Here is a 95,353-nt window from a genome sequence, read left to right on the forward strand (position 1 = left end):
ACATCGACGCCGCCGACGCCCAATCACCCGCGGTGCCTGCCGCTTTGGAGATGGCGTCGACCTTGGTCATGATCGACCCGTCACCGGTCATCGCGTTGTAGAGGCCGTAACCGTTCTCCCAGGTGTCGCCCTGGAGCGTGCCTTTCATGATGCCCGCGTTGGGCTCGTCCCCACCCTGGGGAACGCCCACATTGTTGAACAGGAAATTGCTTTCCTGATAGTAGGTGTCCCGGTAGTCGACGCCTTCTACGAGCAGGTCGTTCTGCGGTGCTTCGCCGTCGTCGAAGGTGCTCACCGTGCCGGGCAGGATCGTGTTCTCGTTGAGGAACTTGCCCGCCGCATTGGGTCCGTCGGCCATCGTCAGACGTTCCCTTCGATCTCGGCGGTCTTGCCTGTCAGATCGCCCGCCCGCGTGGTGTCACACGTTTCGTAGGTGTCGGCGGCAGTGCGCAGTTTGCCCGGCATCTCCGCGGTGAGGGTGTCGAGCTGCGCCAGTGTCTCGGTGATGTCGTCGTGGAGCGAGTTCAGGGTGCTCACCGCGTACGGCTTCACGAGCAGGCCGTAGCCGTCGTCGGCGTGGGCGAGATAGTTCGCCGCCTCGAGCGCCTTGGCCACCCCGCCGGACACACCGTCCACCGAGCAGGCCTGCGACCTGATCGCATCCAGATTCACATTCACCAGACTGGTCACGCGGAATCCCTCCTCCGGCGAACTCGGCCGAGTCCGCAGCTCTCGATCTAGTTGGACGCGCCCCGACCCCATTCGGTTCCCTCGAATGTGTGCCGGGTTGTTGCGGTGCCTACTGCAACCAGGATTTGCGCTGGTAGAACATGTCCTCGTCGGACGGCTCCTCGGGCGCGACCACCCGGTCACGGTCGGGTTTGCGAGTGGCGGGAGCGTCGGGTTCGGACGGCCACGGTGCGACGGGGGCGGCCGGGGCGGCGGGCGGCGCCGAGGGCGGGACGGGTGCCGACGAGGTCGGGTCGAGGTCGGGGAACCGGTCGCTGTACTGGCCGACGATGGCCTCCCCGGCTTCGTCGGTGCCGACCGTGTCATGGACCAAACCGGTGACCTGGTCGCGCAAGCGCGCCTGGGCTCGGTGCGTGCAGGCCATGAGCTCGGTCGCCACGGCGGTGGGATCCATGCCGCGGACCGCGGCGGCCAGGGTGATCGCGGTGGTCGATCCGTTGGCGTCCACGGTGACGCTGATCCGGCCGTCGGCCGAGGTATCGGTGACGCTCACCGCGGTCATCTTGGCGTGCAGCTCCTGGTAGCGCTGCGCTTTCTGTTCCAGGTCCTCCGCCCACCGCGAGAGCTCCGTGGCGGCGTTGTTCAGGTCGTCCATGTCGTGTTTCCCCTCCCACCGGGTACCCGGCGCTCTACGGCGGAAGGCGGGCTGAAACCCGCCCCGCTCGGATCGCGACGAGCGTAGCTCACCCCGGCGGCGGTTCAGAAAAGGAAGTAGCGCTGCGCCATCGGGAGTTCGGTGGCGGGCTCCTCGGCCCAGACCTCGCCGTCGATGCGGACGGTGAAGGTGTCGGGGTCTACTTCGATCCGGGGCATGGCGTCGTTGTGGGGCATGTCGGCTTTGGTGACGCGACGAGCGTTCTTGACCGGCACCAGCTTTCGGCGCACATTCAGACGGTTCGCGAGGCCGTCGTCGATGGCCTGTTCGGAGACGAAGTGCAAGGAGGTGGCTGCGGCAGCGGGGGCCGCGGCGCCGAACATGGGGCGTGGGAGCACCGGCTGCGGGGTGGGGATGGAGGCGTTGGCGTCGCCCATCGCGGCCCAGGCGATCATGCCGCCCTTGAGCACCGCGTGCGGGCGGACGCCGAAGAACGCCGGTTCCCACAGCACCAGGTCGGCGAGTTTGCCGACTTCGATCGAACCGATCTCGTCGTCGAGTCCGTGCGAAACCGCTGGGCAGATCGTGTATTTCGCGATGTAGCGCTGCACGCGGGCGTTGTCGGCCGCGCCGTCGCCGGGCAGGGCGCCACGGCGGCGCTTCATCACGTGCGCGGTCTGCCAGGTGCGCATCACCACTTCGCCGATGCGGCCCATCGCCTGGGAGTCCGAGCCGATCATGGAGATGGCGCCCAGGTCGTGCAGGAGGTCTTCGGCGGCGATGGTGGACGGGCGGATCCGCGATTCGGCGAAGGCCAGGTCCTCGGGGATGGACGGGCTCAGGTGATGACAGACCATCAGCATGTCGAGGTGCTCGTCGAGGGTGTTGACGGTGTGCGGCCTGGTGGGGTTGGTGGAGCTGGGCAGCACGTTCAGATGCGAAGCGACAGTGATGATGTCGGGCGCGTGACCGCCGCCCGCACCCTCGGTGTGGTAGGCGTGGATGCCGCGGCCCGCGATGGCGGCGAGGGTGTCCTCGACGAAACCGGCCTCGTTCAGCGTGTCCGAGTGCAGCGCCACCTGCACGCCCGCCGCGTCGGCGACGGTGAGGCAGGCATCGATCGCGGCGGGGGTGGAACCCCAGTCCTCGTGCAGCTTGAAACCCGATGCGCCGCCGCGCAATTGCTCCCACATCGATTCGTGGCTGACCGTGTTGCCTTTGCCGAGCAGCACGATGTTCATCGGCCAGTGATCGAGTGATTCGAGCATCCGCGCCAGGTGCCAGGAGCCCGGTGTCACGGTGGTGGCCTTGGAGCCCTCGGCGGGGCCGGTGCCGCCGCCGATGAGGGTGGTGATGCCGCCGCCGAGTGCTTCGTCCATCAGCTGCGGGCAGATGAAGTGGACGTGGCAGTCGATGGCGCCCGCGGTGAGAATGCGGCCGTTGCCTGCGATGATCTCGGTCGACGGCCCGACGACCAGGTCCGGGTGCACCCCCGACATCGTGTCGGGATTACCGGCCTTGCCGATGCCGCAGATGCGGCCGTCGCGGATGCCCACGTCGGCCTTGATGATGCCCCAGTGGTCGATGATGACAACGCCGGTGATGACGGTGTCGGGTGCGCCGTCGGCGCGAGTGGCGCGCGACTGACCCATCGACTCGCGCAGTACCTTGCCGCCGCCGAACACCGCTTCCTCACCGGCGAGTCCCGGTCCACCACTGCGGTCTTCGGTGATCTCGATGAGCAGGTCGGTGTCGGCCAGGCGAATACGGTCGCCGGTGGTCGGCCCGAACAGTTCGGCGTAGCGGGCGCGGCTCAGTTCGGTCATCGACTCTCTCCCGGATGTCGCGGCGAACGGCCTGCCGCGCGATAGTTTTCGATCGGCTCAGGCATCCAGCTGCCCCGGCGGGTTCGTGCTGATGCCGTAGACCTCGCGGGTGCCACCGAGTGGGACCAGCGAGATCCGCTGCGGCAGACCGGGTTCGAAGCGCACCGCGGTACCTGCCGGAATATCGAGCCGGTGCCCGTAGGCGGCCTCGCGGTCGAACTCCAGCGCGGCGTTGGACTGCGGGAAATGCACGTGGCTGCCCACCTGAACGGGGCGGTCACCGGTATTGACCACCTCGAGTTCGACGCGCACCGCGCCCTCGTTCAGCACGATCGTGCCCTCGGCACAGAGATATTCACCGGGAATCATGGGCGTCGCCTATCCGATCGGGTGGTGCACGGTGACGAGCTTGGTCCCATCGGGGAACGTCGCCTCGACCTGCACGTCGTGAATCATCTCGGGCACCCCGTCCATCACGTCCGCACGGGTGAGCACCGACCGCCCCGAGGACATCAATTCCGCCACGGTCCGCCCGTCCCGCGCCCCCTCGAGCACATGATCGGTGATCAACGCGATCGACTCGGGGTGGTTCAGCTTCAACCCACGCGCCTGCCTCCGGCGCGCCAGCTCGGCCGCATAACTCAGCAGCAACCGTTCCTGCTCATGCGGCGACAGGCGCATACGTTCTCTCCTCGGCGGGTGGTGGTCGGTGAGCGACATTCTGGCACGTCCCCCGTTCGCGCGGCGACCGTCGCCGAGCGCGACCGGGGACGACCCCGAGGTGGTTAACGAGATGTTAACGATGGGCCGACGCTCGGCCCGGAAGCAGCCACGTCACCGGTCGAGCAGCGGTTGCGCCGCCTCCACCCCCCGCGAATATCGCTGGAGCGCGCCACTACACGCCCGTACCGTCACACGGATGAACGAATGGACCGGCCTGCTCAATGTGGTCGACGTGGAGGCCACCTGCTGGGCAGGCGATCCGCCCACCGGGCAGACCAGCGAGATCATCGAGATCGGGATCACCGTGGTCGATCTCGCCACCCGAACCAGGGTGAGCAAGCACGGGATCATCGTGCGTCCCACCCGGTCCACGGTGAGCGATTTCTGCACCGAGCTCACCACGCTCACCCAGGAGCAGGTCGATGAGGGTGTCGATTTCGGTGCCGCGTGCCGTGTGCTGGCCGCCGAGTTCGCGGCCGGCGAGCGGCCGTGGGCGAGTTGGGGCGACTACGACCGCAAGCAGTTCCGCGCCCAGTGCGCGGCGACCGGCGTCGAGTATCCGTTCGGCCCCGAGCACACCAACGCCAAACAGGTGTTCGCCGAGTCCTACGACCTGCGGCGACGACCGAGCATGGACCGCGCGCTCCAGATCGCCGACATCCCCCTCGAAGGCACCCACCACCGCGGCGACGACGACGCGTGGAATATCGGCGCGCTGATCGTCGATGTGCTCGACCGTGGTGGATGGCGGGTCACGACGGTCGACCGCTAGGCGGCGAGGTTCTGCAGGCGGACCTGGCCGCGGGCGACGGTGCGGCCCTGCGCGTCGGTGATGACGACGACCCAGAGTTGCTGGCTGCGGCCGCGGTGGATGGGCGTGGCCTCGCCGGTGAGAACGCCCTCACGGACGGCGCGCAGGAAGTCGGTGTTGTTGTTGACGCCGACGACCGATCCACGCTCGCCGAACCAGACACCGGCGCCGACGCTGGCGAGGGTTTCGATGACGGTGCAGTAGACGCCGCCGTTCTGGATGCCCGCGGGCTGGTACAGCGCCGGGCGTACTTCCCATTCGCCACGCACCCGGTCCGGGGTGACCTCGGTGTAGCGCAGGCCGATGAGGTCGGTGAAGGTGCCTTCGCTGACCTTGGTCATCAACTCGGGGGTGACATCGGCCAGGGACAGGGGCGATTCGCTCATACCGTCCGGTTTACACCATCAGAAACCGTGCGAGGCAGCCGGGAAGACGTAGCGGCGGGCTCCGTCTCGAAAACGGAGCCCGCCGCGGCAGGATGGCGGAGTCGACCGCAGCCCTCGGGACCACCGGCTCATCCGTACGCCGAGTTCAGAGTAGGTCAGGCTTACCTAAGTGGTCAAGTGTTTGCGGTTTCGTCTCATTAATGTCTCATAAATCGTCTCATAATTACTCCTTGAGGTACCGGTAGACCGTTGCTCGCGAGATGCCGAGGGCGGTGGCGATCTCCGTGGCGCTGCGCTGCTCGACCCGGCTCATCCTGCGCGCCGCGGCGACGCCCTCCTCGTCGAGCAGCGCGGGTCGACCACGTTGCACAGCAACAGCATTCCGCTCATCGGGGTACAGCAGGTTCACCCCGGCCAGCACCTCCGCACGCAGGGCGTCCGGTGACTCGTCCGCGAACAACACCACCGGGTCACTGAGCACGCCCAATGCCTGCACGGCGCGCACACGATCGGACAACGTCGGATTCGGGCCCGCGACCAGGACGTTCGCCGCCAGAATCAAGTCACGGAACCGCTCGAAGATACTGCCCGACGCGGCGAGCGCGAGGTCGTTGACATTGAGGCGCAGCAGATACCGATGCTCGATGTACACGTCGAGAATGCCTTCGAGGGCCTGCCTGCGGGCGACCCGCGGATCCGGGTCGGCCGCGGCGGCCATGGCGTCGGCCAGCGCGACGAGCAGCGGCTCGGCCAGCCCGGCGAGGATGTCGTACTTGCTCGGAAAATGGTAGAGGACACCAGCTTTGGAGATATCGAGCTGGTCGGCGATCGCCCGCACCGTCGTGCGGTGGTAGCCGTGCGCGCTGAACAGGTCCATCGCGACGGCAAGGATGCGCTCCCTGGTTCCGACCGCTGCGTCATCACTCATCGGCGCATTCTATCCCTTGACTGACCAACGGTCAGGCGCCTAACGTGGCGACTGACCACCGGTCAGTCACTGAGGAGTCGTCATGTCGACCAATCCCCGCATTCTCATCTCCGGCGCCAGCATCGCCGGCCCCTACTCTCGCCTACTGGCTCGCCCGGCACGGTTTCCGTCCCACCGTCGTCGAACAAGCTCCGACCCTGCGCGCGGGCGGCAACGGCGTCGATCTGCGCGGCGCGTCGATCGGCATCGCCGAATCCATGGGGGTGCTGCCCGCGCTGCGTGAGCGCGCCACCGATATTCGGGCGCTCACGTTCGTCGATACCGATGGACAACGAGTCGCCACCATGCCGACCAGCACATTCAGCGAGCCCGGCGACCTCGAGGTGATGCGCGGCGACCTCGCCCGCGTCCTCTACGACACCACCGCCGACGACGTCGACTACCGCTTCGGCGATTCCGTCGACACGATCACCCAGGACGGCGACGTGGTCCAGGTCGGCTTCGCCGGTGGCACCAGTGCGGAGTTCGATCTCGTGATCGGCGCCGACGGATTGCATTCGCGCGTGCGCAATCTCGCGGTGCTGCCAGAGAAGGACGCTGCGCATCCACTCGGGCTCGGTTTCGCGAGCGCCACCGTCGACGTGGCCTTCGGCGCGCAGCGGACGGTGACCCTGCACAACACCCCGGGCCGGGTCGCCGGGGTGTACCGATCCGGCAATCACACCGCGGCACAGGCATTCTTCGCCTTCCGCACCTCGCGCGAGTTCGAGTTCCCGCGCGACCGGCAATCGCAAGTCGACCTGCTGCGAACAATTCGCCGGCGCCGGATGGGAAATCCCCGCCCTCCTCGACGCGGCCACCGCCGACCCGACCTTCTACCTCGACGCGATGACCCAGATCCGCATGCCGGCCTGGTCGCGCGGACGAATCGGACTGGTCGGCGACGCCGCCTACTGCCCCACCGCCTTCTCCGGCGCGGGCGCCGCACTGGCCGTCGAGGGCGCACACCTACTCGCCACCGGACTCGCCGCGGGTGCTCACGAAGCGGCCTTCGCGCGCTACGAAAGCAGCTTGCGGCCGATTGTCCGGGCTCGCCAGCGTTCGGTCGGTCCGGGCAGCGCCATGCTCGTGCCCGCCACGAATACCCGGATCTGGCTGCGTAACCAGCTCACCCGGCTGATGGTGTTGCCGCCGTTGGCCGCCCGGGTGTTCCGGGCGGACCGCGCCGCGGCGGCCTAGATCCAGCCGCGGCGATGCTTCGGCACGTGACGCGCCGGTAGCGTTGCCCGTGGCTTGCTCAACACGATCGCAATACTCCATGATCGCTGTACCTCTATGTTTCCGAGGCTTGTGTCGATGGTGAAAGCTCATGTTCTGGGCGTACGACGACCAGGGGTGGGCGCGGCGAGAGAGGCAAGATTTCGTGAGTAGTAGTCGTATTCCCCGGTGGGCCGTGCAGGCGGCGATGTGCGCGGCGATGGTCGGGGCCGCGGTCGCAGCACCCGTCCAGGCCGAACCGCTGTGGCCGGGCGGGCCCGATGTGCCCGGCGTGCCCGCCATCATTCCCGCCCCGCCGCCGGAGCCCGTGGTGGCCCCGTGCAGCGAGAAAGCGCGTGCGTGCCTGCAGCTGTCGACCAATAACGCGTGGTTGATGGACAACGGCAACGTCACCTTCGGGCCCAGCCCGATGTCACACGGCCGTCCCGGCTACGAAACGCCCCCCGGAGTGTTCAAGGTGGCGTTCAAGAAACCGTTCCACTGGAGCACCTTGCACAACGCACCCATGGAATACGCGGTGTTCTTCAACGGCGACATCGCCTATCACATCGGACCCACCGAGGAGCAGTCCCACGGCTGCATCCGACTGACCCCGGAGGGCGCGAAGGCGCACTACGAGTGGCTGGAACCGGGCGACATCGTCGAAGTTGTTCCCTGAGTCCTGATTCGAGAAAGGGGAGGCCGGTCATCGGTCTCCCCTTTTCGCGTCACCGAGGTGGTCAAGGCGTCGAAGAGCCAGAGTTGGGCGGCGCCGGAGGTGACGGCCGCGCCGGTGAATGTTGTTGTCAGGTGCCAGTATCGGCGGACTCGGTGGTCCGCGCCCGCGGCGTCGGTGCGGAGCTGGCGGCGGAAGGCAGCGGTGTCGCGGCGGCCGCGGGCGGTGGCGTGGACGTCGACGTAGTGGTCGAGTTCCGCGCCGGGGTGGGGTGGGTGGCCTGCGGCTACCAGGGGTGCTGCCGCGACACAGGCATCGGCGACGTCGAACAGCAGACGGCGTTCGTCGCGGATGCCGGGGGTGCTGCGGTGGCGGAGGGTGTCGTACATGGCGGTCGCGATGTCCGGGTTCGAGACGGCGGCAATCAGTTCCGCGTAGGCGATGAGGTGTTCAGGGTGGGCGTCGGCGGTCAATTCGGGGACGTTCATGCCGAGGAAGCCGTCGATGGCCGAGGTCGGTAGCGGGGCGAGTTGACGGCGCCAGAACGTGACCAGCACATCGTGTGCGGCTCGCGGATCGACCACGGCGGCAAGCAGATTCAGGTGCTCGTCGTGGGCGTCGGGGGCCACCGATTCGACAGCGCGCAGCAGCGCCCGACGACGGTTCAGCGCGTCGAGTTCGTCGTCGACGGCGACCCGTTCGGCCGCGATCACCTCCGCGATCGATCGGGTGCCGTCCAGCACGTCCTCGATCGCCGTGAGGCCGATACCGAAAGAACGCAACCGGCGTAGCAGCAGGAGTCGATCGACCGCGCCGGGTTCGAACACTCGGTGCCCGGTCGGCGAGCGCGCGGCAGCAAGGAGGCCCGCATCGCAGTAGAACCGGACCGTTCGCACCGCGACACCGGTTCGGGCGGCGAGCTCGCCGATCGTCAGATACGTGATGTGGGTCACTTTCGCTGGCACCTCCACCTCGGTGGAACTCCTACGGTACCGAGGACACCCACGTGAAGGAGACTCGACGATGACCGCACACGACACGATGAACGACACGATCTGGCAGGCAGTGGCCCAGGAGCGCGCCACCCTGGTCGAATTGCTGCACGACCTGCCCGAATCGGCGTGGGATGCCGCGACGCTGTGCGCGGGGTGGCGGGTTCGCGACGTGGTGGCCCACCTCGTGCTGGCCACCCGCGTCACGATCACCGCCCTGCTGGTGAACCTGATCCGCGCTCGCGGCAACACCGACCGTCTCGTTCACGACACCGCCGTCCGGCACGCCGACCGAACACCGACCACCGAATTGCTCGCCCAACTGCGCGCCACGATCGACTCCAGAGCCATCCCGATCGGCACCACCCCGATCGACCGGCTGATGGATCTGCTGGTTCACGGGCAGGACATCGCCGTCCCGCTCGGTATCGACCGGGTCATGCCGCCCACGGCAGCGCGACTTTCGCTGGACCGCGTGTGGACGATGGGCGCACCCTTCCACGCGCGAAAGCGTCTGGCCGGATACTCCCTGACCACCACCGACGCCTCCTGGACCGCGGGAAACGGCACGCCGATCACCGGCACAGCGGCAGAACTGCTGATGGTGGTCACCGGCCGCACCTCCCCCGATGATCGAGGTAGCCGGCCGTAGCCATGCGATGGCATCGGCCCGCAACTCCATGACGTGCGGTGCAAATCCATTACGTGCGGTGCAAAGATATCGAAGCTCATATAGTGCAACGCATTGCGATCCGCAGCACCGGCGAACGGGTGCTGCGGATCGCTTCGATCGGCGGGATCCCGCGCCGGTCAGACAGCGGCGGTGGTTCGCTCGGTGTCACCCACTGCCGCCGAGACCTCTGTTGTCTCCTCAGTTTCCGGAACGGACGTCGCACCGGCCGGGATCCGGCGCAGCAGCGCGACCGCCAGCACCGCACCCACCGCGGAGAGCACAGCGGCGGCCCAGGCCGCGGCGTTGAGGCCGTTGGTGAACGCCTCGCGGCCGGCGGCCACGACGGACTCGGCGACCTCGGCGGGCAGGGACTCGGCCGAACTCAGCGCGCCGGGCAGGGTTTCCGCGGCGGCGCCCGCTTCGCCCGACATTCCTGCCCGGTAGACCGCCGCTCCCATACTGCCGAGCAGGGCGACGCCCAGTGCCACACCCAGATCGCTGGCGGTGCTGTCCACCGCCGACGCCGCGCCCGCCTTCTCCGCGGGTGCCGCACCGATGACCAGGCCGGGGATCAACGCCATGGCCGGGGCGATGCCCGGGTACAGGATGTAGAAGCCGACGATGAGCAGCGGCAACCCCGCCACGCTCTCGACCTGGGTGAGCGCCAGATAGCCGACGGTCGACAGCGCCAAGCCCCCGGCGATCACATACGCCGGACGGACACGGCGGGCGATGGCCGGGGTCACGGTCGAAACGATCACCAGCGCGATCGCGGCAGGCAGGATCCACAGTCCGGCCTGCAGCGGCGACTGGGCGGCGACCAACTGCAGGTACTGGGTGAACAGCAGGTACACCCCGCCCAGCGCGATCGCGGCGAGCATGTACACGCCGAGCGAGCCGCTGAACGTCCGGTTCGCGAACAGGCGCACGTCGAGCAACGGGTCGGACAGTCGCAGCTGCCTGCGAACGAAGACCACCGCGAAGCCCACGCCGACGAGCAGGGTGAGCACCGATTCGGCGGTGAACCCGGTCTCGGCCAGCTTCTTCACGCCGTAGACGAACGGCAGCAGCGCGGCCAGCGACAGCGCGACGCTGACCGGGTCGAGCCGACCCGCCTGGGGCGCACGGTATTCCGGAATCAGCACCGGCACCGCGAGCACGACGAGCGCCATCACCGGCACGCCGATCAGCATGGACGCACCCCACCACAGCGAGTCGAGCAGGAGCCCGCCGAGCAGTGGGCCCAGCGCCACACCGGCCGACACCGATGCCGCCCACAGACCGATGGCGGTGGCGCGCTGGCGGTCGTCGCGGAACATCGTCGTGATCAGCGACAGCGTGGCGGGCATGACGGCGGCCGCGCCGAGACCCATCAGCGCACGCGCCCCGATCAGCAGGTCGGGGCCGGGCGCGAACGCGGCAAGGACCGAGGCGATGCCGAACACCGCGGCACCGGCCAGCAGCAGCCTGCGACGGCCGAGCCGGTCACCGAGGGTACCCATGGTGACAAGGAACCCCGCCATCACGAACCCGTAGATGTCGTTGATCCACAACAGCTGGCCGCTGCTGGGCGACAGGTCCGCCGCGATGTAGGGGGTGGCCAGGAACAGCACGGTCATGCTGAGGAACAGCAGCACCGTCGGCAGGAGCAGTACCGCAAGTCCCAGCCATTGGCGGGTACCTGCCCGCTCGGGGATATCGGTGAACTCGGACATCAGGGTTTCCCTTCGAGGACGATTCGAACTGGGACCGACAGTGCCGGGCCGCACTTCGGGAACCCTTCGGGTCGACTCCAGACGACCTCGAGCTGCCGCCGCCGGGGTATCGACGCACCCGCACCCGGGCCGTTTAGGGTGGGTGAATGCGTTTCGGAGTGCTCGGTCCGTTGGCGGTCTGGACCGACGATGGACAGGCCGTCCGGGTTCCAGAACTCAAGGTGCGCGTTCTGCTCGGCGCGCTCTTGGTCGAACCGGGCCGGATCGTGCCCGCCGACCGGCTCGTCGAAGATCTGTGGGGTACGGCGTTGCCCGCCAACCCGGCGGGTTCGTTGCAGACCCGGGCCTCGCAATTGCGCCGGGTTCTCGGCGACGCCGAAGCCGGCGGGCGGGAGTTGCTGGTGTCGCGCTCCCCCGGCTATGTCCTCGAGGTCGCCGCGGGCGCGGTGGACTCCCAGGTGTTCCAGCAGCTGCTCCATCAGGCGCGCGCGACCGACGAGACTGCCGCTCGGGCAACACTTCTCGCGGAAGCACTAGCGTTGTGGCGCGGCGAGGTACTGGCCGACCTCGCCGATCACGACTTCGCGCGGATTCCGGTGCTGCGCCTCGAGGAACAGCGACTCACGGCCGTCGAGGAACTCGCGCAGGCCCGGATCACCCTCGGCGAACACGATCGGGTCGCCGGCGAACTCGGCGAGCTCACCGCGCAACATCCGCTGCGCGAGCGGCTGCGCGCGGCCCACATGCTGGCGCTGTACCGGTCGGGGCGACACGGCGAGGCCCTTGATTCCTATCGGCGCCTGCGCGAACACCTCGCCGAGGAACTCGGCCTCGACCCGAGTCCCGAGCTCGCCGCACTGCATCGTGCTGTGCTGGAACAGGATCCGGCCCTCGGCGCACCGGTTCGGCCCGCACCCACCGCACCCGTGACACCACGCCCCGCGCTGCCCGTGCCCGCGACCTCGCTCATCGGGCGCGAAGACGACCTCGCCGCGATCGATGCGCTGATCCACGCCGAACGGCTGGTGACCCTCACCGGCCCGGGCGGAGTCGGCAAGACCCGCCTCGCAGTGGCCACCGCGGCCGGGCATTCCGCGCGTGAGGGCGTGTTGTTCGTCGAGCTCGCCGGGCTGTGCCTCGGTGCCGATCCGGACAGCGCGTTGACGACACTCACCGAGGTCGTGACGGCAGCCTTCGATGTCCGTGACGATTCCGCGGGTTCGAGCCCGTTCCCGGTGCCCGACAACGGAACTCAGCTCGCGCATCTGGCCGACGCGGTGCGCGGCAAGCAATTGCTGCTCGTGCTGGACAACGGTGAGCACGTGGCCGAGGCCGCCGCCACGCTCGTGTCGCGGCTGCTGGCCGCCGCCCCCGACCTGCGAGTACTGGTCACCAGTCAGGTGCCGCTGAACATCGCGGGCGAATTCATCTGGCATGTGGCACCGTTGGCCGTGCCCGCCACGGGCGATTCCGGAGGGGCGGAAACTTCCCCTGCCGCAAAACTTTTCGTCGAGCGTGCGCGCTCGAGCGCACCCGGCTTCACCGTCACCGTCGACAATGCCGCCGCGATCGCGACCGTCGTCACCCGTCTCGACGGCCTGCCGCTGGCCCTGGAGCTGGCGGCGACCCGGGTCCGCGCGCTCGGCGTCCACACCCTCGCCGAACGGATCGAAGACCGTTTCACGCTGCTGTCGTCCGGGTATCGGGACGCACCGGATCGGCAGCGCACCCTGCGCGCGGTGATCGATTGGAGCTGGGAACTCCTCGACGAGCCCGAACGTGCTGTGCTGCGGCGGCTTTCGGCCCATGCCGACGGCGGCACACTGGAATCGGCCGAGGCGGTCTGCGCGGATGGCGTTATCGCGGGTGCCGAGGTCGCGGAGTTGCTGGCCCGCCTGGTCGACCGTTCCCTGATCATCACACCCGCCGCCGATGTCCGCCCGCGCTATCGCCTGCTGAAATCGATCGCCGCCTACGGTGCCGACCGGCTGCGCGACAGCGGCGAGGAATCCGGCACGCGGCTGCGGCATCTCGCCTATTACCTCGCGTTCGCCGAACGCGCCGACCAGCACCTTCGCACCGGTGACCAGCGCCGCTGGCTGTCTCGGCTGGACGCCGAATCCGCCGATCTGCGCCGGGCACTCGAAACCGCCCGTGCCGCTGGCAGATCCGCGGACGCGCTGCGATTGGTCAACGCGCTCGCCTGGTACTGGGTGATGCGGGGACGCCTCGCCGAGGGCATCCGGTCCCTCGGCACCGCCCTCGCGGTGCCCGGCGAGACCGATGCCGCCGCGCGCCGGGTGGCGTTGCTGTGGCGCGGCGCGCTCGAAGTCGGTGCCGGCCGCACCGTCGACACACTGCCCGCCGTCACCGAGCGACCCGCACCGGCGGAGCTGCGTGCCCGCTGGTATCTCGCGCACGTGTACTCCGGATTCGCCGCCCAGCAGGGGATGGACGACGCGGCCGACCTGCGAAATGCCTTCGCCGACAATGCCGACGACTGGGGTATCGCGGCGGCCTCGGTGTCACTGGCGCGCGACGCGTTCGCCCGCGGCGACCTGGCAGGCCTGTGCGAGCACGCCGAACGCAGCCGGGATCTGTTCGCGCGGGTAGGTGATCGCTGGGGCCAGGCCATCGCGGGCTTCCTGCTCGGCAGCCATGCCGAAGTGACCGGCGACCTCGATGCCGCCCGCGACTGTCACCGCAGCGCGCTGGCCACCGCCGAAGAACTCGGGCTGTGGACCGAAGTCGGCGAGCGGCTCACCTCGCTCGGCCGGATCGCCTTGCTGCGCGGTGAGCTCGACCGCAGCGCCGAACTCCACGAGCGGGCCCGTCGGGTGGCGGTCGATCAGGGACACCTGGTCGGCGAGGAATCCGCGGTACTCGGGCTCGGCCTGGTCGCCCGGCGCCGCGGCGACCTGGTCGCGGCCCGCGAGTACCTCGGCACCTGGCTGGACTGGCATCTGCGGTCCGGATCGCATTTCGGCGCCGCCCTGATCCTCGCCGAACTGGGCTTCACCGCCGAACTCGCCGGTGACGCCGACGAAGCCGAACACCGGCACCTGCGCGGACTCGACTCCGCCCTGCGCACCGGCGATCCCCGTGCCCACGCACTCGCCCTGGAAGGTCTCGCCGGCGCGCGTTCGCTCGCAGGGTATTCCGCGCACGCGGCTCGGCTACTCGGCGCCGCCGACACCCTCCGCCGGTCCACCGGCGCTCCGCTGCCCGAGGCCGAACACGGGGATGTCGACCGGATCGAGGCACGCATCGTGGCCGACATCGGCGCCGACCGGCTCACCACCGAACTCGACGCGGGCCGGACCACCGACCCCCACACGCTGCACACGGAGCACGCCCGAAGTCCATCCTGAGTCCGTCCGAAGTCCACCGGTGCACGGTGAACCCATGACTCACACCGTGACCGACAGCCCCGATCCCTCGGTGACCGACCACGTCCGCCGCTACCTCGCCACCGACGGGCGTGACGGCCTCCTCGAAGGCGGCACCACCAACCTCGTTCTCACCACCATCGGCCGGCGGACCGGAGTGCGCAGGCGCACCGGACTGTTCTTCGGCCGCGACGGCGACCGCCTCGTACTGGTGGCCTCCGGATCGGTGCCCGGCCGAACCGAACTCCCGCAGTGGTACCGGAATCTGCTCACCACACCCGAGGCAGATGTCCAGGTCGAGGCCGATCGGTTCCGTGTGCGGGCCCGGGCTACAGAAGGCGCCGAGTATCAACGACTCTGGCAGTTGATGCTCGCGCAGGCACCCGTCTACCGGCACTACGCCCGACTGGCCGCGCGGCCGATTCCGGTTGTCGTGCTCGAACGCGTCGAGGAGCAGCAGTGAGTAACCGCACGCGCGCCCACGTCCGCACCTTCGCCGATATCAAACCCGACTTCGACGCCATCGTCGGCGCCATCAACTACGCGACCATGACCACCGTCGACGCCGAGGGCCGACCGCGCTCGCGCGTCCTGATTCCGGTCTGGGAAACCGATACCGACGACCCGGTCGGCTGGCTCGGTACCTACCGCACTCCGGTAAAGGCCGCCCATATCGCGGGAAATCCGCACGTGACGTTCTCCTATTGGAGCCCGGCGCAGAACACCGTCGCCGTCGATACGGTCGCCGAATGGACCGATGATCCCGGCGAGCGCGCACACGTGTGGGACCTGTACCGGCACGGCAGCCCGCCCGGCGCGGGCTACGACCCCGGGCAGTTCTGGCAGGGACCCGACGACCCCGCCTTCCAGGTGCTTCGCCTCGACCCGTGGCGGATCCAGGTGCTGCGACGCCGGGATCTGGTCAGCGGAATTCCGGCCCGCATCTGGCGCGGCCGACTCCAGGGGGATTGACAGATTCGGCGGCGAACGTGACCGTTCGCCGTCCCGCTGACGGGATTGGACGTCTGTACAGGTCACGGCGCGATCCTTCGTGACAGATACCAACATCCGTCAACCCTTCCATCGGGAAGGATCCCTGTCCGAATTGCGCGAATCAGACGATTTCCTTGCCGAAGAAAATAAGCGGAGCTACGTTACCCACATCACAACAGCAGATATCTGATTGTGATCCACATCCCGGCCGACGGTAACCCCATTTTCCGGCGGGATGCTTACCAATCATGCAAGGAGATTCACCATGGGTTCGCTGACGGAGATAATGATGGCCGCAATCGCGGGACTGGGTTCCATGGTAGAGGGCGACGGGCTTCTCGCCGTCTTCCTCGGCTCGGTCGAGGCCTTCTTCCCGTAAACCGCGTCACCCGACGAACACAACCGAACTCGAGAGCGGGTTCGATTTTCAGCTCACCCGAGGAGAACAAACATGGGATCGCTCTACGAATTGATGCAGACCGGCGCAGGAAGCTTGAGCGAGGCCGTTCTGCCTTTCATTCAAGCACTGATCACGGTCAGCGGCGGTACGCCGACACCGGGTAAGTAATACGCGGCAAGACAATCGGGGGCGGGCCGTTCACGGTCCGTCCCCGACCCATTCCTACCGACCGCACAGGGTGGTGTCAACGCCGGATTTTGATAGCTGATGCACATAGTGACTCGCGGGTATACACCGGGAATATAGAGGAGTGGCGACGCCACCGCACCTACCAGGAGTAAGAGCGTCGGCACATCACCCAGCAACACTCAGCCAGTCGAGCGCGACCCGCTTCGGCCAGACAGTCGCGGTAACTACAGGTCACATGTAGTCCGAGACGAACATCGTGGCAACCGTTCAGCTGCTTCCATCAGGAAAGAAAAAAATGAACGAATCAGGATGAGTGAAACATCGGGTTGCCACACTTCGGAGATGGCGCTACGTTACCGACATCACATCAGCTACCGATTGTGACAATCACCCGAGCCGGGGCTACCACCCCAGTTCCGGGGGCTGGACAACAGCGAAAGGAGATACATCATGGGCTCATTCGACGAGCTGCTGCTCGGCATCCTGGGCGGAATGGCGTCCGCGAACTCGGGCGACCTCCTGCTCGGGACTTTCCTTGGCTCGGTGGAAGCGTTCTTCCCGTGACCTGACACCGGTCGACACCGTCGATTTCAGCCCAGATGTCGAATTTCCCCCTCTTCAGGAGTAACACGTGGGATCCTTTTACGAATTGTTCGCGACAGGTATGGCCAGCCTCGGAAACGGCGCCCTGCCCTTCGTCGACGCGCTGATCAGCCTGAGCGGCGGCACACCCCCCGGCGGCGTCTAGCCACCCGCCTCAGTCGCTGATCGGCGTGAGCGGTGGCACTCCCACCCCGGGCAAGTAATCCCAGCGAACGTAGTCAGCGCGGTTCGGGGGTCGGCCACACTGTGGTCGGCCCCCGTTCCCGCCCGAGAAGTCAGCAGGCTCGCAACACCATGAAGAACGAAATGCTCCGCGCCGTCATGTCGGCCGTCTGTGTCTTGGCAGTCGCCGCGACGCCCGTCTTCGTCGGCGGCGCGCAGGCATCGGCCGCACCCGGCGCGCGCCTGGTGAGCCGGACGCAGTCCGCCCAGGTCGCCGATATCAGCGTCTACTCCCCCGCCATGGATCGCACGATCGCGCTGCGGGTACTTCGACCGGCCGACACCTCGGTCCCGGCACCGACGCTGTATCTGCTCAATGGTGCGGGCGGCGGCGAGGATTCGGCCAACTGGCCAGGTCAGACCGATGCCGGCGGGTTCTTCGCCGACAAGCATGTCAACGTCGTCATCCCCATGGAAGGCGCGTTCAGTTACTACACCGACTGGCAGCGACCGGACCCCGGCCTGGCGAAGAACCTCGAGAACAACGGCAACAACATGTGGACGACGTTCCTCACCCAGGAGCTGCCGCCCGTGATCGACGCGGCCTTCGGCACGAACGGCGTCAACTCGCTGGCCGGCATCTCGATGGCGGGAACCTCGGTCCTCGATCTCGCGATCCAGGCGCCTGAGCTGTACCGCAGCGTCTCCGCGTACAGCGGCTGCGCGATGACCAGCGATCCGATCGGCCGCGCCTTCGTCTCCCTCGTCGTGCGGATGGGCGGCGGGAACACCGAGAACATGTGGGGTCCGGAGACCGACGCCGCGTGGCGCGAGCACGATCCCTACGTGCAAGCCCATCGTTTGCCGAATATCCCGATTTATATATCCGCGGGCACCGGATTGCCGGGGCCGCACGACACGCTGTCGAATCCGCGCGTGCATATCAACGGAAAGAATCCGACGTCGATTCTGACGAATCAAATGCTCGTCGGCGGCGGCATCGAAGCCGCGACGGCGTATTGCACGGCGAGTTTGGCGCAGCGGACCCGAGAGCTCGGCCGCACGAATATCACCTACAACATCCGCCCGACCGGCACCCATTCCTGGGGCTACTGGGAGGACGACCTACACGCCTCCTGGCCGATGATGGCGACAGCCCTTGGCATATGAGCGACGAACTGCGGGTGGGCACCCAGCGGCTGAGCCCACGCGACGCGGTGTTCGTCTACGACGAGACCGACCGGCACCTGTCGAACATCGTCGCGGTCTACTTCGCGGACTCGTCGGCGCCGCGGCACGAACCGTTGACGATCGCGCAGGTGGCGGACTGGGCGCGGGCGAGCATCGGGCACGCGCAACTGTTCCACCGGCGCTTGCGGCACGTACCGATGGACCTCGATATGCCGTACTGGGAGCCCGACCACACGCTGTCCGTGCGCGACCACATCACCCTGGACGGGTCAGGCACCTGGGCAGACGCCCGCACACGGATAGCCGAGATCACTTCGGCCCGAATGGATTTGACGCGACCGCCGTGGGAGCTGCACGTGCTGGATCGTGTCGACGGCGTACCGGGGATGCCCGGCACGACCACGATCGTGGTGCTGAAGTTCCACCACAGCGTCGGCGACGGTGTCGCGACCAGAGCGCTCGAGCAGCACCTGTTCGGAACGGGCTCCGCGCCCGCGGTCCAGCTGGACAGGGCACGGCCGCTGACCACCGCTGTGCGCACGGCCGGTGCGCTCATGAGCGCACCGGTGCGCTTCGGCACCGGTCTGCGTCGCGCGCGGATGGCCCGGGACGAACTGCGGGCGCTGGTCGACGCGGGCACGGTCCACGATCCCGCCCCGCTACGCCCCGCGACCAGGTTCAACCGCGACATCGACGCGGCGCTGACCTTTCACCTGGTGCCGATCCCGATGTCGGAGGTGCTCGCCGCGAAAGCCGCGGCGACACAGCGGGTCACGATCAACGACCTGATGCTGACCACGATTTCCGGCGCGCTGGCCACTTATCTCGCCGAGCACGACGAGGTGCCCGAGGGCTCGCTGGCCGCGATGGTGCCGATGTCGATGCGCGGTGTCGCCGAATGGGATTCGGCGAATCAGCTCAGCCAGATGATCGTGGACCTGCACACCGATATCGGCGACCCGATCCAGCGGCTCACCGCGATAAAGCAGTCCGCGGGCCGTGCCAAACAGCGCACCGCCGATCCGGTGGTGCAACGCACCGAACTGCGGGTGGAGACGGCACCTGCCCTGCTGCTGCGCGCCGCCGGATGGGCAAGGGCGCAACGGCGTTTCGACGACTCTGCGACGGTGCCGTTCTGCAACACCACGATCAGCAACGTGCCGCCGGTCACCGACAGCCTGGTCTTCTGTGGCAGGCCGGTTCGCCGAGCGGTCGGCTCGCTGCCGATTCTCGACGGCGACGGCCTGCGTCACCTGATCACTTCGCAGGGTGACGAGATCGTCATCGCGATCACGACGAACGCCGCGATGATGCCGGACCCCGACCACTACGACGAGCTGATCCTCGCGTCGTTCCGCGAACTCGCCGCCGCCTTGCACAGTCTCGAAAATCCGGCACCTACCGGCGCCTGAGCATCGACGTCCTGGCTAGCGTTGCAGGCAGCTGCTGCGGCGGACCGGCAGGCCGCGTTCCTCGAAGGCACCGAGCAGGAGCTGGCCGCGGCGCGCGCCCGCGGCGATGTCGGCGCGCGCCAGGTCGGGGACGTAGGTCGCCGCACCGATGATGGATTCACCGACGAGGGTCCAGAAACGGCGAGCGGGCAGGCCCGAGCACCGGGTGAGGACCGATTGCAACGGGATCAGCGAGGAGGCGCAGCGTTGGGCGAGCCAGACCGCCATGGCGGCTTCGCAGGGGAAGGCGACAGCGCCGGGTTCGGGATCGGAGTCGACGACGCGAATCGTCGTGTCGGTCAGCCCCGCCCAGTCGATGCCGCCGTCGTTGTCGTGGTGGATCCACAGGTTGTCACGGCCGGGATCCCAGGCCTGCGCGTCCATCACGAACAGCGCGGTGACCCGGCCCGCTACGGCGTGGATGAGCGCGGTGGCGACCACTTCGGCGGCGATCTCGTCGTTGATCATTTCCGCGGCATGGCGCCGGTACATCAGCTCGACGCGGCCCTCGGACAGCCCGTTGGGCACATGCCACCATCGCCGTTTGCCCTGCCCGCTCATCGCCGCGACGGCATACACGCGCGGATGCTCCGGTTGCAGCGATTGCAACCTGGCACAGGCGCGGTCGAACGCGGCGGTGGTGCGGGAAATGGCGGTGGTGACGGGCTCGGACATCGAACCTCCTCGAACGTTGGTTCCCGTGACGATGATGTCTCGGAACATAGGTTAGGCTTACCAGACTTCACAAGTCGTGTCCGGTTTCAAGGCAGGAGAAGTTCGTCGCCGTGATCCACCCTGGCACCGTCAGACGTCGTCGTCTGACCGGGCTTCTGCTGCTCGTTGTCTTGCTCACCGTGGCGGTGGTGGCGAGCATCGCCATCGGCACCCGCTCGCTCGCACCCACCACGGTGTTCGACGCCGTCTCGCACGCCCTCGGCTGCGACGGCGGCCCGTTCCGATGCCCGGCCCGCTCCACCGCCGAGGAAATCGTGCGTGAGCTTCGTCTGCCGCGCACCGCATTGGCCCTGATCGCCGGGATGGCGCTGGGCGTCGCGGGCGCGCTCATCCAGGGGTATACCCGGAATCCGCTCGCTGATGCCGGATTGTTAGGACTGAATGCGGGCGCTGGCTTCCTGGCGGCGCTGAGCATCTTTCTTTTCGGTTTCACCGCGCCCGCGCAGTACATCTGGTTCGCCTTCGCCGGGTCGGCGATCGCGGGGGTGATCGTGTTCGGGGTGTCCTCGATCGGCGGGGGTAAGGCGAGTCCGCTGAGCCTGATCCTGGCCGGCGCGGCGGTCACCGCCTTCCTCCAGGCGATGACGAACGCGATCATCGTGCTCGACAACGCGGCGCTCGATACCTATCGGTTCTGGGTGGTCGGCAATGTGGCCGGGCGCGAAGCGGAAGTGTTCTGGGAGGTCCTGCCATTTCTGGTGGTCGGCATCGGCATGGCCGTGGCCGCGGCACCCAGCCTGAATCTGCTGAGCCTCGGTGACGATGTCGCCCGCGGACTCGGCGTCGACGTCACCCGGGCGCGGGCCTTCGGCCTGTTCGCGGTGGTGCTGCTCAGCGGCGGGGCGACCGCGGCGGTCGGGCCGATCGCGTTTCTTGGTCTGGTGGTTCCGCACATGGCGCGGACCATCACCGGACCGGACAACAAGTGGCTGATCCCCTACTCCGGACTGCTCGGCGGGTTGCTGCTGCTCGTCGCCGACGTCGCCGGACGGGTGGTCGCCCGGCCCGGTGAACTCCAGGTCGGGGTGATGCTGGCCGCGGTCGGCGCGCCGTTCTTCATCGCGTTGGTGCGTCGTAAGAAGTTGGTGTCGCTGTGAGCAAGATCGAGTCGAACATCGACACCGAACAGGCGAGCACCGGTCGAGTGAGCACCGAACAGATCGACCCGGAGTCGACGAGCGCAGACGCGGCAGGCGCCGGGCTGCGGAAGGTGCGTCCCGCCCTGCGGATCGGGCCGGTATCGCTGGTGCTGCGGCCGGTGATGCTCGGTGTCGTGCTGGCGCTGGCTGTGGCGGTGTTCGTGCTGTTCTGCCTCGACATCGCCGTCGGCGACACCCACATCCCCCTCGGACGCGTCCTCGATGTGCTCGGCGGCGGCGGGTCCCGCTCCCAGCGCTTCATCATCATCGAATCGCGGCTGCCGCGAGCGCTCACGGCAGTGGTGGTCGGCGCCGCGCTCGGGCTCTCCGGCGCGCTGATGCAATCGATCCTGCACAATCCCCTGGCCGGGCCGGATGTCCTCGGCATCACCACCGGCGCCAGCGTGGGAGCGGTCGCGGTGCTGGTCGGCAGCGGTGGCACGACGACCGGGTTGATCGCGACCGTCGGCGCTCCGTTCGCCGCGCTCGCCGGCGGGCTGCTCACCGCCGTTGTCATCTATCTCCTGGCCTGGGGCCGAGGACGCGGCGGCGACCGTGGTGTCACCGGATTCCGTCTGGTCCTCATCGGCATCGGCGTGAACGCGGTGCTCATGTCGGTGATCAGCTGGCTGCTCACCCGGGCCACCCTCACCGACGCCGCGCGGGCCCAGATCTGGCTGAACGGGTCGCTGAACTCGGCGGACATGTCTCGGGTCGTCCCCGCCGTGCTCGCGCTGACGGTCGTGACCGTCGTGTCGCTGGTCTCCGCGCGGACGCTGGCCGCGCTGCGTCTGGGCGAGGAGTCGACCAGGGTGCTCGGTGTGCGAATCCAGTCACAGCAGGCGCTGCTCATCGGGGCGTCGGTGGTGGCGGCCTCGGTGGCGACCGCGGCCGTCGGGCCGGTCGGGTTCGTCGCGCTCGCCGCGCCGCAGATCGCCCGGATGGCGCTGCGGACCCCCGGCGAACCGCTGATCGCCTCGGCACTGACCGGCGCGGCGCTGGTGGCGGGCGCCGACATCATCTCTCGCGCACTGCTTCCCGTCGATCTGCCGGTCGGTATCGTCACAGCGGCGCTCGGTGGACCATTCCTGCTCTACCTGCTCGTCCGCATGAACCGGAAGGCCACGCTCTCATGACCAGCCCCGCCCACCGCCTCGCGGCCGACGCCGTCTCCCTCGGCTACGGCGAGCGGGTGATCGTCGACGAGCTCAGCCTCGACATCGCCCCCGGCGTGGTCACCACCGTCATCGGCCCCAACGGCTGCGGCAAGTCGACCCTGCTGAAGTCACTGGGCAGGCTGCTGCGCCCACGGGCGGGCCAGGTGGTGCTCGACGGCAAGGCCATCTCGTCGATGAAGACCAAGAACGTGGCCAGGGTGGTCGGGATGCTGCCGCAGACCCCGGTCGCGCCCGAAGGGCTCACCGTCGCCGACCTGGTCGCGCGCGGACGTCATCCGCATCAGTCCTGGTTGCGGCAGTGGTCGGCCGACGACGAGACCGAGGTCGCCGCCGCGCTGGCCCAGACCGGCATCGCCGACCTGGCCGACCGCACCCTCGACGAACTCTCCGGCGGCCAGCGTCAGCGTGCCTGGATCTCGATGGCGCTGGCCCAGGGCACCGACATCCTGCTCCTGGACGAGCCGACCACCTATCTCGATCTCGCGCACTCGCTCGAGGTCCTCGACCTCGTCGACCGGCTGCACGCCGAGTACGGGCGCACGGTGGTGATGGTGCTGCACGATCTCAACCTCGCCATCCGCTACAGCGACGAGCTCGTGGTGATGCGCGCGGGCAAGATCGTCGCGCGGGGCAAACCGGCCGACATCGTCACTGCCGAACTGCTGGCCGAGGTGTTCGGGCTCGAGGCCACGGTGCTCACGGATCCGGTCTCGGGGCGGCCGATGATCGTCCCGATCGGGACCCGGCATGTGCGCGGTGCGGTCGACTATGACGAATGACACACAGCAAACACCCCGTTACGACAATCTGTAGTACGCATGTTTGTCGTTGAGGCCGTAAAATCGGTGGGATGGCAGGTCTTGGCGAACTCGAAAAAGCGGTCATGGACCAGTTGTGGTCGGCCGATGAGCCACTAACGGTGCGGCAGGTCCACGAAGCGCTGGCCGCGCGGCGCGAGCTCGCGTACACCACGGTGATGACGGTGCTCCAGCGACTGGCGAAAAAGGATCTGGTCGTACAGCGACGCGACGATCGCGCGCATCGATACGCACCGGTTCACAGCCGCGACGAACTGGTCGCGAGCCTGATGGTCGACGCCTTGCAACAGGCCGACGCCGCAGGTAGCCGCGCCGCGGCGCTGGTGCACTTCGTGGAGCAGGTCGGCAAGGACGAAGCCGATGCACTGCGCGAGGCGCTCGCCAAGCTCGAATCCGACGAAAACAGCGGCTAGACTCCCTGGCGGCTCTCACAATGGGGTGAGTGCCCCTGGCCCCACAACGCAGTGAGCAGAGTCGATGAACGCAACCGCGGCAGTCTTTGCTGGTCTCGCCTTGCTTCTCGCAGGGCCGGTACCAGCGCTGCTCAGTCGCGCTACCTGGGTGCACCGGAGCCCGCGCGCGGCCCTGGTGTTGTGGCAGGCGATCGCGCTGGCCGCCGTGCTCAGCGCCTTCGGATCCGGGCTGGCCATCGCCAGCTTGCTGCTGGTCCCCGGCCCCGACGGTAGGCCGACCACCTCGCCCACCAAGGAGATCGACGCGCTCGGTCTGCCGCTGTGGACGGTATATGTGCTGGTCTTCGCGCTGACCTTGATGGTCGGCGCCCGGCTGATGTTCTCCATCGTGCGCGTCGGCGTGCACACGCGGCGCCGCCGTTCCCGCCATCGCATGCTGGTCGACCTGCTCGATCAGAGCGGCCCGGTGCGCCGCGCCGCCGATATCCGGGTGCTGGCCGCGACCGAACCCATCGCCTACTGCCTGCCCGGCCTACGGCAGCGGGTCGTGATCAGCGAAGGCACGCTGACCAGCCTCGACGACTCCGAGGTCACCGCCATCGTGAGCCACGAACGCTCGCATCTGCGCGCACGCCACGATCTGGTGCTCGAGGCGTTCACCGCCGTCCACGAGGCCTTTCCCCGGGTGGTCCGCAGCAAAGCCGCGCTCGGCCAGGTGAAACTGCTGATCGAACTGCTCGCCGACGACTCCGCCGTGAAGGTCACCGGCCCGAAGCCCCTCGCCCGCGCCCTGATCGCCTGCGCCAAATCCACCGCACCGCAGGGCGCGCTCGCCGCGGGCGGACCGAGCACGCTGATCCGCATCCAGCGGCTCGCGAGCAGCACCGGAGACGTGAGAGTCGCCACCGCCGCCTACCTCGGCTCGGCCGCGATTCTGGTCGTGCCGACGCTGGCCGTCGCGGTGCCGTGGCTGCAGGAACTCAACCGGCTCTTCCACGGCTGACCTGGCGATCCCCCGCCACCGCTCCCCCGCGGTTTCCCGCGTGGCGACCGCGAAGCCGCTCGCTGATTCGCGGCGAAACAGACATTGCCACAACCGCTTGCCTGACCAGCCTGTTTACCCAACAGCGGCGGAACACGCCTATCCTGAGAGACCGGTCCTTCCTGCTGGGCCGCACCCCGTCCACGCCGAGGCGCGTATTCGGGTAATCGGCGCCGATCATCGTTCGGCGCGATTCGCAGCCCAACGAAAGGCCACCTTGACCAACTCTGCCGTGCCCAATGAACCGACCTTCGCCGAACTAGGCCTTCCGGTCGAACTGGTGCAGACCCTGCGCAACGCGGGCATCGACAAGCCCTTCCCCATCCAGGCCGCCACGATCGGCGACGCCCTCGCCGGGCGCGACGTGCTCGGTCGCGGCCCGACCGGCTCGGGCAAGACCCTGGCCTTCGGCCTGCCGATGCTGACCCGTCTGGCCCAGGGCTCCCCCTCCAAGCCGGGCCGCCCGCGCGGCCTCGTGCTGGTGCCGACCCGCGAACTCGCGACCCAGATCGAGAAGGCCCTCGAAGAGGCAGCCCGCTCGCTGGGCCTGCGCGTGGCCTCCGTCGTCGGTGGAGCGCCGATCAAGCGCCAGGCCGATCGCCTCGCGCGCGGCGTCGACCTGCTCATCGCGACCCCCGGCCGTCTCGACGACCTGATCAAGCAGCGCAACGCCGACCTGTCGGATGTGACGATCACCGCGCTCGACGAGGCCGACCACATGGCCGACATGGGCTTCCTGCCCCAGGTCACCCGCCTGCTGGACCGCACCCCCGAGCAGGGTCAGCGCCTGCTGTTCTCGGCCACCCTCGACGGTGACGTGGACAAGCTCGTCAAGCGGTACATGAACGCCCCGGTGACCCACTCGACCGCGCCCGCCGAGGCGTCGGTCAGCACCATGACCCACCACCTGCTCTACGTGCGCGACAAGAACATCAAGCGCACCGTGGCCACCGAGATCGCCGCGCGTGAGGGCCTGACCATCATGTTCGTGCGCACCAAGCACGGCGCCGACCGCCTGGCCAAGCAGCTGCGCGGCGCCGGTGTCGACGCGGGCTCGCTGCACGGCGGCAAGGCCCAGAACAACCGCGTGCGTACCCTGGCGGCCTTCGCCGACGGGTCGGTGCCGGTGCTGGTCACCACCGATGTCGCCGCGCGCGGCATCCACATCGACGGCGTCTCGCTGGTCGTGCACTTCGACCCGCCCGCCGAGCACAAGGCCTACCTGCACCGTGCGGGCCGCACCGCGCGCGCCGGTGAGGACGGTGTCGTGGTCACGCTCGTCACCGACGAGGAGCGCAAGGACGTCGCCGCGATGACCCGCAAGGCGGGCGTGCGGACCGACGGTGTCGACGTGCGCCCCGGCGACCGGAACCTGGTGGAGATCACCGGTGCCCGCAAGCCCAGCGGCATCGCGCTGGCCGCCCCCGTGGCACCCGCGCAGCCGGCCAGGTCGGCGGCCGGTGGCGGGCGTACCCGTCGTCCGCGCACCGGTGGCGCACCTGCCGCCGAGGCTGGACGTGGTGGGGCTCCGCGCCGCGAGCGTCCGGCGCACGAGTCGCGTACTCGTAAGCCCGCGGGGGCCGGTGGACACGCCCGCAGTGGCGACACGCCGACGAATTCTCGTCGTCGCGCCGCGCGTCCGGCGTCTCCCGCGGTCCACCGCAACCGCACGGCAAACTGAGTTATCGCGTGGCCGAACCGATTACGGTTCGGCCACGCGTCTTTTTCCGGGTTCCCGAACACGGCGACTTCCCGTCCCCAGATCAGCGCCGACAAGGCCCGGATCCCGCACACTGAGCCCGTGACGAACCATGAGATCGCCACCATCGTGTGCGCGCTGATCGCGGCCATGTTGATCGCGCTGGGTGCCGTGGCACAGCAGCGGGCGGCCGCGGCCGTGCCCGAAGGCGCGTCCCTGCTGGGCGGCCTGCTCCGCAGCCCACGCTGGTGGTCCGGGATCGTCGGCGATGTCGGTGGTTACGCGATGCAGGTTCTCGCGCTTGCCTTCGGCGCGGTGCTGGTGGTGCAACCGATTCTGGTGAGCGCCTTGGTCTTCGCGCTGCCGCTGTCCGCGCGACTGAACGGGAAACGGATCACCGCACGTGCCGCCACGACCGCACTGGTCCTCGTCGCGGCGCTCGCGCTGTTCCTGATCGTGGGCGATCCGACAGCGGGCGAGGACACAGCGCCCTTCCGGGAGTGGTTGGTGCCCTTGGCGATTCTGCTCGGGGTCATCGTGGCCGCGACCGTCACCGGACTGCTGATCGCCAGCCGATCGGGACAGGCGCTCGCACTCGGTCTCGCCGGTGGTGCCCTGTTCGGGATGGCCGCGGCACTCACCGATCGCGTGGTCACCTTGTTCGGCGACGGGATCGGCGCGGTGCTCGGCGGGTGGCAGACCTGGACGCTGGTGGCCGCCGGACTGCTCGGCGTGTACCTGCAACAGCGCGCGTTCCAGGCCGGACCCCTGTCTGCCTCGCTGCCCGCGGCCACCATCGCCGAACCCATGGCCGCCGCGTTCCTCGGTCTCACCGCCCTCGACGAGCACTTGCGCACCGACGGTTTCGGCCTGGTCGTCGTGGGCGCCTGCGTCCTGGTGATGTGCGCGGCGACGGTGGCGCTGTGCCACACCAGAGCGGTCACCGACGAGCCGGCGCGCTGACCCGCTGCCGGGATTCCCACGCTGCGGTGCTCACAGGGCTACTATCAATCAAGTGCGATTTCTTCCGGGACCCCAGCCGCCGTACGACCTGACCTACGACGACCTCTTCCTGGTCCCGAACCGGACCGATGTCGCGTCCCGGTTCGATGTGGACCTGGCCAGCGTCGACGGGTCCGGCACCACCATCCCCCTCGTGGTCGCGAACATGACCGCTGTCGCGGGCAAGCGGATGGCCGAGACCGTCGCTCGCCGCGGCGGCATCGTGGTGCTCCCCCAGGATCTGCCGATCCCGGCCGCCGCCGACACCATCGCGTTCGTCAAGAGCCGCTCGCTCACCGCCGATACCCCGGTCACCCTCGACCCGGATCGTTCGGTGTCCGATGCCATGGCGCTGATGCACAAGCGCGCGCACGGTGCGGTCGTGGTCGTCGAGGGCGGCAAGCCGGTCGGTGTGGTCACCGAGGCCGCCTGCGCTGATGTCGACCGGTTCGCGCGCCTGCGCGAGGTGGCGTTCACCGACTTCGTCCAGGTGCCCGTCGAGGCGTCCCCGCGCGACATCTTCGACCGCCTCGCCGAAGACCACGCCCAGCTCGCGGTGCTCACCAACACCGACGGCACCCTCGCGGGCGTGATGACCCGGACCGGCACCGTCCGCGCCGGCATCTACACCCCCGCGGTAGACAGCGGCGGCAAGCTGCGCGTCGCCGCCGCCGTTGGCATCAACGGTGACGTCGCCGCCAAGGCGAAGGCACTGGCCGAGGCGGGCGCCGACGTGCTCGTCCTCGACACCGCGCACGGCCACCAGACCAAAATGCTCGAATCGTTGCGCACCGTCGCCGATCTCGGGCTCGGCCTGCCCTTGGTCGCCGGCAACGTGGTCTCCGCCGAAGGCACCCGCGATCTGGCCGCGGCGGGCGCGACCATCATCAAGGTCGGTGTCGGCCCCGGCGCCATGTGCACCACCCGCATGATGACCGGCGTCGGTCGCCCACAGTTCTCTGCCGTGGCCGAATGTGCCGCCGCGGCAAAGGAACTCGGCGTGCACGTCTGGGCCGACGGTGGCGTTCGGCACCCCCGCGACGTGGCCCTCGCACTGGCCGCCGGTGCCTCGAACGTGATGATCGGCTCCTGGTTCGCCGGCACCTACGAGTCCCCCGGCGACCTGCGCATCGACCGCGACGGCAACAAGTACAAGGAGAGCTTCGGCATGGCGTCCAAGCGCGCCGTCGCCGCCCGCACCGCCGCCGACAGCAGCTTCGACCGCGCCCGCAAGGCGCTGTTCGAAGAGGGTATCTCCAGCTCCCGGATGCGTCTGGACCCCGAGCGCCCCGGCGTCGAGGACCTCATCGACCACATCTGCTCGGGTGTGCGCAGCTCGTGCACCTACGCCGGTGCTCGCTCACTGCCGGAATTCCACGACAAGGCCGTGCTCGGCGTGCAGTCCGCCGCGGGCTTCGCCGAAGGCAGGCCGCTGCCAAGCGGCTGGTGAACCCCGCACACGGCGGCCGATCGAATCCTTCGATCGGCCGCCGTTGCCGTGTCCGGCGCCCGCCGCCGACACCTCATGGGTTGGCACGGATTACTATGGGGTTGCCGACCACGGCACATGCTCTACCCCCGCCTCGAAAGGATCCAGTTGTCACCCGCGTCCAAGGGCGCCACACAGGAGGGCTCCTCTACGGAGCCGGGTGACAAACCCGGCGTCCTCCTTTCCGCAGCGTCTGTTCGATCTCCCGGTTTCCCTGCCGCACCACTCGGGTGGTGCTGAGGATGTCCATCGTTCTGACCGTGCTCAGCCTGCTCGGCTTCATCGCTCTCACCCTCGGAACGGCACTGTTCGTCGCCGCCGAGTTCTCCCTCACCGCACTGGAACGCAGCACCGTCGAAGCGGCCGCCCGCGAGGGTGACACCCGGTCACGGCTGGTGAAACAGGCCCATCACACCCTGTCGTTCCAGCTGTCCGGCGCCCAGCTCGGTATCACCATCACGACCCTGATCACCGGCTTCATCGCCGAACCCGTGCTCGCCCGCCTGCTCGATCCGCTGCTGAGCGGCATCGGTTTGAGCGAAAGTGCCTCGCACGGAATCGCATTGGCGCTGGCCCTGATCATCGCCACATCGCTGTCGATGATCTACGGCGAGCTGGTACCGAAGAACATCGCCATCGCCGAGCCGATGATGGTGGCCCGGCTCACCGCGGGCCCGATGGTCGGGTTCTCGGCCCTGTTCAAATGGCTCATCCGCTTTCTCAACGGTTCCGCCAACTGGGTGGTCCGCAGGCTGGGCATCGAACCCGCCGAGGAACTGCGCTCGGCCCGCTCGCCCCAGGAACTCGGTTCGCTGGTACGCACCTCCGCCATGCGTGGCGCGATGGATCAGCGCACCGCGCTGGTGATGGACCGCTCGCTGGAATTCGGCGAACGCAGTGCCGAGGATCTGATGACACCGCGGGTGAAGGTCGAATCGCTGGACCGCGACGACACCATCGCCGACCTCATCGCCGCCTCGGCGCGCACCGGCTACTCCCGGTTCCCGGTGATCGACGGCGACCTCGACAACACCCTCGGCGTGGTGCACGTCAAGCAGGCGTTCACCCATCCGGGCGAGTTGCGCAAGCAGATCCCGCTCAGCGAGCTGGCCGTCGCGGTGCCGATCGTGCCCGCCAGCCTGGACGGCGACGAGGTCCTGGAGCGAGTGCGCGCCGACGGCATGCAGGTGGCACTGGTTGTCGACGAATACGGCGGCACCGCGGGCATGGTGACCATGGAGGACCTGATCGAGGAGATCCTCGGCGACGTGCGCGACGAGCACGACGAGGAGGAACGCGATGTGCGCCGGGTCTCCGACGGCTGGGACTGCTCGGGTCTGATGCGCATCGACGAGGTGTCGCGCGCGACCGGCTACGACGCGCCAGAGGGCGAGTACGAAACCCTCGGCGGGCTGGTACTGACCCAGCTCGGCCGCATCCCGGTGACCGCCGACGAAGTGGTGCTGCCCGCATCCCGCGGTTCCGGTGGCGGCTGGGTCGCCAGGGTGGAACGCATGGACGGACGGCGCATCGACCGGGTGCGGTTGATCCCCGTCGACGCGGCCAACCTCTCGGCACGGGAGCACACTCATGGGTGACCTGTTCGGAATCTTCCTGACCGTCGTGCTCCTTGCGGGCAACGCGTTCTTCGTCGCCGCCGAGTTCGCGCTCATCTCGGCCCGCCGTGACCGCCTCGAAGCCCTTGTCGCACAGGGGAAGAAGAAGGCGCAGACGGTGATCGAAGCAGGCGAGAACCTGTCGATGATGCTGGCCGCGGCCCAGCTCGGCATCACCATCTGCTCGATCCTGCTCGGCCGTGTCGGCGAGCCCGCGATCGCGCACCTGATCGAGCGCCCGTTCGAATTGCTCGGTCTGCCGGATCAATTGCTGCACCCGGTGGGTTTCGCGCTCGCGCTGACCATCGTGGTGATCCTGCACATCCTGCTCGGCGAGATGGTGCCGAAGAACATCGCCCTGGCCGGTCCGGAACGCTCGGCGCTGCTGCTGGTGCCGATCCACCTGTTGTGGTTGCGGATCGCCCGGCCGCTGATCGCGCTGTACAACCTCGCCGCGAACATGACGCTGCGGATGTTCCGGATCGAGCCGAAGGACGAACTCGACGCCACCGTATCGACGGTGGAGCTGGCCGAGATGATCGGCGAGTCCCGCTCCGAGGGCCTCCTCGACGAGGAGGAACACCGCAGGCTCACCCAGGCCCTCGGCACCTCCGATCAGGTCGTCGGCGATGTGATGGTGCCGTTGGCCCAGGCCAGATCGGTGCCGCTGATCGGCAGCGGAACCACCCTCGGAGAGGTGGAGGCCGCGGTCTCCGAGACCGGGTTCTCCCGCTACCCGGTCCGCGCCTCCGACGGCTCCCTGGTGGGCTACCTGCACATCAAGGACGTCCTCGACGAGGTCGCCGACGACAACGCGGGCCCGGACACCGTCATCCCCCGCACCGACATCCGCCCGCTGCCCACTGTGAGCACCGGGACTCCGCTGTACGAAGCGCTGGCCCGATTGCGCCGCACCAGCAGCCATCTGGGCCGGGTGGTCGACAGCCGCGGTAACACCGTCGGTGTGGTCGCGCTGGAGGATCTGATCGAAGAGTTCGTCGGCACCGTCCGCGACGGAACCCACCGCATCGCCGACTGAGTTCCAGCTCGACATCACACACAGCGGCGGTTGCGGGCTTCGCAACCGCCGCTGTGTCGTCCTCGGCAAATTCAAGGCGGAGGTTTTTCACTCGTAGACGACGGCGCATGCTCGCGAGCGACACGACTATGTTGCCCTCGGCGTCCGGCCGATGTACTTGTTTCATGACAAAAAACGCTTCCCACCAGCAGCTTTTCCTCGTCACCGGCGCCACAGGCAAAACCGGCAGCCGCGTCGCGGCACTGCTCGAGGCCGCTGGGCACCCGGTCCGCCGCGGCTCGCGCGCCGCGACGATCCCGTTCGACTGGACCGACCGGTCCACCTGGGCGCCGGTCCTGGCCGGTGTCGACTCGATCTACCTGTCCTACCAGCCGGATCTCGCTGTTCCCGGGGCAGCGGACACCATTCGCGCGTTCAGCGCGGCCGCACGGTCGGCCGGCGTGCGATCGGTCGTGCTGGTGTCGGGTCGCGGCGAGCCGGAGGCGCGCGAATGCGAACTGATCGTGGAGGATTCGGGCCTGAACTGGACTGTTGTGCGGTGCAGCTTCTTCGCGCAGAACTTCAGCGAGGGCGCATTCCTCGACGACGTGCTGGCGGGCACGGTCGCCCTGCCCAACGGTGACGTACCGGAACCGTTCGCGCACGCCGACGACATCGCCGAGGTTGCCGTCGCCGCGCTCACCGATCCTCGTCATGCCGGTGAGATCTACGAGGTCACCGGTGCACGGGCGCTGTCCTTCACCGACGCGGTGGGCGAGATCGCGACCGCCACCGGCCGAGAGATCGCCTTCATCCCGATCTCACACTCGGAATTCGTTGCGGCACTGGGCGAATACCAGCTGCCCGAGGAGATGTCGACCCTGCTCGTCTACCTCTTCGGCACGATCCTCGACGGCCGCAACACCGCGACCGCCGACGGTGTGCAGCGCGCGCTCGGCCGTGCACCGCGCGATTTCAGCGAGTTCGCCGAAGCGGCGGCGGCCACCGGCGTCTGGACCCCGCGGACCTAGCGCCCCTCCCACCGCATCGCCGAACGAGTGCCGTGCCCGGTGCCGCACGATGGCACCGGGCCACACGGGCGATTCGGTTTCAGAGCAGGGCTTGCGAGCGGCGAACGGTCTCGGGGTCGATCTCCTGGATCTGGATCACGACTCCGTCGGGATCGGTGACCCGGATGCTGCGACCGAAGTCCTCCTCGACGAGGGTGTAGTCGTAGCCGCCGGCCGCCAGCCGCGCGGCGACGTCCTCCAGGGGCTCGTCGGTGGAGAAGCCGAGCTCGACCGTCCCGGGCGCCCGGCCCTTCGAGACAGCGGCATCGTGGACACCGACCGCGCCTGCGGCCGCGTCGAGCTGTGCCCAGACGGCGACGCTGCTGTCGGCGCGATAGGTGAGCCCGAGGCCTTCGTAGAAGCGGCGCGAGACCGCCACGTCGGCAACGTAACGGATGGGCAGAACTGTCAGCAAGGGTTCTTCTCCTCGGAATCGAGCAGTCCGGCGGCGCCGGGCGACCCGTCGGTGGGCCACGAACCCACTGTGCTCAGTGCACGGAAGATCGTCGTTCATGTGGCACCTTGATGGTTGATACGGCCGCTAGAGTGACCGTTTGTGGTGGAATCAGTCAGCCTCGATGCCGACGACCGGCGGGTGCTGCACGCGCTGCAACTCGGCCCCCGCGCTTCGTTCGCCCGTATCGGCGCTGTATTGGGAATGTCGGAGCGCGGTGTCTCCCGCCGCTATCACCGGTTGCGTTCGCAGCTGATCCTGCGCGTCGTCGGTATCACCCGCCACGACCGGCCGGACCGGGCGGATTGGATCATCCAGCTCACCCCGGCACCGGCCTCGGTCGACGCGGTCGCCCGGACGCTGGCCGCGCGCGCGGATACCTCCTGGATCGCCTCACTGGCAGGCACCGGCGGACTGTTCTGCATCCTGCGAACCACGTCGACAGACTTCGACATGCTCGCCCAGCTCCGCCGAATGCCGCACGTCGGCGCCGTGACGGCCCAACGGCTGCTCGCCCCTGTCGCAGGTGTCGGCGGGTGGCCGGGTCGGCTCCAAGCCCTCACCCCGGAGGAACAGCACGCTCTGCGCGAGCCCCATCACCCCGCACAGCCCACACCCCTGCACACCGATGACCAACGCCTGCTGACGCTGCTGGCCACCGACGGCAGGATGAGCGTCGCGCGACTCGCTCGAGCGTCGGGCATTGCGGAATCGACTGTGCGCCGCCGGATCACCGAGCTCACCGCCCACGGCGTTTTGATGTTCGAAGTCGAAGTCGATCCCAAGCTGTACGGCCGCAGCATCGACGTGATCTGTCGGCTCGATGTTCGTCCTGCGTCCTTGCGGACCGTCACCGAAGCTCTCGGCACCCACGCCGAGGTCGCCTTCGCCGCCACCACGACAGGCGACGGCACCGTTTTGGCGATCCTCGAACTCACCGACGCCGAAGCGCTACACAACTATCTCGCCGACAGCATCGGCGCACTACCCGGGGTGAATCGGGTGCACACCGAGATCGTCGCCGACTGGATCAAACGAGCTGGGCCGCTTCCACTTCCCCACCGCTGAGACCAACCGGTCGGGCAGGCGCAGTTCCTACCCCTTGTGCAGGAGTGGCTGGGCGCTATGCGTGCCCGCCCGCCGCCCGGAGAAGATGCAGTCGGCCAGCGACAGTCCACTGATGTAGGAGTTCGAACAGACGCCGACCGCCGCACGCCCGGCGGCGAAGAGCCCCGGAACAACTCCCCCGCTCTCGGCGCGCACAGCCCCGGTGTCCTCGTCCACCAGCAGACCACCGAGGGTGAGCATCGGCATGGGGTAGCTGACCCGTGCCTTGAACGAGATGTCCAGCAGGGCGAACGGGCCGGTGCGAGCAGGGCGGCGGATGTCGTCGGGCTTACCCAGCGGATCGGGGCGGTCGAGTTCGATGGCCCGGTTGTGCGCGTCCACGGTTTCCCGCAGCGCGGCCTGGTCGATCCCGGCACGGGCCGCAACCTCTTCGACGGTGCTACCGGAAACGCGCCCGATCCGGAGCAAACGCTCGGTCTGCATGCGCTGGAACCACACCGACTGTGTGCCGATCTGCCTGCGGGCCTCGGCCTCGAGTTCGGAGTCGACGAGCAGCCATGCGCGGTGACCCGGACTGGCGGCGATGGCCGCGCCGAGAGCCGCGCCATAGCGCGACTCGTCGATCATGCGTCGGCCGTCGGCATTCACCGCGACAGCGCCGAAGAACGCGCTGGGCGGAGCGATGAAACGCCACGTGGAGAGTGCGTCCATCTTGCCGCTCGCCGCACCGATGTCGAGCGCCATGGTGATGCCGCTGCCGTCGTCACCCGCGCTGCCCAGCGGCAGGCCCTGCGACCACGGATACGCGGGGGCGTGCCGAGCGACCATCTCCCCGTTCGCGATGAACCCACCCGTGGTGAGCACGACCCCGGATTTCGCCTGGATCCTGACCGGCCGTCCGTGTTTGCGCTCGATCCGGGCCAGCAGCGCTTCCACCGCCCGGCGCAAACCCTGGTGATACACACCAGGTTTCGCCGAGATCCGGGCGAGGGCGGCGAATCGACGGCGCACCGCCGCGGGCGCGCTGTCGATCGTGACCACCTCGATGCCGGTCACACGCCCGTCCTCGACCACGAGCCGAGTCGCCCTGGTGCCGGTCCGGACGCGAACGCCGTGCCCGGCCGCCGACTTCGCCAGCGGCCCGAACAGCGCCTTGCCCGAGACACCGGGACCGTGAGTGCGGTGACCGCGTTGGCGCGGTTTCGCGAGATCCCGGTAGCCACCGGAGTTTTCGCTGCCCGAGTAGTACAGGTAGTAGTCGTCGGTCGGGTAGGACGTCTTGTACGGGCACACCGAGGGCTGGAAGGGCACGCCGTGCTCGGTCAGCCAGTCGATCATCGCCGGGGATTCCTCGCAGAATCGGCGCAGCGTCGAGGCGCTCACGGCGTCACCGACCTCGGCCTCCAGATACGCGAGCATATTGTCAACGTCATCATCGATGCCCGCGTCGCGTTGCACCCACGTGCCACCGCCCGCGTACACGATGCCACCCGACAGCGCCGTGGCACCGCCACCCAGATACCGGTCAACGGCCAAGACCTCGGCGCCGGATTCCCGCGCGGCCAGCGCCGCGGCCACCCCCGCACCGCCGTATCCGACGACCACGACATCGGCTGCATCGTCCCAGGTCCGCACTTGTCTCACCTTCCGAGCAGAGGCCGACCGCATCGTCGCCGTCGACTGTAACGTGTTCTAGTCAAACTATAACGTGTTCTAGATTCGGCAGGCGACGACCCGGCGGTTCGAGCCTCGGTTCCCGGCTACATCAGTCCGCGGCCGGTGGTGAGGGGAAGGTCGGTTGCGGTCAGCAAGCCGGTGCTGGCTTCGACCACGGCGGCGGTGCCGACCACGTCAGCGAGAGCGTGGTCGCCGTTGCTGGAGAGCTGTAGATCCAGTTGATAGTCCGGTTCGCCCTGGATTTCGACTCGTTGACATCCTCCCTGCCCTAAAGGACGGAGATTCCTACCAGCGCCCTCGGGCGCTTTCGGTGGGTTCCTGCTTCACCGCGCAGCGCCGGAACACGTCCCGGACTCACCCGCACTCCACAAGCGTTTAACCTCTCCACCTGACCAGCGGCGAGAATGTTCTTGGCGGCGTTCACATCCCGGTCGTGGCTGACACCGCACCGACACGTCCACGACCGCACATGCAACGGCTTCTTACCATCGACAACCCCACATGCCGAGCACAGCTGCGACGACGGGTAGAACCGGTCAACCTTGGCGAAATACCGCCCGTGCCGGGCCGCTTTCTCCCCGACCAGGCGGGTGAACATCGACCACCCAGCGTCATGCACCGACTTCGCCAGACGGGTCCGCGCCAACCCCTGCACACACAAATCCTCGACAAACACCGCTTGGTTATCACGGACAATCGTCGTGGACAGTTTGTGCGCGAAATCGCGGCGCTGATCGGCGATCTTTGCGTGTGCGCGGGCAACCTTGATCCGCGCCCTGCCCCGGTTGCTGGAGCCCTTCTGCTTCCGTGCGAGTGCTTGCTGGGCTTTACGGAGCTTGCGTTCGGCCCGACGGAACAACCGCGGGTTCTCGATGACCCGCCCATCGGAGAGGACCGCGAACGAGGTCAACCCCAAATCGATACCCACCTCGGCATCGACCTCGGGTAGCGTCCGGGTCTCCACTTCCACCACGAACGACGCGAAATAGCGTCCCGCCGCGTCCTTGATCACCGTGACCGACGAGGGCTCCGACGGCAGCCGACGCGACCACGCCACTTTCACGTCCCCGATCTTGGGCAACCGCAACTTCTCCCCGGCGGTGACCGTGAACCGGGCGTTTCGGGTGAACCGGATCGCCTGCCGGTTGTCACGCCGTGACCGGAACCGCGGCGCCGCGACCTTCGACCCTTTCCGTGTGCCGGTGACCGAGCCGAAGAAGTTGCGGTAGGCGGTATTCAGATCCGCTAGGGCCTGCTGCAACACCACCGCCGATACCCCACCCAACCACGATCGCTCCGGAGTCTTCTTCGACTCCGTCAACAACTTCGACAGCTCCGCATCAGTAACCCGGCGGCCCTCCCGGAACGCCTGCTGCCGGATGGCGAGGGCGTCGTTGAACACGACCCGGGAACATCCGAATGCTTGCGCCAACGACTGCTGCTGCCCCACAGTGGGGTAGAGGCGGAAGTTATATCGCAGCTGCATCACCCACAGTGTGGCACTGGGGTACGACAACGAACCAGCCACCAGGAATCACCTGATCCCGAAAGCCATGCAGGACCTCCGCGTTCAGAGCAGGCTCGGCCCTGGCAGGCCTCCCGCGTGGGCCTTCACCACCGCCTGGAAGGGCGGCACACTTGCCCACACCCGTTAGCAACCCTTTCCGGTCGGCTGTGGCCAATCAGTGACCAGGTCGGGGTGCAGGCGGGCGACGTGCTCGAGCGTCAGAACCTCGCGGTCGGCGCGGATACCGTGACCTGGAAACGCAGGGCGGCGGTGGCACCCTTGGCAATAGTGCGGTTGCCCACGGTGAGGATGCCGGGCTGCAGCAGCATGGGCAGTGTGCACGATGCAGTCGGGTTTCATGGCCCGGCGATGATGGAACGCAGTGCTCGCGCACCGACATTTCCAGTGCTCCATTGGATTACGCGGTAGGTCATATCAGATCCTTTGTGCCGGAGTGGATCACAGGTCGGGCAGGCCGAGTTCGAAATTGGGGCTTTCGATGCCGCCGTCTACTTCGATGATCTTTCCGGTGATGTAGCCGCCCGCGCGTGAACTGAGGTAGACGATGGCAGCCGCGATTTCCCACGGTTCGCCGAGTCGGCCCAGCGGCGTCGCGCCTTCCATGGTGGCCTTGATCTCCGGTTGCCCCGCGACGATCTCCAGTGCGGAGGTGAGGACCGAGCCGACCGCGATGGCATTGACCCGGATGCGCGGGGACAGGTCGGTGGCGGCCAGCCGGGTCCAGTGCGCGAGCGCGGCTTTGGCGGTGCCGTAGGCGAGGAAGCCACGGCCGGCGGTTCGGCCCAACATCGAGGAGATGTTGACCACCGAAGCGCCGTCCGACTTCAGCAGGTGCGGTACCGCGGCCTGGGTGAGGGCGTGCGCGGTGGACACATTGAAGCGGAAAGCCTCTTCCAGGAACTCGGGAGAGGTGGTCATGAAGGTATTGGGCATGGCGCCGCCGACATTGTTGACCACGATGTCGATGCCGCCGAGTTCGGCGGCCGCGGTGTCGGCGAAGGCTTTCACCGCGGCCAGGTCGGAGAGGTCGGCCGGTACGGTGACAGCGCGGCGGCCGAGCGCGCGGATCTTCCCGGCGACCTCATCGAGCTGCTCGGAAGTGCGGGCGGCGATGGCGACGTCGGCACCGGCCTCGGCCAGTGCGAGCGCGGTGGCCGCGCCGATGCCGCGGCCCGCTCCGGTGACGATGGCAACGCGACCGTCGAGCCGGAAGGCATCCAGGATCATGGCGCAAGCTCCTCTCTCAGATGGCCGCATGTGTCTGCGGTCACACAGCAGTTTTAAGCTATTTCGCTTAACTGTCAAGGAGTGGTTCTCATTTCTGCTGGTGAACGGCTACAGTTCGGGCTGTGGCAGCAACAGCAGCGCGCGAACGCATCATCGTCGCGGCGGAGCGTCTGATCGCGGAGCACGGACGGTCGGTACCGCTGCGCGATATCGCCGCCGCCGCAGGTCAGCGGAATAATTCGGCGATCCAGTATCACTTCGGATCCCGCGACGGGCTCATCGAAGCGGTGGTCGAGTTCCGGCTGGCGACGCTGGAGGTGCGGCGGCTGGAATTGCTCGCCGAACAAGCGGGTTCGGGTCGGCCGCCGGGCTTGCACGGGCTACTCGAAGCCCTCGTGGTGCCGATGTTCGAGCTCGCCGAACAACACGGGATTCGGCATTACGCGCGATTTCTCGAGCAGATCCACCCGCATCCAGCGGTCTCCGATGCGGCCAATCTCGGCAGTGCGGGACGCACTTCGGTGCGCGTCATCATGCAGGGCCTCGACCGGGAGCTCACCACCTTGCCACCACGGCTGCGGGTGCGACGATTGCGGGCGTTGACCACCATGCTTTTCGCGCTCCTGGCCGATCACGAACGTGCGGCGGAGGCGGGCGACGCGCGGGCCGGGGATGCGCAGGCATGGGGAGAGATCATCGACATGCTCGCCGGATCACTCGCCGCTCCAGTCAGCGCACCTGGCGTGGTGTCGCGGGGCGCTCGGGTGAAATGACGTCGTCGAATCCGCACTGTGGCAGAGCTTCTCAGAAGTCCTCGGGACGGAGAGAGTAGCCGGGGTCAGCGAGAACGGCTTGGAATTCCTCGTCCACGAGGGAGCCGTGTACCGGCGCGATCTCGATGAACGCGGTGGCGCCTGCAGCGACCTTATGGTGTCCGTCCAGGAGAAACCGCGCGACGGTGCCCGTGCCCGATCCTGCTGGACCGGGTGCGAGCACGACCGCCAACGGCTTGCCGCCTGCTGCCATCACGTCGCGATACCAGGCCACACGCTCGGCGTCGGGAGGCGGCCAGGTGCCGGTGGGAATCAGCGTCGAGCCGTTGGCGCCGTAGACGGTCTGCACCGTCCCGGGCGGCCACGGCCACAACGGATCTGCGGGGAGGTCGACATCGTTGGCGCTCAATGTCCGGTCGGTCCGGATCGCGACCTCGTAGCAGCCTGGAGTGAGCAACCGCAGCACCGGATCCAATCGGTCGAGCAGCACGCGCGTCGGATACGGTGACCCGCCGTAATCATGGTCCAGTTCCGGCGCCGCCAGCCAGTCTCCGAGCGCCTCGATACCGGCGGGACGGACCTCGGGAGACAACCGAGCGAACAGCTGGAAAAGCGTGCCGCGGTTGACGATTGCCGCACCGATCGCAGACCGCCCATGCAGCCGAAGCAGACCGCATCGCGCCTCTCGTGAGCCCAGTACCTCGATCAGGCCCATCCCTTCGGACACTTCCACCAGCTCGCCGACTTCATGGCTGCTCAGGTTCTCGCGGGCTGCGAGTGCGGCGAAGATCGGGCGAGCCAGGAGTTCCGTGCGTGGCTGCGCACGCAGGGCCTCCGCCAAGTCCGCCGACCCGATAGCGAGCGGGTCGGCCCACACGCAGTCCGACCAGTCGCCGTCATCGCAGTAGCAACCGGTCTCCGGCCGACCGGACGGATGCCAGCACCATGCCTCGGCGGCGATCGGCTCGCACGACAGCCATCGCAGCACCGGCTCTTGCCCGGCCGCGAGGTAAGCGGCAAGGGCGTGGTGCCCGTCGAGAACGAAAGCCAGCTCGTTGTCGCGATCAGGGCGCGAAGCGTCGAGGACGGACACCACCGGCCGGTCACCGGCATCGATCGCCGACCGGTACCACGCGATGCGCTCAGGAGACAGGGATTCGGCCGGGTATCCGACGACCAGGACCGTCGCCCCTGGCCCAACGGTGACCGGGCGATCAGGCTCGGGACGGATCACCCGCACCAGTCGTGATTCCGGAGATCCGAACTGCCAGATCCCCGATGTCGTCAGCCCGAGCACCTCCCCTGATACGGCCGCATCCCGCGTCAACTCGACGGGCAGACCGCCGCGCGCGGCGAGCGCCGACGGCCGCGGCGGCCCTTGCGAAGTCCGCGCGACGGTGAGCCCGTCGGCGTGTACCCAGCACAGCCACGACCACAGCCCGTCGAACCGCACACCCAGCCCGGCGCCGACCGGGGCCAACCCGATGGCACGAGAACCATCGGCGACAAGTTGTGATGGCCGCCCCTGTCCCACGATCACACCGAGTCACCTATCCACCCCAGGCACGACCTTGCGGGCCGAGTCCTTCGATAGAGCGTCCGATAGCGGGCAGCGCGCGTCCGATACCCACCCTTCGGAGCCTATGGCAACTCCTAGCTCGTCAGCGAGCGCCGGTGGGATCAGCTGCTGCGGACCGGTGCGGGATAATGACCCGGTGAGCACGCACGGCGACCTCGTCCACGCTCTCGACCTGCGGGTATTACCTGCGGTCGAGTGGCGGGCCGCTGCGCGCGCGCACCGTGACCGGCTCGATCGGCTGGTCGGGCCGTATCTCGAGCGTCGGGCGGCGGGCACCACCCATCCGGTCGTGGATTTCTTGTTCACCTACTACGGCAACAAGCCTTCGCAGCTGCGCCGATGGCATCCGGGGTTCGGGGTCGCACTGCGTGACGCGGGCGACTATCGGGGCGCTCGGGGGTATCACGAGCTTCCCGGCGAGCAGAACGTGTTCACCGCCGACCCGGCCTATCTGGCCAAACGGCGCGACACCATCGAGTTCGTGTCCGGACTGCTCACCGCCACCGCGCGGCGTCCGGCGCAGTTGTCGTGTTTCGGTCTGCACGAATGGGCGATGGTCTATCGCACCGAGGATGTACGCCACCAGCAGGTTCCGCTGCGGTTGGGGCACGCGGGCACCGATGCGGTGGTGGAGTCGATGTCGTTGCGGTGCACACACTTCGACGCGTTCCGGTTCTTCACACCGGAGGCGGTGGGGCGCAATGCCGAACCGCTCACGCGGGCGGACCAGGTGCAGCGGGAGCAGCCGGGGTGCCTGCACGCGAATATGGATCTCTATAAGTGGGGCTTCAAACTCGCGCCCCTGATCTCCTCGGATCTGCTGCTGGACTGCTTCGAACTCGCCTGCACCGCACGCGAACTCGATATGCGAGCCAGTCCCTATGATCTGTCCGACCTCGGTTATGAGCCGGTCCGCATCGAAACCCCTACCGGCCGAGCCGATTACGTTCGCACCCAGGCAGCCATCGCCGAATCCGCTGACACACTGCGAGATCGCATGCGACTGGCCTGCGCCGAGTTGTCATCAGCGCAGGCCAGGATCGACGTAGAGGGTTAGCCCCGTTCTTCGGTCCCGACAGGGGCATCTTCGGGCTTGTCCGGCGACGGTTCGGTGACCAGAGAGAAATCACCGTCGTGCATCTCGGTGCCCTGATCCACAGCGATCTCGACCAGTTCGATCCCGCGGTCGGCGCGCACGATCAGCGGGTCGTCACGCAGGTCCTTGTACAGCGACACACACATCGCCACCATCACCACCAGGAACGGCAGTGACACCACTGTGGTCAACGCCTGGAGGCCGGTCAGAGCACCGCCGAGATTGTCGGAATCGGCGATCACCAGCATGATCGCGGCGACGGCGCCGGTAGCCGCGCCCCAGAAGATGACAACCCACTTCGACGGTTCGATGTTGCCGCGCTCGGACAGCGTGCCCATCACGATGGAGGCCGCGTCGGCACCGGAGACGAAGAAGATGGCGACGAGGATCATCACGACGACCGTGGTCACCGACGTGATCGGGTACTGGTCGAGCAGGTGGAACAGGGCGAAGTTGGAGTCCACCGAGCCGTCGGGTTCGGTGAGCGCACCGTCTTTGGTCTGTTCGGCGATGCCCGCGCCGCCGAAGATCGCGAACCACAGCAGGCTCACCACGCTCGGCACCAGCAGCACGCCCGTGACGAATTGGCGGATGGTGCGGCCGCGGCTGATCCGCGCGATGAACATGCCGACGAACGGCGTCCACGAGATCCACCAGGCCCAGTAGAAGATCGTCCAGCTCGACAGCCACGCCTGCATCGCGTCGTCACCGGCGCCGGTGCGCGAAGCCATGGTCGGCAGGCTCTCGATGTAGTCGCCGAGCGAGGTCGGCAGCATATTGAGGATGAACAACGTCGGCCCCGCGATGAACACGAATGCTGCGATCGCCAGGGCAAGCACCATATTGATGTTGGACAGCCACTGGATGCCGCGCGCGACACCCGAGACCGCCGACAGAACGAAGGCCACGCACAGGCCCGCGATGATCGCGACCAGGCCGATCTTGCCGATGCTGTCGATCCAGCCGTTGAATTCCATGCCGGCGCCGATCTGCAACGCGCCGAGGCCGAGGGAGGCGGCCGAGCCGAACAGGGTGGCGAAGATCGCCATCATGTCGATGACACGGCCACCGATACCGTCCGCGTGGTGACCGAGCAGCGGCCGGAACACCGCGGAGATCAACTGCGAGCGGCCTTTTCGGAAGGTGCCGTAGGCGATGGCCAGACCCGCGACGGCGTAGATCGCCCACGGGTGCAGGGTCCAGTGGAACAGCGTGGTGGCCATGGCGACCTCGGCGGCTGCCGGGGAACCGGGCTCGGCGGTGTGCGGCGGCGGATTCACGAAGTGCGACAGCGGTTCCGCCACACCCCAGAACATCAGGCCGATGCCCATGCCCGCGCTGAACATCATCGCGATCCAAGACACGGTGCGGAATTCGGGTTTCTCGTCGTCGTCGCCCAGCGGGATCCGGCCGTAGCGGCTGATCGCCAGCCAGATCACGAAGATCACGAACGCTGTCGCGGTGAGCACGAACAACCAGCCGGTATTGGTGATGACCCATTTCTGAGCGGTGCTCGCGGCGGAGGCGAGGCTTTCGTCGTCGAAGACACCCCAGGCGACGAAGGCGAGTGCACCGATCGCGGTGGCGCAGAAGATGAGCAGATCCAGCCTGGATTTGCCTGGCGACCCACCGGCTACCACTTCCCGGCGCGACGGTGTGCCCCCGGAACTTCCTACGACATCGTTCGACATGGATCCGAGTCCTCTCCGATCGCGGAAACTCCCCGCCTTGACTGACGCTGGTCGTGCAGAGCAACCGTACAGCGTATGGGCGGCCGCCCGAGGTAAGCACGAGCCCGCCCAACACCCTGTTCCCCGAAACACCCTTCCGCAACCATTCATCCGGCTTACCATTCGTGACACGGCACAACTGTCTGAGCCAGTTGTGTTGTCAGCAGCATTGATTGGGGAGGGCAACGATGCCACCGAAACCGCGCACCGACACACCATTCAGCGCCGCGGCCACGATCCGGCCGGTCGAACCAGGGGCAAACGCACCACAGCCTCCTGACCGGCGACATTCTCTAATCCGGTATGTGGCAGCTGCCGCGATAACCGCACTCGTGGCGCTCGGCCTGCCGTCGGGAGCGTCCGCGGATTTCGGTGCGGACCTGACCGGTGCGGTGCACGAATTTCTCGAGGTGGGCCGAACGGCGGTGCCGCGCGCCGACTGCGGGCCCGGATCGCTGCCGGAGACCGGGTTGCAGGGTGATGTACCGGCGATTGACCGAGACAGTGGGCGCAGCACCCAGGGCTATCGCTGCAATATGTCCATGATCGGGGGCTACGCCGGGCGGGGAGCGGGCATCACCTCCACCAGTTTCGAGCACTGCGCCTACGTCGGCACCTTCTTCCCCGGGAACATGCTCAGCGAGCACCCCGGCGTACAGGTCCTCGATGTCTCCGATCCCACCGCGCCGCGGCTGACCGCGACGCTCGCCGAGCCCGCCATGCTGGCCGGGACCTGGGAGACGTTGAAGGTCAACACGACTCGCAAACTGCTGGTCGGGACGGGCGTGCCGGTGGGCATGGGCGCCGGATACCTGTCGGTGTACGACGTCTCCGATTGCGCGCATCCGCGCCTGCTCAATCCGGGGACCGGCACGAATCTGCTGATGCCACTGCCGATCACGACGCACGAAGGCGGCTTCTCGCCCGATGGTCGCACCTATTGGGCGTCGGGCCTTGTGCCCGGATTTCTCAGCGCGATCGATCTCACCGATCCGGCGAATCCCCGGGTGATCTGGCAGGGACTGACGGGGCTCGAGGCACACGGGCTCGGCGTGAGCACCGATGGGAACCGGCTCTACATCTCCGCGCTGGGCGGCTTCACCGTGCTCGATGTGAGCGCGGTGCAACGGCGCGACCCGAATCCGTACGTGCCGCATCTGGGCCGCACCTTCTGGACCGACGGGTGGGCCACCCAGCACAGCGTGCCCGTGACCTATGACGGCGTGCCCCATCTGTTCACCGTCGACGAGGGCGGTTCGGGTGGGGTGAAACTCATCGACGTCTCCGACGACAGCGCGCCCCGCATCACCGCCAAGATCAAACTCGAGATCAACCTGCCCGCCAATATCGACTCCGGTATCGGTTCTTCGATGGGCGGTTCGGCGTTCTCCTACGAATCGCACTACTGCACCGCCGACCGTCCCGACAACCCGACCGCGCTGGCCTGTGGCTGGATCTCCTCCGGTATCCGGGTGTTCGACGTCCGCGATCCCGGCGGCATCCGCGAGATCGCCTACTTCAACCCGCCTGCCAGGACCGGCCGTAACCTCGAGATCTGGAACTCACCCCACGCGCTGGCCTCGATCATCGGGATCCCGCTGATGAGCGCCCCGGCCGCGCTGCGGGCGATGGCCGAGGGGCTTTTCGATCCAGCGCAGGTGCTGACCGCCCGAGCAGGCGATATCGCGTTCGGTGACCTGTCCACGGACTGGTGCCTTTCGCCGCCGGAGTGGCGTGGCGATCAGCTGTATGTCACCTGCTCCGACAATGGGTTCATGGTGTTGCAACTCGACAACGAGGTGTACACACCGCCCGCGAATCAGCAGTCCACGGTCGGGTCGTGACCGTGAACCGGGTGATCCGCCTGGCGTTCGCGGGCGCCGCCACCCTTTTCCTGCTGGCGCTCGGTGCCGCCCTGCGACCGCTCTTCGTCACCGAGACAGCCACGCCCGCTCCGATTCTCACCGCGACGGAGCTCGGCTTCGTCCAGGACATGACCGCCCATCACCAGCAGGCGCTGATCCTCACCGAACGCCTCGACCCGGCCGCCGACCCCACTGTGCGCAGGCTGGCCGATCAGATCGCCGACTCCCAGCGGGTGGAGATCGGCACGCTGCTCGGCTGGACCCAGCTCGCCCGCGCCGCACCCACCGCGGCTGTGCCGATGACCTGGATGGCCCGAGCCCACCAGCACTCGACCACTGCCTCGGCCACGATGCCCGGCATGGCCACCACGGCCGACCTCGACACCCTCGCCGCGGCCCGCGCGGCCGACGCCGAAATCCTCTTCCTGCAACTGATGTACCGCCATCACGCGGGCGGCGTCACGATGGCCCGCGCCGCCGACACGCTCCTCACCTCGGGCCCGGTAAAGCAGGCCGCCCGCGCGATGGCCCAATCCCAAAGCCAGGAACTGGGCTACCTCGGCATGCTCCTCGACCTGCGAGGTGCCCGGCCCACCTCTTGATCGAGATCAGCAGGCGCCGGCACGGATCGGGTCTCAGGTTCGATCGGCGAAGTGGGCGTTGAGAGCCGATTGGGTGAGTTGGGTGTTGCCGTAGGTGAAGGTGCCGTGCTCGGCGAGCTCGGTGGCCGCGTCGAGCAGGTGGCGGTAGAGCAGGCGCGCGATGCTGCCGCCTACGGTGACCCGGCGGACGCCGAGGTCGGCCAGTTCGGCCATCGACAAGGCGCCACCGGTCAGTCCCATGACGACATTGAGTGGTCCGTCGAGCGCGTCGACGAGGGTGGCGATCGTGGTGGCGTCCGCGGCCCCGGGGACGAAGGCACAGTCCGCGCCCGCGGCGAGGTAGGAGTTGGCACGGCGAATCGCTTCGTCGAGACCCGCGTCCACGAGCAGAGCGTCGGTGCGACCGACGAGCACGAACGGTTCACCGCTGGCAGCCACCGCCGCGTGCGCCGCCCGGACCCGGTCCACCGCGTGCACCTCGTCGAACAGTGGGGTGGTTCGGTCGCCGGTGAAGTCCTCGATATTGCCGCCCGCCGCACCGGCGTCGATCGCGAGCGAGATCGTGGTCGCCACTTCCTGGACGTCGGGGCCGTACCCCTCCTCGAGGTCGGCGCTGACCGGTACCCGCACGGCGGCGGTGATCTCGTGGATCCGGCGCATCATCGTCGAACGATCGACGCGACCGTGCTCGCCGTGCTCGGTGAAGAAATCGTGATCGGGGCGACCGAAGGAGAACGCGACGCCCGCGCTGGTGGTGGCGATCGCCGGAAATCCCACCGACTCGAGAATCCGGGCGCTGCCCGCGTCCCAGGCATTCGGCAGCAGGAAACAACCCGCGCGGTGCAGGTCGACGAAAGCCTGTGCGCGTATTCGCTGTTCGCTGTCCACAAGAGCTCCTGGGGGAATCGGAGTGTCCTTACCGAGCCCATTCTGCCCCGCCCTGCCCATCGACCACACAGTTGCTCGACTGGTGGAAGGCAGTGCCGCTGACCTGAAACTAGCGCGCACGCAGGCGACGCACGGCGTCGTCCATGTGTTCCACGAGAAGGGCGTGCGCCCGCTCGGGCGAGCCGGTGCCGATCGCTTCGTGCAGTTCGACGTGTTCGCGGGCTTGTTCGCGGAGGTCGGGGTAGGTGGTTTGGAGCGCGCCGAGGCACATGCGGGTTTCGATGAGCAGGGTGCGGGCGGCCCGGACGAGGCGGGAACTGTCGGCGGCGGTGACGAGGGCTTCGTGGAAGGCCTGGTCGGCGTCGGAGACCCCGGGAGCGTCGCCCGCTTCGGCGGTGAGCCGCATGGCGGTGACGCTGGGTTGCAGTGCGGCGTAGGCGATGTCGCGGCGGCCGTCGAGGATGAGGTCGAGTGCGCCGCCTTCCAGGGCGGTGCGGGCGCGATAGATGTCGACGACGTCGTCGGTGGTGAGTTCGATGACGAAGATGCCGCGGTTGCGGATGCTGAACAGCAGGCCCTCCTGGACGAGGCGTTGCATGGCCTCGCGCACGGGTCCGCGGGAGACGCCGAAACTGGTTGCCAGATCGGCTTCACCGAGCTGGGCGCCGGGGGCGAGCGCACCGCGCATGATCGCCTCGCGCAGTCGGCCGGCGATCATCTCCGCGGTGGACTGCTGGTTGACCGGCTCGAAATCAATGATCGACATGCCGGCTCTCCTCCGCGAACAACGCGCCGAGTTCAGGGGCGAAGGCGGTGACCCCGGCCAGCCGCAAACCTTCCCAGATGGTGACCTGGTTCGCCGTGAGCACCGGCTTACCGAGCGCGGCTTCGAGTTTCGGGAGCACCTCGAGAGTATGCATGGCGGTATCCGGGATGAGCAGTGCCTGGGCGTCGGGGTGGTCGTTGGTGACGGCCAGGGTCAGGACCTGGTCGGGGTCGAGGGTGCCGACCTCGGCGGCGGTGTCGATGCCGGCACTCGACATCGACACCACCTCGATGCCCGCGTCGGCGAGGAAGTCGACGAACAACCGCGCCACCTCCTCGGGGTAGCTCGCGACGACGGCCACCCGCCGCACACCGAGCGCCCGCGCCGCTTCGACGAACGCGAAACTCGTACTCGAGGCGGGTACTCCGGCCGCCTCCGCCAGGCTCTCGACCTGACCGCGAGCGCCCTCGGGGCCATAGACGAAACTGCCCGAGGTGCACGCCCAGACGACGGCGGCGGGTTCCTCGGGTGCCAGCAACGACGCACCGTGACGCAGCTTCTCCGGGCTGCCCAGGTCGAGCAGTTCGGCGATCGCGTGCAGATCGGTGCCGTAGATGTGCGCCACCGGCAACGCGGCGTCGAGCAGGGCCGCGGCGCGCGGGTAGTCGTCCTCGGCGGCGTGATCGGGATAGATGAATCCGATTGTCGGCATATGCATCTCGCTCCGTTCAGAAGACATCGACCAGCCACTTTCCTGGGCAGAATGTCGCGTCAGCATTGGCTCAGAAGACATCGACGAGCCACTTTCCTGGGCAGAATGTCGCGTCTGCATTCGTTCAGAAGACATCGACCAGCCACTTTCCTGGGCCCATCATGGGCAATTTCATGCGACCCAGGCATGCCCACATGGTCAGTTGATTGGCCGTGAGGACCGGTTTGCCGAGTGCCTGTTCCAGTGGCTCGATCACGTCGTAGGTCGGCAGGTTGGTGCAGCTGACGAAGATCGCTTCCGAGCGTGGGTCGTCGGCACCGAGTATCCGTTCGGCGATGGTGCGGTAGTTGACCTTCCAGATACCGCCGCCGAGCCCGAGGTGATCGGACCTGATCGTGGCGCATCCCGCTTCGTCGAGGAAGTCGTGCAGCTTGCCGGTGAGGACCTCGTCGTAGGGCGTGATCACCGACATCCGGGTGATGTTGAGGTGCTTGATCGCCTCCACCAGGGCACCGGAGGTGGTCACCGCGTCGGGTGCGCCCGCCAGGCAGATGGTTTCCCGCAGGGATCGTTCGTAGGCGAGTCCGTTGATGAAGCTGCCCGAAGTACACAGGTACGCGACGACTTCCGGCTCCACGTGCAGGACGTCGTGAGTGGCCGCGGTGAGGTGCAGCGGGTTGGACACCAGCTCGGCCATGGCCAGCGACACCGGCACCGGTTCATAAGGGGTGCGGGCCAGATGCAGACTCACCTCCAGGGGCGCCCACCGCCACAGTTCCCGTTCGAGGGCGAGGTCGAACGGCGCGATCACGCCGATGCCTCGTTGGGCTACCGGCCCGTCGATGTCCGGGAAGCTGAACTCCACTGCGGCCCCTCTCGCGCTCAGCCGGGCAGACCTCCGAACACGATCGGATTGTTGACAATCATACGATCTGATCGTACGGTGTCAATGTGGAAAACGGGCCGATTGTCACCGTCCTACATCGTGACAGTGTGCCCGAATCGGACCTCATGGCCCCCGTTGCCGAACGCGCCGACGTGCGCTACACCGAGGCCGACGGGCTCGCCGATGCGCTACGCGGCGCCGATGTGCTGTTCGTCTACGACTTCCAGTCTCGCGCCGTACCCGGTGCGTGGCACAGCGCCGACCGCTTGCGCTGGCTGCACATGGGTGGCGTCGGCGTGGATCCGGTGATGTTCCCGGAACTGCGAGCATCTGATGTGGTGGTCACCAATACCCGCAATGTCTTCGACGCGGCCATCGCAGAATATGTTCTCGGACAGATCATTTCGTTCGCCAAGGACCTGCCGGGGTCGATCCGGCTCCAGCAGCGGCACGAGTGGCGGCACCGGGAGTCCGAACGCGTCGCCGGCGCCACCGCGCTGATCGTCGGGACCGGCTCGATCGGCCGGACCATCGCGCGACTGCTGCGCGCCGCGGGAATGACTGTGCGCGGGGTAGGGCGCCGTGCGCGCACCGGCGACCCGGATTTCGACACCATCAGCGACGATCTGCATGCCGAATTGCCCGGCGCCGACTACGTGATCGCGATCGCGCCGCTCACCGCGCAGACCACGCACATGTTCGATGCCGCCGCGTTCGCGGCGATGAAACCGCATGCCAGGTTTGTCAATGTCGGGCGCGGGGAACTAGTGGTTACCGACGATCTCGTCGCCGCGCTCGGCAACGGTTCGATCGCCGCGGCCGCACTGGACGTGGTCGACCCGGAGCCGCTCCCTGCCGGTCACCCGCTGTGGGATCTGCCGAATGTGGTGCTCACGCCACATAATTCGGGCGATTTCCACGGCTGGCGCACCGAGATCGTCCGCGCATTCACCGACAACTTCGGCAGGTGGGCGGCCGGTCTGCCGCTGAACAACGTTGTCGACAAGACGCTCGGGTACGTGCCCGGCTGAAGGAGCCCGCCATGACGCAGCCCGATCTCCCCACCGATCCCACCGTGATGACGGCGGTTCAGCTGGTTTCTGCCTACGCGGTCGGCCAGCTCTCCCCCGTCGAGGCCGCGCAGGCCTGTCTGGATGCCATCGCCGCCCGCGACGGCGCGCTCAACGCGTTCTGTCTGGTGGATCCGGATCGGGCGCTGGTGCAGGCCAAGGATTCCGAGGCGCGCTGGCAATCGGGCAATCCGCGCGGGCTGCTCGACGGTGTGCCGATTTCCATCAAGGACATCTTTCTCACCGAGGGGTGGCCGACCCTGCGCGGTTCCACCTGTGTCGACGCGGGCGGACCGTGGCTGGTGGACAGTCCGGTCGCCGCTCGGCTGCGCGAGGACGGGCTGGTGTTCGTCGGTAAGACGACCACACCGGAGATCGCCTGGAAGGGGGTCACCGACAGTCCACTCACCGGGGTCACCCGCAATCCCGCCGATCCGGCCACGACGGCAGGCGGGTCGTCCGGGGGCAGCGCGGCGGCGGTAGCGGGTGGGATGACGCCGGTCTCGGTCGGCACCGACGGGGGTGGCAGCATCCGAATTCCGGCCTCGTTCTGCGGGATCGTCGGTTTCAAACCCACGCACGGGCGGATTCCGCTCTACCCGGCCAGCCCGTTCGGCCCGCTCGCGCACGCCGGACCGATGACGCGCACCGTGGAGGACGCGGCGCTGCTGATGGACATCCTCTCGCTGCCCGATCCGCGCGACCCGACCGCGTTGGCGCCCACCTTCACGACCTTCCGCAGCCAGATACAGCGCGATGTGCGCGGGCTGTCGGTCGGCTACTCCGCCACGCTCGGGTACGCGCAGGTCGACCCCGAGGTCGCCCAGATCGTCGAGAGCGCGGTGGCGCGATTGGCCGAGGCCGATCTGACCATCGATGCGGTCGATCCCGGATTCGCCGATCCGCGTGCGGCTTTCGAAACGCTGTGGGCCGCGGGCGCGGCGACCATGCTGGCGAAGTTCCCCGCCGGGTCGCGCGAGAAGGTGGATGCCGGTTTGGCCGAGGTGTGGGCGCGCGGTGAATCCGTCAGCGCCATCGACTATCTCGACGCCCGCCACGTCGCCGCCGAAATCGGCATCACGATGGGCAACTTCCATATGGCCTACGACGTCCTGATCACCCCGACCATGCCGATCACCGCGTTCGAAGCCGGACACGATGTGCCGCCGGGCAGCGGGCTGAACGGCTGGCCCGACTGGACCCCGTTCACCTACCCGTTCAACATGACCCAGCAGCCCGCCATCAGCATCCCGGTCGGCAGAACTCGCGCCGGAATGCCGGTGGGCTTACAGATCGTCGGACCACGTCATTCCGACGATTTGATTCTCGCGGTCGCCAGGCACGCCGAGTTCGTTCTGAACTCCTGAAGTTGATAGACCATTTCGGCGCCGCCGTATCTGTTCGGCGGCGCCGAAAATGTCACCGGCGACAAGCGAAAGTCTTGCCGTAGTGCCTGCTCATGCGCGGGCGAAGGCCAACGTCTCGCCCTCGACACCGCGCAACCACAGCCCGTTGCAGGCCGTCGCCAGGTCGGTGAGGCCATCCTCGATGGTGGCGAAGACGCTGCCGGGAACCCAGCCGAGGTCGCCGTTGATCAGCAAATTGTTGCGGCCGTAGAACAGGGCCAGGTCGGTCGCGCCCTGGGCGTGGTGGGCGGCCGAGCCTGGTTCGTAGCCGTAGGCGGGGTTGCCGATTTCCCACGGCTCGAAATCGAAGAGGCAGACGTCGCCGGGAATCGGTGTGACGGTGGGGTTTTCGCGATGCGGCGCGGCGGTGATGCGTGGCACGAGTGCGTAGACCTCGTTTCGGGCGTATTTGGCGTGGAAGGCGTCGCCCTCCTGCGGGAGCGCGTCCCAGACGGCGGCGCACGTGAGCGGAGCTTCGTCGTCGAGGAGGCGGGCGCGGCGGGTGACGCCGGCTTTGGTGAGGGTGATGCTCATGTAGCGGGCCATCGGGTCCTGCTTCCTGTGCGGTGCGACAGCGCGTGGTCGGTGCGGACTACAGCTCGGCGAGAACCTCCGACCAGATACCCAGGGCGTCCTTCACCTGGGTGTCGGTGACGATCAGCGGCGGGATCATGCGCACGACATTCATGTGCGCACCGCAGGTGAGCAGCAGCAATCCCTTGTCGACGGCCGACTTCTGCGCGGCGGACGCGGTCTCGGTGTCGGGTTCACCTGTCGCCGTGGTGAATTCGGCGCCGACGAGCAGGCCGAGCCCGCGGACATCCCCGATCGCCTTGGTGGCGAGCGCCCGGACACCGGCGAGCAGCTGTGTGCCGCGTACGGCGGCGTTGTCGACGAGCCCCTCGGCCTCGATCACCTCGAGAGTCGCGACGGCGGCGGCACAGGCCACGGCATTGCCGCCGTAGGTCCCGCCCTGTGACCCCGGCCAGGCCTTCGCCATCAACTCCCGCGACGCCGCGATGCCCGACAGCGGGAAGCCGCTGGCCAGACCCTTGGCGATGGTGATCACGTCGGGGCGAACGTCGAAGTGCTGGTGGCCGAAGAACTTTCCGGTCCGGCCGAAGCCGGTTTGGATCTCGTCGAAGACCAGCAAGATCCCGTGCCGGTCGGCGCGCTCGCGCAGACCGTGGAAGAACCGGGTGTTGCCGGGGATATAGCCGCCTTCCCCGAGCACCGGTTCGACGATGAACGCCGCGGTTTCCGCGGGCGAGGTGAGGGTGGCGAGCAGATAGTCGAGCTCGCGCAGCGCGAAGTCGGTGGCTTCCTCCTCGCTCCAGCCGTAGCGGAACGCGGTCGGGAACGGGGCCACGTGCACACCCGACATCAGCGGGCTGAACCCGGCCGAGAACCGGGTCCCCGAGGTGGTCATGGTCGCGGCGGCGACAGTGCGGCCGTGAAAACCGCCGTGGAAGACGATCACGTTCGGCCGCCCGGTGGCTTGGCGGACCAGGCGCAGCGCCGCCTCGACCGCCTCGCTGCCGGAATTGGCGAAGAACAGCGCGTCCAAGCCCTCGGGCAGGACGGTGCCGAGCCGCTCGGTGAGTTCCAGCAGCGGCCGGTGCAGCACCGTCGTGTACTGGCCGTGGATCAGGCTGGCGACCTGGGCTTGCGCGGCCGCGACCACGGTGGGATGGCAGTGCCCGGTGCTGGTGACGCCGATCCCGGCGGTGAAATCCAGGTAGCGGCGACCGTCGGTGTCGTAGAGGTAGCAGCCTGCGCCGTGGTCGACATGGACGGGCGTGGCCTGCTTCAGGACGGGAGACAGCTCGGTCATCAAAGACTCCCCAGATTGTCTATTGTCGGATTGTTGACAATATGCATAACATGGCGGCAGGGGTCACAGCAATGGTTGATCCACTGCGTCGGGAGTGAGGACACCGCATGGACGAGTCCGGAGGCAGCGCGCAGCTGCTCGACAACCTGAGCGCAGCCGAACGCGCCGCGATCGACAGCGTCCCGAAGGGGTTGTTCATCGGCGGCCGCTGGCACGACTCCCCTGCCACCCTGCCCGTCCTCGACCCCGCGACCGGCGCGGAGCTGTGCGCGGTGGCCGATGCGACCCCGGCCGACGGACTCGACGCGCTCACCGCCGCGGCCGGGGCACAGGCGGACTGGGCGAACACCCCGGCACGCACCCGCAGCGACATCCTGATGCGCGCGCACCACGCACTGCTCGCCGACACCGAACGCCTCGCCCTGATCATGACTCTGGAGATGGGCAAACCGCTCACGGAGGCGCGCGGTGAAATCGCCTATGCCGCCGAGTTCTTCCGCTGGTTCGCCGAGGAGGCCGTTCGCCTCGACGGCGGGTACATGCCCGCGCCGACGGGCGGTTCCCGGTTTCTGGTGACGAAACAGCCGGTGGGGCCGAGCCTGCTCATCACGCCGTGGAACTTCCCGATGGCGATGGGTGCCCGCAAGATCGCGCCCGCCCTGGCCGCAGGCTGCACCTGCGTCGTCAAACCCGCCGAGCAGACTCCTCTTTCGATGCTGGCGCTCGCGGCGATCCTGGCCGATGCGGGGGTGCCCGCCGGGGTGGTCAATGTCGTCACCACCGCCGACCCCGGCGCGCTGATGGGACCGCTCATCGCCGATCCATGCTCGCGCAAACTCTCCTTCACCGGGTCGACCGCCATCGGGAAGCTCCTGCTGGAACAGTGCGCCCGCACGGTCATGCGCACTTCCATGGAACTGGGCGGCAACGCACCGCTGCTGGTGTTCGACGATGCCGATCTCGATGAAGCGGTCGAGGGTGCGCTGGCCGCCAAAATGCGCAATATCGGCCAGGCTTGTACGGCCGCGAACCGGATTCTCGTGCAGCGAGGCATCGCGGAGGAGTTCGCCGCACGACTGGCCGCGCGGATGGCGGCGCTGCCGATGGGCCGTGGCACCGAGCCGGGCGTCGTTGTCGGGCCGCTCATCGACGCCGACGCCGTCGCCAAGGTCGAGCACCTGGTGGCCGACGCACGCCGACGCGGTGCCGAGGTGCTGCTCGGTGGCACGGCGATCGACGGTCCCGGCACGTTCTACCCGGCGACCGTGCTCACCGGCGTCCCGGACGACGCAGAGTTGTGCCGGACCGAGATCTTCGGGCCCGTCGCCGCGATCGGCACCTTCGACACCGAGGACGAAGCGATCACGCGCGCCAACGACACCCCCTACGGGCTGGTCGCGTACGTGTTCACCGAGAACCTGCGACGGGGGCTGCGCGTCTGCGAAGCTCTCGAAACGGGGATGGTCGGCCTGAACCAGGGCGTGGTCTCCAATCCGGCCGCGCCGTTCGGCGGGGTGAAGGAATCGGGGCTCGGGCGCGAGGGCGGGTTCACCGGGATCGACGAATTCCTCGAGACCAAATACATCGGCGTCAAGGTTTAGGGAGACAGCGTGCGCACATACCGGATCGCGACCATTCCAGGAGACGGAATCGGCGTCGACGTGACCATCGAGGCGGTGAAGGTGCTCGACCGGGTCCTGCCGGGAATCAGCTGGACCGAGTTCGACTGGTCGTGTGAGAACTACCTGCGGACCGGTGCGATGATGCCGGCCGACGGGCCGGAGCAGCTCGCGGAGTTCGACGCGATCCTGCTGGGCGCCGTCGGATTCCCCGGGGTGCCCGACCATATTTCGCTGTGGGGCTTGCTGATTCCGCTGCGGCGCGCCTTTGCCCAGTACGTCAACCTGCGGCCGGTGCGGCTACTGCCCGGCACGGAATCAGCACTGCGCGACCGCACCGCCGACGACCTCGACATCCTGATCGTCCGCGAGAACTCCGAGGGCGAGTACTCCGAGATCGGCGGCATCCACAACCCGGGCAGGCCGGACGAATTCGTCCTGCAGGAATCGGTGTTCACCCGCACCGGCTGCGAACGGATCATCCGCTACGCCTTCGACCGCGCCGCCGAACGCTCGGGAAAGCTCTGCTCGGCGACCAAATCGAACGGCCTGATCCACTCGATGCCCTACTGGGACAGTGTTTTCGAGCGCGTCTCGGCCGAGTATCCGTCGGTGCAGACGCGGCAGATGCACGTCGACGCGCTGGCCGCGGAGATCGTGCTGCACCCCGACCGCCTCGACGTGATCGTCGGCTCGAACCTGTTCGGCGACATCCTCTCCGACCTCGCCGCCGCCGTCACCGGCGGACTCGGGCTCGCGCCCTCTGGCAATATCAACCCCGCGGCGGACGCACCGTCGATGTTCGAGGCCGTGCACGGCAGCGCACCCGACATCGCGGGCCTCGGCATCGCCGACCCGGTGGCCCAGATCCTCGCCGGCGCCATGCTGCTGTCCCACCTCGGCGAGCACGCCGCTGCGGCTGCCGTCGACCGGGCGGTCTGCGATGTGCTCGCCGCGGGGACGGTCCGCACACCGGACCTCGGCGGCACCGCTACCACCGCCGACCTGGGCACCGCAATCGCCGACCGCGCCGCCGAACTCGCGAACGCGCTCACCGAAGCGTGACCCGGATACCACCGGTGCCGAGGAAACGGCGGCGGTCCGACGCCCGAACACGCGGGTCGATGCGGCGCACCAGCGTCTGAGCGGCCGGAGCCCGTCCCGCACGCGAGCGACGGGCACGTACGTGACGCCGAACTACGCACCGTGCGGGGTGCGCTTGCGTGAGCACAACGTCATCGCGAGGCAACTGCCAAGAAAATCGCAGGCAATCGGTGGTGCGCACCATGAGTCGCAGTGTCGGTGACGGTTCCTCGGAAGGCGAGACGTGGTGACGAGCGCACGGGTGGGCGTAGTTCCGGCAGTGCAGTGTGGGCTGGGTCGGGTGCGCGCGCAGATAGCCGCGGATCTCGAACCGATCGCGGTGCGGGAGCGACCCGTGGCCGAGGCGGTCGGGGCGACCCTCGCCCTGGCCCTCGCCGCGGGCACGCCCCTGCCGCGGGTGGACAGCGCCGCCATGGACGGCTACGCGGTCGCGGGCCCTGGACCGTGGTGGCGGCTGCACCAGCAGGTCAGCTACGCCGGACGTGGCTGCTCGGTGGTCCTGGCCCCCGGCGAGGCGGTGCGGATCGCGACCGGCGCCGCGACCCCGCTGGGCACCACGGCGACCCTGCGCGACGAACACATCGTGACCACGACCGTGTCCGGCAAGCCGGTCGTGATGCGCGCGCCCGGCGCACCGGTGCGCGACGACACCCGCCGCCAAGGCGAACACTGGAGCAGCGGAACAGAATTGGCTCGCGCCGGTGCCCGTGTCTCGGCGGCCCTGGCTTCCGCGGCGCTCAGCGCCGAGGCCGAAACCGTCACCGTGCGTGGGCCTCTGCGAGCCGATGTGGTGATGACCGGTGACGAGATCCGCGCCGTCGGCCCGCTCGGCCCCGGCGAGACCCGCGACTCTCTCGGCCCCGTGCTCCCGGAGTTCCTGCGCTGCTGCGATATCGAGAGCACCGGCCTGTGGCATCTCGCCGACAGCCGTGACCTGCTGCGCTCGTGGCTCACCCTGAAATCCCACGCCGACCTGGTCGTGATGGTCGGCGCCACCGGCCGCGGCGCCGCCGACCACCTGCGCACCCTGCTCGCCGACCTCGGCGCCCGCATCATCGTCGAACGCGTCGCGATCCGTCCCGGCGGCTCCACTCTCGTCGCCCAGCTCCCCGATGGCCGCGTTCTCCTCGGCCTACCCGGCAACCCCTTCGCCGCCGTCGCGGCCCTGTTGGCCATCGGTCCGGCCATCGTCGACGCGCTCACTCTGCGCTCCCCCGGCCCCACCATGTGGGGCCGCCTCTCCGACGCGGGCGTCATGGAAGGCGAAGCCACCCGCATAGTCGGCGTCCAACAACACCCCGGCGGCGTCTGGCGCAGCACCGGCCCCGCCCACACCCCCCACCTGGCAGGCCTCATCGCCTGCCAAGCCCTGGCCATCCTCCCGCCCGGCACCGGCCGAGGCTCCCTCGTCGAACTCCTCCCGCTCCCCCACTGAACTACAACCACCCCTTCTCACGAAGCCCTGGTCGTCCGGTGAGCCGCCGGGGCACGCGAACCGTCTCGCCGCGACATGCGCGCAGTCACCCACAGCACGAGGTGGTACGCCGGCACAGCCGGCACCATGACCAGCAGCACGATGCGCAGTGACACCGTCACTGTCGCGACAATCGAGAAGCCGAGACCGATGCCGTCGGGCGAACCGAACCCCTGTCTGGCCGATAGGATCGCCAGTACCCATCGCAGGGAGAAGTAGACCGCGACAAGGATTGTCGGCACACGGACAAGGCGCCAGACAGCGAACAGCCGGGCTGTGCTCATCGGGCCAGTTCCGGGCCGGAGGTGAGGAAGGCGAGCAGCAGGGCGTTGCCGATCACGCCACCGGTGGCGAAACGCAAGCGGGTCCCGCTGCGTAGCGACAGACCGAAGAGCTCCGTGGTGCGGAACAGGCGTGTGAACCTGTCGCGGTGACCGAAGGCGCGGGCCGGGGCGAGCGCGAAACCGGTGGCCGACACCGATATTCCGAGGATCAGGGGGCCGCTGTCCATGTCGCCGATGCCGTCGTAGCCGTCGCCGTACTCCTCGATCGCACCGAAGCCGAGAACACCGCGCTCCTGGCGGAACAGCGCCGCCGCCAATTCCTCGGCGAGCGCCCGGTCGGCGAAACCGGCGAAGTAGGCAGCCAATCCGGTTCCCGATGCGCGCGGAGCGTCCTGGGCCTGCCCGTCGACACCCATCCGTTGGATCACCAGCCCGGTGCCAGGATCGATCTGCACCGCGCGTACCCGCTGTGCCCAGTGCGCGATCACCGCCGTGTGGTCGGCGCCGGTGGCCCGACCGTGGACCGCTATCGCCGCCGCGACCGCCGCCACATCGGTCGGGTAGGCCCGGCCGGGAAAGGTGTCGAGCAGCCCGGTCGGCGAGGCGAGTAGCCGCCGCTCGAAGGCGGCGATCAGCGCATCGTGCTGGACCGCGAGGTCGGCGGGGAACGCGGGATCGACCAAGCGCGCCATGCCGAGCGCGAGCGCGGGGTAGGAGAGGTAGGCGTGTCCGTCCGCACTGTCGAGATCGGCCAATCCGTCCCTGTCCTGCCAAGCAGAGGTGAATTCGGCGCGCAACTGGGGCAACAGACTCTTGGTCGCCGCACGGGTGACGACCGGCGCGTACCGTTCGCGCCACTCGGGATGCTCCAGCGCGACCTGCGCCAATCCCAGCGCGGTCATCTGGTGCGCGAGCAGCCCCCACATCCCGACCAACCGATCCCGCCCGCCGGTGGCACGCCACTGATCGTCGTCGGCTTCGAAAGCCACCACTTCCTCGGCGAGACCGCGTGCCCGTCCAGGATCACCTCGATACCACTCGTCGGCATCGCGACCACACCACCACCGTGGCAGCGAGCCCGCGACCGCAACCGCCACCACGATCGCGATCACTATCGCGAACGGACGGCGAAACCCACCCAATCGCCGCACTGTCGAGCTCCTCATCGACCGACGATACCTGCGGGGCACGCGACGCGACCGCGCCGAATCCCTTGGCGGACCGACATTCTCGAGCTTCGGAGGAGAACAGAACGGCCCCGACGCAGCCTTCGCGTCGGGGCCGTTCACTGGTCGGATCGGCGAGATCAGCCGTGATGGGGCGGCTGCCAGGGGCGACCGTACGGGTCGTCGGGGCGAGGCGCCTGCTGTTCCTGCGGGGCGATCGGGGGTGGGGTCGGCAGCTCCGGGTCGGCGGCCTTGGCCACCGAGGTCTTCGGGCGCGCCACCGGTGTATCGAAACCTTCGACCGGGGTGCGCGCGGTGGCTTCCGCCGCGCGGACGGCCTCGGCGATCTTCGGGTCGGAGGCGGTTTCGAACCAGTCGGCGACGTCGGCGTCGTCTTCGATCTTCACCGGAGCTTCGTCGGCGGACGGCTCGTAGCGGAAGACGCCGTCCTCGCCCTTGGTGGCGAAGTTCTGGGCGAAACCTTCCAGGGCCTTACCGAAATCGCTGGGGACCAGCCACACCTTGTTCGCGTCGCCCTTGGCCACCATCGGCAGGGTCTGCATGTACTGGTAGGCAAGCAGTTCCGGAGTCGGCTTGCCGTTCTTGATGGCGGCGAACACCTTCTCGATCGCCTTCGCCTGCCCCTGGGCCTGCAGGTAGGAGGCGGCACGTTCACCCTGTGCGCGCAGGATGCGGCTCTGGCGTTCGCCCTCGGCCGACAGGATCGAGGACTGCTTGCCGCCCTCGGCGGTCAGGATCGCCGCCTGCTTGGCGCCCTCGGCGGTCTTGATCTGCGCTTCGCGGTTGCCTTCGGCGGTGAGGATCGTCGCGCGCTTCTCGCGATCGGCCTTCATCTGCTTCTCCATCGATTCCTGGATCGACGGCGGCGGATCGATGGACTTGAGCTCCACCCGGGCCACGCGAAGGCCCCAGCGGCCGGTGGCCTCGTCGAGCACACCGCGCAGCTGATTGTTGATCTGATCGCGCGAGGTCAGCGTCTCTTCCAGGGTCATACCACCGACCACGTTGCGCAGGGTGGTGACGGTGAGCTGCTCGACCGCGGCGATGTAGTTGCTGATCTCGTAGACGGCGGCCTGTGGGCTGGTGACCTGGAAATACACCACCGAGTCGATCTGCAGGGTGAGGTTGTCCTGCGTGATCACCGGCTGCGGCGGGAACGACACGACCCGCTCACGCAGATCCACTTTCGCGCGGACGCGATCGGCGAACGGGACGAGGAACGTCAGCTGACCGGACACGGTGCGCGAATAACGCCCGAGCCGTTCGATCACCGCCGCCTCGGCCTGCGGGACGAGCGCGATCGATTTGAAAACCACCACCACGACCAACAGGACGAGGACGGCGGCCACGATCAAGGCAACCATGTTCTAGGGACCCTTCCAGACGACAGCTGTCGCGCCGTCGATCTTCATCACATAGACAGTCACACCGGCTTCGTACACTTCGCTCGGGTCGAGCGGACGCGCCGTCCAGACTTCGCCACCGAGCTTGACCTGACCCGAATACTCGGCCACCTGCTCGAGCACCAACGCCGACTTGCCCGGCAGCGCATCGGCATTCGTCGGCGTGGGCGGCGGGGTACCGAACTTGCGCCGCAGCAGCGGGCGCACTCCGAGGAACAGCACAGCGGCCATCGCGGCGAACACCAACGCGTCGCCCCACACCGGTAGGCCGGTAGCGGCGCTGACGCCCGCGGTGCCGAGTGCGGCTACGCCCAGCGTGAGCAGCATGAGATCCCCGGTGAGCATTTCCGCCGCCGCGAGAACGATGCCCGCGATCAGCCAGACTATTGCGGCCACACTGCCAGCGTAGCCCTGATGACCCGTTTACGGGCGGCCTCGCGTGATCAGTGGGTCCGGTGCGGCGCTGCGGCGAAGTGGGTTACGTGCGCGGTAGTTTCGGGGCGTGAGTGCACGAGACAGCTACGGCGATATCTATTCCGGACACGATCGGACCAAGAAGAAGCCGGTGCCGACGGTGAGTGCCGAGCGCGACCTGGTGGTGGAGGACGCGGCGAGCGGATTCTGCGGTGCCGTAGTCGGTTTCGACCGCAGCTACGACGGCGAGTTCGTGAAACTCGAGGACGCGCGCGGTGTGGTGCGGTTGTTCGCGATGCGGGAAGCGGCCTTCCTGATCGACGGGAAACCGGTGACGCTGACCCGGCCCATCGCCGCCGCGCCGAAACAGCGGACCCGGTCGGCGTCGGGCTCCACCCGCGTCGAGGGCTTGCGCGCAAGAGTCGCGCGGACCAGCCGGATCTGGGTGGAAGGCGTGCACGACGCGGCGCTGGTCGAACGGGTATGGGGCCACGACCTGCGGGTGGAGGGCGTGGTCGTCGAGCATCTGGAGGGCCTCGACAATCTCGGTGCCCGGCTCACCGAGTTCGAACCCGGGCCGGGCGCGCGGGTCGGGGTGCTCGTCGACCACCTGGTGACCGGCTCGAAGGAGACGCACCTGACCACCGGCCTCGGACCGCATGTGCTGGTGACCGGCCATCCGTACATCGACGTGTGGCAGGCGGTGCGCCCCGCCGCGCTCGGCATCGAGGCCTGGCCGACGGTGCCGCGCGGTGAGGACTGGAAGACCGGAATCTGCGCGCGCCTCGGCTGGGGAACACCACAGCAGGGCTGGCGCCGTGTCTACGATGCGGTCGGCTCGTTCCGGGATCTGGAATCCCCGCTCATCGGCGCCGTCGAACGGCTCATCGACTTCGTCACCGAGCCGCAGTGATCACACAGCAGGTCAGGTGGGTCCTCGCACCGAAAACAACGGCCCGCGTAGACACCATCGGCGGCCTCAGTGCGCGCACGCGATCGTCGGCGAACCTTTATGCTCGATGATTATGTGCTCTCCCAGTGCCACGCTGACGCTGTGGGCCGGCTCCTGGCTGGCCGGTACCAGCGCGCCCGACGACGTGCTGGAGGCACTGCATGCCTGGGCGCCGCGCCACACCATCGCGGCGGGCGACCCGGTCACCGGCGGACGCACGGATCTGCCGTGGACCTCACGCGGCGACGCCGGCTCCGGCGCCATGCCACTGCTCAAAGTGATCCGCGAGGCGATGGCTCCGGCCGGTGCGCAGTTGCGCCTGGTCCTGCCCGCGCCGGGTGACGTGCGTGGACTGCCGGTCGGCACCGCCTTCGCGGCCGACGCGATCGACGCCGAGGAAGGCCTGCTGCTCGGCGTTCCCGGTGAGCCGGGCACCGGCCTGATCCCACAGTGGGACGACGACGAGACCCTGCAGTGGACCGTCTACGGCGTCGACCTCCCCCGCATCGCGGGTCACGATATGTCGCTCGGTGAGGCCGAGTACACGATGCGCGAATCGGTCCGCGACGCCGCCGACGCCCTCATGCAGCTGCACACCACCTCGGTCGGCAACGGTGACGACGATCCGCGCGAGCAGATCGAGGCGCAGCTCGCGGCCTACTCGCGCCACGCCTACCCCGACTCGATCCCGTTGCGCGCCAAGCGGATTCTCGATACCGCCGATCACGTGGCCGCGATCCTCACGGTCGCCCAGCACGAACCGGCGTCGTCGCCCACCTCGGCCACCGCGATCGGCGCGCACGAATCCCTGCTGCGCCCGCTGTGGAACACGATCCGCGAGGCCCGCCTCGTCGCGGTCCACGCCGCCGCCCGCCGCGACGGCTAGACCTGCCGACTTCGAGGCGCCGCGCAGAGCCGCGGCGCACGCCGGATCCGACGGAGCCGATTCGTCAGCGACGATAGGGCTGCTGGTACTGCGGCTGCTGCGGGTACGGGTACGGCGCCTGCTGCGGGTACGGCATCGGCTGCTGCTGCGGATAGGGCTGGGGGTACTGACCCTGTGGATACTGCGGCGGGTACTGGGCCTGCGGATAACCGGGGCCGGACGGATGCTGCTGCGGGTACGGCTGCTGATACTGGGCCGGATACGGCTGGGGCGCCATCTGCTGCGGCGGCATCTGGTATGGCGGCATCTGATGTGGCGCAGCCTGATTCGAGGAACCGCCGAACTTGCGGATCAGCACGATCACCACGATGAGCACGATCACGGCGATGATCAGGTACCAGACCCAGTCCGGGAAACCGCCACCGACGCTCACGCTGCTGCCGCCCCCACGACGGGCCAGCACCGCCTCCGCGTCGCCCGCGAGTCCGCGATCGCCGGTGAGCAGACCACCTCCCCGGGATAGTGCGGTCGCTGTCATATCGGCATAGTTCATCGGGCCCTCCCCGTAGCGTCACCGGACCTTCGGGCGAAGGTCCGCGGCGATGCTAACGCAGAGCCGACCCGAAGTGGGAAGTGCCAGTTCAGAATCCGCCGAGAGCGGCCTTCAGGTCCGGGACATCCAGCGACTCGAGCGTGGCGTCGCGGACCCGCGGGCAGGTGCGGATGGTGACGGTGTCGACGATGCGGCGATTGTAGGAAATGGCGGCATTGGCGACGGTGTCGTTCACTGTCCACAACCTCATCGCGCCGGTGAACGCCACCCTCGCCACCCTCGGGCCCAGCGCCTTCCACGTGCCCTTCTGGCCGTCGAGGATGCCGCACAGTTCCTGTACCGAGGCTTGCGAAATCGTGGGCTCGGTGGGCTGCGGGGGCTGGGTCTGGTAGCCGGAGTCCTTGCCGCACCCGGTCAGGCCGAGCGCGGCGGCAGTCAGAACAAGGGCGAACCCGGCGGCGCGGCGCGGCGGTGTCGAGATCATCGGAAATCCTCCGATCAGTCGAGCGCAACTGTGGAAAGGCTACTCCTCGAACCAGGGCCTACCGATGAATGGTTATCCGGTTGTGTTCAGCGCCGGACCGGGCGCGCGGGCAGTTCGCAGCAACCCGGAGCGCACAGGGCACCGTCGACGGTGCAGCCGTAACCGGGGACTTCGCCGAGTTCACGCACCGGACCGCCACGCACCTGTTCGGCGATCAGTTCGACGACCATCCGGGAGAACCGTGGGTCGGTGCCGGGGGTCCCCGCGCGGGCGAACGCCATGCCGAGTTCGGCGGCGCGGGTCGACGCTTCGTTGTCGAGGTCCCAGATCACCTCGAGGTGATCGGAGACGAAACCGACCGGGCACACCACCACGGCGTCGATTCCCTTGCCGTGCAGCACATCCAGGTGGTCGACGATGTCGGGTTCGAGCCACGGCACCTGCGGTGGGCCCGAGCGCGACTGCCACACCACGTCATGATCGGCGAACCCTGTTGCCGCGGCACACAATCGGGCGGCTTCGGCGACCTGGCGACTGTAGAGGCGCCCGCCGTCGGCAGGCGGGCCCGCGGTCACGTCGGCGGAGACAGGGATGGAATGCGCGGTGAACACCAGACGCACACCAGCGCGGCGATCGGCCGGAATCTGTTGCACCGCAGCGGTGATCGCGTCGGCGAAGGACTCGATCAGCAGCGGATGATCGAAGTACTGGCGCAGTTTCACCAGTTCGGGGGCGTCGTCACCGACCGCGGCGCGGGCTCGGGTGATGTCCTCGTCGTACTGGCGACAGCCGGAGTACCCGCCCCATGCCGAGGTGGGGAAGACCAGCGCCGAGCGCACGCCGTCGGCGGTCATCCGCGCGACCGTGTCCTCGACCATCGGGTGCCAGTTGCGATTGCCGAAGTAGACCGGCAGGTTCAGCCCGGCATCGGCCAGATCGGCCTCGACCGCGGCGATGATCTGCTGATTCAACGCGTTGATCGGCGAGATCCCGCCGAAATGCAGGTAGTGCTGCGCGACCTCGGCGAGCCGTTCGGGAGGTACCCCGCGGCCCCGAGTGACGTTCTCCAGGAAGGGGATCACGTCCTCGGGACCTTCGGGGCCACCGAAGGACAGCAGCAGCAGGGCGTCCGGCATCAGCTCAGGGACATGTTCTCCGGGAACCACATGTTGTGGCTGGCGCCGCCGTCGACGTAGATGATCGAGCCGGTGGTGGCGGGCAGCCAATCCGAGAGCAGTGCCACGATCGACTTGCCGACCGCGCGCGGGTCGTTGCCGTCCCAGCCGATCGGCGACGCACCGTCCCAGTACTGGTCGAGCTGCACGAGCTGCTTGGCATCGTCGGTGGCGGTGCCTGCGATGGCCTTGGCGGCCAGGGTCTTGATCGGGCCCGCGGCGATCAGGTTCGAGCGCACCTTCTTGGCCGCACCCACCTCACGCGCCACGTAGCGGTTCACCGACTCCAGCGCGGCCTTGGACACGCCCATCCAGTTGTAGTACGGCATGGCCACGCGCGGATCGAAGTCCATGCCGACCAGCGAACCGCCCTCGTTCATGACGGGGAGCACGGCGCGAGCGAGCGAGGCGTAGCTCCACGCGGAGATCTCGAACGACTTGGCGACATCGGGGCCGGGGCCCTCGAGGAACGGCAGCGCGCCGGGTCCCATGATCGAACGCGGCGCGAACGCGATGGAGTGCAGCGCGCCGTCGATGCCCTCGGGCGCGAGCTCACGCAGCTTCTCGGTGAGCGCGGCCAGGTCCTCTTCGTTGGTCACGTCGAGGCCGATGGCAGGCGGCACTTCCTGCGGCAGCCGCTTGGCGATGCGGTCGATGAGCCGCAGGCGGTCGGGGATACCGGTGATGATCACCCTCGCGCCCTGCTCCTGCGCGATCGCGGCCGCGTGGAACGCGATCGACGAGTCGGTGATGATGCCGGTGACCAGGATGGTCTTGCCTTCGAGCAGTCCGCCCATGAGTTTTCGGTTCTCCTGAAATCAGTTGAGTTGTCGGTGGATCAGTGACCCATGCCCATGCCGCCGTCGACCGGAATGACGGCGCCGGAGACGTAGCGGGAGTCCTCGGAGGCGAGGAAGCTGACCACAGCGGCGATGTCTTCCGGCTGGCCGAGACGCTGCAGCGGAATGTACTTCTTCGCCATGGTCTTCAGATCTTCAGGCAGATCCGCGGTCATGTCGGTCTCGATGAAGCCTGGGGCGACCACGTTGGAAGTGATCGAACGCGAGCCGAGCTCCCGAGTGAGCGACCGCGCCATACCGATGACGCCGGCCTTGGACGCGGCGTAGTTGAGCTGACCGGCCTGGCCGGCCATGCCGACCACGGAACCGAGGAAGATCATCCGGCCCCAGCGACCCTTCAGCATGGCCCGGTTGGCACGCTTGGCACAGCGGAACGCACCGGTGAGGTTGGCGTCGATGACCCGCTCGAACTGATCCTCGGTCATGCGCATCAGCAGGGTGTCGTCGGTGATGCCCGCATTGGCGACCAGCACCTCGACCGCACCCTGGTGCTCCTCGACCTCGGTGAACGCACGATCGACCGACTCACTGTCGGTGACATCGCATTTCACACCGAACAGACCCTCGGGCACCCCCGATCCACGATGGGTGACGGCGACCTTGTGGCCGTCGGCCAGCAGACGCTGCGCAACGGCGAGACCGATACCGCGGTTACCGCCGGTGACCAGGACCGACCGGGATGTGACGTTCGACATAGGGTCCAACCTATCTGTTCCGATTCGTGCGCCCCGCGTCAGGGTCGCGCCGTTGCGACAGCTCACAAGGCGGGGCGGTGGGAGCTAGGGCAGGCGTTGACGATAGAGCAAACTGACAACGACTCCCGCCGCGATGGCCAGCATGCCGAGCAACAGCCAGGGCCTGCTCGCATCGCCACGCGTGGTCTCGTAGCCGATCTGTTCCTCGAGGGTGTCGTAGACCGCGGTGAGTTCGGCCAGCGACGAGGCGGTGTAGAAATCACCGCCGGACAGCTCGGCGATCTCGCGCAACGAGTCGTTGTCCACGGGCACCTTCACCCGCTGCGAACCCTTGCCGTCGGAGTCCGGGATCTCGACCGTGCCCCATTCGGTGCCGAAGGAGATCGTCGAGACCGGGATGCCCTTGTTCTTGGCCAGGCGTGCGGCGGTGAAACCGTGCCGCGGGTTGTCGACGTCCTTGTCGTCGGGCACGGTCTGCTTGCCGTCCGACATCAGCACCACCCGCGCGGGTGGGGGCGTCTCGGCGCCACCGAGCACGGCGGCCAGGGTGTCGATCGACTGCAGGGCGGTGAGGATGCCCTCGCCGGTGGCGGTGCGCTCGGCCAGCTTGATGTTGTCGATCGAGTGCTTGACCGCTTCGCGGTTGGTGGTCGGCGACACCATCACCGAGGCCGTGCCCGCGAACGTGACGAAACCGAGGTTGATGCCGGGGGTCAGGCCTTCGACGAATTCCTTACCGGCCTTCTGCGCGACCTGCAGCCGGTTCGGCGGCACATCGGTGGCCTCCATCGACAGCGAAACATCCATCACCAGAACAACGGTCGCGCGGTTACGCGGCACCTTCTGCACAGCGGTCGGACCGGCCGCGGCGATGGTGAGCAGGACAAGCCCGGCCAGGATCAGCGCGATCGGCGCATGGCGCATCGGGCTCGGTCGCGACGGGGCGACGCGCTCCAGGATGGCCATGTTGCCGAACTGCAGCATCCGCTTGTGCCTGGCGCGCTGCACCAGCACATAGCCGAGCACGAGCAGAGCGACGACCGCGAGGAAACCGAGCCAGACGACGGCCGTGAAATGCGAAATACTCACTGGCGAGGCACCCGCCCGCTCGGGGCGCCGAGGCTGTGGCGCCGGGTGGACACGAACCGGACCACGTCGGCGATCCAGTCCCGATCGGTCTGCAGGGTGAGCACCGGCGCGCCGCAGCTGCGCAGCGCCTGCGCCACCTGCTCACGCTGGGCTCCGGCCGCGGCCGCGAAATCGGCACGCAGCGTGGGGGTGACGCTGAACTCGCGGGTGCGCCCCGATTCGGGATCGTGCAGCACCACGTCGCCGCCGTCGGGCAGCGCGATGTCGAGCGGGTCGAGCACCTCCACCGCGAGCAGGTCGTGGCGCGCGGAGATCGCGCGCAGGGAACGCTGCCAGTCCACGTCACCGAGGAAATCGCTGATCACCACGGCCAGACCGCGTTTGCGTTGCGGACGGCGCAGCGATTCGATCCCGGCCTTGAGATCACCACGCACACCGTCGCGGGCGTGCGGGGTGGTCGCGATACCGCGCAGCAGGGTCTGGGCGTGCATGCGCCCGCTGCGGGCGGGAATGCGCACCAGATCCTGACCGGTCGCCACGACCGCGCCGATCCGGTTGCCGCCGCCGGAGGTGAGGTGGGTGATCGCCGCGGCCGCCGCGATCGCGAGATCGCGCTTGTGCACCCGGCCGGTGCCGAAGTCCAGGCTGGACGACAGGTCGACGACGAGCCAGGTCTCGAGCTCGCGGTCGGCGATCATCTGCCGCACGTGCGGATGGGTGGTGCGGGCGGTGACCGACCAATCCATCTGCCGCACATCGTCACCCGGCTGATACAGCCGCGCCTCCCCCGGTTCCGAACCCGGACCGGGGATCAGGCCCTGGTGGTCACCGTGCAGCACGCCGTCGAGGCGGCGCCGCACGGTCAATTCGAGGGTCTTGAGCGCGGCGGCCAGTTTCGGGTCGGTCAGTTCACCGGCACGGAACGAGGGCGGAGCGTGAGACGACATGGGCACGCGGACAACGGGTTCCGGCGCACTCACTGGGGCGCGACGGAGCCGGCGGGCTGGGACTGCTGCCCGTTCACCGGCTGCGGCACAGGCTGTTGCTGGGCGGGCGGCTGCGGCACCGGCTGCGGGGCGGCCTGACCGTTGACGGCCTGCGGAGCGACCTGCGGCAGACCGACGGTCTGCAGCACCCGCTTGATGACGTCCTCGGGCGAAACCTCGTCGGCCAGTGCGTCATAGGACAGCACCAGACGGTGCCGGAGCACGTCCGGGATCACCTCGACGACGTCCTGGGGCACCACGTAGTCACGGCCACGGATCAGCGCGACCGAGCGCGCCGCGGCGATGATGCCGAGGCTCGCGCGCGGGGAAGCGCCGTAGGAGATCCAGCTCGCCACATCGTCCATGCCGAATTCGCCGGGCGTGCGGGTCGCGGTGATCACGCGGACCACGTAGTCGACGAGCGCGTGGTGCACGAAGACGTTGGCGGCCACCTTCTGCAGGCGGATGATGTCCTCGGGCTCGAGAATCTGATTCGGCTCGGGCGCGCTCACACCCATCCGGTAGATGATCTCGCGCTCTTCCTCGACCGAGGGGTAGTCGACGAGGACCTTGAACAGGAAGCGGTCGCGCTGCGCCTCTGGCAGCGGGTACACGCCTTCGCTCTCGATCGGGTTCTGGGTCGCCATGACCAGGAACGGATCGGGCATCGGGTAGGTCTTGCCGCCGATCGACAGCTTGCGCTCGGCCATCACCTCGAGCAGTGCCGACTGCACCTTGGCCGGTGCGCGGTTGATCTCGTCGGCGAGCACGAAGTTCGCGACGACCGGGCCGAGCTCGGTGTCGAATTCCTCGCGGCCCTGCCGGTAGATGCGGGTACCGATGAGGTCGGTGGGCACCAGGTCCGGGGTGAACTGCACCCGGGAGAACGAGCCGCCGATGACCTTGGCGAAGGTTTCCACCGCAAGAGTCTTCGCGACGCCGGGCACACCTTCGAGCAATACGTGTCCGCGTGCCAGCACGGCGACGAGCAAACGCTCGACGAGCCGATCCTGACCGACGATAACCCGCTTGACCTCGTAGATCGCCTTCTCGAGAGTCTGGACGTCACGCTCCAGGGTGCTCGGCGCAGCCGTACCGGCGTCCTTCGCCAGCTTCGGCCCGCTCACACCTTCCGTCGAAGTCACCAACATCCCCGCTTTCGCTTTGGTCCTGTGCGTGCGGCACCAACTATTCCATTGAATCGCCCGGTGCGCCGCAACCGGCCAGTACTAGACGGGGATTCGTCATGTGCGTGACGGCACTCACCCGCGGCGGCGAGTGTGGCGCCCATCGCACCGATTTCGCCCCCCACCAGCGGCGATACGCTCTCAGCCGGTGACGATGCGGACCGCGTACGGCATGATGCCGTCTTCGCGGACCGGGGAAATCTTCACGACATCCCCGGATTCAGGGGCCTCGATCATCTTGCCGTTGCCCAGATACATCGCCACGTGTTCGCTGCCACCGGGGCCCCAGAAGAGCATGTCGCCGCGTTCGCGATCCTCGACGTTCACCCGGGTGCCCGCGTTGTACTGGTAGCCGCTGTAGTGCGGCAGCGAGACGCCGATACCGGCGAAGGCGTAGAGCATCAGGCCCGAGCAGTCGAAGCCGACCTTCTCGAAGTCGCCGTGGGCGTCGCCGGTGCCGCCGTCGCGGATGCCGAGGGTGGGCCCGTCCTCGTCGCCGCCGCCCCAGGCGTAGGTGACGCCGAGTTGCGACATCGCGCGGTCGACCACCGTTTCGACCGCGGCCGAACCGGTGACCTGTGGCTGCGAGGGGCGCGGCTTGGTTCTGCGCGGGGACGCCGGGGTCGACTCGAGGTCGGTGTGCGGGCGCTTGCCCTCGTTGAGCTGGGCGGCGCGGTCGCGGGCGGCTTTGTCGGCAGCGGCGCGCGAGGCGGCGGCGTTGGCCGCGGCCAGCAGGGCCAGCACCTCGGCTTCGCGCTGGTCGTCCCAGCTCAGGAAGATCTCGCGCTGGCTCTGGAGTCCGGCGACGGTCGAGCGGGCGACGTCGAGGGCGGACTGAGCGGCGCTGCGGTCGCGGCGCAGGTTGTCGCGAGCCACGGCCTGGGTGTCGAACTCGGTTTTCGCGATGTTCACCGCGGTCTGGGCGGCGTCGCGCTGGCGTTCCGCGCCCGCAGCGGCGGTATCGGCGTCGACCTTGGCTTGGCGGGCGGCGGAATTCTGGTTGGCCTGGGCGACCTGGGCGCGGCGCAGATCGTCGAGGATCTGTCGCTGGTTCCTCGACACCATGCCGAGCACCTGTGCGCGGTCCATCGCGGCATCTGGGGTCGAGGAGGCGAGGTAGGTGACGACCGAGCTGTTGGCGGGGCGCACGTAGGCCTGAGTGGCGACCTGATCGAAATCCTGTCGTGCCGCAACGACTTTCACGCCCGCGTCGGCCAGTTGCGTCTGGCTGTCGGTGACGGCGGCCGCGGCCGCGTCGGCGGCGTCGCGCGCGGTCTGCAGGTCGACGAGCGCCCGGTTGACCGCTTCGCGTTTGCCCGCGAGCTCGTCGTCGAGTTCGCGCAACTGCTGATCAGCCGCGGCGACGCGATTGATCAGCACGCCGATCTCGCTCACCCGCGCGTCGACCTGTGCGCCCGCGCCCGCGATCTCGCCGTCGGACGGATTGGGTGGCGGGGGTGGTACCGCCGCGACCGGTCCCGCGACGCCGAGTACAACCAGCACCGCCAGCAAACCGATCGCTATCCGTAATAGACCTGGTTCGTCCTGCCTGCCTGTACCGCGCACGGCACCTCCGAGTATCTCGACTCGACATACGCCACCGGCACATCAGCCGAAACACCGACCACAAGAGTCGACCAATGCCCCCTGTACCACTGCATTCACGATCGCGATCACCGCAACCGTACGACACATAGTTCCCAAAGGAAACATCTGCCACAGTGGCGCGCGGCAACAATTCATCGATTGCTCAGAATTTGCCTGACGCGGGACAGTTTTCTACCCGAAAGAACAGACCACTGGTCTGGAAATGTGACTGGAGTGAAACCAGTTAGTTGGTGGAACTCGCATCGATGCGCGGCGACGCGGCGGCGGCCGGTGCCTCCACATCGGGACCGCGGCGCACCTTGACCAGGTACAGCCCGGCGATCACCAGCACCATCAGGGTCATCAACACCGCGGTGATGACCCCCCAGGAGACGCCTTCCGGCTGCTCGAGCCGGTTGACGAAGGCCTGCACGGCCTCCTCGGGATGGTTGCCCTTGTACTTGGCCGAGTCCTCGGCCCACTCGAGCCGAACCCGGCTGATGCTGTCGCTGTAGGTACCGATCCAGTCGTCGCTGAACACCGCGACGGTGCCGTGCGTGCTGTCACCGACCTCGGTGGCCAGATCACGTAGGCTCGAGTCGTGGCCGGGATTACCGGGAACGATGACGACACTGAGCGGGATCCCCTCGGATCGCGCCTGTGCGACGATCGCCGCCAGTTTCTCCTGATCCTGACCCTTGGGGGCCGCGACGTGATTGTCGGCGAGGTCGGACGCGACGCTGCTCAGCACGGTGTTCGGCGGCAGTTCGGCCGCCATCGGCGCAAAAGTGGTCATGTTCCATCCGGTCTGTCGAGCCACGATCGCCGGTGTCGCGACGGGCGTCCAACACTGCCAAGGTGAGCGTCACTGCGTCTTCCCCGACTTCGCTCGTCAGGCACAGTACGCGACATAGCGCTCGACTACGCCTACACGGCACCACCGACGGCCCCCGCGTATTTCATAGGACAAGCGTACTGTTAGGCTCGTACGGCGAGGAAACCGGCGTCTCACGGCGCCGGATACCCCCTCCGAAGACGCGAGTCGCCGGCACAGCCCCGCCGGCGGCACACCCTCACACATGAGTGGAGCTGACGTGACGAAGATTGATACCTTCGGCGCCAAAGGCACGCTCGAGGTCGGAAGCAACTCCTACGAGATCTTCCGTCTCTCGGCTGTTCCCGGCACCGAGAAGCTGCCCTACGCCCTGAAGGTGCTGGCAGAGAACCTGCTGCGCACCGAGGACGGCGCGAACATCACCGCCGACCACATCCGCGAGATCGCGAACTGGGACCCCTCGGCACAGCCGAGCGTCGAGATCCAGTTCACCCCCGCGCGCGTGATCATGCAGGACTTCACCGGCGTGCCCTGCATCGTCGACCTCGCCACCATGCGTGAGGCCGTCACCACCCTCGGTGGCGACCCGAGCAAGGTGAATCCGCTCTCCCCCGCCGACATGGTCATCGACCACTCGGTGATCCTCGATGTCTTCGGCCGCGCCGACGCACTGGAGCGCAACGTCGACCTCGAGTACGAGCGCAACGGCGAGCGTTACCAGTTCCTGCGCTGGGGCCAGGGTGCCTTCGACGACTTCAAGGTCGTCCCCCCCGGCATGGGCATCGTCCACCAGGTCAACATCGAGTACCTGGCCCCCACCGTCATGGTCCGCAACGGCCAGGCCTACCCCGACACCTGTGTCGGCACCGACTCACACACCACCATGGTCAACGGCCTGGGCGTGCTGGGCTGGGGCGTCGGTGGCATCGAGGCCGAGGCCGCGATGCTGGGCCAGCCGGTCTCCATGCTGATCCCGCGCGTCGTCGGCTTCAAGCTGACCGGTGAGATCGTGCCCGGCGTGACCGCCACCGACGTAGTGCTCACCGTCACCGACATGCTGCGCAAGCACGGCGTCGTCGGCAAGTTCGTCGAGTTCTACGGTGCCGGTGTGTCCGAGGTGCCGCTGGCCAACCGCGCCACCCTGGGCAACATGAGCCCCGAATTCGGTTCCACCGCGGCGATCTTCCCGATCGACGAGGAGACCATCAACTACCTGCGCCTGACCGGCCGCACCGACGAGCAGCTCGCGCTCGTCGAGGCGTACGCCAAGGAACAGGGCATGTGGCACGACGCGGACAAGGAGCCGGCGTACTCGGAGTACCTGGAGCTGGACCTGGGCACCGTCGTGCCGTCCATCGCCGGTCCGAAGCGCCCGCAGGACCGCATCCTGCTCAGCGACTCCAAGAACGCGTTCCGCTCCGACATCGTCAACTACGTCGGCGAGGGTGAGCTCACCGCGCTGGACGAGGCAGGCGAGGAGTCCTTCCCCGCGTCGGACTCGGTCGCCGTGTCGGCCAACGCCGCCGACGACACCTACACCCCGGCCCACTCGGCCGCCTCGGGTGCCAACGGTCGTCCGTCCAAGCCGGTCGAGGTCGTCGGCGAAGACGGCAACAAGTTCGTGCTCGATCACGGCGCTGTCGTGGTCGCGGGTATCACCTCCTGCACCAACACCTCCAACCCGTCGGTCATGCTGGGCGCCGCCCTGCTCGCCCGCAACGCGGTGGAGAAGGGTCTCGCGACCAAGCCGTGGGTGAAGACCAACATGGCGCCGGGTTCGCAGGTCGTCACCGACTACTACGAGAAGGCCGGTCTGTGGCCCTACCTGGAGAAGCTTGGCTTCTTCGTCGGTGGCTACGGCTGCACCACCTGCATCGGTAACACCGGTCCGCTGCCCGAGGCGATCTCGGCCGCGATCAACGACAACGACCTCTCGGTCACCGCGGTGCTCTCGGGTAACCGCAACTTCGAGGGTCGCATCTCCCCCGACGTGAAGATGAACTACCTGGCTTCCCCGCCGCTGGTCATCGCCTACGCGCTCGCGGGCACGATGGACTTCGACTTCGAGACCGACGCGCTCGGCCAGGACACCGACGGCAACGATATCTTCCTGAAGGACATCTGGCCCTCGGCCCAGGAGATCGACGACACCATCAAGGCGTCGATCAGCCAGGACATGTTCCGCAACTCCTACGCCACCGTCTTCGACGGTGACAAGCGCTGGCAGGGTCTGGCCACCCCGGAGGGTGACACCTTCGCGTGGGACGAGAAGTCGACCTACGTGCGCAAGGCGCCGTACTTCGACGGCATGTCGATGGATCCCTCCCCCGTCACCGACATCTCCGGCGCTCGCGTGCTGGCGCTGCTCGGCGACTCGGTGACCACCGACCACATCTCCCCGGCAGGCCCGATCAAGCCCGGCACCCCCGCCGCGCAGTACCTCGACGCCAACGGTGTGGCCCGCAAGGACTACAACTCGCTGGGCTCGCGTCGCGGTAACCACGAGGTCATGATCCGTGGCACCTTCGCCAACATCCGGCTGCGCAACCAGCTGCTCGATGACGTCTCGGGTGGTTACACCCGCGACTTCACCCAGGACGGTGGCCCGCAGGCGTTCATCTACGACGCCTCGCAGAACTACCAGGCCGCGGGCATCCCGCTGGTCGTGCTCGGTGGCAAGGAATACGGTTCGGGCTCCTCGCGTGACTGGGCCGCCAAGGGCACCAGCCTGCTGGGCGTGAAGGCCGTCATCACCGAGTCGTTCGAGCGCATCCACCGCTCCAACCTCATCGGCATGGGCGTTGTGCCGCTGCAGTTCCCGGCCGGGCAGTCCGCCGCGTCGCTGGGCCTGACCGGCACCGAGACCTTCGACATCGCGGGGATCACCGCCCTCAACGAGGGTGTCACCCCCAAGACCGTCAAGGTCACCGCCACCGCGGAAGACGGCAAGGTCACCGAGTTCGACGCGGTCGTCCGCATCGACACCCCCGGTGAGGCCGACTACTACCGCAACGGCGGCATCCTGCAGTACGTGCTGCGCAACATGATCCGCGGCTGATTGTTCGACCCGGTGGCGCAGCATCGTAAGGTGTTGCGCCATAAGGGCATTCATTTGCCCGTGAATAATGCGACAGCCCCCGTCTCGGTTCGCCGGGGCGGGGGTCCGTGTATCCGCTAGCTGGAGGAATCATGCCCAAGGTCAGCGACGACCACCTCGCCGCCCGCCGCAGCCAGATCCTCGACGGTGCACGACGCTGCTTCGCCGAATACGGCTACGACGGCGCCACCGTGCGCCGCCTGGAAGAGGCCATCGGCCTGTCCCGCGGTGCGATCTTCCACCATTTCCGCGACAAGGACGCTCTTTTCTTCGCCCTGGCCAAGGACGACGCCGAACGTATGGCCGAGGTCGCCGCCAACCAGGGCATCGTCCAGGTGATGCGCGATATGCTCGCCCGCCCCGAGGAATTCAACTGGCTCGGCACCCGCCTCGAGATCGCCCGCCGAGTCCGCACCGACCCCGAATTCCGCGCGGGCTGGACCCAGCGCTCGGCCGAACTGACCGCCGCGACGCTCGCCCGCCTGGAGCGTCGCAAGGCCGCGGGCGCCCTGCGCGACGACGTCCCCACCGACGTCCTGCTCGGCTACCTCGACCTGGTTCTCGATGGTCTCATCGCCCGCATCGCCTCGGGCCACACCAACGAAAACCTTTCCGCCGTACTGGATCTCGTCGAGGCCTCGGTGCGGCGCAAGGAATCCTGAGACGCCACACCCGCCTGTTGTGAGCGGCGTCCACCGGTCCCTGCGTGGGTGGTGGATGTGGCCTACATTGGTCTCCGGGGTGGTCCTGATTCACGCAACACTCAGGGGTGGTGGCGGTCGTGCTCGAGCATGCGTCCGGGGCGAAGACACCGTGGCCCGGTGCTGCGCGCGATGTGCCGCGTGACCGATCGGTGCGGGTGCCACGCGATGCCGTGGATGTCGCTGCGGCGGGAACGGTTGTCGCCGCAGCAGCACTCGGCGCGCTGACGCTGCTCGCGACCATCACCACCACCGATTCCCGGACCACGGTGGCCGTGACCGCGGCGCTGCTGGCGGTGTGCCTGCCGATCTATCTGCGGCACATCGCCTGCGCCGTCCGCGACGCGATTCCACCCGCCGCACACCGCACGTCCGCGGTCCTGGCCACGCTGGTCATGGGCGCGTCACCGCTGGTGGGCGCCGGGTGGTTGAACAGCGTGCATCTCGTCGCCGTGGTCATCGCACTGACACTTCGACCAGCGCTCGCGATGCCGATCGCGCTGGCGCTGGTCGCCGCTGTCGCACCGCTCGCCACCCTGCTCGGAGCGTCGGCGCCGGAGACGATCTGGTTGGCGGTGACCACCGGCATGCAGGTGGTCGCGGTCTACACCCTGGTGTGGATGGTCGTCGCGCTGCGTCGATTGCGCGGTGCGGCGGCGGTGCTCGCCGAGCAAGCCGTCGCGAAGGAGCGGCTGCGCATCGACGCAGCGATCACCCGAACTGTCGAGACAGCGCTGGAATCGATCGCCGAATCATGTGATCGGGCAGCGGAATTCACTACCCGCGGCGACGCGGCGGCAGCGCGCACGGAACTCGGTACGCTCGTCGCCACCGCACGGAGTGGTCTGTCACAGGCGCGAGGATTGATCCACAGCTTCCAGGAGCCCGACTTCCGCCGCGAGATCATCTCCGCCGCAGCACTGCTGACGGCGGCAGGTATCGACGCCCGCATCGACCTGCCCGCGGCCGGACCGCCGACGCCCTACCGAGACCCCCTGCGGGCCGAGCTACGCCGCGTGCTCGCCGGGCTGCTGCGCGATGGCCCGACCGGCCCCGTGCTGATCGCCGTGCATCAGGTCGACGCCCATTGGCTGCTCAGCTGCACCGTCGGCTTGTCGAGCGACGGCAACTCCGCCGATTCCATCGGCGCCGCCGATTCCACCAGCTTCGCCCGGACCGCCACCGCAACCGTCGAACCGAAAACTGTTCCCGCATCGCCGGTTCGACATGACTGAGGTCGCGCACCCGCTGGTCGGCCCCTGGCTCGCGACGCCGCGAACCGCACGATCGCTGCTCATCGGTGCGACCTGTGCGACCGGCCTTCTCCCGCCGACGCGGGCGACTTTCGCAGGAACCGAGCAGGTGGGACCCGCAGTCCTGTGGTGGGCGCTCGCGGCCGGGCTCGTTGCCGTCCACCTGTACCACGCGTTCAGCATGGTCGGCCCGTCCCACAGCTTCGGCAGCGACGGCACGGACCATCAGGTGAGTACCGACGACCGCCGTCCGCGCGGGTGGCCTGCGACGTTCGCGCTATCGGCGGCGCTCGTCTATCTCCCGATGATCTGGTCGCCGACGGCGTGGGGCATCAGCCAGGTGTACTTCGTCGCCTCCGCCGCGCTGCTGTTGCGCGGCGTGCCGCGTGGCCTGCTCGTCGCAGCACCGATAGTGGTCACTGCTGTCGGCACTGCGGTCACCGGTGTCGACTCCCGACATCTTGTCCCGGCCATCGAAGTCGTGGTTGTGTTCACCGCGCTCGCAGGTTGCCTCGTCGGCGTGACTCACCTGGTCCGCGCGGTGCACCAACTCGACCGCACACGCACCTTGCTCGCCGACCTCGCAGCCGACCGAGAACGGCTGCGGTTGTCTCGGGACCTGCACGACTTACTCGGACAAAGCCTTTCGGCGGTATCGCTCAAAGGTGACCTGGCCACCGCCTTGCTGCCGAGCGATCCGGAGGCGGCACAGTCGGAGATACACAGCATCGGTGAGCTCACCCGCGACACTCTCCAGGCGATGCGGCGGGTCACCCTCGGCGAACACACCATCTCGCTGCACACGGAAGTCGTCGGTGCCTGCGCGCTACTGTCTGCCGCCGGAATCGACACCCACCACCGACTCGACCTGCCTGCGCTGACACCCGAAGTCGACAACACGTTCGCGTGGGCCACTCGCGAAGGCGTCACCAACGTGTTGCGCCACAGCACCGCACGCACCTGCTCGATCGTGGCAGGTCGGCGCGAGGGAACGTATTTCCTCGAAATCGTCAACGACGGCGCGCACCGCACGAAAGGCACCGGACACGGGCTGTCCGGACTCGCGGAGCGCACCTCCGCTCTGTCTGGAACCGTGTCCGCGCGGTGTGGCAGTGACGGCAGTTTCCGTCTGCGTATCGAACTCCCAGGGGGGACACCATGATTCGCGTGCTCGTCGCCGAGGACATGCACATGATCCGGGGTGCGCTGGTCGCCCTACTGACCCGCGAGGAGGACATAGAGGTGGTCGCCGAACTCGACAGTGGCAACCACGTCATCGACGAGATCACCCGCACCCGACCGGATATCGCCGTGCTCGACATCGACATGCCCGGTCTCGACGGCCTCAGCGTCGCCGCGCTCATCAACGAACAACTGCCCGAAACCCAGGTGCTGATCCTGACCGGACTGAGCCAACCGGGCTACCTGCTACGCGCGTTGCAGGCGCACGTGCGCGGATTCGTCGTCAAAGACGCGCCTGCGCAGACGCTTGCCGACAGTATCCGCAAGGTCGTCGCAGGTGAGCGGGTGATCGACACCGACCTGGTCGCCGCGGCATTGGAGACCGGCGCAAGTCCGCTGACCGCCCGCGAAGCCGAGGTCATCCGAGCGGCCGAGACGGGGATCAGCACCGACGAGATCGCGACGACGTTGTTCCTGTCGCCCGCGACCGTGCGCAACTATCTGTCGAACGCGATCACCAAGATCGGTGGGCGCAACCGCATCGATGCGATCCGCATCGCACGCAACGCGGGCTGGCTGTGACATCGCCCGGCCGACGAACCCGACCGCCGATATGCCGCCGGGTTCGCGCTGCCACCACTCAGTCGGAAGCGGCCGTGATCGTCGCCACCACCTCGCTGGGATGCGACACCGGGGAGGCGTGCGACGACTTCACCTCACTGACCCGAGCTTTCGCACGCTCGGCCTGGAATCGTTGGGATGCGGGCGGCAGGATCTGATCTTCGGTCGAGACCAGATACCACGACGGGACCGACGCCCACGACGGCTCCCCGCTCGGCTCGGCCTGCGCGGCTGCCGCCGTAGGACGTTGGCGCGCGGCGAGGCTCGACGCGACCTCGGCATCGACATCGTGCGCGAACACAGCACCGTACTGATCGGGTTTCAGCGTCACCTCCGCCCCGGCGTCGGTGGGCTGGATCAGCAATGCCGGACCGATCCTGCTGCCCGGGTACTTCGCGGGATCCGAGAGTTCCTGTACCGCTTCCCCCTTCATCGGCGCGAAACCGGCGATGAACACCGCGGCTTTGACATCGGGCCGGTGGATATTGCTGATCACCGCACCGCCGTAGGAGTGCCCGACCAGCACCACGGGCCCGGCGATCTTCGCAATCGCCGACGTGACAGCGGCCGCGTCCGAACTCGGACCGCGAAGCGGATTCTCCGGTTGGACCACCTGATAGCCCTTGCCGCGCAGCAATCCGGCGACCGTATCCCAGCTGGAACTGTCGGAGAACGATCCGTGCACCAGCACGATCGTCGGCTTGACCGCGACAGCGGTCGTCGGCGCCGAGGCTGATCCCACATCGCTCCCGCACCCGGCCGCGACCACCACGGCGGTAGCGGTGAGCGCGATAGTGACAAGTCGGAGCCGGACAAGCTTGTGCATGGCGTTCCATTCTCGTAGTCGTCGGTCTCTCGACTGAGAATCACAGCCCGACCCGTGTGCCGAGTAGATGTCGATGTCTACGGAATCCGATGGCAAATGTCATCGTTCCAAGCGAACTCTGTTCCGCTGTAATCGATCTCACGGCACCGTCACGACGACACCGAGAATCCTGAGCTACGCTCGAGTCGGCCATGGAGTAGTTCAGCAGGTAGAACGCCGACTCCACAGGACGGATGCCGCGGGTTCGATTCCCGCCTCCATGGCCGCCGAACTTTTCGCCGATTGCGCGCGGCGGGATCCTCATCGGCGGTCATTTCGCAGACAGGGATCGGCGGGTCAGGTCGCCCAACCACTGAGCAAGGCTCGCGAGATCCGGTCCAGGGCGGCACGATCCGCGGGCTCGAGCACCGACAGCATCGCGGTCTCGTTCTCGGTGTGCGCCACGACCACCGTGTCGACGAGTGCGCGCCCCTCCTCGGTGAGCGCCACGCGCACGGCGCGCCGATCCTCGCGATCGGCGATGCGGCGAACCAGGCCCGCCGCTTCGAGCCGGTCGATCCGGCCGGTCATCCCCGCGCGCGACAGCATCAGGGTATCGGCGAGCACCGACGGGTTGAGTTCGAAGGGCGTCCCCGAACGGCGCAGTGCCGCAAGCACATCGAACTCACCGCGCTGCAAACCGTGTGTGGTGAACACACTTTCGATCCGCGCCATGGCGATGTTCATCAGCCTGCCGAGCCTGCCGAAGACCGCCATCGCCTCGAGCTCCAGATCGGGTCGCTCCCGCTGCCACTGGGCCGTGATCGCATCGACGACATCCGGTTCGCGTTCATCCATGGACACGATTCTATTCGCTGAGATATAGTTCGGTAGCGAATTATCAACCGGCGAATGGAAAAGACATGACGAACGCCCGCGACATCGCCCTCTGCCTGCCCGAGGACGCCGAGACCCTCGGCACCGAGAACGTGCGGATGCGCCTGCTCACCGACGCGAATGCCAGCGACGGCGCGGTCAGCACGCTCGAGGTCACCATGACTCAGGGCGCCGACGGCGCCGCACCGCATTTCCACACCCGCTCCGACGAGCTGTTCTATGTCGCCGACGGCGAACTCCAGGTCATGGCGGGCGATCGCATCCTCACCGTCGGCGCGGGCGGCTCGCTGGTCGTCCCACGACAGATGCCGCACGCCTTCGGCGCCACCCCCGACAGCGGCGCGCGCATCCTCATCGCCCTGATGCCCGGCGTCCAACGCTTCGAGTACTTCCGCCTGCTCGACCGCCTCATCCACGGCGAGGCGACCCACGACGAATTCGTCGCCGCCCAAGAGGAATTCGACAATCACTTCGTCGACGCTCCCGCCTGGTGGGCCGAACGCAACGCCCATCGGGCCTGACCCGTCATGCACCAGCCCTGATACTGTGGCCGAGATTGCACCAGGATCGGGAACAACACGACCGGAGCAGCCGGTTCTACGCCGTATGACGTTCTCCGTACCGGTCCTCGTCCGCGGCTACGAGCTCGACACCCAGGGCCATCTCAATCACGCCGTCTACCACCAGTACGGCGAGCACGCTCGATGGGAGCTGCTGCGCGCGGCGGGCATCCCGCAGGACAAATTCATCGCCAGCGGCGTCGGCGCGGTGGTACTCGAGTCGACCATCAAGTACAAGCGTGAGCTGCGCGGTGGCGACGAGGTCACCGTGACCTGCGCCTTCGACTGGCGGGACGGCGAGAAGGTCTTCCGGTTCCATCACCAGATCATCAAGCTCGACGGTACCGTCGCCGCGGAGATCACCGTCGTGGCCGGCGCGATGGATCTGACGGCCCGACGACTCGTCGCCGACCCGGCCCAGCACTTCCGCGAGCTCGCCGAGAATCCCGAACTGCTCGGCCTCTAGAGACCGCACACGGCGCGGCAGGCAACATCCGGCACAGACCCGGGGACGCCTGCCGCGCCGTTGTCATCTGCGTTTGCTGCCAGATTGCCCATGAGAACACAGTTGGCGCATCCGAGTTGTCCGAAATTCTTTCCCCGCAAGGCGATCACGCGCCGCTCGGCGGTTTGCCCGGCGCTCCGCAAATCTTGCGAACCCGCTCGGCGGGCCACGCGTTCACGCTATGATCCGAAGCACCTTTTGGGGTTCTGGCAAATCGCGAGCAGACGAGAAGATCGGAGTGAGTGCCCATGACCGACGCCATCCACCTCCCCGCAACCGCGTTGTCCCGGGATCGGGGCCCCGCCTTGCGCGGATTGCTGGTGGCCGAGTCCGATCGCGACATCTCGGTGCGCGTGGACGGTGGCACCTGGACTTTCGACCGCAACGACATCGTGCGACTCACCGAAGACCGCGCGGGCGCGGGTGAACGTCAGGTACGGGTCGACATCCGCCCCGGCGCCACCGCCGACTTCACCCGGCGCATGCGCGTCGAGCTGGTCGACCGGCCGATCACCCTCGCGCCGGAACCGTCGGAGGCGCTGGGCGACGAGCAGCTGGCCCGCGCCACCCGCGGCTGGGCCACGAAACTGCGCATCGCCGAACGGGGTGGTGTCACCGGGGCGACGTTCACCTTCCACGACGGCATCAACTGCGACAGCCTCGACTGAAACGGCACAGAAGTTATGGAAGGCGCTACCGACGCCGTGCTCATCGTCTCCGAAACCGACGACCTGCACGCCGATGCGCTGGCGTCGACCCTGCGAGAACACCACGGGCTCGACCCGATTCGACTCGACCTGCGCGACTTCCCTTCCGAGACAGGGAGTTTCCGGCTCGACAAGGCGGGCACCAACCGCGCGCTCTCTCATGTCCACGGTCTCGACGACGTGCGCGCGGTGTGGTGGCGCAGGCCGCACCCGTGCCGGGTGCCGCACGGCGTGCGCGCCGCCGACGACGAGTTCCGCCAGGCCGAATGCGACGGATTCCTGCAGGGCATGCTGTGGTCGATCCCGGCCTACTGGGTCAACGATCCGGCCGCCGAACGCACCGCGACGCGCAAGATCGTGCAGCTCGAAACCGCGCAGCGGGCGGGTTTCACGATCCCGGAGACGCTGATCACCAACGACCCGGACGAGGCCCGCAGCTTCGTCGAATCCCGCTGTGGTCCGGTGGTTTACAAACGCACCGGCACCGGCCGTGGTGAGTTCTCGGAGACCAGGATCATCACCGGGCCCGAGCTGAGCAGACTCGACTCGATCCGCTCGACGCCGACCACATTCCAGGACTATGTGGAAGCCAGCTGCGATCTGCGGGTGGTGTGGGTCGACGGTGTCGCGTGGAGTGTGCGCATCGACTCCCAGGCGGGGGTCGGCCGCATCGACTCGCGCCTCGACACCTCGGTCGCCTTCGCGCCCGATCGGCTACCGGCGTCGGTCAGCAAGTCCCTCGCGACCCTGATGGGCGCGCTCGGACTCAGCTTCGGCGTCGTCGACCTGCGCCTCGGCAGCGATGGCGAGTACTACTTCCTCGAGGTGAACCCGCAGGGGCAGTTCGCCTACCTCGAGATCAAGACGGGGCTGCCGCTGTTCGCCAGCCTGGCGAATCTGCTGGTCCGCGGGGACGGAGCCGTCGCAGGCTGGTAGCGGCCGGCGTCGACGACGCGCGGCTCAGTCGGCCGGATTCTTGCGCCGGTTGGCGCCGCCGCGCCCACGCAGTTCGACATGTGACTCGACCAGCACATTGTGGATGAAGCCGTACGAGCGGCCGGTGGACCTGGCCAGGGTGCGAATGGACGCGCCCGCCTCGTACTGCTTCTTCAACTGGGACTGCAGCCGGTCGCGGGACTTGCCCGTTACCCGGGTGCCCTTGCCCAGCGCTGCCTTGCCGATCGTCGATTTACCCTTGGCCGACCTAGCGGCCTGTCTGGCACTGTCGCTCATGGCTTCCTCCGAGTCGCCGAGCACTCCTTCCAGGCTAGACACTCCGCACTCGGTGATCAACGAAAACAGTGATCAAACTCACGCGATACCGGCGAGTTCCTCCCCGACACCGCGTTTCACGCACGACACACCGGCCCCTGGGCGGTGTCTGACCTTCGCCTGACTCCGGGGCGCCGCGTGGTGACGCTGCGCTACCGCCTCCGCGCCCTGACAGATCAGGCGAGGTCGATGAGCTCCGCGTACTCGGCGGACCAGTGGTCCTCGGTGCCGTCGGGAAGCAGAATGACCCGCTCCGGGTTGAGCGCCTCGGCCGCGCCCGGATCGTGCGTCACCAGCACCACGGCGCCCGCGTAGGTGCGCAGCGCCTCGAGTACCTGCTCGCGCGAGACCGGGTCGAGGTTGTTGGTCGGCTCGTCGAGCAGCAGCACGTTCGCCGCCGAGGACACCAGCCCGGCCAGCGCCAGACGCGTCTTCTCACCGCCGGACAGCGTGCCCGCGGGCTGGTCGAGCTGCGGCCCGGTGAACATGAACGCACCGAGCAGGCTGCGCAGCTCCTGCTCCCCCGCGTCCGGGGAGGCGTGGCGGATGTTCTCCCACACCGAGGCCTGATCGTCGAGGGTGTCGTGCTCCTGGGCGAAGTAGCCGACCTTGAGCCCGCGCCCCTGCTCGACGCCACCCGCGGTCGGCGTCTCGACACCGGCGAGCAGTTTCAGCATGGTCGTCTTACCGGCACCGTTGAGCCCGAGCACCACCACGCGGCTGCCCTTGTCGACGGCGAAGTTCACGCCGGTGAAGATCTCGAGCGAACCGTAGAGCTTGGTCAGGTCCTTCACCATCAGCGGAGTCTTGCTGCAGGCCGCGGGCTCGGGGAACCGGATGCGGGCGACCTTGTCGCTCACGCGCACGTCGTCGAGCTCGTTGATCAACCGTTCGGCGCGGCGCACCATCTGGTGTGCCGCAGCGGCTTTGGTGGCCTTCGCGCCGAGCTTGGCGGCCTGCTGACGCAGCGCGCCCGCCTTCTTCTCGGCGTTGGCGCGTTCGCGGACGCGGCGCTGCTCGTCGGTGGCGCGGGCGTCGAGGTACTTCTTCCAGCCCATGTTGTAGACGTCGGGCTCACCACGCACGGCGTCGAGGAACCACACCTTGTTGACCACGTCGCCGAGCAGTTCCACGTCGTGGCTGATCACGATCAGTCCGCCGTCGTGGTTCTGCAGGAACCCGCGCAGCCAGGTGATGGAGTCGGCGTCGAGGTGGTTGGTCGGCTCGTCGAGCAGCAGGATGCGGTCCGAGCGCCCACCCGAGCCGTCGGACGCGGAGAACAGGATGCGGGCCAGCTCGATGCGGCGCCGCTGACCGCCGGAGAGGGTGCGCAGCTGCTGGTCGAGGACACGGTCTGGCAGGCCGAGGCTGTTGCAGATGCGCGCCGCCTCGCTTTCGGCGACGTAGCCACCGAGCGAGGAGAACTGGTCTTCGAGGCGGCCGTATCGGCGAATCGCCTTGTCGCGCGCGGCATCGTCGGCGACCTCGGCCATTTCGACCTGGGCCTTCTCCATGTCGCGCAGCAGGACGTCGAGCCCGCGCGCCGACAGCACCCGGTCTTTGGCGATCACATCGAGATCGCCTTCCTTCGGGTCCTGCGGCAGGTAGCCGATGTCGGTGGAGCGAGTGATCTTTCCGGCGTACGGTTCACCCTCGCCCGCGAGGATGCGCAGGGTGGTGGTCTTGCCCGCACCGTTGCGACCGACCAGTCCGATCCGGTCGCCGGACTGCACCCGCAGCGCCGGCCCAGGGGCCGAGAGCAGGGTGCGGACTCCGGCCCGGACCTCCAGGTCGGTCGCCGTGATCACAGAGTTCTCCTCAGAGTAAGACAAACGGGAAAGGTATTTCGGCAAGAACCACTTATTTTACCGTCGACGTCCCCGGAAGCCGAACCCGGCGCTGCCCGATGTGAGCGTGGTTACTCTCGTGCCATGACTACCGATCTACTTGGCCGCACCGCTCTCGTCACCGGAGCCAGTCGCGGCATCGGGCTCGCGACCGCGGCCGAACTGATGAGCCGGGGCGCGAACGTACTGATCACCGCCCGTAAACCCGAACCGCTCGAGGTCGCCGCGACCGAGCTGCGCGCGCTCGGCCACAAGGGTCAGGTGAGCACTCTCGCCGGCAATGCCGGCGATGCCGACGCGCGCGCCGAGGCCGTGGCCAGAGCCGTCACCGAGTACGGCTCGCTCGACATCCTGATCAACAACACCGGCATCAACCCCGTCTACGGTCCGCTGATGGATGCCGATCTGGGCGGCGTCAGCAAGATCTTCGATGTGAACGTGGTGGCCTCGCTCGGCTATGTACAGCAGGCCTACCGCGCGTGGATGGCCGAGCACGGCGGCGCCGTGGTGAACGTGGCCAGCGTCGCGGGTATCCGGTCGTCCGGCGTGATCTCGGCCTACGGCGCGTCGAAGGCGGCGCTGATCCGGCTCACCGAGGAGCTGGCGTGGCAGCTGGGCCCCAAGATCCGTGTCAACGCGGTGGCGCCGGGCGTGGTCAAGACCAAGTTCGCCGATGCGCTGTATTCCGACGACGAGGAGCGCGCCGCGAGCGTGTACCCGATGAAGCGGCTCGGCGCACCCGAGGACGTGGCCCGGCTGATCGCGTTCCTGGTGTCCGACGAGGCCGCGTGGATCACCGGTGATTGTGTGCGGGTCGACGGCGGGTTCCTCTCCACCGGCGGCATCTGAGACATCGCATGGATGCCGAAGGGCGACACCGGAACTGAACCGGTGCCGCCCTTCGGCCTTGTGCTATTGAATCAGACCGGCGCCTGGTCAGTCCGAGGTCTCGCGGCTGCCCGCCGACGCCGAAAGACTTTCCTGCGCCCGCGCGTTCTCCCGCGCTCCGGTGCTGTCCTCGATCCGCGTCGCCTCGGCCCGCGCTGCCTCGGCCCGCGCCGCCTCAGCTCGCGCGAGTGGATCCACGACGACGATCTCCTCGGGCCTGGCGGCGGCGAGCGGATCACGCACCACCACTTCACGTTTCGGCGATCGCACCGAGCCACTATCGTCCAGGCCCCACCGGTCGTGCAGGCGGTGCAGGAATTCCGGTGCGTACCAGTTCGCGTCGCCGAGCACCTTCATCGCGGCGGGCAGCAGGAATCCGCGCACGAGGGTGGCGTCGACGATCACCGCCAGCGGCAGGCCGATGCCGAACGCCTTCATGAAGGTGATGTCGGAGGCAAGGAAGCCGAGGAACACCAGCGAGATGAGGATCGCGGCGGCGGTGACGATGCGCCCGACCCGTTCCAGACCGAGCGCGACCGCGGTCTCGTTCTTGCCGGTGCGGTCGTATTCCTCCCGGATCCGCGACAGCAGGAACACCTGGTAGTCCATCGCGAGCCCGAAGGCGGCGGCGAACAACATCACCGGGACCGTAGCGGACAGATCCCCGGTGACGGTGAAGCCGAGCACCCCGGACAGGTGCCCGTCCTGGAAGATCCACACCAGCGCACCGAAGGTCGCGGTCAGGCTCAGCGCGCTGAGGATCACCGCCAGCACCGGCAGCACCACGCTGCCGGTGAGCGCGAACAGCACGATCAGCATCATGATCACCACGAAGCCGAGCGCCCATGGCAGTTCGTTCTCGATGGCGGCGACTGAGTCGGCATTGGCCGCGGCTACGCCACCGACCAGCAATTCGCTCGGCGTGCGCACCGCGCGCACTTGCTCGACCAGTCCGGCGAGGGCATCGCTGTCGCCGGTGGTCGGCACGATCGACAGGTAGACGGCCTTCTCGACACGGAAGCGCGCGTTGACCGCCGTGGGTTCGACGAACAGCCCGCCCTGGGCGTAGCTGCCGGTGGCGGTGTCGACGCGGCGGACATTGTCCAGGTCGGACATGGCACGGGCGATGGTGTCGAGTCCCGCCGCGCTGTAAGCACTTTCAGGGAGCACCGCGACGAGCGTGTGCTGGTCGCTCTCGCTGAAGTCGCGTGCCACGATCTCGGTGACCTGACGGGAGTTCATCGATTCCGGCAGGGTTCGTTCATCCGGGAAACCGAGTTTCACGCCGAGGAACGGCGCGCCGAGCAACAGCAGCAGGGCGGTGACAGCAAGTCCGATCGAGATCGGCTTGCGCATCACGGCGGTGGCGAGCTTGTGCCAGGCGCCCTCGCCCGGTGCGGGGCGTGGGGCGCGCAGGAACCACCAGCCGAGCTGACCCTTGTCGATGCGTGTGCCGATCAGCAACAGCGCGGCGGGCAGCACGGTGAGCGACACCAGCGCGGCCAGCGCCGCGACGACGATGCCCGCGTACCCCATCGACCGGATCGCCAGCAGTGGGAAGAACAGCAATCCGGCCAGCGCCACCGCGACGGTGAGCGCGGAGAACGCGACGGTGCGGCCCGCGGTGCGCAGGGTGGTTGCCACCGCGCCGGCCGGGGTGCGGCCGTCGGCGAGCTCGTCGCGGTAGCGGTTGACGATCAGCAGGCTGTAGTCGATGGCCAGACCGAGGCCGAGCAGCGTCGCCACATTGGTCGCGGTGACCGACAGCGGGGTGAACAGGGTGAGCAACCACAGCGCGCCCATGGTGGTGAGCACGGTGCCGATCGCGACGAGCAGCGGCAAGCTCGCGGCGACCAGGCCGCCGAAGACGAACAGCAGCGCGATCAGGGTGAGCGGGAAGGCGATGGCTTCGCCCTTGGCGATGTCGGTCTTGCTCTGCTGCACGGTCTCGTGCATGAGCATGGCGAATCCGCCCGCCCTGACCTGCAACGATCCTTGTCTGCCCGTCAGCTCCTCGGAGATGGCGGTGACGCGTTCGTCGATCTCGCGTTCGCTGCCGAGCACACTGGCGACGATCAGACCCTGCTTGCCGTCGACACTGCGCAGCGCGGGCTGGTGGGAGGTCCAATACGACATCACCTCGGTGACACCGGCACGTTCCTGCAGGTTGGCGACCAATGCCGTTGCGGCCGCGGTGGATTCGGGGTCCTCGACCGACGACTCGGTCTCCACCAGCAGCAGCAGGTTCGGCGGCGCCTGCCCGAACTCGTCGCGCAACACCTCGAGCGCACGGCTGGATTCGCTGCCGGGGTCGGTGTATCCGCCGCCCTCCACCCGCTCGAACAGCGTGGCACCCAGTGCGCCGAGCACCACCGCGAGCACCGCGAAAACGCCGAGCACCCAGCAGCTGCGCCGCCTGGTGAATTCGAACACCGGATTGTCCCCTAACTCGTCACACAACCGAGCGGCACGCATATCGACGTGCGGGGGCTCGAATCACTTCCGGCCGTCCGCCTCGTCGGCCCGATCCTGTTGGCGGGTCGGCGCGTTCGCGAGGCGATCGTAGCAACTTCGTGGCGGCACCGCCGGGCCTCTGGCACACCCTTGTTCTTCCCCGTCGGCTACCGGTCTCGGCCACCCCGGCACGGCGACCGTCTCGCCACCTCCACCGGCGGCGTCAAGGGCTCTGTGAGTCGAGTGCGGTGAACGCCCAGGAGTGTCCGGCACGCCGCCTCGCGGCGAGGAGCCGATGCTCTTCGGCTACCGACCGGACGCACCGATGACCGAGGCCGCGACAGCGCGACGCAGATTCGGAGGCAGGTCGGCGAACAGTGCGCGCATCGCGGCGAGGGTGCCGCGGAGGTCGCCGTGGCCGGACAGGTAGGAAAGCTGGAGAGGGGCAGGCAAACCGAAGAACACCTCGAAGAACACCGGGACCTCGCGGGGCGGAAGGGCCAGCAGCGCACGTAGTCCCGCGCGGCGCAGGGCGGCCACTGCCCGCGCTCGCGGAGTCCATACCGTGCCACCCGTGACGACGGTGTCCGCCGCGGCGAGTGCGGCGGCGACGCTGTATCCGGTCGCGGGATGGGTCAGACCACCGGCCGCACCGAATCGACCACCGCCAGGTCTACCTCCCTGCACCGGAAACCGCACTCGCTCAACAGGTTCGGCTCCGGTGAGCGCGATCCCTCGCGCACGCAGCCGGTGTTCGAGTCTGCGTCGCAGCACCTCCGGCGCGAGCGCCGGTCGACCGGCGAGGCAGGTCTCCTCGAACAGCGCGGTGCCGGCGCTGAGCGGTACCGCGTACAGAAACGACGGTGGGTCGTCCGGATCGGCGCCGTTGTCGAGGCGCCAGTCCATGAACAGCGTCCGCTCGAGTTCGTCACGGGCCATGACGACGCCGTACGCGGTCTGCTCGGCGCGACGCGCCGATCGCGCCAACCCCCGCGCATCGACCACCTGACCGGTGCGGGTCAGGCCACCGGCCGTCCGCACTTCTCGCCCGTCCACCTCCACGGCCCGGTCCGCGAGCACGGTCGCGCCGTCCAGCGTCAGCGACGACTGCAGCGCCGCCGTATCGAACACCTGATAAACGCGATCGATCCGATGCTCGCCCACCGCCCACGCCGTCGGTGCCTCAACCGCCGCCGCCACCACGCCGGAATCCAGCCACTCCGGGAGTTCATCGGCCCACGCCGCATAGGTCGGCATCCACACCCGGTCCGGATGCGGATCGATCACCGTGACGCTGCGCCCCGCGGCCAGCGCACGATGAGCAACAGCCCGCCCCGCCGGACCGAGCCCACAGACGATCACCTCCACACCCACCCGTTGATTGGATCAGACGCAACGATTTCAAGCTCCGGCGGATCACGGACCAGCACCTATTCGGGATCGCTTGCTCGCCCCCGCGCGACATTTCGACCATGATGGGGTGCATGAGATCGATCTGGAAGGGCTCGATCGCTTTCGGGCTGGTCAATGTCCCGGTCAAGGTTTATACCGCGACCGAGGACCATGACATCCGGTTCCACCAGGTCCACGCCAAGGACGGGGGCCGGATCAAATATGACCGGGTCTGTCAGGTGTGTGGCAATTCTGTGCAGTTCGCCGATATCGACAAGGCCTACACCTCGCCCGATGGCGAGCAGGTGGTGCTGACCGACGCCGATTTCTCGAAGCTGCCCGCGGCGGAGAAGCACGAGATTCCGGTACTGGAATTCGTGCCGTCCGATCAGATCGACCCGGTGCTGTTCGACAAGAGCTATTACCTCGAACCGGATTCCGCGACGCCGAAGGCCTATCAATTGCTGGCGGCGACCCTCGAACGCATCGACAAGACCGCGCTCGTGCATTTCACGCTGCGACAGAAGACCCGGCTGGCCGCATTACGTGTGCGGGACGGCGTGCTGGTCCTGCAGACGCTGCTGTGGCCCGACGAGGTGCGGGCCGTCGAATTCCCGTCGCTCGACGACGCGCCCGCCCCGCGCCCGCAAGAACTGAAGATGGCCGAAACTCTCGTCGAGTCGATGTCGGGCGATTTCGACCCTTCCGAATACACCGACGAATACCAGATCGAACTACAGAAACTTCTCGACGAGGCGATCGCCAGCGGCACCGGCAAGGTCGAGCCCGCCGCGGAAACCGAGCCCGTCGAACAGGCCGATGCCGAAGTCGTGGATCTGGTCGCCGCGTTGCAACGCAGTCTCGAGGCCAGCGGGCGCCGGGAAGCCGCCCCGGAGAAGCCCGCGAAAAAGGCCGCCAAGAAGGCCGCACCGCGCAAGGCCGCCACGAGCAAATCCACCGCGTCCAAGACCGCGACCCGCAAGGGCGCGTAGGGCACACTGGCGGCTATGGACACCGCCATCGCTGTCGTGCCGATGGGATTGGGGCATCTGCGTCAAGTCCTCGACCTCGGCCATCAGGTCTTCGACACCACCATCAAGCCCTACACGTCGTGGTCGCTGACGGCCGTCGCCGAGCACCTCGACAGCCCCGACAACGCCTGCTGGGTGGCCCTGGACTCCGACCGGGTGGTCGGGTTCGTGCTCGGGTCGATGGAGTTCGAGCATCGCGACGACTGGGCGTATCTGGAATGGATCGCGGTCGCCCCCGATATGCAAGGCCACGGGATCGCGCGGCGGCTGGTGAACGTGTGCTCGGAGGCGTTGTTCGCGCGCGGCGCCCGCCATATCGTCACCGATGTCGAGGACCGCAACAGCGCCTCGGCCGCGCTGATGACCAGCAGCGGGTTCGTGCCCGCCGCGACCGTCACACTGCTGGTGCGGCCCAACCCCGCCGCCCCGGACGACGACGCCACACTGCCGCCGATCACCAAACGCGACCTCGTCCGCCGCGGCAGATTGTCGGTCGAGCACCCGCTCCGCTGATGTCCGTAAGTTAGACGGGCGTCCCACTGTTTGCGAGGATTTCGCTCACGCCAAGTCAAACCGTTGTCGGCGGGTCGTGCCGACAGCTTGGATGACCGAGTTCATCTTCTGCGAGCAATTCGGGAGTACAAGTGAAATTCCGTCGGACACTGGCGATCCCAGTGCTGATAGCAACCGCGGCCCTCACCCTGACCGCGTGCGGTTCCGATGACGCGTCGGGCACGGTGGTACGGATCGGCACCACCGACAAGGACAGGGCATTCGAGGTCTTCGAACAGAAGGCGAAAGAGCAGGGCATCACGCTGAAGGTCACCAATTTCTCCGATTACAAGCAGCCGAATACGGCGCTGTCGCAGAATCAGATCGACCTCAATCTGTTCCAGCATCTGCAGTTCCTCGGCCAGTACAACGTGGCCAGCTCGGACACGCTCACCCCGATCGGCTCGACGTACATTGTGCCGCTGGGGCTCTACTCGAAGAAGCACAAGGCACTCGCCGATATCCCGGCCGGTGGCGAGATCGCGATTCCCAACGATCCGACCAACCAGGCGCGCGCGCTGTTCGTGCTGCAGGCCGCCGGGTTGCTGAAGATCACCGGCACCTCGGCCCAGCCGACCCCCGCCGACATCGACAAGGGCGCCTCCAAGGTGCGGGTGACGCCGGTGGACGCCGCCCAGACCGCGCTGTCACTGCCCTCGGTCGACGGTTCGGTCATCAACAACACCTTCCTCGAGCGTTCGGGCGTCGATCCGAAATCGGCGCTGTACAAGGATGATCCGAAAAATCCGGCCGCCGAGCCCTACATCAATGTGATCGTCAGCCGGGCCGCGGACAAGACGAATCCGACGTATCTGAAGCTGGTCGAGATCTGGAAAGATCCGGCGGTGGCCACCGCGCACGCCGAGACCACCAAGGGCACCGCGGTCGCGGTGAACCGGCCAGGTGCCGAGCTCGAACAGATCCTGGACCGGGTGCAGCAGGGCATCCGCACCACCAAGTGAGTGCGCAACCCGCTGCCGTCGAATTCCGGTCCGTCACCAAGGTTTTCGGCAGCGGCAACGATCGGCACACCGCACTCGACGACATCGACCTGCGGATCGAGCCGGGTGAGATCTTCGGCGTCATCGGCTATTCCGGGGCGGGCAAGTCCACGCTGGTGCGGCTGATCAACGCGCTGGACAAGCCGACTTCGGGCACCGTCACGATTTCCGGCACCCCCATCACCGGGGTGCCGGAGTCGGCGGTGCGCCGGCTGCGCCGCGATATCGGCATGGTGTTCCAGCAGTTCAACCTGTTCCGATCGCGCACTGCCGCAGGCAATATCGAGTATCCGCTGAAGGTGGCGGGCTGGAAACGGGCCGAGCGCAAGGCCCGGGTGGCCGAGTTGCTCGAATTCGTCGGGCTCACCGACAAGGCGCGCGCCTACCCCGATCAGCTCTCCGGTGGGCAGAAGCAGCGGGTCGGGATCGCGAGAGCGCTGGCGACCTCGCCCTCGCTGTTGCTGGCCGACGAGGCCACCTCCGCACTCGACCCGGAAACCACCGGCGAGGTGCTGCGACTGCTGAAGAAGATCAATGCCGAGCTCGGGGTGACCATTGTGGTGATCACCCACGAGATGGATGTGATCCGCGCGGTTGCCGACCGGGTGGCGGTGCTCGCCGAGGGGCGGATCGTCGAATTGGCGGCCACCTTCGATGTTTTCGCCGCACCGCAGGCCGCGCCGACACGGTCGTTCGTGGCGACCGTGCTGCACAATCGGCCCGACGCGGCGGAGCTGGATCGATTGCGGGAGCTGCACGGGGGCAGGCTGGTCACTGTCGACATCGACGATCACAGCGGGATCGGGGCGGCATTGGCCGCCGCTACCGCCGCCGACGTGCGGTTCGAGATCGTCTACGGCGGGGTGAGTACGTTGCAGGACAAGACTTTCGGCAGCGTCACCCTGTCGCTGCACGGGCCCGATGCCGCGCTGGATCGCGTGGTCGCCGACCTGGAACGGAAGGCGGGCTGATGGAGACCAACTGGGAGAAGCTGCGGCCCACGCTGTTCGAGGCGATCGGGACCACGGTTTATCTGGTCGGCGTGACGTTCGTCGTCGCGGGGGTGATCGGGCTGGTGCTCGGGACCGCGCTCTACACGACCCGCAAGGGTGGACTGCTGGCGAACGGGCCGATCTACTTCGTGCTCAATGTGTTCGTCAATGTGGTGCGCCCGATTCCGTTCATCATCCTGCTGGCCGCACTCGGCCCGGTCACCCTGGAGGTGGTCGGCACCACGATCGGCTCGGAGGCGGCGCTGTTCGTGATGATCGTCGCGGCCTCGTTCGGGATCGCCCGGATCGTGGAGCAGAACCTGGTGACGGTCGATCCCGGCGTGATCGAGGCGGCGCGTGCGGTCGGTGCGGGACCACTGCGGATCATTCTCACGCTGCTCATCCCGGAAGCGCTGGGGCCGTTGATCCTCGGCTACACCTTTGTGGTGATCTCGATTGTCGATATCTCCGCGATGGCGGGCACTGTGGGTGGCGGCGGACTCGGTGATTTCGCCATCGTCTACGGATATCAGCAATTCCAGTGGCAGGTCACGATCGTGGCGGTGCTGATCATCATCGCCGGTGTGCAAGGCGTGCAATTCTTCGGAAACTGGCTCGCCAGAAAAGTGCTGCGCCGCTGAATCCAGTAGTGGGGGGGGGGGGGGGGGGCCCGGCGCCCACAAGCGGGGGGGAGGTGATAGGGGGGGAGCGCCCCCCGGGGGCGGGAAGCGC

At 67.9% G+C, this 95,353-nt stretch carries 90 protein-coding genes, 1 tRNA gene and 1 pseudogene (1 of these 92 running past the window's edge); 49 read left to right on the forward strand and 43 right to left on the reverse strand.

The window, feature by feature from the left end; all coding sequences use genetic code 11:
- The 6 genes from ACFWPK_RS02900 to ACFWPK_RS02925 all read right to left on the reverse strand — a co-directional run.
- Positions 1–358, reverse strand: partial view of a hypothetical protein gene (locus tag ACFWPK_RS02900; RefSeq protein ID WP_378912848.1) — the 5' end (the start) only. Its footprint begins 623 nt before the window's first position; only the first 358 of its 981 coding nucleotides appear in the window; it begins with the start codon at positions 356–358; its stop codon lies beyond the left edge, outside the window.
- Between the two features lie 2 nt (positions 359–360).
- On the reverse strand, positions 361–690 hold the full coding sequence (locus tag ACFWPK_RS02905; RefSeq protein WP_378912849.1) for a type VII secretion target: 330 nt from the start codon (positions 688–690) through the stop codon (positions 361–363).
- Between the two features lie 109 nt (positions 691–799).
- Complete coding sequence (locus tag ACFWPK_RS02910) at positions 800–1,345, reverse strand: YbaB/EbfC family nucleoid-associated protein (protein ID WP_378912850.1); 546 nt, start codon at positions 1,343–1,345, stop codon at positions 800–802.
- 104 nt (positions 1,346–1,449) lie between these two features.
- A complete protein-coding gene (locus tag ACFWPK_RS02915; RefSeq protein WP_378912851.1) occupies positions 1,450–3,171 on the reverse strand; it encodes an urease subunit alpha in 1,722 nt (573 codons plus the stop codon).
- Between the two features lie 57 nt (positions 3,172–3,228).
- Positions 3,229–3,540, reverse strand: a complete 312-nt coding sequence (locus ACFWPK_RS02920) for an urease subunit beta (RefSeq protein WP_378912852.1) — start codon at positions 3,538–3,540, stop codon at positions 3,229–3,231.
- A gap of 9 nt (positions 3,541–3,549) precedes the next feature.
- Positions 3,550–3,852 carry an urease subunit gamma gene (locus tag ACFWPK_RS02925; protein WP_056810177.1) on the reverse strand — a complete coding sequence of 101 codons (303 nt, stop codon included), beginning with the start codon at positions 3,850–3,852 and terminating at the stop codon, positions 3,550–3,552.
- 238 nt (positions 3,853–4,090) lie between these two features.
- Here ACFWPK_RS02925 and ACFWPK_RS02930 point away from each other — a divergent pair, with 238 nt between their 5' ends.
- Positions 4,091–4,666 (forward strand): exonuclease domain-containing protein, encoded by a 576-nt coding sequence (locus tag ACFWPK_RS02930; RefSeq protein WP_378912853.1) that lies wholly within the window; start codon positions 4,091–4,093, stop codon positions 4,664–4,666.
- Here ACFWPK_RS02930 and ACFWPK_RS02935 read toward each other — a convergent pair.
- Together ACFWPK_RS02935 and ACFWPK_RS02940 are read right to left on the reverse strand one after the other, a co-directional pair.
- Entirely contained in the window at positions 4,663–5,046 is a 384-nt protein-coding gene (locus tag ACFWPK_RS02935) for a PaaI family thioesterase (protein ID WP_378913145.1), read from the reverse strand. The two genes, ACFWPK_RS02930 and ACFWPK_RS02935, sit on opposite strands and share 4 nt — an antisense overlap.
- Before the next feature lie 268 nt (positions 5,047–5,314).
- Complete coding sequence (locus tag ACFWPK_RS02940) at positions 5,315–6,019, reverse strand: TetR family transcriptional regulator (protein ID WP_378912854.1); 705 nt, start codon at positions 6,017–6,019, stop codon at positions 5,315–5,317.
- A gap of 44 nt (positions 6,020–6,063) precedes the next feature.
- On the opposite strand from ACFWPK_RS02940, the pseudogene ACFWPK_RS02945 reads away from it, so the two are divergent.
- The 3 genes and pseudogenes from ACFWPK_RS02945 to ACFWPK_RS02955 form a co-directional block, all read left to right on the forward strand.
- Positions 6,064–6,762, forward strand: a pseudogene (locus ACFWPK_RS02945) (FAD-dependent monooxygenase); the annotation flags it as partial.
- A gap of 145 nt (positions 6,763–6,907) precedes the next feature.
- Positions 6,908–7,258 carry an FAD-dependent monooxygenase gene (locus tag ACFWPK_RS02950; protein ID WP_378912855.1) on the forward strand — a complete coding sequence of 117 codons (351 nt, stop codon included), beginning with the start codon at positions 6,908–6,910 and terminating at the stop codon, positions 7,256–7,258.
- A 184-nt stretch (positions 7,259–7,442) separates the two neighbouring features.
- On the forward strand, positions 7,443–7,955 hold the full coding sequence (locus ACFWPK_RS02955) for a L,D-transpeptidase (protein ID WP_378912856.1): 513 nt from the start codon (positions 7,443–7,445) through the stop codon (positions 7,953–7,955).
- Here the strand turns inward: ACFWPK_RS02955 and ACFWPK_RS02960 are convergent.
- A complete protein-coding gene (locus tag ACFWPK_RS02960; RefSeq protein ID WP_378912857.1) occupies positions 7,910–8,905 on the reverse strand; it encodes a MerR family transcriptional regulator in 996 nt (331 codons plus the stop codon). The genes ACFWPK_RS02955 and ACFWPK_RS02960 overlap by 46 nt on opposite strands.
- Positions 8,906–8,975: 70 nt before the next feature.
- Here ACFWPK_RS02960 and ACFWPK_RS02965 point away from each other — a divergent pair, with 70 nt between their 5' ends.
- Entirely contained in the window at positions 8,976–9,596 is a 621-nt protein-coding gene (locus ACFWPK_RS02965; protein ID WP_378912858.1) for a maleylpyruvate isomerase family mycothiol-dependent enzyme, read from the forward strand.
- A 158-nt stretch (positions 9,597–9,754) separates the two neighbouring features.
- On the opposite strand, the gene ACFWPK_RS02970 is transcribed toward ACFWPK_RS02965, so the two are convergent.
- A complete protein-coding gene (locus tag ACFWPK_RS02970) occupies positions 9,755–11,332 on the reverse strand; it encodes an MFS transporter (RefSeq protein ID WP_378912859.1) in 1,578 nt (525 codons plus the stop codon).
- 146 nt (positions 11,333–11,478) lie between these two features.
- Between ACFWPK_RS02970 and ACFWPK_RS02975 the strand changes: the two genes are divergently transcribed.
- The 5 genes from ACFWPK_RS02975 (at position 11,479) to ACFWPK_RS02995 (ending at position 19,671) form a co-directional block, all read left to right on the forward strand.
- The gene (locus ACFWPK_RS02975; protein WP_378912860.1) at positions 11,479–14,703 is read left to right on the forward strand and encodes a BTAD domain-containing putative transcriptional regulator; all 3,225 of its coding nucleotides are present in this window, start codon (positions 11,479–11,481) and stop codon (positions 14,701–14,703) included.
- A gap of 34 nt (positions 14,704–14,737) precedes the next feature.
- Positions 14,738–15,184, forward strand: coding sequence for a nitroreductase/quinone reductase family protein (locus ACFWPK_RS02980; protein ID WP_378912861.1), 447 nt, complete (start codon positions 14,738–14,740; stop codon positions 15,182–15,184).
- Positions 15,181–15,693, forward strand: coding sequence for a pyridoxamine 5'-phosphate oxidase family protein (locus ACFWPK_RS02985; RefSeq protein WP_378912863.1), 513 nt, complete (start codon positions 15,181–15,183; stop codon positions 15,691–15,693). The genes ACFWPK_RS02980 and ACFWPK_RS02985 overlap by 4 nt, the downstream gene beginning before the upstream one ends.
- A 1,507-nt stretch (positions 15,694–17,200) precedes the next feature.
- Complete coding sequence (locus tag ACFWPK_RS02990) at positions 17,201–18,238, forward strand: alpha/beta hydrolase (RefSeq protein WP_378912864.1); 1,038 nt, start codon at positions 17,201–17,203, stop codon at positions 18,236–18,238.
- Positions 18,235–19,671: a wax ester/triacylglycerol synthase family O-acyltransferase gene (locus tag ACFWPK_RS02995; RefSeq protein WP_378912865.1), complete on the forward strand. Its 1,437-nt coding sequence runs from the start codon at positions 18,235–18,237 to the stop codon at positions 19,669–19,671. The genes ACFWPK_RS02990 and ACFWPK_RS02995 overlap by 4 nt, the downstream gene beginning before the upstream one ends.
- 15 nt (positions 19,672–19,686) lie before the next feature.
- Here the strand turns inward: ACFWPK_RS02995 and ACFWPK_RS03000 are convergent, their stop codons facing one another.
- On the reverse strand, positions 19,687–20,385 hold the full coding sequence (locus tag ACFWPK_RS03000) for a hypothetical protein (RefSeq protein WP_378912866.1): 699 nt from the start codon (positions 20,383–20,385) through the stop codon (positions 19,687–19,689).
- Between the two features lie 110 nt (positions 20,386–20,495).
- Between ACFWPK_RS03000 and ACFWPK_RS03005 the strand changes: the two genes are divergently transcribed.
- The 11 genes from ACFWPK_RS03005 to ACFWPK_RS03055 all read left to right on the forward strand — a co-directional run bounded on the left by ACFWPK_RS03005 (position 20,496) and on the right by ACFWPK_RS03055 (position 32,890).
- Complete coding sequence (locus tag ACFWPK_RS03005; RefSeq protein WP_378912867.1) at positions 20,496–21,542, forward strand: FecCD family ABC transporter permease; 1,047 nt, start codon at positions 20,496–20,498, stop codon at positions 21,540–21,542.
- 164 nt (positions 21,543–21,706) lie between these two features.
- Positions 21,707–22,720, forward strand: coding sequence for a FecCD family ABC transporter permease (locus ACFWPK_RS03010; protein ID WP_378913146.1), 1,014 nt, complete (start codon positions 21,707–21,709; stop codon positions 22,718–22,720).
- Positions 22,717–23,541, forward strand: coding sequence for an ABC transporter ATP-binding protein (locus tag ACFWPK_RS03015; RefSeq protein WP_378912868.1), 825 nt, complete (start codon positions 22,717–22,719; stop codon positions 23,539–23,541). The genes ACFWPK_RS03010 and ACFWPK_RS03015 overlap by 4 nt, the downstream gene beginning before the upstream one ends.
- Before the next feature lie 62 nt (positions 23,542–23,603).
- Entirely contained in the window at positions 23,604–23,993 is a 390-nt protein-coding gene (locus tag ACFWPK_RS03020) for a BlaI/MecI/CopY family transcriptional regulator (protein WP_279537543.1), read from the forward strand.
- Between the two features lie 64 nt (positions 23,994–24,057).
- Positions 24,058–24,996 carry a M56 family metallopeptidase gene (locus tag ACFWPK_RS03025; protein WP_378912869.1) on the forward strand — a complete coding sequence of 313 codons (939 nt, stop codon included), beginning with the start codon at positions 24,058–24,060 and terminating at the stop codon, positions 24,994–24,996.
- Between the two features lie 271 nt (positions 24,997–25,267).
- Positions 25,268–26,716: a DEAD/DEAH box helicase gene (locus tag ACFWPK_RS03030; RefSeq protein WP_378912870.1), complete on the forward strand. Its 1,449-nt coding sequence runs from the start codon at positions 25,268–25,270 to the stop codon at positions 26,714–26,716.
- A gap of 120 nt (positions 26,717–26,836) precedes the next feature.
- Positions 26,837–27,697, forward strand: coding sequence for a DMT family transporter (locus tag ACFWPK_RS03035; protein WP_378912871.1), 861 nt, complete (start codon positions 26,837–26,839; stop codon positions 27,695–27,697).
- A 52-nt stretch (positions 27,698–27,749) separates the two neighbouring features.
- Positions 27,750–29,186: a GuaB1 family IMP dehydrogenase-related protein gene (locus tag ACFWPK_RS03040; protein ID WP_378912872.1), complete on the forward strand. Its 1,437-nt coding sequence runs from the start codon at positions 27,750–27,752 to the stop codon at positions 29,184–29,186.
- Positions 29,187–29,467: 281 nt separating this feature from the next.
- Positions 29,468–30,823, forward strand: coding sequence for a hemolysin family protein (locus ACFWPK_RS03045; RefSeq protein ID WP_378912873.1), 1,356 nt, complete (start codon positions 29,468–29,470; stop codon positions 30,821–30,823).
- Positions 30,816–31,880: a hemolysin family protein gene (locus tag ACFWPK_RS03050; RefSeq protein ID WP_378912874.1), complete on the forward strand. Its 1,065-nt coding sequence runs from the start codon at positions 30,816–30,818 to the stop codon at positions 31,878–31,880. The genes ACFWPK_RS03045 and ACFWPK_RS03050 overlap by 8 nt, the downstream gene beginning before the upstream one ends.
- Positions 31,881–32,044: 164 nt before the next feature.
- Entirely contained in the window at positions 32,045–32,890 is an 846-nt protein-coding gene (locus tag ACFWPK_RS03055) for an NmrA family NAD(P)-binding protein (protein ID WP_378912875.1), read from the forward strand.
- A gap of 79 nt (positions 32,891–32,969) precedes the next feature.
- On the opposite strand, the gene ACFWPK_RS03060 is transcribed toward ACFWPK_RS03055, so the two are convergent.
- Complete coding sequence (locus ACFWPK_RS03060) at positions 32,970–33,344, reverse strand: VOC family protein (RefSeq protein ID WP_378912876.1); 375 nt, start codon at positions 33,342–33,344, stop codon at positions 32,970–32,972.
- Between the two features lie 141 nt (positions 33,345–33,485).
- Between ACFWPK_RS03060 and ACFWPK_RS03065 the strand changes: the two genes are divergently transcribed.
- Positions 33,486–34,451 (forward strand): Lrp/AsnC family transcriptional regulator, encoded by a 966-nt coding sequence (locus ACFWPK_RS03065; RefSeq protein ID WP_378912877.1) that lies wholly within the window; start codon positions 33,486–33,488, stop codon positions 34,449–34,451.
- Positions 34,452–34,478: 27 nt separating this feature from the next.
- On the opposite strand, the gene ACFWPK_RS03070 is transcribed toward ACFWPK_RS03065, so the two are convergent.
- The 3 genes from ACFWPK_RS03070 to ACFWPK_RS03080 form a co-directional block, all read right to left on the reverse strand.
- On the reverse strand, positions 34,479–36,119 hold the full coding sequence (locus ACFWPK_RS03070; protein ID WP_378912878.1) for an FAD-binding protein: 1,641 nt from the start codon (positions 36,117–36,119) through the stop codon (positions 34,479–34,481).
- A 277-nt stretch (positions 36,120–36,396) separates the two neighbouring features.
- Positions 36,397–37,614: an RNA-guided endonuclease InsQ/TnpB family protein gene (locus ACFWPK_RS03075; RefSeq protein ID WP_378912879.1), complete on the reverse strand. Its 1,218-nt coding sequence runs from the start codon at positions 37,612–37,614 to the stop codon at positions 36,397–36,399.
- Between the two features lie 480 nt (positions 37,615–38,094).
- Positions 38,095–38,883, reverse strand: a complete 789-nt coding sequence (locus ACFWPK_RS03080) for an SDR family oxidoreductase (RefSeq protein ID WP_378912880.1) — start codon at positions 38,881–38,883, stop codon at positions 38,095–38,097.
- A 122-nt stretch (positions 38,884–39,005) separates the two neighbouring features.
- Here ACFWPK_RS03080 and ACFWPK_RS03085 point away from each other — a divergent pair, with 122 nt between their 5' ends.
- Positions 39,006–39,656 (forward strand): TetR family transcriptional regulator, encoded by a 651-nt coding sequence (locus ACFWPK_RS03085; protein WP_378912881.1) that lies wholly within the window; start codon positions 39,006–39,008, stop codon positions 39,654–39,656.
- Positions 39,657–39,687: 31 nt separating this feature from the next.
- Here the strand turns inward: ACFWPK_RS03085 and ACFWPK_RS03090 are convergent, their stop codons facing one another.
- A complete protein-coding gene (locus ACFWPK_RS03090; protein ID WP_378912882.1) occupies positions 39,688–41,196 on the reverse strand; it encodes a hypothetical protein in 1,509 nt (502 codons plus the stop codon).
- Between the two features lie 175 nt (positions 41,197–41,371).
- Here ACFWPK_RS03090 and ACFWPK_RS03095 point away from each other — a divergent pair, with 175 nt between their 5' ends.
- Complete coding sequence (locus ACFWPK_RS03095; protein ID WP_378912883.1) at positions 41,372–42,292, forward strand: 3-methyladenine DNA glycosylase; 921 nt, start codon at positions 41,372–41,374, stop codon at positions 42,290–42,292.
- Here the strand turns inward: ACFWPK_RS03095 and ACFWPK_RS03100 are convergent.
- The gene (locus ACFWPK_RS03100) at positions 42,289–44,022 is read right to left on the reverse strand and encodes a BCCT family transporter (RefSeq protein WP_378912884.1); all 1,734 of its coding nucleotides are present in this window, start codon (positions 44,020–44,022) and stop codon (positions 42,289–42,291) included. The genes ACFWPK_RS03095 and ACFWPK_RS03100 overlap by 4 nt on opposite strands.
- Positions 44,023–44,357: 335 nt before the next feature.
- Here ACFWPK_RS03100 and ACFWPK_RS03105 point away from each other — a divergent pair, with 335 nt between their 5' ends.
- Together ACFWPK_RS03105 and ACFWPK_RS03110 are read left to right on the forward strand one after the other, a co-directional pair.
- On the forward strand, positions 44,358–45,905 hold the full coding sequence (locus tag ACFWPK_RS03105) for an LVIVD repeat-containing protein (protein WP_378913147.1): 1,548 nt from the start codon (positions 44,358–44,360) through the stop codon (positions 45,903–45,905).
- Positions 45,902–46,528, forward strand: coding sequence for a DUF305 domain-containing protein (locus ACFWPK_RS03110; RefSeq protein ID WP_378912885.1), 627 nt, complete (start codon positions 45,902–45,904; stop codon positions 46,526–46,528). Before ACFWPK_RS03105 ends, ACFWPK_RS03110 begins: the two co-directional genes overlap by 4 nt.
- A gap of 33 nt (positions 46,529–46,561) precedes the next feature.
- On the opposite strand, the gene ACFWPK_RS03115 is transcribed toward ACFWPK_RS03110, so the two are convergent.
- The 4 genes from ACFWPK_RS03115 to ACFWPK_RS03130 form a co-directional block, all read right to left on the reverse strand.
- A complete protein-coding gene (locus ACFWPK_RS03115; protein ID WP_378912886.1) occupies positions 46,562–47,416 on the reverse strand; it encodes an isocitrate lyase/phosphoenolpyruvate mutase family protein in 855 nt (284 codons plus the stop codon).
- A gap of 109 nt (positions 47,417–47,525) precedes the next feature.
- Positions 47,526–48,182 carry a GntR family transcriptional regulator gene (locus ACFWPK_RS03120; RefSeq protein WP_378912887.1) on the reverse strand — a complete coding sequence of 219 codons (657 nt, stop codon included), beginning with the start codon at positions 48,180–48,182 and terminating at the stop codon, positions 47,526–47,528.
- Positions 48,169–48,894 (reverse strand): maleate cis-trans isomerase, encoded by a 726-nt coding sequence (locus ACFWPK_RS03125; RefSeq protein WP_378912888.1) that lies wholly within the window; start codon positions 48,892–48,894, stop codon positions 48,169–48,171. Before ACFWPK_RS03125 ends, ACFWPK_RS03120 begins: the two co-directional genes overlap by 14 nt.
- A gap of 124 nt (positions 48,895–49,018) precedes the next feature.
- Positions 49,019–49,759 (reverse strand): Asp/Glu/hydantoin racemase, encoded by a 741-nt coding sequence (locus ACFWPK_RS03130; protein WP_378912890.1) that lies wholly within the window; start codon positions 49,757–49,759, stop codon positions 49,019–49,021.
- An 86-nt stretch (positions 49,760–49,845) separates the two neighbouring features.
- Between ACFWPK_RS03130 and ACFWPK_RS03135 the strand changes: the two genes are divergently transcribed.
- Positions 49,846–50,811: a D-2-hydroxyacid dehydrogenase gene (locus ACFWPK_RS03135; RefSeq protein ID WP_378912891.1), complete on the forward strand. Its 966-nt coding sequence runs from the start codon at positions 49,846–49,848 to the stop codon at positions 50,809–50,811.
- An 11-nt stretch (positions 50,812–50,822) separates the two neighbouring features.
- A complete protein-coding gene (locus tag ACFWPK_RS03140; RefSeq protein WP_378912892.1) occupies positions 50,823–52,217 on the forward strand; it encodes an amidase in 1,395 nt (464 codons plus the stop codon).
- Positions 52,218–52,307: 90 nt separating this feature from the next.
- Here the strand turns inward: ACFWPK_RS03140 and ACFWPK_RS03145 are convergent, their stop codons facing one another.
- Both ACFWPK_RS03145 and ACFWPK_RS03150 read right to left on the reverse strand, forming a co-directional pair.
- A complete protein-coding gene (locus ACFWPK_RS03145; protein ID WP_378912893.1) occupies positions 52,308–52,802 on the reverse strand; it encodes a DUF3830 family protein in 495 nt (164 codons plus the stop codon).
- Between the two features lie 46 nt (positions 52,803–52,848).
- Positions 52,849–54,090 (reverse strand): aspartate aminotransferase family protein, encoded by a 1,242-nt coding sequence (locus tag ACFWPK_RS03150; RefSeq protein ID WP_378912894.1) that lies wholly within the window; start codon positions 54,088–54,090, stop codon positions 52,849–52,851.
- 107 nt (positions 54,091–54,197) lie between these two features.
- Here ACFWPK_RS03150 and ACFWPK_RS03155 point away from each other — a divergent pair, with 107 nt between their 5' ends.
- The 3 genes from ACFWPK_RS03155 (at position 54,198) to ACFWPK_RS03165 (ending at position 58,248) form a co-directional block, all read left to right on the forward strand.
- Positions 54,198–55,691, forward strand: coding sequence for an NAD-dependent succinate-semialdehyde dehydrogenase (locus ACFWPK_RS03155; RefSeq protein ID WP_378912895.1), 1,494 nt, complete (start codon positions 54,198–54,200; stop codon positions 55,689–55,691).
- A 9-nt stretch (positions 55,692–55,700) separates the two neighbouring features.
- On the forward strand, positions 55,701–56,774 hold the full coding sequence (locus ACFWPK_RS03160; protein ID WP_378912896.1) for a tartrate dehydrogenase: 1,074 nt from the start codon (positions 55,701–55,703) through the stop codon (positions 56,772–56,774).
- Between the two features lie 265 nt (positions 56,775–57,039).
- Positions 57,040–58,248 carry a molybdopterin-binding protein gene (locus tag ACFWPK_RS03165; RefSeq protein ID WP_378912897.1) on the forward strand — a complete coding sequence of 403 codons (1,209 nt, stop codon included), beginning with the start codon at positions 57,040–57,042 and terminating at the stop codon, positions 58,246–58,248.
- Between the two features lie 17 nt (positions 58,249–58,265).
- On the opposite strand, the gene ACFWPK_RS03170 is transcribed toward ACFWPK_RS03165, so the two are convergent.
- The 4 genes from ACFWPK_RS03170 to ACFWPK_RS03185 form a co-directional block, all read right to left on the reverse strand.
- Positions 58,266–58,571: a hypothetical protein gene (locus ACFWPK_RS03170; protein ID WP_378912898.1), complete on the reverse strand. Its 306-nt coding sequence runs from the start codon at positions 58,569–58,571 to the stop codon at positions 58,266–58,268.
- Positions 58,568–59,737 carry a hypothetical protein gene (locus tag ACFWPK_RS03175; protein ID WP_378912899.1) on the reverse strand — a complete coding sequence of 390 codons (1,170 nt, stop codon included), beginning with the start codon at positions 59,735–59,737 and terminating at the stop codon, positions 58,568–58,570. The genes ACFWPK_RS03170 and ACFWPK_RS03175 overlap by 4 nt, the downstream gene beginning before the upstream one ends.
- A 140-nt stretch (positions 59,738–59,877) precedes the next feature.
- Positions 59,878–61,122: an SPFH domain-containing protein gene (locus ACFWPK_RS03180; RefSeq protein ID WP_378912900.1), complete on the reverse strand. Its 1,245-nt coding sequence runs from the start codon at positions 61,120–61,122 to the stop codon at positions 59,878–59,880.
- Positions 61,123–61,125: 3 nt separating this feature from the next.
- A complete protein-coding gene (locus ACFWPK_RS03185; protein WP_378912901.1) occupies positions 61,126–61,557 on the reverse strand; it encodes an NfeD family protein in 432 nt (143 codons plus the stop codon).
- Positions 61,558–61,663: 106 nt separating this feature from the next.
- On the opposite strand from ACFWPK_RS03185, the gene ACFWPK_RS03190 reads away from it, so the two are divergent.
- Both ACFWPK_RS03190 and ACFWPK_RS03195 read left to right on the forward strand, forming a co-directional pair.
- Positions 61,664–62,488 carry a DUF3097 domain-containing protein gene (locus tag ACFWPK_RS03190; protein WP_378912902.1) on the forward strand — a complete coding sequence of 275 codons (825 nt, stop codon included), beginning with the start codon at positions 61,664–61,666 and terminating at the stop codon, positions 62,486–62,488.
- Between the two features lie 112 nt (positions 62,489–62,600).
- Entirely contained in the window at positions 62,601–63,413 is an 813-nt protein-coding gene (locus ACFWPK_RS03195) for a hypothetical protein (RefSeq protein ID WP_378912903.1), read from the forward strand.
- A gap of 64 nt (positions 63,414–63,477) precedes the next feature.
- On the opposite strand, the gene ACFWPK_RS03200 is transcribed toward ACFWPK_RS03195, so the two are convergent.
- The 10 genes from ACFWPK_RS03200 to ACFWPK_RS03245 all read right to left on the reverse strand — a co-directional run bounded on the left by ACFWPK_RS03200 (position 63,478) and on the right by ACFWPK_RS03245 (position 72,825).
- On the reverse strand, positions 63,478–63,966 hold the full coding sequence (locus tag ACFWPK_RS03200; protein WP_378912904.1) for a hypothetical protein: 489 nt from the start codon (positions 63,964–63,966) through the stop codon (positions 63,478–63,480).
- A gap of 88 nt (positions 63,967–64,054) precedes the next feature.
- The gene (locus tag ACFWPK_RS03205; protein ID WP_378912905.1) at positions 64,055–64,450 is read right to left on the reverse strand and encodes a hypothetical protein; all 396 of its coding nucleotides are present in this window, start codon (positions 64,448–64,450) and stop codon (positions 64,055–64,057) included.
- An 86-nt stretch (positions 64,451–64,536) separates the two neighbouring features.
- A complete protein-coding gene (locus ACFWPK_RS03210; RefSeq protein ID WP_378912906.1) occupies positions 64,537–65,586 on the reverse strand; it encodes a ferrochelatase in 1,050 nt (349 codons plus the stop codon).
- Positions 65,586–66,422, reverse strand: coding sequence for an NADH-dependent enoyl-ACP reductase InhA (gene inhA, locus ACFWPK_RS03215; protein ID WP_266290283.1), 837 nt, complete (start codon positions 66,420–66,422; stop codon positions 65,586–65,588). The genes ACFWPK_RS03210 and inhA overlap by 1 nt, the downstream gene beginning before the upstream one ends.
- A 41-nt stretch (positions 66,423–66,463) precedes the next feature.
- Complete coding sequence (fabG1, locus tag ACFWPK_RS03220) at positions 66,464–67,180, reverse strand: 3-oxoacyl-ACP reductase FabG1 (RefSeq protein WP_378912907.1); 717 nt, start codon at positions 67,178–67,180, stop codon at positions 66,464–66,466.
- An 84-nt stretch (positions 67,181–67,264) separates the two neighbouring features.
- A complete protein-coding gene (locus ACFWPK_RS03225) occupies positions 67,265–68,269 on the reverse strand; it encodes a VWA domain-containing protein (protein WP_378912908.1) in 1,005 nt (334 codons plus the stop codon).
- Positions 68,266–69,216: a DUF58 domain-containing protein gene (locus ACFWPK_RS03230; RefSeq protein WP_266290289.1), complete on the reverse strand. Its 951-nt coding sequence runs from the start codon at positions 69,214–69,216 to the stop codon at positions 68,266–68,268. The genes ACFWPK_RS03225 and ACFWPK_RS03230 overlap by 4 nt, the downstream gene beginning before the upstream one ends.
- Positions 69,217–69,245: 29 nt before the next feature.
- Positions 69,246–70,406, reverse strand: a complete 1,161-nt coding sequence (locus ACFWPK_RS03235) for an AAA family ATPase (protein ID WP_378912909.1) — start codon at positions 70,404–70,406, stop codon at positions 69,246–69,248.
- 177 nt (positions 70,407–70,583) lie between these two features.
- Positions 70,584–71,945, reverse strand: coding sequence for an NlpC/P60 family protein (locus ACFWPK_RS03240; RefSeq protein WP_378912910.1), 1,362 nt, complete (start codon positions 71,943–71,945; stop codon positions 70,584–70,586).
- Positions 71,946–72,273: 328 nt separating this feature from the next.
- On the reverse strand, positions 72,274–72,825 hold the full coding sequence (locus ACFWPK_RS03245) for a DUF6676 family protein (protein ID WP_378912912.1): 552 nt from the start codon (positions 72,823–72,825) through the stop codon (positions 72,274–72,276).
- 283 nt (positions 72,826–73,108) lie between these two features.
- On the opposite strand from ACFWPK_RS03245, the gene acnA reads away from it, so the two are divergent.
- The 5 genes from acnA to ACFWPK_RS03270 all read left to right on the forward strand — a co-directional run bounded on the left by acnA (position 73,109) and on the right by ACFWPK_RS03270 (position 79,679).
- Positions 73,109–75,922, forward strand: coding sequence for an aconitate hydratase AcnA (gene acnA / locus ACFWPK_RS03250; RefSeq protein WP_378912914.1), 2,814 nt, complete (start codon positions 73,109–73,111; stop codon positions 75,920–75,922).
- A 131-nt stretch (positions 75,923–76,053) separates the two neighbouring features.
- Positions 76,054–76,623, forward strand: coding sequence for a helix-turn-helix domain-containing protein (locus ACFWPK_RS03255; protein WP_358072240.1), 570 nt, complete (start codon positions 76,054–76,056; stop codon positions 76,621–76,623).
- 119 nt (positions 76,624–76,742) lie between these two features.
- On the forward strand, positions 76,743–77,897 hold the full coding sequence (locus ACFWPK_RS03260; protein ID WP_378912916.1) for a hypothetical protein: 1,155 nt from the start codon (positions 76,743–76,745) through the stop codon (positions 77,895–77,897).
- A gap of 127 nt (positions 77,898–78,024) precedes the next feature.
- Positions 78,025–79,077 (forward strand): sensor histidine kinase, encoded by a 1,053-nt coding sequence (locus ACFWPK_RS03265; RefSeq protein WP_378912918.1) that lies wholly within the window; start codon positions 78,025–78,027, stop codon positions 79,075–79,077.
- A complete protein-coding gene (locus tag ACFWPK_RS03270; RefSeq protein ID WP_378912919.1) occupies positions 79,074–79,679 on the forward strand; it encodes a response regulator in 606 nt (201 codons plus the stop codon). The genes ACFWPK_RS03265 and ACFWPK_RS03270 overlap by 4 nt, the downstream gene beginning before the upstream one ends.
- A gap of 58 nt (positions 79,680–79,737) precedes the next feature.
- Here the strand turns inward: ACFWPK_RS03270 and ACFWPK_RS03275 are convergent, their stop codons facing one another.
- Entirely contained in the window at positions 79,738–80,544 is an 807-nt protein-coding gene (locus tag ACFWPK_RS03275) for an alpha/beta fold hydrolase (protein ID WP_378912920.1), read from the reverse strand.
- A 190-nt stretch (positions 80,545–80,734) separates the two neighbouring features.
- Here ACFWPK_RS03275 and ACFWPK_RS03280 point away from each other — a divergent pair.
- A tRNA-OTHER gene (locus ACFWPK_RS03280) sits at positions 80,735–80,807 on the forward strand.
- 73 nt (positions 80,808–80,880) lie between these two features.
- Here the strand turns inward: ACFWPK_RS03280 and ACFWPK_RS03285 are convergent.
- Entirely contained in the window at positions 80,881–81,381 is a 501-nt protein-coding gene (locus tag ACFWPK_RS03285) for a MarR family winged helix-turn-helix transcriptional regulator (protein ID WP_378912922.1), read from the reverse strand.
- A 137-nt stretch (positions 81,382–81,518) separates the two neighbouring features.
- Between ACFWPK_RS03285 and ACFWPK_RS03290 the strand changes: the two genes are divergently transcribed.
- The 4 genes from ACFWPK_RS03290 (at position 81,519) to ACFWPK_RS03305 (ending at position 84,128) form a co-directional block, all read left to right on the forward strand.
- Positions 81,519–81,941, forward strand: a complete 423-nt coding sequence (locus tag ACFWPK_RS03290) for a cupin domain-containing protein (protein WP_378913148.1) — start codon at positions 81,519–81,521, stop codon at positions 81,939–81,941.
- A gap of 85 nt (positions 81,942–82,026) precedes the next feature.
- Complete coding sequence (locus tag ACFWPK_RS03295) at positions 82,027–82,446, forward strand: acyl-CoA thioesterase (RefSeq protein ID WP_378912923.1); 420 nt, start codon at positions 82,027–82,029, stop codon at positions 82,444–82,446.
- A gap of 287 nt (positions 82,447–82,733) precedes the next feature.
- Positions 82,734–83,153, forward strand: a complete 420-nt coding sequence (locus tag ACFWPK_RS03300) for a hypothetical protein (RefSeq protein ID WP_378912925.1) — start codon at positions 82,734–82,736, stop codon at positions 83,151–83,153.
- Between the two features lie 15 nt (positions 83,154–83,168).
- Entirely contained in the window at positions 83,169–84,128 is a 960-nt protein-coding gene (locus ACFWPK_RS03305; protein WP_378912926.1) for an MvdC/MvdD family ATP grasp protein, read from the forward strand.
- A 24-nt stretch (positions 84,129–84,152) separates the two neighbouring features.
- Here ACFWPK_RS03305 and ACFWPK_RS03310 read toward each other — a convergent pair whose 3' ends face one another.
- Positions 84,153–84,425, reverse strand: a complete 273-nt coding sequence (locus ACFWPK_RS03310) for a helix-turn-helix domain-containing protein (RefSeq protein WP_266290315.1) — start codon at positions 84,423–84,425, stop codon at positions 84,153–84,155.
- 215 nt (positions 84,426–84,640) lie between these two features.
- Positions 84,641–86,272, reverse strand: a complete 1,632-nt coding sequence (locus ACFWPK_RS03315) for an ABC-F family ATP-binding cassette domain-containing protein (RefSeq protein ID WP_266290317.1) — start codon at positions 86,270–86,272, stop codon at positions 84,641–84,643.
- A gap of 123 nt (positions 86,273–86,395) precedes the next feature.
- Here ACFWPK_RS03315 and ACFWPK_RS03320 point away from each other — a divergent pair, with 123 nt between their 5' ends.
- Positions 86,396–87,160: an SDR family oxidoreductase gene (locus tag ACFWPK_RS03320; RefSeq protein WP_378912927.1), complete on the forward strand. Its 765-nt coding sequence runs from the start codon at positions 86,396–86,398 to the stop codon at positions 87,158–87,160.
- An 87-nt stretch (positions 87,161–87,247) separates the two neighbouring features.
- Here ACFWPK_RS03320 and ACFWPK_RS03325 read toward each other — a convergent pair whose 3' ends face one another.
- Together ACFWPK_RS03325 and ACFWPK_RS03330 are read right to left on the reverse strand one after the other, a co-directional pair.
- On the reverse strand, positions 87,248–89,632 hold the full coding sequence (locus ACFWPK_RS03325) for an MMPL family transporter (protein ID WP_378912928.1): 2,385 nt from the start codon (positions 89,630–89,632) through the stop codon (positions 87,248–87,250).
- A 327-nt stretch (positions 89,633–89,959) separates the two neighbouring features.
- On the reverse strand, positions 89,960–91,027 hold the full coding sequence (locus tag ACFWPK_RS03330; protein WP_378912929.1) for a lycopene cyclase family protein: 1,068 nt from the start codon (positions 91,025–91,027) through the stop codon (positions 89,960–89,962).
- 110 nt (positions 91,028–91,137) lie between these two features.
- Between ACFWPK_RS03330 and ACFWPK_RS03335 the strand changes: the two genes are divergently transcribed.
- The 5 genes from ACFWPK_RS03335 (at position 91,138) to ACFWPK_RS03355 (ending at position 95,262) form a co-directional block, all read left to right on the forward strand.
- Complete coding sequence (locus ACFWPK_RS03335; protein ID WP_378912930.1) at positions 91,138–92,037, forward strand: Ku protein; 900 nt, start codon at positions 91,138–91,140, stop codon at positions 92,035–92,037.
- Positions 92,038–92,052: 15 nt separating this feature from the next.
- Positions 92,053–92,589, forward strand: coding sequence for a GNAT family N-acetyltransferase (locus ACFWPK_RS03340; protein ID WP_378912931.1), 537 nt, complete (start codon positions 92,053–92,055; stop codon positions 92,587–92,589).
- 131 nt (positions 92,590–92,720) lie between these two features.
- Positions 92,721–93,590, forward strand: coding sequence for a MetQ/NlpA family ABC transporter substrate-binding protein (locus ACFWPK_RS03345; protein ID WP_378912932.1), 870 nt, complete (start codon positions 92,721–92,723; stop codon positions 93,588–93,590).
- Positions 93,587–94,600, forward strand: a complete 1,014-nt coding sequence (locus ACFWPK_RS03350) for a methionine ABC transporter ATP-binding protein (RefSeq protein ID WP_378912933.1) — start codon at positions 93,587–93,589, stop codon at positions 94,598–94,600. Before ACFWPK_RS03345 ends, ACFWPK_RS03350 begins: the two co-directional genes overlap by 4 nt.
- A complete protein-coding gene (locus ACFWPK_RS03355; protein WP_378912935.1) occupies positions 94,600–95,262 on the forward strand; it encodes a methionine ABC transporter permease in 663 nt (220 codons plus the stop codon). The genes ACFWPK_RS03350 and ACFWPK_RS03355 overlap by 1 nt, the downstream gene beginning before the upstream one ends.
- The last annotated feature ends 91 nt before the right edge of the window (positions 95,263–95,353 follow it).

It is taken from the genome of Nocardia sp. NPDC058519, from assembly GCF_042719755.1.
Taxonomy (GTDB): Bacteria; Actinomycetota; Actinomycetes; order Mycobacteriales; family Mycobacteriaceae; genus Nocardia.

Excerpts from the sequence above, each read along its gene's own strand:
- ACFWPK_RS03305 (WP_378912926.1), top strand. The coding sequence starts at position 83,169 with ATGGAAGGCGCTACCGACGCCGTGCTCATCGTCTCCGAAACCGACGAC.
- ACFWPK_RS03155 (WP_378912895.1), top strand. The coding sequence starts at position 54,198 with ATGGACGAGTCCGGAGGCAGCGCGCAGCTGCTCGACAACCTGAGCGCA.
- fabG1 (WP_378912907.1), bottom strand. The coding sequence starts at position 67,180 with ATGTCGAACGTCACATCCCGGTCGGTCCTGGTCACCGGCGGTAACCGC.
- ACFWPK_RS03340 (WP_378912931.1), top strand. The coding sequence starts at position 92,053 with ATGGACACCGCCATCGCTGTCGTGCCGATGGGATTGGGGCATCTGCGT.
- ACFWPK_RS03355 (WP_378912935.1), top strand. The coding sequence starts at position 94,600 with ATGGAGACCAACTGGGAGAAGCTGCGGCCCACGCTGTTCGAGGCGATC.
- ACFWPK_RS02995 (WP_378912865.1), top strand. The coding sequence starts at position 18,235 with ATGAGCGACGAACTGCGGGTGGGCACCCAGCGGCTGAGCCCACGCGAC.
- ACFWPK_RS03070 (WP_378912878.1), bottom strand. The coding sequence starts at position 36,119 with ATGCGGTCGGCCTCTGCTCGGAAGGTGAGACAAGTGCGGACCTGGGAC.
- acnA (WP_378912914.1), top strand. The coding sequence starts at position 73,109 with ATGAGTGGAGCTGACGTGACGAAGATTGATACCTTCGGCGCCAAAGGC.
- ACFWPK_RS03150 (WP_378912894.1), bottom strand. The coding sequence starts at position 54,090 with ATGACCGAGCTGTCTCCCGTCCTGAAGCAGGCCACGCCCGTCCATGTC.
- ACFWPK_RS03290 (WP_378913148.1), top strand. The coding sequence starts at position 81,519 with ATGCGCCTGCTCACCGACGCGAATGCCAGCGACGGCGCGGTCAGCACG.
- ACFWPK_RS03050 (WP_378912874.1), top strand. The coding sequence starts at position 30,816 with ATGGGTGACCTGTTCGGAATCTTCCTGACCGTCGTGCTCCTTGCGGGC.
- ACFWPK_RS03270 (WP_378912919.1), top strand. The coding sequence starts at position 79,074 with ATGATTCGCGTGCTCGTCGCCGAGGACATGCACATGATCCGGGGTGCG.
- ACFWPK_RS02940 (WP_378912854.1), bottom strand. The coding sequence starts at position 6,019 with ATGAGTGATGACGCAGCGGTCGGAACCAGGGAGCGCATCCTTGCCGTC.
- ACFWPK_RS03195 (WP_378912903.1), top strand. The coding sequence starts at position 62,601 with ATGTGCTCTCCCAGTGCCACGCTGACGCTGTGGGCCGGCTCCTGGCTG.
- ACFWPK_RS03120 (WP_378912887.1), bottom strand. The coding sequence starts at position 48,182 with ATGTCGATCATTGATTTCGAGCCGGTCAACCAGCAGTCCACCGCGGAG.
- ACFWPK_RS03310 (WP_266290315.1), bottom strand. The coding sequence starts at position 84,425 with ATGAGCGACAGTGCCAGACAGGCCGCTAGGTCGGCCAAGGGTAAATCG.
- ACFWPK_RS03125 (WP_378912888.1), bottom strand. The coding sequence starts at position 48,894 with ATGCCGACAATCGGATTCATCTATCCCGATCACGCCGCCGAGGACGAC.
- ACFWPK_RS03075 (WP_378912879.1), bottom strand. The coding sequence starts at position 37,614 with ATGCAGCTGCGATATAACTTCCGCCTCTACCCCACTGTGGGGCAGCAG.
- ACFWPK_RS02970 (WP_378912859.1), bottom strand. The coding sequence starts at position 11,332 with ATGTCCGAGTTCACCGATATCCCCGAGCGGGCAGGTACCCGCCAATGG.
- ACFWPK_RS02910 (WP_378912850.1), bottom strand. The coding sequence starts at position 1,345 with ATGGACGACCTGAACAACGCCGCCACGGAGCTCTCGCGGTGGGCGGAG.
- ACFWPK_RS03100 (WP_378912884.1), bottom strand. The coding sequence starts at position 44,022 with ATGTCGAACGATGTCGTAGGAAGTTCCGGGGGCACACCGTCGCGCCGG.
- ACFWPK_RS03180 (WP_378912900.1), bottom strand. The coding sequence starts at position 61,122 with ATGGTTGCCTTGATCGTGGCCGCCGTCCTCGTCCTGTTGGTCGTGGTG.
- ACFWPK_RS02975 (WP_378912860.1), top strand. The coding sequence starts at position 11,479 with ATGCGTTTCGGAGTGCTCGGTCCGTTGGCGGTCTGGACCGACGATGGA.
- ACFWPK_RS03245 (WP_378912912.1), bottom strand. The coding sequence starts at position 72,825 with ATGACCACTTTTGCGCCGATGGCGGCCGAACTGCCGCCGAACACCGTG.
- ACFWPK_RS02925 (WP_056810177.1), bottom strand. The coding sequence starts at position 3,852 with ATGCGCCTGTCGCCGCATGAGCAGGAACGGTTGCTGCTGAGTTATGCG.
- ACFWPK_RS02990 (WP_378912864.1), top strand. The coding sequence starts at position 17,201 with ATGAAGAACGAAATGCTCCGCGCCGTCATGTCGGCCGTCTGTGTCTTG.
- ACFWPK_RS03230 (WP_266290289.1), bottom strand. The coding sequence starts at position 69,216 with ATGTCGTCTCACGCTCCGCCCTCGTTCCGTGCCGGTGAACTGACCGAC.
- inhA (WP_266290283.1), bottom strand. The coding sequence starts at position 66,422 with ATGGGCGGACTGCTCGAAGGCAAGACCATCCTGGTCACCGGCATCATC.
- ACFWPK_RS02930 (WP_378912853.1), top strand. The coding sequence starts at position 4,091 with ATGAACGAATGGACCGGCCTGCTCAATGTGGTCGACGTGGAGGCCACC.
- ACFWPK_RS03300 (WP_378912925.1), top strand. The coding sequence starts at position 82,734 with ATGACCGACGCCATCCACCTCCCCGCAACCGCGTTGTCCCGGGATCGG.
- ACFWPK_RS03295 (WP_378912923.1), top strand. The coding sequence starts at position 82,027 with ATGACGTTCTCCGTACCGGTCCTCGTCCGCGGCTACGAGCTCGACACC.
- ACFWPK_RS03320 (WP_378912927.1), top strand. The coding sequence starts at position 86,396 with ATGACTACCGATCTACTTGGCCGCACCGCTCTCGTCACCGGAGCCAGT.
- ACFWPK_RS03025 (WP_378912869.1), top strand. The coding sequence starts at position 24,058 with ATGAACGCAACCGCGGCAGTCTTTGCTGGTCTCGCCTTGCTTCTCGCA.
- ACFWPK_RS03255 (WP_358072240.1), top strand. The coding sequence starts at position 76,054 with ATGCCCAAGGTCAGCGACGACCACCTCGCCGCCCGCCGCAGCCAGATC.
- ACFWPK_RS03045 (WP_378912873.1), top strand. The coding sequence starts at position 29,468 with ATGTCCATCGTTCTGACCGTGCTCAGCCTGCTCGGCTTCATCGCTCTC.
- ACFWPK_RS03000 (WP_378912866.1), bottom strand. The coding sequence starts at position 20,385 with ATGTCCGAGCCCGTCACCACCGCCATTTCCCGCACCACCGCCGCGTTC.
- ACFWPK_RS03140 (WP_378912892.1), top strand. The coding sequence starts at position 50,823 with ATGACGCAGCCCGATCTCCCCACCGATCCCACCGTGATGACGGCGGTT.
- ACFWPK_RS03055 (WP_378912875.1), top strand. The coding sequence starts at position 32,045 with ATGACAAAAAACGCTTCCCACCAGCAGCTTTTCCTCGTCACCGGCGCC.
- ACFWPK_RS03235 (WP_378912909.1), bottom strand. The coding sequence starts at position 70,406 with ATGTTGGTGACTTCGACGGAAGGTGTGAGCGGGCCGAAGCTGGCGAAG.
- ACFWPK_RS03275 (WP_378912920.1), bottom strand. The coding sequence starts at position 80,544 with ATGCACAAGCTTGTCCGGCTCCGACTTGTCACTATCGCGCTCACCGCT.
- ACFWPK_RS02980 (WP_378912861.1), top strand. The coding sequence starts at position 14,738 with ATGACTCACACCGTGACCGACAGCCCCGATCCCTCGGTGACCGACCAC.
- ACFWPK_RS02920 (WP_378912852.1), bottom strand. The coding sequence starts at position 3,540 with ATGATTCCCGGTGAATATCTCTGTGCCGAGGGCACGATCGTGCTGAAC.
- ACFWPK_RS02950 (WP_378912855.1), top strand. The coding sequence starts at position 6,908 with ATGACCCAGATCCGCATGCCGGCCTGGTCGCGCGGACGAATCGGACTG.
- ACFWPK_RS03175 (WP_378912899.1), bottom strand. The coding sequence starts at position 59,737 with ATGAGGAGCTCGACAGTGCGGCGATTGGGTGGGTTTCGCCGTCCGTTC.
- ACFWPK_RS03015 (WP_378912868.1), top strand. The coding sequence starts at position 22,717 with ATGACCAGCCCCGCCCACCGCCTCGCGGCCGACGCCGTCTCCCTCGGC.
- ACFWPK_RS03170 (WP_378912898.1), bottom strand. The coding sequence starts at position 58,571 with ATGAGCACAGCCCGGCTGTTCGCTGTCTGGCGCCTTGTCCGTGTGCCG.
- ACFWPK_RS03285 (WP_378912922.1), bottom strand. The coding sequence starts at position 81,381 with ATGGATGAACGCGAACCGGATGTCGTCGATGCGATCACGGCCCAGTGG.
- ACFWPK_RS03145 (WP_378912893.1), bottom strand. The coding sequence starts at position 52,802 with ATGGCCCGCTACATGAGCATCACCCTCACCAAAGCCGGCGTCACCCGC.
- ACFWPK_RS03210 (WP_378912906.1), bottom strand. The coding sequence starts at position 65,586 with ATGCCGGACGCCCTGCTGCTGCTGTCCTTCGGTGGCCCCGAAGGTCCC.
- ACFWPK_RS02965 (WP_378912858.1), top strand. The coding sequence starts at position 8,976 with ATGACCGCACACGACACGATGAACGACACGATCTGGCAGGCAGTGGCC.
- ACFWPK_RS03205 (WP_378912905.1), bottom strand. The coding sequence starts at position 64,450 with ATGATCTCGACACCGCCGCGCCGCGCCGCCGGGTTCGCCCTTGTTCTG.
- ACFWPK_RS03335 (WP_378912930.1), top strand. The coding sequence starts at position 91,138 with ATGAGATCGATCTGGAAGGGCTCGATCGCTTTCGGGCTGGTCAATGTC.
- ACFWPK_RS02935 (WP_378913145.1), bottom strand. The coding sequence starts at position 5,046 with ATGACCAAGGTCAGCGAAGGCACCTTCACCGACCTCATCGGCCTGCGC.
- ACFWPK_RS03200 (WP_378912904.1), bottom strand. The coding sequence starts at position 63,966 with ATGAACTATGCCGATATGACAGCGACCGCACTATCCCGGGGAGGTGGT.
- ACFWPK_RS02915 (WP_378912851.1), bottom strand. The coding sequence starts at position 3,171 with ATGACCGAACTGAGCCGCGCCCGCTACGCCGAACTGTTCGGGCCGACC.
- ACFWPK_RS03080 (WP_378912880.1), bottom strand. The coding sequence starts at position 38,883 with ATGATCCTGGATGCCTTCCGGCTCGACGGTCGCGTTGCCATCGTCACC.
- ACFWPK_RS03010 (WP_378913146.1), top strand. The coding sequence starts at position 21,707 with ATGCTCGGTGTCGTGCTGGCGCTGGCTGTGGCGGTGTTCGTGCTGTTC.